Raw genomic sequence first — 96,471 nt, 5'->3', positions numbered from 1 at the left:
GGGGTGGAAAGGGGGGGGGTTGCTTCCCAGAAGGGGGGGGGTGGGGGGGCTCGCCCACCACCTCCGACGGGACCCACACCGGAAGAAGGGGGGGGCCCCCCCCCCCCCCCCCCCTCTCCTTCCCCCCCCCCCAGCCCCGACTCCGTCAGGAGGCGGACGATCTCCTTCGAGCCGACCTCGACCGCGCCGGCCGCGACCGCGGCGGCGTAGTGGTCGGAGGGCACGTCGTAGTGGTCGCGCTCGAAGGCGCGGGGCGGGCAGCCGATGGCGGCGGCGAAGGCGTGCAGCTCCTCGAAGGAGACGTCGCTGACCAGGTGCGACCACATGCGGCCGTGACCCGGCCAGGTGGGCGGGTCGATGTAGAGCGTCACGCGCGTGCCCCCGTCACGTGAGGCCGCCCACCGGGGCGACCACCACTCCCTGCTTGCCGCAGACCCAGTGCGGGTCCGGGCCCATCTCCGGTTCGACGTCGAGGGCGTGCGGGTCGCCGGAGGAACAGACCGGGCACAGCGGCCAGCGGCCGTACCGTTCGAGCAGGGCGTCCTGGACGTCCTGCGCTATCAGGCCGGCCACGAAGGCCCGGCCCTCGGGCCACTGCTCGACCCACCAGCGGCGGTGGGTGACGGCGTCCTCCACCATCGAGACGACCTCGGCCATGGCGACCTCGCGGGCCACGAGGTCGGCGAGGACCAGGGCGCGGGCGGCATGGAGGGACTGCTCCAGAGGGTCGATGTCGTCCATGTTCACATTCTGCTCCCTGGTCAGGCGGGGGACCAATGTCCTGCGGCGATACGGGACCGACGAGGGCTTGACGCCCCTTCCGGCCGAAAATATCTTTCACATGTGACCCATGGCATGAAGGAAAGTTTCACCGACGCCCGCGGGCCGGGCAACGGGACGGGCGGCGGAACGGGCGGTGCTCCCACCGCCACGACCGCGGCCACCGCCGCCACCACCGCGGCCACCACCCCGGCCCCGCCCGCGCCCGCCGCGCTCGCGGCCAAGGTGCGGACCCTCGCCCCCTCCATGACCCGCTCCATGCAGCGGGTCGCCGAAGCCGTCGCCGGCGACCCGGCCGGCTGCGCCGCCCTCACGGTCACCGGTCTCGCCGAGCTCACCGGCACCAGCGAGGCGACCGTCGTACGCACCGCGCGCCTCCTCGGCTATCCGGGCTACCGCGACCTGCGCCTCGCCCTCGCCGGCCTCGCCGCCCAGCAGCAGTCCGGCCGCGCCCCCTCCGTCACCGCCGACATCGCCGTCGACGACCCGGTCGCCGACGTGGTCGCCAAGCTCGCGTACGACGAGCAGCAGACCCTCGCCGACACCGCCGCCGGACTCGACACCGTCCAGCTCGGCGCCGCCGTCGCCGCCCTCGCCTCCGCCCGCCGCATCGACATCTACGGCGTCGGCGCCTCCGGCCTGGTCGCCCAGGACCTCGGCCAGAAGCTGCTCCGCATCGGCCTGATCGCGCACGCCCACAGCGACCCGCACCTCGCCGTCACCAACGCCGTACAGCTGCGCTCCGGCGACGTCGCCATCGCCATCACCCACTCCGGCTCCACCGGCGACGTCATAGAACCGCTCCGCGTCGCCTTCGACCACGGCGCCACCACGGTCGCCATCACCGGCCGCCCCGACGGCCCGGTGGCCCAGTACGCCGACCACGTACTGACCACCTCCACCGCCCGCGAGAGCGAACTGCGCCCCGCGGCCATGTCGTCCCGCACCAGCCAACTCCTGGTCGTGGACTGCCTGTTCACCTGCGTCACCCAGCGTACGTACGAGACGGCGGCCCCTGCCCTCGCGGCCTCGTACGAAGCCCTGGCACACCGCCACTCCCCCCGCACCCGCTGAGAGAGCCGCCACCCATGTCCACCAGGTCCGCCTCCGCCTACGCCGAACTGCGCGCCCAGCTGGCCACCCTCACCACCGAGGCCTTCCGCCCCGAGCTCGCCGAGATCGACACGCTGCCCACCGCCGAGATCGCCGCGCTGATGAACGCCGAGGACCAGACCGTCCCCGCCGCCGTGGCCCGGCAGCTCCCGGCGATCGCCGCCGCGATCGACGCCACCGCCGAGCGGATGGCCCGCGGCGGCCGGCTGATCTACATGGGCGCCGGCACCGCGGGCCGGCTCGGCGTCCTCGACGCCAGCGAGTGCCCGCCCACCTTCAACACCGACCCCTCCGACGTCGTCGGCCTCATCGCGGGCGGCCCCTCCGCCATGGTCAGGTCCGTCGAGGGCGCCGAGGACTCGAAGGACCTCGCGGTCGAGGACCTGACCACGCTCGGCCTGACCGCCGACGACACCGTGGTCGGCGTCTCCGCCTCCGGCCGTACGCCGTACGCCGTCGGCGCGGTCGAACACGCCCGGGCGGCCGGGGCGTTGACGATCGGCCTGTCCTGCAACGCGGACAGCGCGCTCGCCGCGGCCGCCGAACACGGCATCGAGGTCGTCACCGGGCCCGAACTGCTCACCGGGTCCACCCGGTTGAAGGCGGGCACGGCCCAGAAGCTCGTCCTCAACATGATCTCGACGATCACCATGATCCGGCTCGGCAAGACCTACGGAAACCTCATGGTCGACGTCCGCGCCTCCAACGACAAGCTCCAGGCCCGCTCGCGCCGCATCGTGGCCCTCGCCACCGGAGCGCCGGACGAGCAGATCGAGACCGCGCTCGCCGACGCCGACGGCGAGGTGAAGACCGCGATCCTGATGATCCTCGCCGACATCGATGCCAAGACCGCCGAGCAGCGGCTGCAGGACTCCCGGGGCCACCTGCGCGCGGCACTCCACGCGTAGGCAGGAGCACGCACCACGGCACGGGCCCGCACCACGGCACGGGCCCCCACCACGCCCACGCACCACGGCACGGGCCGGCACCCCCACCAAGGCACCACCGCACAGCAAGGCACCACCGCACATGAGCACAGACGACAAGAACCGCGCCGTCGCCGCCGCGATCCTCCCCCTCGTCGGCGGGCCGGCCAACATCAGCTCCGTGGCCCACTGCATGACCCGCCTCCGGCTGGGCCTCCGGGACCGCTCGCTCGTCCAGGAGGAAGCCCTCAGGGCCCTGCCGTCCGTGCTGGGCGTGGTGGAGGACGACACGTACCAGATCGTCCTCGGCCCGGGCACGGTCGCGCGGGTGACACCCGCGTTCGAGGCCCTGGTGTCCGAAGCGGCCGTGAAGCACACCGCGGAGGACCTGGCGGCGCAGGGCGCGGCGATCAAGGCCGCCCAGAAGGCGAAGAACGCGACCCCTGTCAAGCTCCTCCTCCGCCGGATCGCGAACGTCTTCGTCCCGCTGATCCCCGCCCTCATCGGCTGCGGCATCATCGCCGGCCTCAACGGCCTGCTCGTCAACCTCGGCTGGCTGCCCGGCATCACCCCGGCGCTCGCCGCCATCGCGAGCGGCTTCATGGCGCTGATCGCGGTCTTCGTCGGCCACAACACGGCGAAGGAGTTCGGCGGTACGCCGATCCTCGGCGGCGCGGTCGCGTCCGTCATCGTCTTCGCGGGCGTCGCGAAGATCGAGGTCTTCGGCCGGCCCCTGTCCCCCGGCCAGGGCGGCGTGCTCGGCGCGCTGGGCGCGGCGGTCCTGGCCGTGTACGTGGAGAAGTGGTGCCGCCGCCGGGTCCCGGAGTCCCTCGACGTCCTGGTCACCCCGACGCTCACGGTCCTGGTCTCCGGCCTGGTCACGGTCTTCGGCCTGATGTACGTGGCGGGCGAGGTGTCCCGGGCCATCGGCGACTTCGCCGACTGGCTCCTCGCGAACGCCGGCGCGGGCGCGGGCCTCGTCCTCGGCGGCCTGTTCCTGCCGCTGGTGATGCTGGGCCTGCACCAGGCCCTCATCCCGATCCACACCACCCTGATCGAGCAGCAGGGCTACACGGTCCTCCTCCCCATCCTGGCGATGGCGGGCGCGGGCCAGGTCGGCGCGGCCATGGCCGTCTACGTACGCCTCCCCCGCAACGGCTCCCTCCGTCGCACCATCAGGTCCGCCCTCCTGGCCGGCCTCCTCGGCGTCGGCGAGCCCCTCATCTACGGCGTCTCGCTCCCCCTGGGCCGCCCCTTCGTCACCGCCTGCGTCGGCGGCGCCTTCGGAGGCGGCTTCGTCGGCCTCTTCAGCATGCTCGGCGACAAGGTCGGCTCCACCGCCATCGGCCCCTCCGGCTGGGCCCTCTTCCCCCTCCTCGACGGCAACAAGGGCCTCGGCGAGACCGTCGCGATCTACGCGGGCGGGCTGCTCGTCGGGTACGCGGCGGGCTTCGCGGCCACGTACTTCTTCGGCCTCGGCAAGGAGCTGATCGAGGAGTTCAACGTGGACACGGAGGCGGCCCCGGCGCCGGGGCCGGAGACGGCGCAACCGGCCCCCGAGGACCCGGAGCCGGCGGCCGCTCCCGCAAAGGCCTGAGTCAGCAGGTCACATCGGCCGCCGGGCGCTCGCCCGTGAGGAGGAAGCGGGTGACCGTGCGGTCGCCGCAGGCGTTGCCGTTGCTCAGGTACATGCCGTGGCCGCCGCGGTCGACGGAGACCAGGCGCGCGCGGGCGCCGAGGGCCTCGCGCATCTTCAGGCCGGCGGAGTGCGGGGTGGACGGGTCGCGGAGGCTCTGGATCATGAGGATGTTGGAGGGGCCGTCGTCGGTGATGCGGGTCGGCTTCTCTGCCGGGGAGGCCGGGGTGCCGGGGTCTCCCGGGTTGCCAAGGTCGCCAGGGCTGCCGGGGTTGCCAAGGTCGCCAGGGTTGCTCTTCCAGAAGGAGCAGGGGGTGATGTTGACCGGCATGCCCGCGGTCAGCGGGTGGGCGGCGCGGTCGGCGGCGACGGCGCGCCGGTGGGCGGGGACGGAGCCGCGCCACCTCACGTCGTTGCAGATCACGCCGATGGTGACGGTCGCGTCGGAGTCGGGCATCGGGCCCGCCAGGGCGGGCGGAAGCGCGGGCGTCTCGCCGCCGGTGCGGGCCTGCCGCACCAGGCGGGCGAAGTCGGCGAAGGCGCCGTCGGAGTAGAGGGCGTTCTGCAGCGCCTGCCGCAGCAGGTTGCCGGTCAGCGGTACGCCCGGCGTCGTCGAGGCCTTCGGCTGCCGGTCCAGGCGGGCGGCGAGGTCCAGGACAAGCGGTCGGACGTCCTCGGGGCGTTCGGCGAGACGCAGGCCGTCCTGCGCGCGGTCCGGGTGCGCCGCCCAGGCCGCGAAGTCGGGGAACCGGTCGTCGGCGCCGCGCGCCATGCCGGCCAGCCAGCCCTGGGCGACCTTCCTCGGGTCCGGGTCGGCGCTGCTGTCGAGGACGACCCGGTCGGTGCGGTGCGGGAACTTCTGCGCGTACTGGGCGGTGACGTACGTGCCGTACGAGGAGCCCCACGCCGACAGCTTCGCCTCGCCGAGCGCCTGCCGCAGCCGGTCCATGTCCCGGACCTCGTTGGCGGTGGTGAGGCCGCGCAGTTCGGCGCCGCCGTTACGGGCACAGGCCTCGGCGACGCGGCGGGAACGTTCGACGTTCTCGTCGATCGAGCCGTCGGCGGCGGGCCAGGCCCGCAGGGTCACCAGGTGCCGGTCCCGCTCGGCGAGCCCGCAGTGCGCCTTGGTGCTGCCGCCGACGCCGCGCGGGTCGAAGGCGACCAGGTCGTACGCCCCGCCCAGTTCCCTCTTCAGGGCCCGCCCCTTCGAGGTCAGCCGCTGCACACCGGAGCTGCCGGGCCCGCCGGGCACGACGAGGAGGGTGCCGCGCCGGGCCGCGGGTTCGGTGCTGCGGATCCGGGAGACGGCCAGCTCGACCTGCCGGCCGTCAGGGTCGGCGTAGTCGAGCGGCACCCGGAGCGTGGCGCACTCCTGGCCGAGACCGGCGGGCCCGCACGCGCTCCAGGAGAGACCGGGAACGGTCGAGGGAAGGGTCGACGTGACGGGCGAGGGGGCGGCGGGCGCCGGGCCGCGGGAAGGGGCGGCGAGGGAGCCGGCGGAGGCGGTGGCAAGGGCGAGGGTGAGCGCTATTCCTGCGTAAGTCGTCATGCAGCAAGCCTTGTTGATCTGTCGTCAGCTCCCCATCCGGCAGGCACGCGGATACGGGGTGGGGCTGTCCCCCTAGACTCCGCCCCATGACCGACGCCGACGCCCGCAACCTCGACGCAGCCGCCTCCGACACCCGCACCTCCGACGCCGATGCCGCCGCCGACGCCGACGCCGATTCCGCCGCTGCCTCCGCCGCCGGCTCCGGCTCAGGCTCCGACTCCGGCTCCGACTCCGCCCGCGTCACGGCCGCCGCCGCCCTCGCCGCCGACCTCGCGCCGACCGGGACCCTGCGCGCCTCCATCAACCTCGGCAACCCGGTCCTCGCCCAGGGCACCCCCGAGGCCCCCGGCGGCATCACCGTGGACCTGGCCCGCGAGATCGGCGCCCGGCTCGGCGTACCCGTGGAGCTGCTCTGCTTCGACGCGGCCCGCAAGTCGTACGAGGCGATGGCGACCGGCCGCGCCGACCTCTGCTTCCTGGCCGTCGACCCGGCGCGCGAGGCGGAGGTGGCGTTCACCGCCCCGTACGTCGTCATCGAGGGCGTGTACGTGGTGCCGCGCGACTCCGCCCTGAAGACCCCGGAGGACGTGGACGCGCCGGGCGTGCGCGTCGGCGTGAAGGCGGGCTCCGCCTACGACCTCCACCTCACCCGCACCCTGCGGCACGCCACGGTCGTCCGGGGCGCGGAGGGCGTCGACACCTTCGCCGAGCAGGGCCTGGAGGCGGGCGCGGGCATCCGCCAGCCGATGACCGCGTACGCCGCGGCCCACCCGGAGGTCCGGCTCCTCGACGAGCGCTTCATGCAGATCCGCCAGGCGGTCGGCACGACCGCGTCCCGGTCCCCGGAGACCGTCGCCTTCCTGCGCGCCACGGTGGAGGAACTGAAGGCCAACGGCTTCGTCGAGGACGCCCTCCGCCGCGCCGGCCAGGACCCGACGCTGCTCGCGCCGCCCGCCTAGGGGATGTCCGGCTTCCGCGGGGGTGTTGCCGAGGAGGCGGCCAGCGGGCACCCCTCGCCGACCCGCGCTTCCAACTCGCCGCGCAGCTTCTCCAGTTCGGCCATCCGCTCGTCGACGACCCGGATCTTCTCCTCGAACAGCGCGGAGAGCCGCTCCGCGCTGTCCGGCGCGTCCCGCAGTTCCGCGCCGATGCGGGCGATCTCCGCGAGCGAGAAGCCGAGGGTCTGGGCAGTACGGACGTAGAGGAGCCAGGGCACGGTCTCCGGCGGGAAGTCGCGATAGCCGTTGGGGCGGCGCTCGCCGGTGACGAGGCCGCGCTTCTCGTAGAAACGGATGGTGTCGCGCGCCATGCCGGTCGCGGCGGCGAGTTCGCCGATGAGCATGCGTCTCCTCGAAGGGCTCGGACTTAGTCTCGGGCTCGGGTCCAGGCCGACGCCGGAGCGGGTGACTCGGGGCACCGGGGCCTCGGGGCCTCGGGCTTGACCTTGGACCGTGGTCCAGTGTTTAGCGTCGCCGGCATGACCACTGATTCCCGCCCCTACCTCCTCCTCGTCCGTACGAGCGCCTGGTACGACCTCGTCGTCACGGCCGCCTTCGTGACCCCGTGGACGTACGCCCTGCTCCACGAGGCCCTGTCGCTGGGGCCGCTGCCCGAGGGCAGCCCGATCCCGGTCCTGTACGCGAACCTCATGGGCTCCGTCGTCGTGGTGTGGGCCCTGCTCCGGGTGTTGCGGCCACTGCCCCTCCACGGCTTCCTCGACGGCGTCGCGCGCGTGCTGTTCGCGACCTGGCAGGCGTACGCGCTGGCGCACGGCGCGGCCGCCGTGGTGGGGCTGTTCCTCGCCGTCGAGGTGGCGTTCGGCCTGGCCCAACTCGTCCCGTGGGCACGGCCGGACGCGTGGAGAAACCGTCCCCGCCTCCGCCCGGAAACCCCCTGAGACGGCCCGCGAAGCCCTCTCCCGGCCCCTGTCCCGCACCCCGGGGAGCCGGGGACCCGCACCCGTTCGCGTACGCCCGCCAAGGCCCCCGCACAGCCCCGCCCGCAACCCACCACGCCCCCTCTGACCTGGGCTTTCACCTCTCACTCCCGTAGCGTTTCCCCGACACGGAAGGGGATCCGCATGGACCGCACGACCCGTACCGCCGAGGACGTACTCCGCCTGCTGGACGGCCTGTTCGCGGAGGACGCCGACAAGTGGCAGGAGTTCTACGAGGACCGCTCGCGGCCGGTCCCGTTCTTCGTCGACAAGCCGGACGAGAACCTGGCCGGCCACCTCGACGCCGGGCTGCTGCCCACCGGCGGCCGCGCGCTCGACCTCGGCTGCGGCCCAGGCCGCAACGCGCTCCACCTCGCGGCCCGCGGCTTCGAGGTCGACGCGGTGGACCTGTCCGCGGGCGCGCTCGCCTGGGCGCGGGAACGGGCGAGCGAGGCGGGCCTGGACAACGTCCGCTTCCTCCACGGCGACGCGTTCACGACGGACGGCCTGGTGGGCGACCGGGGCCCGTACGACCTGATCCACGACTCCGGCTGCTTCCACCACCTGCCGCCGCACCGCCGCGTCAGCTACCTCGCCTTCCTCGACCGCCACCTCGCCCCCGGCGGCCACTTCTCCCTCACCTGCTTCGCCGCGGGCCCCGGCGGCATGGGCTCCGAACTCCCCGACGCCGCCTTCTACCGCGACGCCACCCTCCACGGCGGCCTCGCCTACACCGCGGACGCCCTGCGCGCCCTCTTCACCGACGCGGCCGGCGGCCTCACCGAACTCTCCCTGCGCCGCATGCACGACGAACCCTCCGACTCGCCCCACTTCGGCGAATCATTCCTCTGGACGGCCCTCTTCCGCCGCCCCTAGAAACTCGGTCGGCAGCGTCAGCGCCCGCTGTTAGCCTCCTGGCGCTCGGTCCGTCACCAGGCCCGAGCGCCACAGGGGAGGGACACGTACTTGTCAGCCATGAGAAGAGCCGGCGCCAGAGCCGCGCTGCTGGGCAGCTGCCTCGCCACGGTCGTGGGGGTGGGCGTCGCCGCGCCAGGAACGGCGTACGCGGTGGACAACCTGCCGCCGAAGCAGCCGCTCGTGCAGGACCTGCAGACCAACTTCAAGCCGTGCGCGACCGGCGCCGAGCCGACCTACACCGGCGAGCCGCCGGCCCTCACGGCCCTGCTCGCCGACCCGGCCGAGGACGACCGGATCGGATACCCGGACCGGCTCACCGGCGAGTTCGAGATCTGGTGGACGGCCGCGGACGGCACCGAGCAGCGCCGCACCCTCACCACGTATCCGCAGGACACGGGCCGCATCCACCGCGTCACCGTGCCGTCCGACATCCCGGCCGACACCGTGATCTCCTGGCGCGTCCGCGCCAACGACGGGACGGTGAACGGCGCCTGGAGCTCCGAGGCCCCCGGCGCGGCCTGCCGATTCGTCTACGACAACAAGAGCCCCGAAGCTCCGGTCGTCAGCTCGCCCGAATACCCCGCGGACACGTGGCGGGTCGGCGGAGTCGGCGTCTACGGCAGCTTCACCCTGGACTCCCCCTCGCCCGACGTCCGGGAGTACCGCTACGGGCTCATCGGTGGCCCGTACGAGGTCGTCGTCCGTCCGGCCGAACTCGGCGGGCCGGCCACGTTCCGCTTCGCCCCGCTGAGCAGCTCGCCGCAGCGCGTCGAGGCGTACGCCGTCGACCGTTCGGGGCGGAGGAGCTCGACCACGTATTACACGTTCTACCCGAAGGCGGCGAGCGCGCCCGTCTCCGAGTGGAAGCTCGCCGACGCGGCCGGATCCACCACCGCCGCCGCCGAGACGGGCAAGCCGGCCGAGGCCGGCAGCGGTGTGACCTTCGGCGGGCCCGTGCCCTCCGGCACCTCGCTCACCTCCACTGCCGCCCTCGACGGCAGCAGCCACGCCTACCTCACCACGGACACCCCGGCGGTCGGCACCGGCGCCGGCAAGACCTTCGCCGTCGGTGCCTGGGTCCGCCCGGCCGAGACCGGCCGCACGATGACCGTGGCGAGCCAGGACGCCGCCGACGGGGCGGCCTACACCCTGGGCCTCGACGTACCGGACAGCGGTGCCGCGGCGTGGAGCTTCGCCATCGGCGACGCCAAGGTCACGGGCGGCGCGCCGGAGACCGGCGAGTGGGCCTACCTGCTCGGGCTCTACGACACGGAGACGGGCTACGCCCAGCTGTTCGTCAACGGCCATGAGGTCGGCACCAAGGTCAAGGCGACACCGGCCGCGGCCGATGGTGCGTTCCAGATCGGCCGTGTCTTCTCCAAGACGGGCCACAAGCACCGCTGGAACGGCGACATCGGCGATGTCCGGGCCTACGACCGGCTCGTCGTACCGTCGGAGGTAACCGAACTCGCTCGCCGCAAGCCGAAGCTCCTCGGCCACTGGTCGTTCAGCACCGAGGCCGACGGTGTCACTCCGGAGCAGAACGGCGGCGCGCCGCTGAAGCTCACGCCCGGCGCGACGATCTACCGGAACACGAACAACAACTGCATCCCCGACATCGACCCCGACTGCACCTACCAGCCGCCGCCACTCGTCGGCGACGGCAACCTGCGCCTCGACGGCAGCACCGGTCACGCGGCCACCGACGGCCCCGTCGTCGACACCGGGAACAGCTTCACCATCGGCGTACTCGTCCGAATCGCCGACGAGGACGCGACGCGGCCGATGACCGTGCTCTCGCAGGCCGGTGAGCACACCGACGCGTTCAAGCTGCGCTACGAGCCCTCGACGTACTCATGGCAGCTGATCGTGCCGGAGCGGGACGAGACCGGCGCGCCCGAGAAGGTCGTCTCCCAGGTCGAGATGCCATCCGGCAGCAGCGGATGGGGCACCCGCCTCGCGGTGGTCTACGACGACGCGACCGACACGCTCAAGCTGTACGCCGACGGCTACACCAACGCCGGGGCGACCACCCACCTCCCCAACGGCTGGAAGAGCACGGGGGCTCTCACGGTGGGCCGCGGCCGGACCGCCGACGGCTGGGGCGAGTACCTGAAGGGCGACGTCGACGAGATCCAGGCCTACGAGGGCGCTCTGCAGGACGGCGACATCACCGGCCTGGGTGGGGAGACCGAGCCCTGCCTGTGCATGGGCTGACCCCGCCTGTGCACGGGCTGACCCCCTGAGCGCTCAGCCCGCCGCCCGGGCCCTCCGCGGGCACAGGCAGAACGGGTGACCGGCCGGATCCGTGAGCACGAGGAACCGCTCCGGGTCCGGCTGGTGGGTGGCCCTGGCCGCCCCCAGGGACAGCAGGCGCGCCTCCGCCTCCGTCAGGTCGTCCACGTCGAAGTCCAGGTGCAGCTGCTGCGGCGCGTCCTGGCCGGGCCAGCGCGGCGGGCGGTAGTCGTCGACGCGCTGGAAGCCGATCATCAGCCCGCCCTCGCGTCGTACGGCGGCGAAGTCGGCGTGGTTCGCGGGGTGCAGCGGGAGCCCGGTCGCCCGGTGGTAGAACTCGGCGAGGGCGAGCGGGTCGGCGCAGTCGAGGGTGATCGCGGAGAGCTCCATGATCCCCAGCCTAGGGACGGCGCTCCCCGCCCGCCGCGAAAATCCCGCTGCTTCCCGGCCGCCCCCGCGCCTACCCTGCCTCCATGAGCTACACGAAGACCTCGTACGTGTGCCTCCCGTGCCGGGCCTCGTACAAGCAGGGTTACGGGCCCGAGCGCGAGCGGCACTGTCCGCGCTGCGCGCGCGTGATGATCCACGCGGGCTCGGCGTTCCAGCCGCCGCGGCGCCGCGACCGGGATGCCTGGCGGGCGCTGTCCGTCGTCCTGAACGCAGGGATCCGCTTCCACAAGAGCTGCTGCGGCGGCCCCGGCTGGCGCCCGCGCACCCTGCGCGAGGTGAAGGAACGCACCGCGTACGCCCGCCGCACCGGCGAGCCCATGGCCAAGGCCCTTCTCCGCGCGAACATGTAGGGCCCGCCCGCCGCTCGGGCCCGTCCGCCGCTCGGCCTGTCCCCATCCGGCCCGTACGCCCGTCCGCCCCGGCAGGCCCGTCCGCCCCCTCACATCGTGCGCAGGTGCTCCGCCAGCCGGTCGTACTCCTCCCGTACGCCCGCCTCCATGCCCGCCGCCAGTGCCTGGTCGCGGATCTCCGTCGTCGGCCAGAAGGACGTGCTGGTCAGAGCCGTGCCGCCGTCGGGGGTGGCGTCGAAGGAAAGGGTCACGCGGACCGGTTCCGCGCCCGGCATCTGCTCGAAGGTCTCGGAGTAGACGAGCCGCTCGCCCGGGACGATCTCCTCGTACACGCCGGAGAAGACGATCTCCTGGCCGTCGGGGGTGCGCTGGCCCCAGCGCCACGCTCCGCCCGGGCGCAGGTCGATCTCGCAGACCGACATGGTCAGCGCGGCGACGCCGTACCACTTCCGTACGTGCTCGGGGCGCGTCCACGCCTCCCAGACCCGCTCCACCGGGGCGTCGAAGGTGCGGGTGATGACCAGCTCGCGGTCGGCCGGCGTGGTCAGCAGCGTGATCATCGGATCCTCCCGTGTGCGTATGCGCGTCGCCGTAACGGGGCCGATTCCTTCTCCTGATTTTCCTGTCGCGATTCCCTCTCCTCAGGATGAACCCGGCGGACTGCCCGGGCGAACGGGGAATCCAGTGAACACGTTCAACCGTCAAGCGCTATCGTGCTCCCACGCGGCCTGCGTATTTCCAACGCGCCGCTCTTCCGACCTGTGGGGGGTCCACCAGATGCGCTCAACGCGCACGCTGCCGCATGCCTTGGTACGTGCGGCAACCGTATTCGCACTTTCGGCAGGCGTCGCCCTGCCGGCCGTCGTCGCGGCTCCGGCCGCGTACGCGGCCACCGTCACGCAGACGACCACCCTGGACGACGGCCGGCTGACCCTCGGGGGGCTGCCGAGCACCGCGCTCTGGGTGAAGGTGAGCGTCCTCGCCTCCAGCGCCCCGGACGCCGCCGTGCTCGCCTCGACGGACGAGCTCTCGGCCACCGGCACCTACGCCTGGACGACCGACGCTCCGATCAAGCTGCCCGAGGGCACCGCCTTCGGCGACTACCCGCTCGCCGTCGAGTACCGCCTCCCGGGCGGCCTCGTCACGCGCTGGACCGGCGGGTCCTTCGGCTACAAGCTGCACACCGGTGTCTCCTCGGTCGCCTTCGACCGCGCGACCACCACCTTCGACCAGCGTGACGTCACGCTGTCCGGCAAGGCCACCACCTGGAACCCGGCCACCGGCGAGCGCACGCCCGCCGCCGAGGGCACCTCGGTGAAGGTCACGCTGAACCTGACGGACGCCTACGGCCTGCCGAAGACGAGGACCGCCACCGCCACCACGGTGGCCGACGGCGCCTTCTCGCTGCCCGTCACGCCGGACGCGAAGATCACCGGCGGCACCGCCGAGGTCCAGGCCACGACCGAGGTCGACCCGGACGCCGCGCGCCAGGTGCCCGCCGTGGGCGTCGAGAAGCTCACGTACCGGATCACCTCGGACGCGAGCAAGTACCGCGTCAACGCCGGCACGGACGTCACCATCTCCGGCCGCGTCGAGCGCCTGACGGAGGACGGCTGGAAGGGCTTCGGCGGCGCCCCGGTGGTCACCACCGGCACGCAGCCGCTGTCGTACGACCGTGTCCTCAAGGACGAGATCGGCTCCGGCACCTCGCTCCAGGACGGCTCCTTCTCCTACCTGTCGCGGGTCCAGTACTCGACGACCGGCGCCTACACCGGCCTGCGTCCCTCCGTGTACTACGGCGAGGGCAACGAGCGTCCGACCGACATGGCCCCGCTCGCGGTGCCGCAGCAGTTCTCGTTCACCGCGACCGCGCAGACGCTCAGCCAGTTCGGCGAGCTCAACGTGCGCGGCCGGCTGGGCACCGGCTACTGCGACGTGAAGCCCGACTGGGTCGCCCTCCAGGTCTCCCTGGACGGCGGGCGCACCTGGGGCCAGATGAAGTCCATGCCGGTGAACTCCGCCTGCGCGTACGACTTCAACGTCTGGGGCTACGAGAACGCCCTGTACCGGGTCTACCACCCGGAGACGGATCGTTTCGTCGCCAAGACGAGCACCCCGGTCCGCCTGTCCCGGATCCCGACCCGGATCGTCAACGTCACCATCAGCCCCTCGCGTCCGCGCACCGGCGGCAGCATGACCGTCAAGGGTCTGGTGCAGCAGAAGGTCAACGGCGTCTGGAAGGCCATGCCGGGCGCGCGCCTGACGCTGGTCTTCCGGTTCAAGGGTGACCCCGAGGACGCGTGGTACTGGGCCAAGAAGGACATCCCGACCAACTCCTACGGCAACTTCAGCTTCAGCACCACCAACTACGGCGACGGCACGTGGGCCCTGGTGTGGCAGGAAAAGAACGGCTACTTCTACAGCGAGTCGAGGGAGATCTACGTCGATGCGCTCTGACCTCCGACGGCTCTCCGCCGTCTCCCTCGTCACGGCGCTCACCCTGGGCGCGGCGGCCGGCCCGGCCTTCGCCGAGGACGCTCCCGCCGCGAGCCCCGTGGGCATCGGCCGTGCGCTCACCAACGACGCCGAGCGCGGCAGCTTCCAGGTGACCGCGTGGACGGACGCGCCGCAGGCGACCGTCACCGCGGTGTCCGCCAAGGTCCGGCAGGGCGACACCGTCCTCGCCGACATCCCGGCGCTGGTGGAAAGCCAGTCGTACAAGGGCACGTTCTCCGTACCGGCCGAGGCGACGCTCAAGCTGGTGGAGGACCAGGGCTCCATCCCGGAGCTCGGCAAGTACGCGATCGACGTCACCGCCACCGACTCGCTCGGCAACACCGTGACCCGCACCGACGCGGGCACGCTCGATTTCACGCTGAAGCCGCGCCTGAAGGACTTCCACCTCGGCACCCCCAGCTGGGCGGACCCGTACCTGCGTCCGCAGGGCAAGCTGGTCGGTATCCAGCCCGGTTCGGGCGACGAGGTCGTGATCCCCGAGGCGAAGGTCTCGTACCAGCGCGGCGGGCCGGACGGCGAGACCGTCGGCTCCGCCGACACGACCGTCACCGGCGAGTTCGCCGGCGCGCCGGTCGAGCTGGCCACGCGCTACGAGCACTTCTACGCGACGTACAGCGGTGACACCGCGAAGGTGCACGGCAGCACCTTCCAGTACGGCAGCCCGGCCGCGGACCTGAAGGCCAAGTGGATGCGGCTCCAGGTCACCGCCGACAAGACGCGCGCGACGAACGGCGAAACGGTCACTCTTACCGGCCGGCTCACCGATCCGGAGAACGCCGAGGCCCCGCTGCCGAACGAACCGCTCAAGGCGCAGCTCGGCGGCGGCCTGTCCAAGACCGTGCTCACGGACGCGGAGGGCAAGTTCACGGTGCAGCTGGTGGCGGCACCGAGCCGGGACTCGAGCGGCTGGACGGTCTCTTCGGGCAGTTGGTTCCAGGGCATCTCGACCGTCAGCGGCCCGCTCGTGATGCCGCTGGACTCGCGCACCTCCGTCGTGGGCTACAAGCTCGGCACCGACGCCCGCCTCACCGTGTACGGCGAGTTCCGCTCCCCGTACGAGAGTTGGTCGGGCACCTCGTCGCAGCAGACGGTGATCCTGGAGCAGTCACCGGACGGGCAGACCGGATGGAAGAAGGTCGCCTCGACGAGCTTCTACTCGAACATACGCAACCCCTTCGTCATCGGCACCTGGAGCAAGGGCGGCTGGTTCCGGCTCCGGCACCTGGAGTCCGACCAGTACGCCGAGTCCGTCAGCAAGCCCTTCTACGTCGTCCGCACCGAGACCCGCGTCACCGGCCTCAAGGCCTCCCCGGACCCCGTCGCCAAGGGTTCGACGATCACGGTCACGGGCTCGCTCCAGCAGTACACCAGCGGCGCCTGGCGCGGTCTCGGCTCGCAGTCGGTGAGCATCTGGTACAAGAAGTGGGGCACGACCACCTGGAAGCAGGTCGCCTCCGGCAAGTCCTCCTCGACGGGCGCGGTCTCGCTGAAGACCACGGCGACCGCCGACGGCTGGTACCAGATCCGCTACTACGGTGACGGCACCCACTTCCAGACGTTCAGCGGCCAGGACTGGGTCGACGTCCGCTGAGCCTCTTCCGTAAGTCCCGGAAACACTGAAGGGCGGCACCCTCTCGGGTGCCGCCCTTCGGCGTTGCTCAGGAGATCCGATCCCTCAGGATCAGAAGTCCATGTCACCGCCCGGCATGCCGCCGCCGGCCGGCGCGGCGGCCTTCTCCGGCTTGTCGGCGATGACGGCCTCGGTGGTGAGGAACAGGGCCGCGATGGAGGACGCGTTCTGCAGCGCGGAACGGGTCACCTTGGCGGGGTCGATGATGCCCTCGGCGATCATGTCGACGTACTCACCGGTCGCGGCGTTCAGGCCGTGGCCGACGGGCAGGTTGCGCACCTTCTCGACGATGACGCCGCCCTCGAGACCACCGTTGACGGCGATCTGCTTCAGCGGGGCCTCCAGGGCCAGCTTGACGATGTTGGCACCGGTGGCCTCGTCGCCGTCCAGCTCGAGCTTCTCGAAGACGGAGGAGGCCTGCAGCAGGGCCACGCCACCGCCGGCGACGATGCCCTCCTCGACGGCCGCCTTCGCGTTGCGCACGGCGTCCTCGATGCGGTGCTTGCGCTCCTTGAGCTCGACCTCGGTCGCGGCACCGGCCTTGATGACGGCGACGCCACCGGCGAGCTTCGCCAGGCGCTCCTGGAGCTTCTCGCGGTCGTAGTCCGAGTCGGAGTTCTCGATCTCGGCGCGGATCTGGTTCACGCGACCCGCGACCTGCTCGCTGTCACCGGCACCGTCGACGATGGTGGTCTCGTCCTTGGTGATGACGACCTTGCGGGCGCGGCCCAGCAGGTCCAGGCCGGCGTTCTCGAGCTTGAGGCCGACCTCCTCGGAGATGACCGTGCCGCCGGTGAGGATGGCGATGTCGTTCAGCATGGCCTTGCGGCGGTCGCCGAAGCCCGGGGCCTTGACGGCGACGGACTTGAAGGTGCCGCGGATCTTGTTGACGACCAGGGTCGACAGGGCCTCGCCCTCGACGTCCTCGGCGATGATCAGCAGCGGCTTGCCCGACTGCATGACCTTCTCGAGGAGCGGGAGCAGGTCCTTCACCGAGGACACCTTGGAGTTGACGATGAGGATGTACGGGTCCTCGAGCGCGGCCTCCATGCGCTCCATGTCGGTCGCGAAGTACGCCGAGATGTAGCCCTTGTCGAAGCGCATGCCCTCGGTGAGCTCCAGCTCCAGACCGAAGGTCTGGGACTCCTCGACGGTGATGACGCCTTCCTTGCCGACCTTGTCCATGGCCTCGGCGATGAGCTCGCCGATCTGGGTGTCGGCGGCGGAGATGGAGGCGGTGGAGGCGATCTGCTCCTTGGTCTCGACCTCCTTGGCCTGGTCGAGCAGCGCACCGGAGACGGCCTCGACGGCCTTCTCGATGCCGCGCTTCAGGGCCATCGGGTTGGCGCCGGCGGCAACGTTGCGGAGGCCCTCACGGACCAGGGCCTGGGCGAGGACGGTGGCGGTGGTCGTACCGTCGCCGGCGACGTCGTCCGTCTTCTTGGCGACTTCCTTGACCAGCTCGGCGCCGATCTTCTCGTACGGGTCCTCGAGCTCGATCTCCTTGGCGATGGAGACACCATCGTTGGTGATCGTGGGGGCGCCCCACTTCTTCTCGAGGACGACGTTGCGGCCCTTGGGGCCGAGGGTGACCTTGACGGCGTCAGCGAGCTGGTTCATGCCGCGCTCGAGACCGCGCCGGGCCTCCTCGTCGAACGCGATGATCTTGGCCATGTGAAGTGGTCCTCCCGGACATGGGGTGGATAACGCTCCTGGACCGCGCCGACGCCCGCGACGGACGGCCCGCGCTCCTCGTGGTTCCTTCCCCACTCGGTCCGCGACCTCGTCTGCCCGATCCTCGTAAGCACTCTCACCTTCAGAGTGCTAACGCCAATGATTAGCACTCGCCCTAGGAGAGTGCAAGCGACTCCCGCAGATCGAGAGCCCCGGACGCGACAGGCCCCGGACACGACAGGCCATCCGCGCGAGCCCCGGGCGGACCCGGCGGCCGGCACCCGCCGGGAAACGCGCGAGGGGCCCGCATCCCGGTCAGGATGCGGGCCCCTCGACGGAAGTGCGTCGGTGGCCGATCGCGCCGCGCTCAGACGGCGAGCTTGACCATGTCCGCCTGCGGACCCTTCTGGCCCTGCGAGATCTCGAACTCGACCCGCTGACCCTCTTCGAGGGTGCGGTACCCGTCCATCTGGATCGCGCTGTAGTGGACGAAAACATCCGCACCACCGTCGACCGCGATGAAGCCGTAGCCCTTCTCCGCGTTGAACCACTTGACGGTGCCCTGAGCCATGCCTAACTCCCCTATTACTGGCCCTTGCGCGGGACCGCACTTCGCGGACCCGGGTCAGACCCTGCGCCGGAACGCGTCGACCGCGGCTGAATGTATCTGCCCAACTGCCCTCTGCAACAGGTCAATCGGACGAGAATTCTGGGCAGCCCGGAAAGGGGAATTGGGGAGAATCCCCAGGATTACGGGGCAAGTCGGGCCCGGCAAAAAGCGCAGAAGGTACACAAGGCACGGGCACTTTGGCTGCTTCTTGTCGTGCGCGGACGCATTCTCATATGCGTCTGGCATGAGCAGCGGAGGGGACTTCCCCAACTCTACCGCGCTCAACCATGCAGAATTGCCCCTTCCGCTTTCTCTCGCGGAAGGGGCAATTCAGATATCTCAGGTACCCGCGGGTAGGGCTCAGCAGCCGCCGGCGACCGCCGGGATGATCGAGACGCCCGCGCCGTCCGGCGTCGCCGTCTCCAGGCCCTGCTCGAAGCGCACGTCGTCGTCGTTCACGTACACGTTGACGAAGCGGCGCAGCTTGCCCTGGTCGTCCAGGACGCGGGCGGCGATGCCGGTGTGGTTCTTCTCCAGGTCGGCGATGACCTCGGCGAGGGTCGCGCCCTCGGCGGGCACCTCGGCCTCGCCGCCCGTGTAGGTGCGGAGGATGGTGGGGATGCGGACGTTCACGGCCATGGCTGTCTTCGTACCTCTCGGATTCAGTGGGCCAGGCCCGCGTCGCGGAACGCGTCCAGGCTCGGGCGGATGGTGGCGGTCGCCTGCGAGCTGTCGGCCACGGCGTCCAGGGTCTTGAGGCCGTCACCGGTGTTGAGGACGACCGTGGTCAGCGTGGGGTCGAGCAGACCGTTCTCGACGAGCTTGCGCGTCACGCCGACGGTCACGCCGCCCGCCGTCTCGGCGAAGATGCCCTCGGTGCGGGCGAGGACCTTGATCGCGTCGACGACCTGCTCGTCGTTCACGTCCTCCACGGCGCCGCCCGTACGGCGGGCGATGTCGAGGACGTACGGGCCGTCGGCCGGGTTGCCGATGGCCAGCGACTTGGCGATGGTGTTCGGCTTCTGGGGGCGCACCACGTCGTGGCCGGCCTTGAAGGCGGCCGACACCGGGGAGCAGCCCTCGGCCTGGGCGCCGAAGATCTTGTACGGCTTGTCCTCGACCAGACCGAGCTTGATCAGCTCCTGCAGACCCTTGTCGATCTTGGTGAGCTGGGAGCCGGAGGCGATCGGGATGACCAGCTGGTCCGGGATGACCCAGCCGAGCTGCTCGCAGATCTCGTACGCGAGCGTCTTCGAGCCCTCGCCGTAGTACGGGCGGAGGTTGACGTTGACGAAGCCCCAGCCCTCGCCCAGCGGGTCGCCGATGAGCTCCGAGCAGAAGCGGTTCACGTCGTCGTAGTTGCCCTCGATGGCGACGAGGTCGCCGCCGTACACACCGGCCATGACGACCTTGCCCTGCTCCAGGTCGTGCGGGATGAACACGCAGGAGCGGAAGCCGGCCCGGGCGGCGGCGGCGCCGACGGCGCCGGCCAGGTTGCCGGTGGAGGAGCAGGAGAGGGTGGTGAAGCCGAAGGCGCGGGCGGCCTCGATGGCCTGGGCGACGACCCGGTCCTTGAAGGAGTGGGTCGGGTTGCCGGAGTCGTCCTTGACGAACAGCTTGCCGGGCTCGACGCCGATCTCGCGGGCGAGGTTGTCGGCCTGGACGAGCTTGGTCCAGCCCGGGTTCAGGTTGGGCTTCTCGGCGACGTCGGCCGGGACGGGCAGCAGCGGGGCGTAGCGCCAGATGTTGGCCGGGCCGGCCTCGATCTGCCTGCGCAGCGCCTCGGGGTCACCGGTCGGCAGGTCATAGGCGACTTCGAGCGGGCCGAAACACAGCTCGCAGGCGAAGATCGGGCCGAGCGCGAAGGTCTCGCCGCATTCGCGGCAGGAGAGGCCGGACGCGGGACCGAGGTCGACCTGGGTCGTCTGCGGGGAAGCGGGTGCGACGGTCTGTACAGCCATGGAGGCGAGGCCCTTTCTCCTCATCTTCCTCATGACGCATTTCGCCATGAGACGGATTTGGCACCTTCCCTAGTCGGGGACCTCGCTGGAGGACGAGTAGTGACCGACTGGAGGGTTGCCGGGGCTTCAACGGGCCGTTTCCCTCTGCCCCTCTGGATGAGCGGTATTCGATTGTGAGACGCGGGCGGCACCCCGACATGCATCGGGCATCCGCGTTGTTCAAGACTGTAACCGAAGCCCTGGACGGGCGAGACGGTCGTCCGATCCGCGAGATGGAGATCACGTTGCTGGAAGAAGTGGAGCGCTGGCTGGCCCGGCGGTCCTGGTCCGTGGCCGACCGTCCGCTGGAGCGGGTCCTCGCCGCGAAGCGCGGGACGAAGGTCAGCGTGGTGCTGCCCGCGCTGAACGAGGAGGCGACGGTCGGCGCGATCGTCTCCGTGATCCGCCGCGAGCTGATGACGGAGGCCGTGCCGCTGGTGGACGAGCTGCTGGTGATCGACTCGGGCTCCACGGACCGTACGGCGGAGGTGGCCGCGGCGGCCGGCGCGCGGGTGGTGGCGCGGGACGCGATCCTGCCGCGGATACCGGCGGTGCCGGGCAAGGGCGAGGTCCTCTGGCGGTCACTGCTGGTGACGAGCGGGGACGTCATCTGCTTCGTGGACGCGGACCTCAGGGACTTCTCGGCGGACTTCGTGACGGGCATCGTCGGCCCGCTGCTCACCGACCCGGACGTGGACTTCGTGAAGGCGATGTACGACCGCCCGCTGGGCGACGCACCGGGTCAGGGCGGGCGGGTGACGGAGCTGGTGGCCCGGCCGCTCCTCAATCTGCACTGGCCGCGCCTCGCCGGCTTCGTGCAGCCGCTGGGCGGCGAGTACGCGGCGCGGCGCTCCCTGCTGGAGCGGCTGCCGTTCCCGGTCGGTTACGGGGTGGAGCTGGGTCTGCTCGTGGACGCGCTGCACACGGTCGGCCTGGACGCGCTCGCACAGGTGGACGTGGGAGTGCGCAAGCACCGCCACCAGGACGGCCAGGCCCTGGGCCGGATGGCGGCGGCGATCTACCGGACGGCGCAGCTGCGGCTCTCGCGCGGCCATCTCGTACGGCCGCGGCTGACCCAGTTCGAGCGGGGCGAGGACGGCTTCGCACCGCGGACGTACCCGGTGGACACGGAGGAGCGCCCGCCGATGACGGAGATCGCGGAGTACGCGGAGCGCCGCCGCGTGGCGTAACACCCGATAATGCGCCTTTCTGCCTAAATTTCCGTTTCATGCGGTTCAAGACTGAAACGGGAATCCTGACGGCCGCCCTGGGTCTCGTGGCCGGGTCACTGTCCTTCGCCGGAGCCGGCCCGGCCGCCGCCGATGTCGTCGAGCCCTTCGGCAAGCGCGAAGCCGGCGTCCACCTTGGCGACACCAGGCCCGACCTGGGCAAGACCGGCCGGACGGCCCCGCAGAGCACGTACACCCCGTCCCCGGCGCACACGCCGTCCGCGCTTCCACGCCTCGGCCCGCCCGGCACCAACGGCGGCGCGATGGCGGAGACCGACGCCGGCACCGAGCGCCTGTGGCTGCTGGGCGCACTGGGCCTGGCACTCGCGGCGACGGGCGTGGTGGCCGTGGCGGCGACGCGGGGGCGCAGAGAGTACTGAGCAGGCGCGGGGAATGCGCGGAGGGCCTTTCCCGTGCGGGAAAGGCCCTCCGTCTCCCGGCAGGTGTTCCTGTCAGCCGGTGTAGTAGCCGGCCATGTCGGCGACGAGGTCGACGGACCCGCTCCGGTTGTAGAAGGTGATCTTCCCGTCCCTGACCGGGACGACGACCATGTTCGCCACCGTCTGCCCGGCGACGAAGTTGAGGTTGGACGCCGCGGTGCGGGTCGTGCCGTACGGGTACACCGACACGAAGCCGGTCGCGGTCGCGTTCGTCGCGGTGACGTTGAGGACCACGGCCTTGTACTGGTCACCGACCGTGAGGCTCACCGTCTGCCCCGCGCCGACCTTGGCCTGGTCCACCCCGACGCCCGCACCCGTGCGGGTGTCCATCACGCGCTTCGGCTTCGTTCCGGTGAAGACCGAGCCGGTGCCCTGCTTGAAGTAGCCGGCGACATCGGCGATGACGTCCACCGAACCGGCCCGGTTGTAGAAGGTGATCTTCCCGTCCCTGACCGGGACGACGACCATGTTGGGCACGGTCCGGCCGGCCGGGAAGTTGACGTTCGAGACGTTCGGCCGGGCGGTGCCGTACGGGTAGACCGACACGAAGCTCGGTGACGTCGCGTTCGTCGCCGTCACGTTGAGGGCCACCGCGGTGGCTCCCGGTTCGGTCACCGGGAGCGTCACCGTGCCGCCGCCCGGGATCTTCGCCTGCGGCACTCCGGTGCCGTCGCGGGTGTCCATCAGCCGGGCCGGCGTCACCGGCTGGTACGCCGAGGCCTCGGTGCCGGCGGTGTAGTAGCCGGCGACGTCGGCGATCAGGTCGACGGATCCGTTCTTGTTGTAGAAGTTCACGAAGCCGTTGACGACCGGCACGGTCACGAGGTTGGACACCGTCTGGCCGGCCGCGAAGTTGAGGCTGGAGGCGGATGTCCGGTAGGTGCTCGCCGGGTAGGCGGAGACGAAGCCGGCGGCCGTCGCGTTGGTCGCGGTGACGTTGAGGACCACCGCCGTCAGCCCGCTCCTCGGCACGCCGCCGGCCCCGGCCACCTCGAGGGAACGCGTCTCCCCCGGGCCGACCTTCCCCTTCCAGGTGCCGAGACCGTTACGGGTGTCCATGAGCCGGGCGGGAGTCAGTGGCGTGTACGTGCCCGGCAGCGTGCTGAGCCCGACGTCGAACGACTCGACGCTTCCGGTGGATCGCAGGGCGGCGCCCGTGCCGTCGGCGGGCTGCGCCGTCATGACGTACGTGTAGGTGGCGTCCTCCAGGCCCCGGCCGAGCTGGTCCCTGCTGTCCCAGTCGATCGCGACGCCCGCGCCGTTGCCCCGCGCTCCCTGGTAGGTGCGGACGACGGTGCCGGAGGCCTCCCGGATCTCGACCTTCCAGGCGCCGACGGAGCGGGAGGTCCGCCAGCGCAGCTGGGTCGTGCCGCCGCTGATCCTGCGCTCGAACGTGTCGAGCATGACGAACGGCTGCGGAGCCACCGGCACCCGCTTGACGTGGATGTTCTTCTGGGCGTCGACGAAGGCGACGTTCGCGCCGAACTTGTCCACGGTCCAGGCGCCGCCCCGGCCGTCCGCATCCGCCCAGGCGGGCACGGTGGCGAGGTCGCTGGTCTGCCCGGTGGCCGCGTTCGTCAGCAGCAGCTTGTGCGCGGTCCGGTCGTGCCGTACGACGAAGCCGTCGCCGAGCAGCGATTCTCCCGCCGTCACGGGCACGTTCTTCTTCAGGGTCCGGTCGTAGACGCCGGCCTTGTCGGCCCCGCAGGCCCAGTACAGCCAGCGGCCGACGGCCTGGAGCTCGGTGGGACGGCAGCCGGAGCCCAGCTCGACGGGCGCCGAGGTGGCCCCGCTCTTGAGGTCGTAGGCGTTGACCTGGCCGGTGGAGGTGGCCGTGGCGGACTTCCAGACCTGGCTGCCCCACAGGGCTGCCGCCGACTTGTTCAGGGTGAGCCGGACCTCGTTCTGGTTCAGGTTGTCGATGTCGAGGTCGACGGCGTAGGTCGTGTCACCGTCCCTGGCCAGGACGTACCGGCCGGCGGCGTCCACGACGGTGCTCTCGGTGGGCAGATCCGTGTAGCGGTAGGAGTCGTCCGTGGGTGCCTTGACGCTCGTCCCGGCTCCGTACACCGCGTTGCCGTCGCCCAGCGACCGCAGTCCGTGCGGCGTCTGCCACAGACGGTGGCGCAGCTCGGGCGCGGTCGCGGCCGGCGTGCCGGTCGCGGTCGTGTCGACGTCGAACAGGGCGGGCGTCCCGGGGCTCAGGGCCGGGGCCGAGTCGGAGAGGTAGCTCAGTCGGCCGCCGCCCAGTGCCAGACCGCTGTACGTGGCGGGAACCTGGGGCACCTTCTTCACGACATCGATCACGGGGGCGCCGCCGTCCCCGGGAGAGACGCGGTGGACCGCCCAGTCGGTGGCGCTGCTGCCGCCGACCACGAGAACGGTGCCGTCCGGGGCCGTGACGAAGCCCTTCGCCCCGGCGGGCAGCAGGTCGCGGACGGGGCCGCCGCCGAGCGGGACCTCCTGGAGCTTCTGCCGCAGCACGCCGTCCGCGTCGTAGGAGGCGGCGGAGTGGACGTAGACGACGTGACCGCCGACCACGGCGAACTCCGGGTATTCGGAGGTGGCGTACGGCCTGGCGACGACCGTGCGCACCGGCGTGGCCGCGGCGTCCGAGCGGGGCACGGTGTACAGGCTGCCGCTACCGCCCGACCAGCCCAGGACGTGCTCGGCGCCGAGCCGGAGGGTCCCCGTCACGGGGAAACCACCGGGGAGCCGGACGAGCGTGGCGGTCCCGTAGTCGAGGTAGAAGCGCGCCGAGCCGTCGGCGGTGAAGCGGAGGATCGCGCCACGGGTGTCCTGGGTGACGGGCACGGCCAGGCCCAGGTCCGTGGGGACGCCGGTGACCGGGGTCTCGGTGGTGCCGCCGTCCGCCAGGCGTACCAGGCTGAGTGCCGACGTCTCGCCGTCCTGATCGGTGCGGGCGACCACGGTGTCGGCGGTGTACGTGTTGAGCCAGCTCCGGCCCGCGGGGAGGGGGATCTCGGTCACGGCTCGCGTGGCGACGTCGACGATCCGGGCGGTGCCGGCGTCATAGGAGGCGTAGAGCCCGGAGTGCCCGTACTGGGCCGCCACGGGCTGCGCCGTCGTGGCACCGGTGACAGTGTCCGTCCACAGCAGGTCGTTCACGCCGTCCTGCCGGTGGAGGTAGCCGGTGGTCCCGGCGCCGATCAGCCGTTCCAGGCGCGGCTGGTGGCGACCCGGGTCCGGCACGACGACCTCGTCGGCCGGCAGGGGGTCGGCGGCGAGCGCCGGAGTGGTGAGCGCGGTGGACAGGCCGACGGTCATGCCGACGGCGGTCACGAACGCGAGCGCTCCGCGGGTGCGCAGATACAAGGAAGTCCCCTCCATGAGCCTGTTCCTCAGGCATCGGGCGGGTGACCAGTGCTCGCGCGTCCCGCGCGGCCCCCTCCGGTGCTTCCCGTCCGAGGCGGTGATCGTAACAGCGGGATTCCGGCCACCGTCGGTGGTTTCGAACTGGTTCAGGCCGTACGTCGGCTCGATGACCAGCGGCCCGCGCCCCCTGCGCAGCCGCGTACCCGGCACCCCGGCCCGTCTGGAATCCGTACGTTTGAGCGTTTACCGGACGGGCTAGGTTCGCCGTATGGCTTCCGTCCTCCTGGCATCGAACCGCGGCCCCGTCTCGTACAGCGTGCGCGACGACGGGACGCTCGACACCCGGCGGGGCGGCGGCGGGCTCGTCTCGGGCCTGAGCGCCGTCTCGTCGCAGGGCTCCGCCGACGACACCCTGTGGGTGTGCGCGGCGCTCGGCGACGGCGACCGCGAGGCCGTGCGCCGCCGGGTCGCCGAGCCGGGCGTGCGCATGCTGGACATCGACCCGGAGGTGTACGCCGACGCGTACAACGGCATCGCGAACTCCGTGCTGTGGTTCCTCCACCACCATCTGTACGAGATCCCGCGCGAGCCCGTCTTCGACGCGGAGTTCCGCCGCCGCTGGGAGTCCTACCGCGGCTACAACCGCGCCTTCGCCGAAGCCCTCGCGGAGGCCGCCGACGAGGGCGCGGCGGTGCTGGTGCAGGACTACCACCTGGCCCTGGTCCCCGGAATGCTCCGCGAGCTGCGCCCGGACCTCCGGATCGGCCACTTCACGCACACGCCGTGGGCGGACCCGGCCTATCTGCACATGCTGCCGCAGGACATCGAGGAAGAGCTGGTGTGGGGCATGCTCGGCGCGGACGAGCTGGGCTTCCACACCGCCCGGTGGAGCGGCGCCTTCATGCAGAGCACGTCCATGGACAACGCGTCGGGGACCGCCGTGCCCTTCTTCCCCGCGGGAAGCCGCTGGCGGGGCGTGGAACACCGGCGCGGCGGCGGGCCCGGGCCGATGCGCACCACCCATGTCTCCGTGCTCCCCCTCGGCGTCGACGGCGACGAGCTGCGGGCCCTCGCCCACCGCCCCCAGGTGGACGACCGCCTGGCCCGGCTCCGCGAGGAGGTCGGGGACCGGAAGACCATCGTCCGCGTCGACCGCACCGAACTCTCGAAGAACATCCTGCGCGGCCTGCTCGCCTACCGGGAGCTGCTCACCGTCCACCCCGAGTGGCGCGACCGGGTCGTCCACCTGGCCTCCGCCTACCCGTCCCGCCAGGACCTGGAGTCGTACCGCGCGTACACGGCCTCCGTCGTCGCCCTGGCCGAGGAGATCAACGCCGAGTTCGGCACGGCGGACTGGCGGCCGGTCCTGGTCTCGGTCGAGGACGACTTCACCCGCTCCCTCGCCGCCTACCGCCTGGCCGACGTGGCGCTGGTCAACCCGGTCCGCGACGGCATGAACCTGGTCGCCAAGGAGATCCCGGTGGTCTCCGAGGCGGGCTGCGCCCTGGTGCTCTCCCGCGAGGCCGGCGCATACACGGAGCTGAGCCAGGACGCGCTCACGGTGAACCCCTTCGACGTCACCGAGACCGCCGACGCCCTCCACCGCGCCCTGTCGATGCCCGCCGCCGAGCGCGCCGAACGCACCAAGCGCCTCGCCGCCGCGGCCACGGCCCTGCCGCCGCAGCGCTGGTTCCTGGACCAGCTGGAGGCGCTGCGGTCCCGGTGACCCCGGGGCGCCCCCCGCCGCTTCCCGGCCGCCCCTCCCCCTCCCCCCGCTGCTCCCCTGTATCCGGGCGGAAATTCTTCGGGGTCTCCCCCTCCTCCCGGCAGGGTCTTCCGTGTCAGACTCTGCGACCGATCGTTCCCCCAGGCGATCCGTAACCCCCGACGGAATCACGCGCACCATGCGTCACCCACGCATGCGAGCGAAGGGATCGCGAACAACGTGAAAAAGATTGTTGTGGGCATGACCCTCGGGTCAGCGCTCACCGCACTCCTCGCAGCGGGGCTCACCCCGGCCGCCGCGCAGGAAGCAAGGGACGCCGGCACCGGCGCCGGCGCGGCGCACCGGGCGGACAACCGCCCCGGACCGCTGACCAAGCAGCGCACCGAACTGCGCGAGCAGGCGATCGACCTGGTCGCCAAGGGCAAGGCCAAGGCGAACGCCAAGGGCGTCGTCGAGGTCGCGCCCGGCAAGTTCGCGGAGACCGAGACCACCACCGCCACCCGCCAGGAGAAGATCTTCACGATCCTCTCCGAGTTCGGCACCGAAGGCTCCGGCAAGCTCGGCACCGTCCCCGGTCCGCTCCACAACGAGATACCCAAGCCGGACCGCAGCGTCGACAACTCCAACGCCTGGAGCCCCGACTTCAACAAGGCGCACTACGAGAACCTCTTCAACGGTCCCGGCGAGTCCATGCGGACCTACTACGAGAAGCTGTCGAGCGGCGCCTACTCGGTCACCAACGTGGTCGAGGACTGGGTCAAGGTCCCCGGCAACGCCTCCACGTACGGCGACAACGCCGTCGAGGACAACGGCGGCTCCTGGGCCTTCATCCAGGACACCGGCGACGCCTGGTGGAACGCGCAGATCGCGGCCGGCAAGACGCCCGCCGAGATCGACGCCTACCTCGCCCAGTTCGACGTCTGGGACCGCAACGACTGGGACCACGACGGCAACTTCGACGAGGCCGACGGCTACATCGACCACTTCCAGGCCGTGCACGCCGGCATGGGCGAGGACGCGGGCGGCGGCGCGCAGGGCGAGGACGCCATCTGGTCGCACCGCTGGTACGTCAACGGTGACGACTACGGTCTCACCGGTCCCGTCGTCGCCGGCACCCAGAACAAGGCGGGCGGCGCCCGCATCGGCCAGTCGAAGTACTGGCTCGGCGACTACACCACCGAGGGCGAGAACGGCGGCCTCGGCGTCTTCTGCCACGAGTTCGGCCACGACCTCGGCCTGCCGGACTTCTACGACACCGACGGCGGCGAGAACTCCACCGCCTTCTGGACCCTGATGAGCTCCGGCTCCTGGCTCGGCCACGGCGCCGCCGCGAACGAGGGCATCGGCACCCTGCCGGGCCTGATGGGCGCGGAGGAGAAGCTGTTCCTCGGCTGGCTGGACTACGCCGACGCGCCGCTCGGCGCCTCCGGCACGTACACGCTGAACCCGGCGCAGCTCCAGGTCACCGGCAAGGAGCAGGCGGTCCGCATCGCGCTGCCCGACAAGACGAGCAGCACCACCTACGCGACGCCCGTCTCGGGCACCCACGCCTGGTGGACCGGCTCGGCGGACGGCCTCAACCAGTCCCTCACCCGCTCCGTGCCCGCCGCCTCGCGGGTCACGGTCAAGGCGAGCGCCTGGTACGAGATCGAGGCGGACTTCGACTACCTCTTCGCCGAGTACTCGCTCGACAACGGCGCCACCTGGCAGCGCGCCGGCTCGGCCGTGGACGGCTCCTCGGCCGGCAAGTGGACGACGCTGCGCTACTCCTACGCCGCCGGCGGCAAGGACTCGCTCTTCCGCTTCCGCTACCAGACGGACGGCGGCGTGCACTTCGCCGGCGCGTTCCTCGACGACATCACGATCGCGACGGGCAGCACCACCGCGCTGGCCGACGACGTCGAGCAGGGCGTGAACGGCTGGACGGCGCAGGGCCGCTGGAAGATCTCCACGGGCACGGAGACGGCCACGTCCCCGCGCTTCTACCTGGTGGAGAACCGTGAGTACGTCGGCAGCGACGCGCTCCTCGCGGAGGGCCCGTACCAGTTCAGCAAGGGCATCACCGCCCCTGACTGGGTGGAGTTCTTCAAGTACCAGAACGGCATGCTGGTCTGGTACGTGGACCGCTCCTACGACGACAACAACGTCAGCGCCCACGCGGGTGCCGGCTCGGCGATGGTGGTCGACGCCCGTCCGACGCCGTTCCGCTACGACGACGGCACCGCCCCGAGCAACCGCCGCCAGCCCTTCGACGCCACCTTCGGCCTGGAGCCGACGGACGCGACCTGCCTCCACAAGGAGGTCCTGGTCGGCAAGGGCGGCAACCAGACCGTCGCGACGAAGGCGGCCTGCGCGCCGTCCGTCCCGGGCATGCCGGTCTTCGACGACACCGACCCGAACGCCTACTACGACCCGACGGCCCCGCAGGCCAGCGTGAAGGTCGCGGGCCACGGCGTGAAGGTCACGGTCACGGGCGACGCGGGCGACGACCTGACGATCAGCGTGGTCAACCCGTCGTAATTCCCACCTTGTTCACAAAGGGGCGCCCCGCCAGGCCGGGGCGCCCCTTCCTGCTGTTACCCTCCGTCCACCTGCGGTGGGGGGCACGGCAGGTTCCGAGTTTCGGGGAGGGGACCGGGTGCTTCGACACACCCTGACGCGGGGCGCGTTCGCCGCCGCGACGGCGCTCGCACTCACGCTGGGCAGCGGCCTGACACCACTGGCGGGCACGGCTGCGGCGGAGGAGCCGGGGACGGGGACGGCGCAGGAGCTGGTGGTGCCGGCGGCGGCGGGACAGTCCGTCCTGAGCGCACGGCTCCACCTGACCGGACAGGCCGAGTACCTGCGGGCGGACGCCATCGGTGCCGAGGGTGTGTTCCACACCCAGTCGGGGCACGAAGGCGTCCTGTGGACCCGGTTCGCGGACGGGCGGAGCACTCCCGTGCCGCTGCCCGCCGCGACCGAGGCCACCGTCATGGGCACCGGCACGAACTCGCTCGCCCTGGTCCGGAGCGGTGAGGTCGAGTTGCGTGACGCCGACGGCGCCTCGCGACGGATCGCCCTTCCGGAGGGCACGGTGGCTTCGTCGGTCTTCGGGTCGACCGTGTACGCGGTGGAGTCCGTGACCCAGTCGGACGGCAGCAAGACGGCCGTGCAGCATCTGCTCACCCTCGGCGCGGACGGCACGACCCGCGACGCGACCCTCACCGGACCCCAGGACGGCACCCGCCTGGGCAGGGTCCTGGGAGGTGACGCGTCGGGCGTCGTCGTCACGACGGCGGCACAGGACGGCAAGCGCCGGTTCGGCATCGCTCCGGTGGACACCGGACAGCTGGGGGCACTGACGCCCGAGGTCCCCGAGGCGTACGCGCGCGTCAAGATCTCCCCGAAATACCTCGCGGTGTACTCGACGGTCGCCACCGACGACACGGTGCTGGTCACCTCGCGGACCGACCCGTCAGCCCCGTTCACCGCGATCGACCTGAACAACTACGACTACAGCGGCAGCTCCGACCGCAGGTTCGCCATCGTCGGCGACTGGCTGGTCTTCCTTTCGGCGCGTGGTGCGCTGAACGCCGTGCCGATCGCGGGCGGCCCCGCCGTCACCCTGCTTCCCCGAGCCGACTACAAAGGCCCCTCCGCCGGGCCCGACGGCACCGCCGCCGTGATCGGCGGCGCCGACTCCGTCGACTGGGCGCTCCGGCGCATCACGGCGGACGCCTCCGGGAAGCCGGTGGTGACCGTGGCCAAGCGACTGCCGAAGCCCGCCCTCATCAAGGGCATCGCCCTGGCGCAGGGGCGCCTGTCCGTCGTCGACAACAGCTCGAACGGGGACTGGGAGTGGGTGCGCGACGTCAGCACCTCCGGTGCCCTCGGCTTCGGTGACCGGACGAAGCTGACCGGCATGCCGATGCACTGGTGCGAGGCGAACGACTCCGCCTGCGCCGCATACCTGGCACTCGGGGACGGACGGTTCATGCGCCGCGTGGACGCGGACGACACGAGCTGGCGCTACTACATCAACGGCCCCGGTGACTACGACCTCGACGATCTGTCCCTGCCCGCCGGCAGCAGGATCGACGACGTCGCCGCCGACTACCTGGTCGCCACCGCCCCCGGCGACACCGGCAAGCAGACCGTCTACACCACCTGGGGGCGGCTCCTGGAGCAGCGAACTCCCGTCGCCTCCGCCCTGTGGGGCACCTGGCTCTGGAGCGCCGGTGCGGAGAAGGGTGCCGTCACCGCCAAGGACCTGAAGGCGGGCAAGGCGGTCGAGTCGGTGAACACCGGCGCCCCGTGCGTGCCCGAGGAACTGCAGGCCGCCGGCCGCTGGCTGTACTGGTCCTGCGGTGCCAACGGGCCCGCCGGCGTCTACGACCGTACGGCGAAGACCTCACGTTCGGTTCCGGCCGGTGAGGCCCTGCTCGGCGACGGCTATGTCGTCACGCACGACAAGGCCGCCGGCACGCTCGTCCTCACCGGCGCCGCCGCCGGCGCCCCGGAGAGCCGGGTGGTCGGCGCCCTGCCCGACACCGGTGTCTCCCAGCGCCATGTCCGCTGGACCGTGGACAGGTTCGGCGGCCACCTCGCCTACGTCGACGCCGACGAGCAGGTGCACGTCGTCCCGACGGCCATCGCCGCGCAGCCGCTGACCGTGCTGAAGCGAGGGTCGGACTCCGGGTTCGTGGACGCCAAACTCGGCCACTCCTTCCTCACCCGTCAGTACAGCAAGCCGGTGGCGTGGAGCGTGACGGCCCGCCACATCCGCACGGGCACGGTCAGCGAGCTGACCGGCGGGACGGACCTGCGCGGACAGCTCGACGTCTTCTGGAACGGCAGGGACAAGGCCGGCACGCTGCTGCCGAACGGCCAGTACACCTGGACGCTCACCGCCACACCCGCCGACGGCGTCGGTCCGGCCGTCCAGGAGAGCGGCACCGTGACCCTGGTCAACGGCTCCTCGCTCGCGTCCAGCCGGTTCATGGGCGTGACGGCGACTCCGGAGCAGCCCGCCCGGATCCTCGACACGCGCAGCGGCCTCGGCACGCGCAAGGGCAAGGTCGGCCCGGGCGGTTCGATCACCCTCCAGGTCACCGGCCGAGGCCAGGTCCCGGCGACCGAGGTCACCTCCGTCACACTGAACGTCACCGCGATCAACCCGAGCGCCTCGACGTACGTCACGGTCCACCCGTACGGCACCAGCCGTCCCCAGGCCTCGAATCTCAACGTACCCGCGGGGCGGATCGTGGCCGGGACGGTCGTCGTGCCCGTCAACGACGGCAAGGTCACCCTGTACAACCACGCGGGCAGCGTGGATCTGGTCGCGGACGTGGCCGGCTACGGCACGACCGGCCAGGGGACCCTCTTCGAGCCGTTGCAACCGGCCCGGATCGTCGACTCCCGCACGGGCCTCGGCATCGCGAAGGGCAAGGTGCGGGAGATGACCTCGGGGTCGGCTCCGGTGCTCGGGCGCGGCGGCGTGCCGAAGACCGGAGTCTCGGCCGTGGTACTGCAGCTGACCGCCACCAACACCACGGCGTCAACGTTCGTTTCCGTCTACGGCACCCCTTACGCGGACTGCTGGCTGCACTCGCACGTCCAGGTGGCCGCCGGCCAGACCGCTTCCAACCTGGTCGTCGTCCCGCTGTCAGGTGACAGCGGCCTCCACTTCACCAACCGGAACGGCGCGGCCGACGTGATCGCCGACGTCGTCGGCTACTACCGCACCGACCACCTCGGCTCCCTCTTCCAGCCCCTCGCCCCCTCCCGCTCCCTCGACACCCGCACCGGCACCGGCGCCCCCAAGGCCAAGGTCGGACCGGGCAAGACGGTCACGCTGACCGTCGCCGGGCGGAACGGGGTTCCGGCGGCCGGGGCGACGGCGGTCGTCATGAACGTGACGGCGGTCAACGCCACCAGCAGCACGGTCGTCACCGTCTACCCGTACGGGACGGCCCGCCCGGGCACGTCGAACCTCAACGTGACGGCCGGGCGGACCGTGTCCAACCTGGTCGTCGTCCCGGTGAAGGACGGCAAGGTGGTGCTTCACAACAACTCCGGCAGCGTCGACCTCGTCGCCGACGTGCAGGGGTTCTACGCCCTCTGACCGAGCTCCCGCGCCAGCCCGGCGAGCAGCCCCACCACTGCCGCCGGGCCCGGGACCGTGAGGTCGGCGCGGGCGGCGAGGTCGGGGACGGCGGCCGATTCGGCGGCGGAGCAGACGAGGAGGCCGGGGGTGCCGTCGGAGCGGAGCTTCTCGACGGCGGCGTACGCGGGGAGGTCGCCCAGGTCGTCGCCCGCGTACAGGACGGAGCCCGCGCCGGTCTCGCGGAGGAAATCGGCGAGGGCGACGCCCTTGTCCATGCCCGGCGGGCGGAGCTCCAGGACCATCCGGCCCGGTTCGAGGACCAGGCCGTGGTGGGCGGCGAGGTCGCCGAGCGGGCCCTTCAGGGCCTCGAAGGCGCCCTGCGGGTCCTCGGCGCGGCGGGTGTGGACGGCGACCGCGCGGCCCTTCTCCTCGATCCACGTGCCGGGCCAGGCCCCGATCCGGTCGAGGAAGCCGGGCAGCTCGGCGCGCACCGACGCCACGCCCGGGTGCGGGGCCGCGGCCTGCACGGTGCCGCTGACGGCGTCCCAGCGCTCGGCGCCGTAGTGGCCGAGGACCACCAGGTGGGCGAGGCCCGGGACGCCGGCGAAGCCTCCGTACCGTACGGCCACTCCGGCGGGGCGGCCGGTGACCACCACGACGGCGGCCAGGTGCGGGGCGAGGGCGGCCAGGGCGGGGACGGCGCCGGGGTGGGCGCGGGCCTGCTCCGGGTCGGGGACGATCTCGGCGAGCGTCCCGTCGAAGTCGAGGGCGACGACGGCCTTCTCGGGCCGCGCGAGGAGCGCGGCGAGGCCGTCGCGGCCGGCGGCGGTGGTCGGGTGCGGAAGGCTGCTGACCATGTCCACGACCCTACCGAGGGATTCCCGCGGCGTCAGCGGCGCTGCTGCCGTTCCGCGCGGACCCGGCGCAGCCGGTTGACCGTGACCGGGTCGTGGGCGAGGGCGCGCGGGTCGTCGAGGAGCGCGTTGAGCAGCTGGTAGTAGCGGGTGGCGGACAGGCCGAGCTGTTCGCGCACGGCCCGCTCCTTGGCGCCGGGGCCGGGCCAGGAGCGGCGTTCCATGGCGAGGACGGCCTGTTCGCGCTCGCCGAGGGCGGCCGTGGACGGCCCTTCGGCGGCCCGCCCCGGCTCCCCGAGTTCACTGGTCATACAGACCAACTTATGCCGCGCCGGTCACTCCGCGCTCTCGGCCGCCGTGGCCTGGCGGGCCAGCCGGCCGAGGACGTCGCCGGGCCTGGCGCCGGGCTTCACGGCCTTGCCGATGTCCTGCTTCACCTTGCTGCTGACCTGCGCCCAGGAGGTCTTGCCGACGGGCGGCAGCTGGGAGTCGGGCAGGGCCTCCAGGAACTCGCGGAGGTGTGCGGACTTCGGGTCGGACTGCATGGTCGCGGAGGCGGTGACGGTGGCGGGCAGCAGGTCGTTGTCGCCCGCGAACTTCAGCACGTTCTCGTCGGCGAAGACGAAGTCGAGGAAGGCGCCGATCTCCTTGCGGTGGCCGTTCTGCTTGAAGCCCATGATCCAGTCGGCGACGCCCATCGTGGCCTTGGCCTTGCCGTCGGCGCCGGGCAGCGCGACCTTGCCGACCTTCACGCCCTTCTTCTCGGCCTCCTGCATCAGGGACGGGTGGCCGTTGAGCATGCCGACCTCGCCGCGCGCGAAGGCGGCGAAGGCCTCCTTGCGGTCGAGCTCGGCGGGGGCGGTGGGGCCGGTGAGGCCCTTGGCCACGAGGTTGTCGCGCAGCCAGCCGAAGGTGCGGACGTTGGCGTCGGAGTCGAGGTCGTAGTGCCCGGTGCCGTCGGTGTAGCCGCCGCCACCGCTGAGCAGCCACATCATCGTCTCGGCCTGGGCCTCCTCGGGCCCGAGCGGCAGCGCGAAGGGGTAGGTGACGCCCTCCTTGTCCAGCTTCTCGGCGGCGTCGGCGAGCTCGTCCCAGGTGGTCGGCGGCCCGTCGACGCCGGCCTTGTCGAACAGCTCCTCGTTGTAGAAGAGCAGCCGGGTGGAGGCGACGAAGGGCAGGCCGTACTGGGTGCGCTTGTACTCGCCGGCGTCGACGAGCGGGGCCAGGAAGTTGGCCTGGACGGGGATGGAGAGCAGGTCGTCGGCCGAGTACAGCTGGTCGGCCGCCGCGTAGTCCGCGTAGGCGCCGATCTGCGCGATGTCGGGGGCCTGGCCGGCCTTGACGAGCTCGGCGACCTTGCGGTCCACGTCGTTCCAGGACTCGATCTGGACCTGGACCTTCACTCCGGGGTTCTTCGCCTCGAAGGCGGCGACCAGGCCGTCCCAGTACCGCTTCGTGGTGTCGCCGCCGGTGAGGTCGTAGTCGGCGGCCACCAGCTTGAGGGTGACGTCGCCGTCGCCGCCGCCGAGCGTGCCGCAGCCGGAGAGGCCGGCGGTCAGTCCGAGTGCGGTGGCCGCCGCGGCCAGTCCCAGGAATCGTCGCCGCTGCACAGCCGTAACCCACCCTTTGCTCTTCGTCGAGACAATGTTCGGCCGTAAGTTTCTCCCGGGTAGTCACAGGAGGTCTACACCAGTCGCGTATCGCTTCTGCAACGCATTGCCGTGCGGCGCGGCGCACTGCTATGCACGAGGTGGCAGTACCCGGCAGTACCTTCCCGGATTTCCCGCTGGTCTGGACCATTAGGAGTCGCCGCGCATGACCCGCACCTCCGGCCACACCTCCGACGCCCGCACCCCCTCCGCCCCCATGCCTGACGCCCGCACGCCTGACGCCCGCACCCCCTCCGCCCCCATGCCCGAGGCCCGCACGCGCGACGCCCGCACGCCCGCCTCCCGCACCTCCGCCGAGATCGCCACCCAGCCCGCCGCCTGGCGACGCGCCGCCGAGGCCGCGGCCGGCTTCGACGGGCTGCCCGCGCCCGGGGAGCGGGTCGCCGTGACCGGCTGCGGCACCTCCTGGTTCATGGCCCTCGCGTACGCGGCGCTGCGGGAGGCCGCCGGGCTCGGCGAGACCGACGCCTTCGCCGCCTCGGAGTTCCCGGCCGGCCGGAGGTACGACCGGGTCGTGGCCATCACCCGCTCCGGCACCACCACCGAGGTCCTCGACCTGCTCGGCGCCCTCCGGGGACGCCTTCCCACCACGGCGCTCACCGCCGACCCGAAGACCCCGGTCATGACGGCGGCGGACGCGGTCGCCGTGCTCGACTGGGCGGACGAGGAGTCGGTCGTCCAGACCCGCTTCGCCACCACCGCGCTCGCCTTCCTGCGCGCCGGACTCGGCGACCTGTCGGGCGGCCCGTCCGGCCGGCTGCCCGGCGGACAGCCCGGCCTGAAGAGCGTCGCCGACGCCGCCGTCGACGCCGAGCTCGCGCTCACCGAGCCGCTGCCCGAGGCGGTCCTCGGCGCCGACCAGTGGACCTTCCTCGGCCGCGGCTGGACCTACGGGCTCGCCCTGGAGGCCGCGCTGAAGATGCGCGAGGCCGCGGGGGCGTGGACCGAGGCGTATCCGGCGATGGAGTACCGCCACGGCCCGATCGCCGTCACCGCGCCCGGCCGCGTCACCTGGGTCCTCGGCCCGCTCCCCGAGGGCCTGGCCGGCGACGTCGCGCGGGTCGGCGGCACCCTCGTCTCCCGCCCCGGCACCGACCCGCTCGCCGACCTGGTGCGCGCCCAGCGGCTCGCGGTCACCGTCGCCGAGTCCCGCGGCCTAGACCCGGACCGTCCGCGGAGCCTGACGCGCAGCGTGATCCTTTCGCCGTGAGCGGGGGCGGGATCGCGCGCGCAGCCACGCGGCGGACCGCGCGCGAAGCCGCCCCCGCCCGGATTTGTATCCGAGCGCAACAATCCTCAGCAGTGGACTAGACCTTTCGGGTGCCGACGCGCGAGACTGTCCCCCGTGAGACACGTCATCGCCCTCGATGTGGGCGGCACCGGCATGAAGGCCGCCCTCGTCGGGGCGGACGGCACCCTGCTCCACGAGGCCCGGCGCGCCACCGGACGCGAGCGCGGACCCGAGGCCGTCGTCGAGACGATCCTCGGGTTCGCCGAGGACCTGCGGGCGCTCGGCCAGGAGCGGTACGGCGAGCCCGCCGCGGCCGCCGGAGTCGCCGTACCCGGAATCGTCGACGCCGCGAACGGCATCGCCGTCTACGCCGCCAACCTCGGCTGGCGCGACGTCCCGATGCGCGCCCTGCTCAGCGAACGCCTCGGCGGCATCCCCGTGGCCCTGGGCCACGACGTGCGCACCGGCGGCCTCGCCGAGGGCCGGATCGGGGCCGGCAACGGCGCCGACCGCTTCCTCTTCGTGCCGCTCGGCACCGGCATCGCCGGCGCCATCGGCATCGGCGGCGAGATCGAGGCCGGCGCGCACGGCTACGCGGGCGAGATCGGCCACATCGTGGTCCGCCCGGGCGGAACGGAGTGCGGCTGCGGCCAGCGCGGCTGCCTGGAGCGGTACGCCTCCGCCTCCGCCGTCTCGCTCGCCTGGGCGGAGGCCTCCGGCGACCCCGAGGCGGACGCCGCCGACTGCGCCAAGGCCGTCGAGTCCGGCGACCCCCGGGCCGTCCGCGTGTGGCAGGACGCCGTCGACGCCCTCGCGGACGGCCTGGTCACCGCGCTCACCCTGCTGGACCCCCGCACGCTCATCATCGGTGGCGGTCTCGCCGAGGCCGGGGAAACCTTGTTCACACCCCTTCGGGCCGCCGTGGAGCAGCGCGTCACCTTCCAGAAGCTGCCCGCCGTCGTCCCGGCGGCGCTCGGAGACACCGCCGGATGCCTGGGCGCGGGCCTCCTGGCCTGGGACCTGCTCGGCGACTCGACCGACCGACAGCCGACCGACCGACAGTCCACCGACCGACCGTCCACCGACCGACAGTCCCCCGCCCCGCAGCCGACCGGCTCCACCGACCGCCCCACCGCCCCGGAGGTATCCGCCTGATGGCCGTTTCCACAGTTCTCGCCGGGGCCCGCGTGGTGCTGCCGACCGGGATCGTCGAGAACGGACGAGTGATCGTCGAGAACGGCCGCATCGCGGGAGCCGCCCGCGAGGACGTCCCCACGCTCGACCTCACCGGCCACTGGCTGGTGCCCGGCTTCGTCGACATGCACAACCACGGCGGCGGCGGCGCCTCCTTCACCTCCGGCACCGTCGACGAGGTCCTCACCGGCGTCCGCACCCACCGGCAGCACGGCACGACCACCGTCGTCGCCTCCTTCGTCACCGGCGAGATGGATTTCCTCACCCAGCGCGCGGGCCTGCTCTCCGAGCTCGCCGAGCAGGGCGACATCGCCGGCATCCACTTCGAGGGCCCGTTCATCTCGCCCTGCCGCAAGGGCGCCCACGACGAGACGCTGCTGCGCGACCCCGAACCGGCCGAGGTGCGCAAGCTGATCGACGCCGCGCGCGGCCAGGCCCGCATGGTCACCCTCGCCACCGAGCTGCCCGGCGGCATCGACTCCGTACGGCTGCTGGCCGAGCACGGCGTGATCGCCGCGATCGGCCACACCGACGCCACGTACGAGCAGACGCGGGCCGCGATCGACGCGGGCGCCACCGTCGCCACCCACCTCTTCAACGCGATGCCCGCCCTCGGCCACCGCGCGCCCGGCCCCATCGCCGCGCTGCTGGAGGACGAGCGGATCACCGTCGAGCTCATCAACGACGGCACCCACCTCCACCCGGCCGCCCTGGAGCTGGCCTTCCACCACGCCGGCCCGGCGCGGGCCGCCTTCATCACCGACGCGATGGACGCCGCCGGCTTCGGCGACGGCCGCTACATGCTCGGCCCGCTGGAGGTCGAGGTGAAGGACAGCGTCGCGCGGCTCGTCGAGGGCGGCTCCATCGCCGGCTCGACGCTCACCCTCGACCGGGCGTTCAAGCGCGCGGCGACCGTCGACGGGCTGCCCGTCGAGTCCGTCGTCCAGGCGATCTCCGCGAACCCCGCGAAGCTGCTCGGCGTGTACGACCGGGTCGGCTCCCTGGAGCCGGGCAAGGACGCCGACCTCGTGGTCCTCGACGAGGACTTCGAGCTCAAGGGCGTGATGCACAAGGGCGCGTGGGTGGTTGAGCCGCAAGTGGGCTGATTTTCCCCCACGTTGCGTGACGGCGGTGGGCCCGGGGTCTGGGCCAACCGCCGTCCGTTTGGCATGATCAGGGCGCTACCGGCGGTGACACGGGTCGACAGGGGGGTGGGTCAGGTGATTCTCACGGTCACCCTCAACACGGCACTGGACCTCACCTACCGCGTCCCGGCCCTCACCCCGCACGCCTCGCACCGCGTCACCCAGGTCATCGAACGCCCCGGCGGCAAGGGCCTCAACGTCGCCCGCGTGCTCGGCGCCCTCGGCCACGAGACCGTCGTCACCGGCTTCGCGGGCGGCGCCACCGGCGAGACGCTCCGTTCGCTGCTCGCGGCCACCACCGCCGGCCGCCCGGTCCACGACCGGCTGGTCCCCATCGGCGGCGCCACCCGCCGCACCGTCGCCGTCGTCGACGCCGCGAGCGGCGACACCACGCAGCTCAACGAGCCCGGGCCGGCCATCACTCCCGGCGAATGGGCCGCGTTCACCGCCCGCTTCACCGAACTCCTCGACGGGGCACGGGCCGTGGCCCTGTGCGGCAGCCTGCCGCCCGGCATCCACGTCGGCGCGTACGCGGAACTCGTCCGGCTCGCCCGGGCCGCCGGCGTCCCCGCCCTGCTCGACACCAGCGGCGAACCGCTGCGCCGCGGCATCGCCGCCCGCCCCGACATCGTCAAGCCCAACGCGACGGAACTCGCCCAGCTCACCGGCTCCCGCGAACCGCACCGTGCCACCCGCGACGCCCGCCGCCGCGGCGCGCACGCCGTCGTCACCTCCCTCGGCCCCGACGGCGTCCTCGCCGCCACCCCGGAAGGCCTCTGGCAGGCCGCCCCGCCCGCCCCGGTGAAGGGCAACCCGACCGGCGCCGGCGACTCGGCCGTCGCCGCGCTCCTCGCCGGCCTGGTCGACGGCGCCGACTGGCCCACCCGGCTCGCCCACGCCGTCGCGCTCTCGGCCGCGACGGTCCTCTCCCCGGTCGCCGGCGAGTTCGACGAGGCCGCCTACGAGTCCCTGCTCCCCCGCGTCACCGTCCAGGACCGAGCGGCGGCGGCGTGACCGACGGAACGGCGCCCCCGGCCGGCGCGCAACCGGCTCCCTTGTAACCGGCTCGGCGACGCAACCGGCTCGCACGCAACGGAGGAACCGCATGCTCGTCCGCACCGCCGACCTCGTCACCGACGCCCGCGCCGCCGGCACCGGCCTCGCCGCCTTCAACGTCATCACCCTCGAACACGCCGAGGCCATCGCCGCCGGCGCCGAACGCGCCGGCCGCCCCGCGATCCTCCAGATCTCCGAGAACGCCGTGAAGTTCCACGGCGGCCGGCTCTCCGCCGTCGCCGCCGCCACGACCGCCGTCGCCCGCGCCGCCGACGCGCCGCTCGCCCTCCACCTCGACCACGTCGAATCCGTCGACCTGCTCCGCCAGGCACACGCCGAGGGCTTCGGCAGCGTCATGTTCGACGCGAGCAGGCTGGGTCACGGCGACAACGTGAAGGCCACCGCCGAGGCCGTCCGCTGGGGGCACGAGCGGGGCATCTGGGTCGAGGCCGAACTCGGCAGGATCGGCGGCAAGCACGGCGAGCCGCCGCTCGACGCCCACGCGCCCGGCGTCCGCACCGACCCGGCCGAGGCCGCCGCGTACGTCGCCGACACCGGCGTCGACGCCCTCGCCGTCGCCGTCGGCTCCACCCACGCGATGACCGAGCGCACCGCAACCCTCGACCACGCCCTGATCGCCCGCCTCAGGGACGCCGTCCCGGTCCCGCTCGTCCTGCACGGCTCCTCCGGCGTCCCGGACACGGAGATCCGCGCCGCCGTCGCCGCCGGCATGGTCAAGATCAACGTCGGTACGGCCCTGAACTCGGCCTACACGGCCGCCGTCCGCGCCTTCCTCACCGAGGACCCGAAGTCCGTCGACCCGCGCTGGTACCTGCGCCCGGCGCGGGAGGCGATGACGGAAACGGTGACGGCGTTCCTGCGGCTGCTCAGCCGCTGAGCTTCGTCTTGCTGATCTTCAGCCAGTCGAAGACCGCGTCACACTGGTTGCCCTGCTCGCAGGACAGCTTGATGGTGTTCTGGCCCTGCTTGAGGTCCACCGGCGCCCAGGTCGTCTGCCAGTTCTTCTCCAGGTTCGGATCCGACGAGGAGATGAAGTTCTTCAGGCCTATGGGGTTGCTGTTGGCCTTGTCGTTGACCGTCAGCGTGGCGTTGGCGTCCTTCGCCGGGATCGCGTACCGCACGTACAGGTAGTAGCTGCCGGCCTCCGGCACGTCCGCCTGCCAGGTCACCGAAGAACCGATGGCGTTGAACCCGGTGACGTACGCGCCGTCCGCACCCTGGGCGCCCTTGATGTCCCTCGCGAGCGCCGCCGAGCCGCCCAGCTTCAGCGTCGCCGCGTCCTGCTGCGGCAGTTCCGCCGGTGCCTGCGAGGACTGGCTCGGGTCGACCGACGGGGACTCCGAGACCTGGGTGGGCGCGCCCGTCGGGTTGCCGCCCGCGGCGTCCTTCTTGTCGCCGCTGTTGCTGATCACGGCGGCGGTGATGCCCGCCACGACCACCGCGACGACCGCCACGGCGCCGATCAGCAGGCCCTTGGTGTTGGGGCCGCGGCCGCCGCGCGGGGCGGGCTGCTGCGGGCCCGGGCGGTGCTGGGCGCCGCCCGGGTAGGTCTCCGGCGCCGCGTACTGCGGGTGCGGCTGGCCGTAGCCGGGCTGCTGGCCGTACGCCTGCTGCTGCGGCACCTGCGGCTGCTGCGCGTGGCCGCCGTACTGGCGCTCGCCGACCGTGCGGACCTGGTTGTACGAGGTGCGGGGGACGCCCGGCTGCGCCGCCGGACCCGGGTAGCCGTAGCCGCCGCCCTGGGGCCGCTGTGCCCCCGCCGCCTGTCCGTCCGCGTACAGGTAGCCGAACGGATCGTCGTCCTCGGGCGTGTTCGCGCCGTCGTTACCGGCAGCCATCCGGGTCACTCCTATCCACTGCTCGCCAGCCGTCGCCGACCGGCCGAGCCTACCTCGAACGGCCCTGCCGACGATCCGGTGCCGTGTGTACGAGCGGTGAACGAACCGCCCCCGCGACCGCCGGACCGACCGGCCCACCGGGCCTAGCCGGCCCGCCTGTGGACCTTCGAACGGGACCGCTTCTCGATGTACATCCGCTGGTCGGCGCTGTTCAGGACCTCTTCGACGGTCATGCCGCACTCGGCCCAGCCGATGCCGAAACTGGCCCCGACCCGCACCGCCCGTCCGTCGACCCGGATCGGCGGGATGATCGCGTTCCGCAGCCGGACCGCGAGGTCGGCCGCGTCGGCCGCGCCGAGGCCGTCGGCGAGGACGACGAACTCGTCGCCGCCGAGCCGCGCGACCGTGTCCCCGTCCCGTACGCCCGTAGTCAGCCGGCGGGCGACCTCGATGAGCACGGCGTCGCCGGTGTGGTGTCCGAAGCGGTCGTTGATCGACTTGAAGCCGTCCAGGTCGCAGAAGAGGACCGCCAGCCCCTTCGTGCCGTCGTCGATGTCGCCGCCGGTGGGCGCGACCGTGTGCACGTGGTGGTCGTACGGCCCGGCGCCGCCGCCGGCCGGCGAGAAGCCGAAGCCGTGCTCGTGCTCGTAGTCGTACTCGTATTCGTACGGGGGCTCGGACCCGGGCGGGGGCTCCTCGCGCGCCGCCGCGGCGGCGAAGGGGCGCTCGCAGAGCCGGGCGGAGAGCCGGGAGCGGAGTTCGGCGCTGTTGGGGAGGCCGGTGAGGGCGTCGTGCGAGGCGCGGTGGGCGAGCTGGAGCTCGTGGCGCTTGCGTTCCTCGATGTCCTCGACGTGGGTGAGGAGGAAGCGGGGGCCGTCGGCGGTGTCGGCGACGACGGAGTTGCGCAGGGACACCCAGACGTAGGTGCCGTCGCGGCGGCCGAGGCGGAGCTCGGCGCGCCCGCCCTCGGCGGAGGTGCGGAGCAGGGTGCCTATGTCCTCGGGGTGGACGAGGTCGGCGAAGGAGTAGCGGCGCATCACGGAGGCGGGCCGGCCGAGCAGCCGGCACAGGGCGTCGTTGGTGCGGAGCAGCCTGCCGTGCTGGTCACCGCCCATCTCGGCGATGGCCATACCGGAGGGCGCGTACTCGAAGGCCTGCCGGAAGGACTCCTCGCTGGCGCGCAGCGCCTGCTGCTCGCGCTCCAGGCGGACGAGGGCGCGCTGCATGTTGGAGCGGAGCCGGGCGTTGCTGATCGCGATGCCGGCCTGGGAGGCGTACATCTGCAGGGCCTCGCGGCCCCAGGGGCCGGGGTGACGGCCGTTGCGCGGGCGGTCGACGGAGATCACGCCGAGCAGCTCACGGCCGGAGCCCGGGGCTCCTCCCGGGTGGGCGGCGCGGGCTCCGGGTGAGTACATCGGCGCGTAGAGCCGGTCGTGCGGGTGCCACTCGTCCTCGAAGCGGGGCGCGGGGCCCTCGGTGTGCCACTGCGGGACGTCGTCCTCGATGAGCACCCAGCCCTCGGTGTGCGGGATGAAGCGCAGGTCGCCCCAGGCCTGACCCATGGCGAGGCGGCGGTCCCAGGAGGCGCGGGAGCCGACCCGGCCGGTGATCAGGGCCTCGGCGGCGGGGCTGCCGGCGAAGGCGGCGACGACCAGGTCGCCGTCGGGGCGCACGAGGTTGACGCAGGCCAGCTCATAGTTGAGGCCCGCGACGACGCCGTCGGCGACGGCCTGCAGGGTGTCCGCAAGGCTGCGGGCGGTGTTGAGGTCCGCCACGACCTGATGCAGCTGCCGCAGGGTCGCAAGACGGACGTACGGCTCCGACTCGGTCTCCATCGCTCGCTCTCCCCGAGACCTCGACAGCTGACTCCTGGGTTCTCATCGGCTTCATGGGCTTCGTGGTGCACTGTCCCCGCCACTGAATCACAGCGAGCTGTGCACCCGGTACACAGGGTCAACAAATACTGCCCTCTGTGACTCAAGTCACAAGCACGTGGAGGGCCCCAGGCCCTATGCGCGCAGACCTCCGGGTCCTAGGACCCACGAGGGAAGCCGGGTGGTCCCGGGGCCCGATGCCGCCGCGCCGTGGCGCGGACTAGCGTGCGGGCGTGCTGCAGAAGACGCCCGCCTCATGGACCACCGCCGTCGACCTGGCCATCCCTCATGCTGAGGGGGTGAGCAACGACGCGTTCAAGGCCGCCATGTCCCGCCTCGCCTCGGGCGTGGTGCTGGTGACGGCCCACGATCCGGACGACGGCCCGCACGGCGAGGACGTCGGCATGACCGCCACCGCCTTCCTCTCCGTCTCCCTCGACCCGCCGCTGGTCCTGGTCAGCCTGCGCAACGGCTCGCGCATGGACGACCTGCTCGCCGACGTCCCCGTGTGGGCGGTCTCGCTGCTCTCCGAGAGCCAGCGGCACGTCGCCGGCCGCTTCGCGATGAAGGGCCGGGTGAGCGACCGGCTGCTCTTCGCCGACCTCCCGTACACTCGCGGCACGCACAGCAACGCCCCGCTGATGGGCGGCGCGCTCGCGACCCTGGAGTGCCGTACGGAGAACCGCGTCCTGGCGGGCGACCACACCCTCGTCATCGGCCGCGTCCTCGACACGCGGCTGCCGTCGGCGGAGGGCGGCCCGCTGACGTACTTCCGCGGCAGGTACCGCACGCTCGGCTAGGCCGCCTCTTCCGGACCCTGACCGGGTCAGACTCCGACCCCCGGCCGATCGCGTGCGGCTCAGGCCCAGTCGCGGCCCTGACGGCCGCGCTTGGTCTCCGCGCGCTGCTTCTTCTCCCGCAGCCGGCGCTCGTTGATGCCGCGCGGGATCCTCGTCGGGCGGCGCGGCTTCGGCGGCGGGGCCGTGGCCTCCGCCAGGAGCGCGGCGAGCCGGACGGCGGCCGTCTCCCGGTTGCGCCACTGGGAGCGGTGCTCCGAGGCGCGTACGGTGACGACCCCGTCCACGAGGCGCGACGCGAGCCGCTCCAGGGCGCGCGCCTTCCACACCTCCGGCAGGGCCTCGGTCGCCGCGAGGTCGAAGCGGAGCTCCACCTGCGAGTCGCTGGTGTTGACGTGCTGGCCGCCCGGCCCGGACGACCGCGAGAAACGCCACATGAGCTCGGCCTCGGGCAGCGAGACGGAGCCGCGGATCGGATAGGGACCGGACATGCCTTCCATGTTCCCCGCCGGGCCCGCCGTGCGTCACCCTGTTTTCGCATCTGGAACCACCCGGCCGCCGTAGGCGTTATCGGGTACGAACACACCGCGAAGAAAGGGACATCCCATGGCTGTAAGCCTCTCCAAGGGCGGCAACGTCTCCCTGACCAAGGAGGCCCCGGGCCTCACCGCCGTCACCGTGGGCCTCGGCTGGGACGTCCGGACGACCACCGGCACGGACTTCGACCTCGACGCGTCCGCCATCGGCGTGGACGCCACCGGCAAGGTCGTCTCCGACGGCCACTTCGTCTTCTTCAACAACAAGTCCACGCCGGACCAGACCATCGTCCACACCGGTGACAACCGCACCGGCGAGGGCGGCGGCGACGACGAGCAGATCAACGTGAACCTGGCGGGCCTCCCGGCCGGCGTCGACAAGATCGTCTTCCCGGTCTCCATCTACGACGCGGTCAACCGCTCGCAGAACTTCGGCCAGGTCCGCAACGCCTACATCCGCATCGTCAACCAGGCCGGCGGCGCCGAGATCGCCCGCTACGACCTGTCGGAGGACGCCGCGGTGGAGACCGCCATGGTCTTCGGCGAGCTGTACCGCAACGGTGCGGAGTGGAAGTTCCGCGCCGTCGGCCAGGGCTACGCCTCCGGTCTCGAGGGCATCGCCCGCGACTTCGGCGTCAACATCTGACGTACGCCCCCGGAGCCCCGGCGCGTCCCGTGCCGGGGCTCTACGCTTGCGCGAGTGATCGTCGAACCGCTGACCGCCAGGGACCCGCACGACATCCCCGGCCCGCTCCTGACCGAGCTCACCGAGCTGTACGCGTCGAACGAGGAGTTCCAGCAGCTCAGCGGCGACTTCCCGGATCCGGCCCGGATCCTGCCCGAGCAGGTCGCCGCCGCCCTCGCCGACGAGCTCGCGCACCCCACCGCCGAGGTGCTGCTCGCCCGTTCCGCCGGCCGCCTCGTCGCGATCGCCGTCACCCTCGGCCGGCACCCCGACCCGGCCGAACCCGACCCGTGGCTCGGCCTGTTGATGGTCCACGCCGCCGGGCACCGCGCGGGCCACGGCCGCCGCCTCGCCGCGTACGTCGAGGAGGGCTTCCGCTCCCAGGGCCGTGCGGGACTGCGCCTGGCCGTCCTGGAGAACAACCCGCGCGCCCTCGCGTTCTGGACCTCCCTCGGCTACGAGGAGACCGCGCGCCGCCCCGACCTGGCCCACGGCCGGCCGTGCGTCGTGATGCGGAAGGCCCTCCAGAGCCCGTAGGCCCCGGTCCGCGGCCTGGGGCCCTTCTGGTCCGCGGCCCTAGGGATGCTCCGGGCGCCCGTCCCCGTACAGCCACACGTCCCACAGTTCGCTCAGGTCCCGGTCCGCGACCGACTCCACGTACTCCGTGAAGTCCTCGGTGCCGGCCGTGCCGTGACGGTACTTCGCCGGCCAGCCCGCGAGGATCTCGTAGAAGGCGTCGTCGCCGAGGGTCTGGCGGATCTTGTGCAGGACCATCGCCCCGCGCTGGTACACGGGCGCGCCGAACAGGTCCTCGGCGGCGGGCGGTTCGGCCGGGGGGAAGGCCCACGGGGCGTCGTCCGCGAAGGCCTTCTCGAAGCTCTTCTGCGCCGGGAGGTCCTCGAAGTCCTCCCTGTAGAGCCACTCGGCGTACGTCGCGAAGCCCTCGTTCAGCCACATGTCCTTCCAGGTCGCGGGCGACACGGAGTCGCCGTACCACTGGTGGGCCAGTTCGTGGACGAGGGTGGTGGTGTCGAAGGAGCCGGCGGGGAAGATTGGCCGGGTCTGGGTCTCGAGGGCGTAACCGACGTCGTCGTCGCGGTCGACGATCGCCCCGGCGGCGGCGAACGGGTAGGGCCCGAAGTTCTCCTGCTGCCATTCCAGGAGTTCCGGGATCCGGGCGCGCAGCGCGGCGGTCCGCGCGGCCACCACCGGGTCGGCGGCGGTGAGGACGGGCACCTTGCCGAGCGCGGTCGTGGTGGCCGTGTCGTAGCGGCCGATCGCGAGGGTCGCGAGATAGCTCGCCATCGGCTCGGCGGCGTGCCAGACGGAGGTGGTGCGGCCGTCGGCGGTCCTGCGCTCGGCGGTGAGCACCCCGTTGGAGAGGGCCTTGAGCCCGGCCGGGACGGTGACGGTGATGTCGTACGCGGCCTTGTCGGAGGGGTGGTGGTTGCCGGGGAACCAGGCCATGGAGCCGGTCGGTTCGCCGAGCGCGAGCGCGCCGTCGGCGGTCTTCAGCCAGCCCTCCTCGGCGCCGTCCGAGTCGGTGATGGTCTCCGGGACGCCGCCGTACGTGACGACGGTACGGAACTCCGCGCCCTCCTCGATGTCGTCGCGCGGGCGCACGGTCAGCTCGTTCCCGGCCCGGTTGACGGCGGCGGGCGCCCCGCCGACGGTGGCGCCGCGGACGGTGAGCCCGGCCAGGTCGAGGTTGAAGGCGCTGAGGTCCTGGGTGGCCTTCGCGGTGATCTCGGCACGGCCGTCGAGCCGGCCGGTGGCGGGGTCGTAGGAGAGGGTGAGGGCGTAGCGGGTGACGTCGTAGCCGCCGTTGCCGAGCTTGGGGAAGTACGGGTCGCGCAGCCCGGCCGCGCCGGGCGTGCCCCGCACGCCGCCGCCGGAGCCGCCCGCGGTGCAGGCCGCGGCGAGCAGGGCGAGGGCGAGGGCCAGGGCTCCGGTCCTGACGCGACGGCGGGTGTTCACGAACTGATCCTAAGCGGGCATACGAAAACAGTCGTACGAATGCGCCGATGGCGCCCGGCGGGGGTCCGGGCACCATCGGGGACCGTCGGGCCGGCGTCAGTCGTCGAGCGACGCCACGCCCGCCTGGGCGAACTTCTCGTCCAGGTCGCCGGAGGGCGCGCCGGCCACGCCGATGCCGGCGATCGGGGCGCCGTTCGCGGTGACGGGCGCGCCGCCGGCCAGGAAGAGGGTGCCGGGGATGTCCTTCAGGTTCGGGGCCTGGGCGAGGCGGCCCGCGAGGACGGAGGTCGGGGCGTTCCAGGAGACGGCGGTGAACGCCTTGCGCTCGGCCGACTCGTAGGACTGCGGGCCGGCGCCGTCGCCGCGCAGGGTGACGATGGTGTTGCCGTTGCGGTCGACGACGGCGACGGAGACGCGCTGGTTCTCCTTCTCGGCGGCCTTCAGGGTGGCCTGCGCGGCCTTCGTCGCGGCCTCGATCGTCAGGTGGGTGTCCTGGCGCAGGTTGTCGCTGCCCGCGTCGGCCTTCTTGGCGACGGCGGCGGCCGGGGCGGCCTGCGGGGCGGAGGAGGCGTTGGCGGAGACGGCGCCGAAGGTACCGGCCGCGAGGACGACGGCGGCGGTGGTGCCGAGGAGGAACTTCTTCTTCATTGCGGGCTCCAGTGGTTCGGGACGGTGTTCCGTTCGCTCTGCATCGATCCTCGGCCCGGAACCGGGGCCCGCCGGTCGACGTTCCGGCTGGGTCCGGCGCGCACAGTGGATGACGGGGGTGTCAGCCGATCGGTTGATGCCGCCCTGGTCCTCCTGGGTCAGGATGGACACGTATCCCCAGGTCAGATGCGTGCGCTGTACGGCAGAAGCGAAACGAGGCAGGTGAACGATGGACCGGACGACGGACCGGGCCACGACCCCGGCCCAGGAGCGGGACCCGGGCACGGAGCGGGACCCGGAGCGGAACCCGGCCCCGGAGCGGAACCCGGCCCCGGAGCGGGACCCGGACGCCCGCTGGCTGGCGCGGGTCATGCACGTGGCCTTCTTCCTCCTCCTCGGCGCGTCCCTCGTCCGCTTCCTGCTGCGCCACCCGTGGGAGGACCGCAGCCCCTGGATCGTCGCGCTGTCCGGCGCCCTGGCGTCCCTCTACCTCCTCGGCCCCGTCCTCGGCACCCGCGCCACGCCCCGCAGGATCGCGTGGCTGGGCACGGTCGTCGCCGTCTGGATGGTCCTCGTGGTGCTCGCGCCGAGCTTCGCCTGGTGCGCGGTGCCGCTGTTCTACACGGGCCTGCGCACGCTTCCGCCGCGCGCCGCGCTCGGCCTGGTCGCGCTGCTCACGGTGTTCGTCGTGGCCGCGCAGGTGCAGCTGTCGGAGGGCGGCTTCGACCCGAACCTGGTGATCGCCCCGCCGGCCGTCGCCGCCATCGCCACCGCCGTCTTCGTGCACGCCGAACGGCAGGCCGCGCGGCAGCGGACGCTCATCGAGGACCTGATCAGCACGCGCCGCGAGCTGGCCGCGACCGAGCGCCGCGAGGGCACCCTGGCCGAGCGGCAGCGGCTCTCCATGGAGATCCACGACACCCTCGCGCAGGGCCTGTCCAGCCAGCAGATGCTGCTCCAGGCCGCCGACCGCACCTGGGACGCCGACCCGGCGACCGCCCGCCGCCACGTCCGTACGGCCGAGTCGATCGCGGAACGCAACCTCGCCGAGGCCCGTCGCTTCGTCCACGACCTCGCGCCGGCCGACCTCGCCGAGGGCGGCGGTCTCGAGGAGGCGCTGCGCGGGCTCGCGACCCGCGAGTCGGCCGTGTTCCGGGTCGACGGGGCGGCGGTGCCGCTGCCGGACCGGGTGCAGTCGGCGCTGCTGCGGATCGCGCAGGGCGCACTCGCCAACATCCGCGAGCACGCCGGGGCCTCCTCGGCCGCGCTCACCCTGACCTATCTGGACGACCAGGTCGTCCTCGACGTCGCCGACGACGGCCGCGGCTTCGACCCGGCGGCCTCGCGCGCCGACGACGGGGTGCGCGGCCACGGGCTGCCCGCGATGCGGGTGCGCGCCCGGCAGCTGGGCGGCACGCTGACGATCGAGTCCGCCCCGGGCGAGGGCACCGTGCTCTCGGCCGCGATCCCGTTGGAGGTACGACAGTGAGCGCGCCCGCAGCGCCCGTACGGATCCTGCTCTGCGACGACCACGCGGTGGTCCGGGCGGGGCTGCTCGCGCTGCTCGGCAGCGCTCCCGGCATCGAGGTGGTCGGCGAGGCCGGCAGCGGCGAGGAGGCCGTCGCGATGGCCTCCCACCTGCGGCCGGACGTGGTCCTGATGGACCTCCAGCTCGGCCCGGGCATCGACGGCGTCGAGGCGACCCGGCGGATCGCGCCGACCGGCGTCCACGTCCTCGTCCTCACCACGTACGACACGGACGCGGACATCACCCGGGCCATCGAGGCGGGCGCGACGGGCTACCTCCTGAAGGCCGAGCGCCCGGAGGAGCTGTTCGCCGCGATCCACTCGGCCGCGCAGGGCCGTACGACGCTGTCGCCGCCGGTCGCCAGCCGGGTGATGGACCGGATGCGGGGCGCGGCGGGCCCGTCCCTCACCGACCGGGAGCGCGACATCCTCGGGCAGCTCGCGCACGGCCTGGGCAACCGCGAGATCGCCCGCGCGCTGTTCATCAGCGAGGCCACGGTCAAGACCCACCTGGGCCGGATCTACGCGAAGCTCGGCGTCGACACGCGGGCGGGCGCGGTGGCGGTGGCGAAGGAGCAGCGCCTGCTGCCGTAGCGGTGCGCGACGGGGTCCTTCACCCGGGCGGGCGGACCCTGCCCGGCTTTCCGCTCGTCACGACGCCACGCGCTGCTACCGTGCGTTGCCACTTCAGCGCACTGTGTCATGTCCTCGTGGGAGCACCCGTGAAGATCACCATCGTCGGCGGCGGGCCCGGCGGCCTCTACTTCTCGATCCTGATGAAGCGCCAGGACCCCTCCCACGACGTCACCGTGTACGAGCGGAACGCGGAGGGCTCCACCTACGGCTGGGGCGTCACCTACTGGGCCGGGCTCCTCGACAAGCTGCGCGCGGGCGACCCGGAGTCGGCGGAGGCGATCGCCGCCGCGTCGGTCACCTGGACCGACGGCGTGGCGATCGTCCGCGACGAGCGGACCGTCCACCGCGGCGACGCGGGCTTCGGCATCGGGCGCCGCCGGATGCTCGCGCTGCTCGCCGACCGGGCCCGGGAGCTGGGCGTACGGGTCGAGCACGAGCACGCCGTCGACGGCCCCGACGCGCCCGAGCTCGCGGAGGCCGACCTCGTCGTGGCCGCCGACGGCGTGAACAGCGCGCTGCGCGAGGCGCACGCCGGCCGCTTCGGCACCAAGGTCACCAGCGGCCGCAACCACTACGTCTGGCTCGGCACGACGAAGGTCTTCGACTCCTTCAGCTTCGCCTTCAAGGAGACCGAGCACGGCTGGATCTGGTGCTACGCCTACGGGTTCAGCGGCGAGCAGTCGACGTGCGTGGTGGAGTGCGGCCCGGAGACCTGGTCGGGCCTCGGGCTGGACCGGCTGAACGAGGCCGACAGCCTGAACCTGCTGGAGAAGCTGTTCTCCGACCTGCTCGACGGCGAGCCGCTGATCGGCCGCGAGCAGCACGGTGACGGCGCCCCGGCCCAGTGGCTGCACTTCCGCACCCTCACCAACCGGGTCTGGCACCACGACAGGACGGTGCTGCTCGGCGACGCGGCCCACACCACCCACTACTCGATCGGCGCGGGCACCACCCTGGCCCTGGAGGACGCCCTCGCCCTCGCCGCGGCCCTGCGCGACCCGTCGGTCCCCGTGCCCGCGGCCCTCGCCGCGTACGGGCGGCGGCGCCGCTCGGAGCTGGTGTCCGCGCAGAGCGCGGCCCGCTACAGCGCCCAGTGGTACGAGAACCTGCCCCGCTACATGCGCCTGGAGCCGGCGCGGATGTTCGCCCTGCTCGGCCAGCGCCACTCCCCGCTGCTCCCGCACGTCCCGCCCCAGCTCTACTACCGTCTCGACCGCGCCGCGGAGCAGCTGGAGCCCCTGCGCCGCCTCAAGCGCTGGCTGGGCCCGCGGGTGGCGAGGGCGGTCCACCGGGGCTGAGGGAAACCGGCGGCGTCCGGGCATGGGACCATCGACCCGTGCTCGACATCGGCTACTCCCTCTCCCGCCGCTTCCCGGACCCCCCGCAGACCGACTACCGGGCCGTGGACGTCCACACCCTGCGCCACGACCTGTTCTGCGGCGACGTGTACCTCGCGGACACGGAGAAGGACGAGGAGCTGTCCACGGCCTGGGGATGGGTGCCGGTCCTCGACTTCGCGTGGGCGCTGTGCGACATCGTCGAGCAGATCGACCGCGACCCGCGCGGCAGCCGCGCCGCCCGGCCCCAGTACGCGGAGCTGGACTTCACGGAGTCGTCGGACGTCATGATCTTCGAGCGCCGCTTCGGGTGGGTGGACGTCGAGGCCGACTGGATGCCGGGCGACCAGCCGCCGCTCACCTTCAGCCACACCGAACTGCGCCGCGAGGCCCGCGACTTCCTGCACGACCTGCTCGCCGACCTCACGGACATGCACGAGGGCCTGGCCGACAACCCGGCGATCTGGGACCTCCAGGCCCGCTTCCCCCGCGTGTCCTAGCCCGCGCGCGTGCCCTGGCCGAGGCCCGCGCGTCCTGGCACGAACCGGCGCCTGCCGGCTCAGGGGCGCACCCCGGCCCGGACCCGCGTCTCCCCCCGGCCCGGACCCGCGTCTCTCCCCCCGGCTCAGGCGGGATCCTCCACCCGCACCCCCAACTGCGCCGCGAACACCGGCGCCAGGTCGAGCAGCTGCGCCGTGGAGATCACCGCGCCCGCCAGGGCGTCGACCCCCCGCGCGATCTCCAGCCGCTGGATCGTCCGCAGGTCGACGTCCTTCAGCTTCGCCCGGCTGAGGTCCGCCCCCGTCACCACGCAGTCCCGGAACTCCACCCGCTCCAGGACCGCGCCCCCGAAGTCCGGCTCGCTCAGCACGCACCCCTCGAAGAGGACGTCCCGCAGCTCGGCCATCCGCAGGTTCAGGTAGTCGATCTTCCCGCCCCGCACCCACACCCGCTCGAGCACCGCCCCGTGCAGCTGCGTCCCGCCCAGCCGGGCGTCCACCAGCTCCATGTCACGCAGCTGCGCCCCGGCCAGGTCGGTGCCCACGCCCCGTACGCCCTCCAGGACCGAATCGAGGAAGCGGGCGGACTTCAGCCGCGCCTCGTCGAGCCCGCAGTCGCGCACCGCGCAGTCCAGGAACCGGGCCCCCGCGCCGTTCCCCCCGGCCAGGTCCAGGCCGGCCAGCTCCAGGCCGTCGTAGTCCCCGTCCGGCTCCAGGCCGCCCTCGTACGCCTCCAGCGGAGGCAGCCGCACCTCCGCCCGCCGCACCTTGGCGACCGTCTTCTTCCTCGTGCTCATGACCGCCATGGTGACGCACGCCACTGACAATCCCCCGCCGGCGATGTCACGAACGCGCCGGGGCCGCTCGTCCCCTCCGTGAAACCCGACAACGAGGGAGCCGGACAGATGCGGAAGATCACGATCGTCGGCGGCGGCTTCGCCGGACTCACCGCGGCCGTCACCGCCGCCGAGGCGGGCGCCAAGGTGACCCTGTACGAGTCGCACCACACCCTCGGCGGGCGCGCCCGCACCGCCGAAGGCCCGTACCTGACCAACGAGGGCCCGCACGCCCTCTACGACGGCGGTCCGCACTGGACCTGGCTGAAGCAGCGCGGCCTGCTCGGCGAGCTCGCCCCGCTGCCGTTGCGCGAGGCGGCGAAGCTGCGCTTCCACCACAAGGGCGCGCTGCGCCGCGTCCCGCCGCTGGGCTTCCTGCGGCAGTCGCTCCGTACGGCGGAACAGGCGCCGGTGGACGAGGACTTCCGCACCTGGGCGACCCGGCTCGCGGGGCCGGACGCGGCGCGGGCGGCCGCCTCGTACAGCGGTGTCGCGCTGTTCCACCACGACCCGGGCGCGCTGTCGGCCCGCTTCGTGCAGGAGCGGCTGCACCGGGCCGCGTCGCTGCCGCCGGAGGCGCACTACGTCAAGGGCGGCTGGGGCAGGCTGATCGAGCGGATGGCGGCGCGCGCGTGGGAGACGGGCGTACGGATCGAGACCTCGTCGCGCGTCGACAGCCTCGACGACCTGCCGCGCGGCGCGGGCCCGGTGGTGGTGGCGACCTCGCTGGCCGCCGCCGCGCGGCTGCTCGGCGACCCGTCGCTGTCCTGGGAGTCGGGCCGTACGGTCCTGTTCGACCTGGCGCTGCGGAGCGGGAAGGGCCGGAAGGGCGATCCGTTCGTGATCTCGGACCTGGACGCGCCCGGCTGGGTCGAGCGCTTCACCGCGCAGGACCCGAGCCTCGCGCCGGCGGGCGAGGAGCTGATCCAGGCGCAGCTGCCGATCGGTCCCGGCGAGGGGAAGGCGGAGGGTGTGGCGCACGCGGAGCGGCTGCTCGACCTGGGCTTCGCGGGCTGGCGCGAGCGCGCGGTGTGGCGACGCGAGGCGGTCTCCCACGGCCGTACGGGCGCGGTGGACCGCCCCGGCACCACCTGGCGCGACCGGCCGGCGATCGACCGGGGGCACGGCGTGTACCTGGCGGGCGACCAGGTGGCGGCGCCGGGCGTGCTCTCGGAGGTGTCGTTCACCAGCGCGGTGGAGGCGGTGTCGCTGGCGATGCGGGCGGATCTGCGGACGAAGCCACTTGACCTCAAGCGTGCTTGAGGTCGGATGCTGGTCCCGCCGCACGAGATCACCGGGCCCGACGGGCCCGGCCGACCATCCGACCGGTCCCGTCGACCGACGATCCAGGGGAGCCCGCCATGCACGCCATCCGCCTCCACGCCTTCGGCCCCGCCGAGAACCTGACGTACGAGGAGGTCGCGGACCCGGTACCGGGTCCCGGCCAGGTCCGCGTCAAGGTGACGGCCGCCGGCGTCCACCTCCTCGACACGGTGCTGCGCGAGGGTGGGACGGGCCCGTTCCCCGCGCCCGCCGAACTGCCCACGGTCCCCGGCCGCGAGGTCGCCGGCACGGTGGACGCGCTCGGCGAGGGCACCGACCCGGCGTGGCTCGGCAAGCGGGTGGTCGCCCACCTGGGCATGGCGCCGGGAGGCTACGCCGAACTGGCCGTCACCGACGCCGGCCGCCTCCACGCCCTCCCCGACCACGTCGGCGAGGCGGAGGCGGTCGCGATGATCGGCACGGGCCGCACGACCCTCGGCATCCTGCAGTTCACCGAGCTCGGCCCGGACTCGGTCGCGATCGTCCCGGCCGCGGCGGGCGGCATCGGCACCCTCCTCGTGCAGTACGCGAAGAACGCCGGCGCCACCGTGATCGGCCTGGCGGGCGGCGAGGAGAAGGTGGCCCGGGTGAAGGAGAACGGCGCGGACCTGGCGGTCGACTACACGGCACCGGACTGGGCGCAGCAGGTCGCCGCGTACCTCGACGCGCTCGGGCGCGGGGCGACGGTCGTCTTCGACTCGGTGGGCGGGGCGACCGCCCGCGCCGCGGTGGACCTGCTCGGCGCGGGCGGCCGGCACGTCGTCTTCGGCTGGTCGGGCGGCGAGGAACTCACCTTCACCGAGGAGGAGCTCACGGCCCGGGGCATCACGTCGGAATCCGTCCTGGGCCCGGTGATGATCCAGAAGGCGGGCGGCGACATCCGCAACCTCGAACTCGCCGCCCTGGCCGCGCTCTCCGCCGGCACCCTCCGTCCGGCGGTCCACCGCTTCCCCCTCGCGGAGGCGGCGGCGGCCCACCGCGCCCTGGAGACCCGGGGCACCATGGGCAAGGTGGTCCTGGTCCCCTGACGGGCCGTCCGGGCTCAGATCCCGAGCACGTCCCAGGAGTGCCCCTTGAACTCCTTCCGGAAGTCAGGGTGGTCCTCCCACATCCGGGCGATGGAGCGCAGCACGTCCCAGTTGTGCTCCAGCGCCTGGTCCACGACCTGCCGCAGCTCCGGCGCCGAGGCCCGCTTCTCCAGCAGCCCGTTCACCGCCGAAGCGGCCTGCACGGTGTAGCGCAGCGCGCGCAGCGCCCGGGAGGTGTCGTCCATCCCGAAGCCGTGGTCGCTCCCGTTCTCGGGGTCGAAGAGCGGCGTGAGCCGCGCCTCGACGAAGGCCGTGATCCGCTCGAACCGCTGCTGAATGTCCTTGTCCATGCCCCCTTCCTACACGAGGCCGCGGACCCGGCACGACGACCCCCGCACGTACCCGTCACCGACCGCCGGGAGGACCTTGCGGCAGCGAGGCGCGGGACCAGCGGACGGGGTGGCCGTCAGGGCCGTCGGTGAGCCAGGAGCCGTCGCCCAGGGGCACCAGTTCGTACGCGTGGCTTACCTCGACGGCGAGCTCACCGTGCGGAGCACCGGTGCGCACGTCGACCAGGTGGTGGCGGAACCACTCCTCCTCGTCGCTGCTCTCGCCTCCCAGGGTGACGACCGCCGTGTCCGGGGTCAGATAGCCGCCGCTCCACTCCACGAAGGTCTCCTCCAAGTCGTATCCGAAGGCCTCGACGGACAGGGTGAAGAGCGCGTCGCCGCTGGGGTGGAGGTGGAAGGCGACGTCGTGCTGTCCGTGGTCGACCGTCATGAACTGCCGTCCGTCCGGCGCCAGGTCGATCAGGCAGCGGTCCCACCACGGGTACGTCACGAACTCCGACTCGCCGTCGCCACCGGTCGTGCCTCTGAGGATGACGGCGCCGTCCTGGCCCTCACCGATGTCGAGGTAGACGCTGCCGTCCAGGGGATGCACGTGATGGCCGCCGCCGTGGCCGGCCGTGCCCACCTCATGGCGGACGAGGACCGCACCGCTTTCCGCGTCGTACGCGACCCACAGATCCAGGCCGTCGCGGCCCGCCATCGCGTCCGGCCGGTAGACCCAGACGGTCCGGCCGTCCAAGGACAGCGCACAGCCGGGTCGGTGGCCGTACCGCTGGTCGGAGTGCGGCTCGAAGTCCGCCGCCCACAGCACGTCCGTGCGGCCGAGGCAGACGACTCCGTTCAGCGTCGTGTACACGGCGCGCTCCAGATCGGGCCGGACCGCCGACTCCACGACGACGTCGCCGGCCCTCGGCCGGAACACGGCGGCGGGCTCCAGGGCCCCGAAGGCACCGGATTCCAGCACGTACGCGTGGATCCGCCCCTCGCGGTGGCGCGTGACGACCTTCGGCGGCTTCTCGGGAGTCATCCGCCGAGGCTAGCGCCCGTGCTCAGGTCGGCCCGCGCGGCCCGTGCGGAAGAGGGCGGCGGTCCGCCGGGCCCTACGCCTCCCCGCCCAGCGACTTCAGGGCCCCGTCCGTCAGGCGGTACACCGTCCACTCGTCCTGCGGGCGGGCTCCCAGGGACTCGTAGAAGTCGATGGACGGCTGGTTCCAGTCGAGGACGGACCACTCCAGGCGCTCGTAGCCGCGCTCCACGCAGAGGCGGGCGAGTTCGGTGAGGAGGGCCTTGCCGTGGCCGCCGCCGCGCATCTCCGGGCGGACGTAGAGGTCTTCCAGGTAGATGCCGTGGACGCCGCGCCACGTCGAGAAGTTGAGGAACCAGAGGGCGAAGCCCGCGACCTCGCCGTCGGCGGTCTCGGCGATGTGGGCGTAGGCGGCGGGGCGGTCGCCGAAGAGGGCTTCGTGGAGCTGTTCGGGGGTGGCGCGGGCCTCGTCGAGGGCCTTCTCGTACTCGGCGAGGTCGCGGATCAGCTGGTGGATCACGGGGACGTCGGCAGGCGTGGCGGTACGGATCATGGAGTCAGGGTGCACTCCCTCAGGGGCGCCTCGCCAGCAGGTTCCGCGCGATGGACACCTGGTCCGGGTCGAGGGCCGGTTCGCCGTCCGCCACGTCCCACAGACCGTTCTGGAGCACTCGGGCGAGGGTCCAGGCCCGCGCACGGGCGCGGTCCAGGTCCAGGCGCTCGGTCAGGAGGTCGAAGCGCCACGAGGTCTCGGCCGGGTCCGGGTTCCACAGGTTGGTGAGGGCGGGCAGCAGCTCGAAGCCGGGGTCGCCGGTCAGCGGCTTCGGGTCGATGGCCAGCCAGGGCTCGCGTTCGGACGCCAGGACGTTGTCGTAGTGCAGGTCCCAGTGGAGCAGCCGATCGCCGGGCTCGCCCATGACCTCCCGTACCGCCGCCGCGCAGTCCTTCAGGAGCGCCGTGTCGTCCGGGTCCGCCAGCCGCCCGGCCGCCTTCGGCGCCGCCGCCACCATCCGCGCCGCGATGTCCCCCAGGGACCGCAGGCCCGGCGGCGCCGGGACCGCGACCAGGCGGGCCAGGAGGTCCGCGAGGACGCGCACGGCCCCGCGCGCGTCGCCCGATCCCGACAGGTGTCGGGTCTCGTCGGCCCGTTCCAGGAGCAACGTGCCTGTCTCCCGGTCGTGTTCGAGGAGGCGTACGGCTCCGTCCCCCGCCCACGTCCGCAGCGCGACCGGCTCGCCCTCGGTCTCCTCGTCGAGGAGCTGGAGCTTGAGCGCGGCCCGCGTCCCGTCGGCCCGCGACACCGGCAGCACCAGCGACGCCGCCCCGTGCATCGACGGGCCGGTCGGCCGCAGCCCCCAGCGGTTCAGGAACTCCTCCGCCCTGCCCGGCAGGGCGGCGATGAACGCCCGCCCCGCCTCGCCGTTCCACTCCGCCTGCGACGCCGCCAGTTCCGCCGGGATCTCGATCACCCGACCGACCTTAGACACCCGCGTCGCGCAGCGCCTGCGAGAATTCCGACGGGTCGTAGAGGCCGTTGCCCGCCGCCAGTGGTTCGCCGTCGACGAGGACGGTCGGCGTGCCGCCGACGCCCGAGTCCTCGAAGGCCTTCTCGGCGGACGCCACCCACTCCCGGTACGCGTCCTCCCGCACCGCCTTGTCGAAGGCGGCGCCCCGCAGACCCGGCACCTTCTCCGCTATGGCGAGGAGATGCTCCGTCGAGAAGCCGTCCTTCGCGGCCTTGTCCGGCCGGCTCGCGTACAGCGCCGCCTGGTACGACGCGAACTTCCCCGGCCCCGACACGGCGTCCGCCTCCGCCGCCGCCCGCAGCGCGTTCGCCGCCCGCGCCGAGGCCGCGCCGCCCGTCCTGGCGTCGAGGAAGGAGGCCACGACGTACTCGACGCGCACCTTCCCGGCCGCCGCCCGCTCCGCGAGGACCGCCCCCGAGCCCGCCTCGAACTTCGCGCAGTAGCCGCACCGCGGATCGACGAAAACCGTCACCGTGTGCGGCGCCCTCGCCTCGCCGACGACGATCTTCGCGCCGTCCACCGCCGCAGGCAGCCCCCCGAGCACGTCAGCGTGCTCCCCCGCCGCCACCGTCAGCGCCGCGTCCGCGGCGCCGCCGCCCTGCGAACACCCCGCCGCCGCAAGGGCGATGAGGCCGGTGGCGGCCACCGCGACGACGGCGCGGCCGGTCCCGCGTACACGCATGGGCAGAGTCCTTCCGGAACGACGAAATCCGTACTCCCGAAGCTAGGCGCGCCGCCGCCCCGGAACCCGCGCCGAAGGACCCGTATCCACGGGACCAACGCCCCCGGTAGCCTCCCGCGCACGGCCCCGGAAGGACCCGGAAGAGGGATGGACATGAGCACGATCGGCACGGTCAACGGCGGCATCTCGTTCTGGTACGCGCAGGACGGCGCCCCCGCCCCGCGCGAGCCGCTGCCCGGCGACACGACGGCCGACGTCTGCATCGTCGGCGGCGGCTACACCGGCCTGTGGACCGCGTACTACCTCAAGAAGGCCGTGCCCTTCCTCGACATCACCGTCCTGGAGGCCGCCTTCTGCGGCTACGGCGCCTCCGGCCGCAACGGCGGCTGGCTCTACAACGGCATCGCCGGCCGCGACCGTTACGCACGGCAGCACGGCCACGAGGCCGCCGTACGCCTCCAGCACGCCATGAACGACACCGTCACCGAGGTCGTCGACGTCTGCGCCGCCGAGGGCATCGACGCCGACATCCACCGAGGCGGCGTCCTGGAGGTCGCCACCTCACCCGCCCAGCTCGCCCGCCTCAAGGACTTCCACACCGTCGAGATCGCCTTCGGCGAGAAGGAGCGCGAGCTGTACGGGGCACGCGAGACCGCCGAGCGCATCCGCGTCACCGGCGCCGTCGGCTCCTCCTGGACCCCGCACGGCGCGCGGCTCCACCCGGTCAAGCTGGTCAAGGGCCTGGCCGCGGCCGTCGAGGCGCTCGGCGTCACCATCCACGAGTCCACGCTGGTGACGGAGATCCGGCCCAAGCACGCGGTCACGCCGTACGGCACGGTCCGCGCCCCCTACGTGCTGCGCTGCACCGAGGGCTTCACCGCCTCGCTCGCGGGCCAGCGCCGCACCTGGCTCCCCATGAACTCCTCCATGATCGCCACCGAACCGCTGACCGACGCCCAGTGGGAGTCCGTCGGCTGGGACGGCCTGGAGACCCTCGGCGACATGGCGCACGCCTACATGTACGCCCAGCGCACCGCCGACGGCCGCATCGCGCTCGGCGGCCGGGGCGTCCCGTACCGCTACGGCTCGAAGACCGACAACGACGGACGCACCCAGCCGCAGACCGTCGAGGCCCTGCGCGAGATCCTGATCCGCTTCTTCCCGCAGCTGGCGGGCGTCGGCATCGCCCACGCCTGGTCCGGCGTCCTCGGCGTGCCGCGCGACTGGTGCGCGACGGTCACCCTGGACCGCTCCACCGGACTCGGCTGGGCGGGCGGTTACGTCGGCTCCGGCGTCGCCACCGCCAACCTGGCCGCCCGCACCCTGCGCGACCTCATCCGGCAGGACTCCGGCCAGGCGGGCCCGACGGACCTGACCACCCTGCCCTGGGTCGACCACCGCGTCCGCAAGTGGGAGCCGGAGCCGTTGCGCTGGCTCGGCGTCCAGACCATGTACGCCGCCTTCCGCGGCGCCGACCGCCGCGAGGCCACCGCCCGTACGGCCGCGACGGACCGCATCGCGCTCCTCGCGAACAAGCTCAGCGGCCGCTGAGAGCCGAGCACTCCACGCTCAGCGGCCGCCCACGGCCGAGCACTCCACGCTCAGCGACCGCCCACGGCCGAGCACTCCGGAACCCCCGCCTCAGCCGAGGCCGCTCAGTCCCTGCATCGCCGACAGCGCCCATTCCTGCGCCCCCACCGTCGTCCCGGCCGCCACGCCCGTCGCGACCGGGGCGAGCGCGCCCCGGAGCATGGTGAGGGCGCGCCGCAGCCTGCCGGGCTCGGGCTCCTCGGTGCCGCTGATGGCGGCGAGGACCTCGCCCGCCGCGGCCTCGGTGTCCTCGCGCTCCTGCGCGCCCAGGCCCTGCTCGGGCAGCCGCGCCAGCAGCTCCCGTACGAGCTCGGCGAGTTCGGCGTAACCGGGGGCGACCGGCGCCGGGGTGTGGTTGATCTGGTTCTGGGTGACCTGCTCGTTGCCCACGGCGATCTGGGAACCGCTCACCGGGCCGTGGATGTGGAGCCCCGAACCCTGATGCTCCGGGGTGCCGTGCTGGGGACCGTTCATGCGGGAGATCCGTCCTCGTCGGTGTGCGGCGTCCGCCGGCTGTCGATGCGCTGGTTCATGTCGACCCGCTCGTTGCCCACGGCGAGCTGGGAGTCCCTCACGCCGCCGTGGATCGTCACATTGTTGTTGTAGGTGACGTGCGTGGGCGGCGGCTGGTTCGTCTCGTCCTGCCACTCCTCCACCGACAGCGAGCTCCGCAGCGACGGCATCGACACCCGGCCGTTGTGCCGCACGCCCGCCGCGCCCGTCCCCGACACCGCGCAGCCCACGAAGAGCCCGCCCGCCTCGTTCCGGAAGAACGCGCCCACCGACGCGCAGTCGGTGAACTCGCTGTCGTGCACCTCCAGTCTCGACCGGTCCTGGGCGAGGAGACCGAGCGACTCCGATCCGGCCACCCGGAGCCGCCGGGCGACGAGCCGCCCCTGCCCGAGGGCCGCGGCCCCGGCCGACGTCACCGCCCGCGCCTCGCAGTCGGTCAGGAAGAGCTGGGCCTCCTCCGCGACGGCGAAGCCCACCATGCCGCGCTCCGCGGTCACCTGGCGCAGGGTGACCCGGGACGTACCGAGGACCTCCACGGCCGACATCGAGAAGTCCGTGAACACTCCGCCGTCCACCTCCGCGGTCGTGCCCGCGTCGCCACGCGTCTCCAGATGGGTCACGCAACGCTCCACCCGCACGTCCCGGAAGACGGCCTTGCCGCCCTCGTACGCCCGGAGCGCGACGCCCGTCAGATCCGTGACCCGCACCCCGTGGAAGGCGCCCCGGGAGCCCGTGCCGGTGACGACGACGCCGACGTTGCCGCCGGCGACCCGGAGGCCGTGCACCTCCGGGGCACCGCGCTCGGACACGAACACCGCGACGTTGCCGGCCTCCGCGACCTCGCAGTCCTCGAACCGGCCGCGGCCCGCCCGTACGGTGATCCCGGTGTCCCGGCAGTCGGTGAGGACACAGCCGCGCACCACGGGGTCGGAGCCCTCCGCGACCGCGATGCCCTGCTCGGCGCCGGTGACGCGGACCCGGTCCACGCTCCCACGGGAGTGGTGGAGGTATCCGACGGCCTCCGCGCCGACGTCGGCGATGGTGCAGTCGGCCACCGCCAGCCAGGCCTGCGTGTCCGCGAACAGCGCGGCCAGCCCGGTCCCGGTGAGCTCGCAGCCGGTCACCTCGGCCTGCGCACCGCTGACCCTGACGCCGTGGATCCGGGCCCCCGTGAACCGGCTGTCCCTCACCGACACCCGGGCGCCCTCGATCGCCGCGAGCGCGTTGTCCGCGGCGTCGGTGAACCGGCACCGCTCGACGTGCCCGCCGGCCCCGGCGAAGAGCACCCGGCCGTGCCGGAAGGCGCTGTCCCGGAGCGTCACCGCGGTGCCGGGCGTCGCGTGCACGCAGACGCCGCCCGGCGCCCGTACCTCCGTGTGCTCCAGGGTGAGCGTGCCCGCGGCGCAGCGGACGACGTCCGCGTCACGGGAGGCCAGGACGAGTCCGCGGGCCAGGACGGTCCCGGCCGTCTCCAGCGCGGTGCCGCTCGGCAGGATCACCGTGACCGAACCGGGCTCGCCCGTCGCGACCAGCTCGACCTCGCCCCGGACGAGGAGCGGCTCCGCGTAGTGCCCGGGCGCGATCTCGATCCGGGCCGGCCGGTTCTTGCGGGCCGCAGCGGCGAGCGCGGACGCGATGTCGCGGTGGACGCCCATGCCGCCACGAGGCGACACGCGGTACCTCGCGGCCAAGGCGGCCACCTCCCCGTCAGCTCCCGCCCGTACCCAGAACCGAGGCCCTGCCGCCCGCACGGACGACAGGGCCTCGGACCTGGTGCTGTTTCAGAGAGCCCCCTGTCGGGTTCGAACCGACGACCCCCGCTTTACAAGAGCGGTGCTCTGGCCAGCTGAGCTAAGGAGGCAGCGAATGCAGTGTAACGAACGCCCGCCCGCCCCAGGTCGGAAATCTCACGCATCCCGTAGCACCCGGACTGCTGACAGATCCGGCGCCGCCGGGTAGCGTCACTTCGAGTTCACCCAGGTGGACTAGACCTCAATCCTTCCTTTACTCGGATCGTCCGGCACGTTCCTGCCGGTGAAGGGACACATCACCATGGCTTCCGTCACCTACGACAAGGCGACCCTGGTCTACCCCGGCGCCGAAAAGCCCTCCGTCAACGAGCTGGAGATCGAGATCGCCGACGGCGAGTTCCTCGTCCTCGTCGGCCCCTCCGGCTGTGGCAAGTCGACCTCGCTGCGCATGCTGGCCGGTCTGGAGGACGTCACCTCCGGCGCCATCCGCATCGGCGACCGCGACGTCACGCACCTGCCGCCGAAGGACCGGGACATCGCCATGGTGTTCCAGAACTACGCGCTCTACCCGCACATGACCGTCGCCGACAACATGGGCTTCGCCCTCAAGATCGCCGGCGTGAACAAGAGCGAGATCCGCACCAAGGTCGAGGAGGCGGCGAAGATCCTCGACCTCACCGAGTACCTGGACCGCAAGCCGAAGGCGCTCTCCGGCGGTCAGCGCCAGCGCGTCGCCATGGGCCGCGCCATCGTCCGCGAGCCGCAGGTCTTCCTCATGGACGAGCCGCTGTCCAACCTCGACGCCAAGCTCCGCGTCTCGACCCGTACCCAGATCGCGAGCCTCCAGCGCCGCCTGGGCATCACGACGGTGTACGTGACGCACGACCAGACCGAGGCCCTCACCATGGGCGACCGGGTCGCGGTCCTCAAGGACGGTCTGCTCCAGCAGGTCGACACCCCGCGCAACATGTACGACAAGCCCGCCAACCTCTTCGTCGCTGGCTTCATCGGCTCCCCCGCCATGAACCTGATCGAGGTCCCGATCACCGACGGCGGCGTGAAGTTCGGCGCGAGCGTCGTCCCGGTCTCCCGCGAGGCCATCGCCGCCGCGGCCGCCAAGGGCGACACCACCGTCACCGTCGGCGTCCGCCCCGAGCACTTCGACGTGTCGGGCCCCACGGGCAAGGACGGCCTGGCCGTGACCGTGAACGTGGTCGAGGAGCTCGGCTCCGACGGCTTCGTGTACGGCTCCACCCGCGTCGGCGGCGAGGACAAGGACGTCGTGGTCCGCGTCGGCGGCCGCGAGGTCCCGGCCAAGGGCTCCACGCTGCACGTCGTGCCGCGCTCGGCCGAGCTGCACGTCTTCTCCACCTCGACGGGCGAGCGTCTCTCCGACTGACGCCGGACCGCGCCGCCCGGCGCACGCGCTCCACGCCGTACGGCTCCGTCCCCGCTTGCGGGGGCGGGGCCGTTCGCGTACAGGAGGCATGAATCCCCGACTCGGCGAAAACCCCGGCAGAACTGGGCAAACAGACACCGGGCCCCTCCCCCGCGTCAACACGGGATTCGAAAAGCCGCCTCGAACCATCCCTCGCGAGAGTGACTAAATGTCGCCATATCACTACCGGCCGCTACGCTCGCCTGCGTGACGCATACTGCCCGCCGAATCGGCCGCTCTCTCGCCCTCGTCCTGCCCGTCGTCCTGGTGCTCTCCGGAACGCTCGCGGTGTCCGCCGTTCCGTGGGCCGGCCAGAGCCACGGGACCCAGATGCTGACCGCGTCCACCGCGTCGTCGGCGGACGTCTCCACCCGCGCCAAGTCCCGCGCCCCGCAGGATATTCTGCGCGACCAGCTCCTCGCAGAGCTTCAGGAGAAGGACCCCGGGGTCGCCCTCACCCACCTCCAGCGCGAGGTGGAGAACCGGCCCTCCCTCGCCCGCCACTGCATGTCCATCGCCCGCGCCCTCGGCGCCGCCGCGGTCGAGCGCTTCGGCCCGACGCGCGCCCAGTCCTACTCCCGCCCGGTCTGCGACACGTCCTTCGCGACCGGCGTCATGAACGCCGCCTGAGCCGGGCCCGGTAGGTCTGCCGTTCACCGCATATCGTTCCCGGTATGCACACTTCCCCGACGCAGGCCGTGGTCCTGGCGGGCGGCCAGGGCTCGCGGCTGCGCCCGTACACCGACGACCGCCCCAAGCCGATGGTCGAGATCCCGGGCACCGGGACCCCGATCATCGGCCATCAGCTGTCCTGGCTCGCCGCCGAGGGAGTCACGGACGCCGTCGTCTCCTGCGGCCACCTCGCCGAGGTGCTCCAGGAGTGGCTGGAGACCGCCGACCTGCCGCTGAAGGTGACCACGGTCGTCGAGTCCGAGCCGCTGGGCCGCGGCGGCGGCCTCAAGTACGCGGCGGCGCACCTGCCCGAACCGGGGAAGCCCTGGTACGCCACCAACGGGGACATCTGGACCCGTTTCTCGCTGCGCGAGATGGCCGAGTTCCACACCGAGCGCGACGCCACCGCGACCCTCGCGCTGGCCCGGCCGCGCATCCCGTGGGGCGCCGTCGAGACCGACGCCTTCGGCCACATCACCGACTTCATCGAGTCGCCGCCGTCCCCGTACCTCATCAACGCGGGCGTGTACGTCTTCTCCGCGGCCTTCACCGAGCTGCTGCCCGAGCGCGGCGACCACGAGCGCACCACCTTCCCCCGCCTCGCGAGGGAACGCCGCCTGGCGGGCTTCCCGCTGCCGCAGGGCGCGTACTGGCGGGCCATCGACACCGCCAAGGACCTGACGGAGGCGGCAAAGGAACTCGCCGCACAGGCGTAGCCCGCGGCGCACGCACGCAGAGACGCAGCCCGCGGCGCCCGGCGCACGGGCCTCGCCCCGCCGCGCCGCGCCGGCGTGGCCCCAGGAAGCCGACGAGGGCGGCACCACGAGTCGTGGTGCCGCCCTCTCGCGCGCTTCGCGGCGCGGGGCGCGTCTCGCGGCCCCACAGCGGCGGTGGGGCGCCGGCGACACGAGAGGGCACGCACGAGGGCACGCGGCCAGGAAGCCAGGCCGCCACGCGGGCACGCGGGCACGCGGCCACGCGGGCACGCGGCCACGCGGCCACGCGGCCACGCGGCCACGCGGCCACGCGAGAGGGGCCCGGTGTCCGCAAGGACACGGGCCCCTCAGGGAGCGGGACCGCCCGGCCGGCAAGGGCCGCCCGCCGAGAAGCCACGCGAGAGGCCCCGGTGTCCGCATGGACACGGGGGCCTCTCGGAGCCGGGCCGCCGGCCGCCGGGCCGCACTGTCGCCGGCCGCAGGCCCATGCCCGCCCGGGTCGCAGGGTCCGACCGGGCCGCCGCCCGCGTCGCCTCAGCCCAGCAGGCCGCCGATCGGGTTTCGTGCGCCGCCCGACGTCGAGCCGCCGTCCGATGAGCCGGTGCTGCTTCCGCTCGACGGGGTGCCGCTCGTGCCGCCCGACGTGGAGTCGCTCGTCGAGGACGACGGAGCCGTCGTACGGGTCTGGCTCGGGCTCCGCGTGGTCGTCGCCGGCGGGCTCGTACGGTCGCTGCGCCGGGTCTCCCGCGCCGACTCCGTCGGCTTCGCCTCGTCCTCGTCCTGCTCGCTCGTGCCGCTCGCCCCGGTCGTCGCCGTGGGCTTCGGGCTCTTCGTGGCCTTCCGGGACGGGCTGCTCGCGCCCGGCTCCTGCGGGAGCGGCTGCCCCGGGAGGTGGTTGATCGGGTCGTCGTTCGGGCCCGGAACCGTGACCATCTGCGAGGAGCGCACCGCCCCGCCGAGCATCGAGCCGATGAGCAGCGTGAGTCCGACGACCACCGCAGCCACCACCGTGCCCCGCCGCAGCACCCGGCGGCGCAGCTCCCACAGCTCCGAGCGCGGCCCGAGGGTCCGCCACGCCTCGCCGGCCAGGCGGCCGTCGACCGAGTACACCGGGGCGCCGGCGATGATCAGCGGCGACCACGCGGCCAGGTAGATGATGTCCGGCGCGTCGTAGACCGGGACGGTCTTCCAGCTGACGGTCAGGATGAGCGCCGCCGACAGCAGCGCGCCCACCACGGCCGCGACCCGCTGCCACAGGCCGAGCACGGTGAGGACGCCGACGACGACCTGGAGGAAGGCGACGGTGAGGCCCGCGCCGACCGGGTGCTGCAGCGCGAAGTCGCGCAGCGGCTCGGCCAGCGCCCACGGGTGCAGCGAGTGCAGCCACTTGACCATGGAGCCGCGCTCGCCGCCGTCGAAGTAGACGGGGTCGCAGAGCTTGCCCATGCCCGCGTAGATGGAGATGAAGCCGAGGAAGACGCGCAGCGGCAGGAGCACCACGCCCAGGTTCATCCGGCGGCCCGGGTAGTACGCGTGCCGGACGGCGTCCGCGCCGTGCCGCTGCCCGCGGTCCTGCGGATCGGCGCCCTCGTCGTACGCGTCGGGCGCCATCTCGTACACGTCGTCGTACGCGCCCTCGGCGCGCCGCATCGGCGGCAGCAGCGGGGCGGGCGGCCCGGCCGCCGGCACCACCGGGGTGGGCATCGTGTCGTCGATGCGCGGGATCGTCTGGGTCGTCGGCTCCAGGGTGGAGACGGCGCCCGCGGCGGACGAGTCGCGGACCGCCTGGAGCAGCCCGGTGGCGCCCGGCGCGGACTTGCCGCTCCACACGACGGGACGGCGGCGGGGGCCGGCTCCCGCGCCGGCGACAGCGCCGACACCCGCCGCGGCTCCGGCGAGCGCGGCGATACGGGGAGCGACCTTCGTCTCCTTGGCCGGCGCGAGCCGCACACGGAAGCTGGCGTGGTTCACGATCACCTGGGCGGGATCGGAATCCACCTTGACCATGCTCAGCGCGGGCTGATCGTCGAACCCCGGCCGGGGCGTTCTGGTGTCCACACTCATCTAACCGAGTGATGCGCGGTTAGGACACTGCCTTGACGGACCCGAAATGTCGGAGGTCCGTCAAGATCACGGCCGGGGAGCGTCCCCCGTTCGGGTCAGCCCGTACGGGGGTGGATCAGCCCATGCGGCGGCGGGCCGCCTCGTAGAGCACCACGCCCGCCGCGACACCGGCGTTCAGCGACTCGGCGCCACCGGGCATCGGGATGCGAACGAGGAAGTCGCAGGTCTCGCCGACCAGACGGGACAGGCCCTTGCCCTCGGAGCCGACGACGATGACGACCGGGCCGGACAGCGCCTCCAGCTCGTGCACCTCGGTGTCGCCGTCCGCGGACAGACCGACGACCGTCAGGCCCGCCTTCTGGTACTGCTCCAGGCAGCGGGTCAGGTTGGTGGCGCGGGCCACCGGCGTACGGGCGGCGGTGCCGGCGGAGGTCTTCCACGCGCCCGCGGTCATTCCGGCCGCGCGCCGCTCCGGCACGACCACGCCGTGGCCGCCGAAAGCGGAGACCGAACGGACGACGGCGCCCAGGTTGCGCGGGTCGGTGACGCCGTCGAGGGCGACGATCAGCGGGTCCTCGTGGTCGTCGTAGGCCGCCTCGGCCAGGTCCTCGGGGTGCGCGTACTCGTACGGCGGGACCTGGAGGACGAGGCCCTGGTGGTTGAGCCCGTTGGTCATCCGGTCGAGCTCGGGGCGCGGCGCCTCCATGATGTTGATGTTGCCGCGGCCGGTGGCGAGGTTCAGCGCCTCGCGCACGCGCTCGTCGTTGTCGATGAACTGCTGGACGTAGAGCGTGGTGGCGGGCACGCCGTCGCGCAGCGCCTCGAAGACCGGGTTGCGGCCGACGACCATCTCCGACTGGCCCTTGCCGCCGCGGCGGGCGACGGGCTTGCGCTTGGCCGCGTTCCGGGCCATCGCGTTGGAGACGCGGTACGCCTTGTGGCCCTTGCGGTTCTCGGCCTTGGGCGTGGGGCCCTTGCCTTCGAGGCCCTTGCGTCGCTGGCCACCGCTGCCGACCGTCGCGCCCTTCTTGTTGGACGTGCGACGTCCCCTGCGCTGGCTGTTCCCGGCCATGGCTGCTACCTGTTTCCTCTACCTGCGTGCGTATGAAGTCTGTAAGTGAAGTGTGCCGCCCGGAGGCCCGGACGGCACACGCGTCGTCTTGCTAACGGTTGGCGAGGGTCCAGCGCGGACCGTCCGGGCTGTCCTCGATGGCGAGGCCGGACTGCGTGAGCTGGTCACGGATGGCGTCCGCGGTCGCCCAGTCCTTCCGTTCACGGGCGGACTCGCGCTGCTGGAGCACCAGCCGTACGAGGGTGTCGACCACGCCGTGCAGCTCCTCGCCGCCGCCGGTCTCCTCGGCCCAGTGCGGGTCGAGCGGGTCGAGACCGAGGACGCCGAGCATGGCGCGCACCTCGGCGAGGCGGGCGATGGCCTCGTCCTTGTCGTCGGCGGCCAGCGCGCTGTTGCCCTGGCGGACGGTGGTGTGGATGATCGCCAGCGCGTGCGGCACGCCGAGGTCGTCGTCCATGGCCTCGGCGAAGGCCGGCGGCACCTCGGCGGCGGGCGCGACGGGCGACCCGGCCTTCTCGGTGGCGCGCTGCACGAAGCCCTCGATGCGGCCGAAGGCGGCCTCGGCCTCGCGCAGGGACTCCTCGCTGTACTCGATCATCGACCGGTAGTGCGGGGTGCCCAGGTAGTAACGCAGGACGATCGGGCGCCAGTTCTTCACCATCTCGGAGACGAGGACGCTGTTGCCCAGCGACTTCGACATCTTCTCGCCGCTCATGGTGACCCAGGCGTTGTGCACCCAGTACGAGGCGAAGTCGTCGCCGAAGGCCTTGGCCTGGGCGATCTCGTTCTCGTGGTGCGGGAAGATCAGGTCGAGACCGCCGCCGTGGATGTCGAAGGCGGAGCCCAGGTACTTGTGCGCCATCGCCGAGCACTCCAGGTGCCAGCCGGGACGGCCGCGGCCCCACGGGGTCTCCCAGTCGGGCTCGCCCGGCTTGGTCGCCTTCCACATGGCGAAGTCGCGCGGGTCGCGCTTGCCGGTGATGCCCTCCTCGGCCGGCTGGCGCAGGTCGTCGATGTCCTGGTTGGACAGCGCCAGGTAGTCCGGGAAGGAGCGCACGTCGAAGTAGACGCTGCCGTCGGCGACGTAGGCGTGGCCGCGCTCGATGAGGCCGCGCATCATCTCGACCATCTCGGTGACGTGGCCGGTGGCGCGCGGCTCGTAGGTGGGCGGCAGGCAACCGAGGGCGTGGTAGCCGTCGTTGAAGGCGCGCTCGTTCTCGTAGCCGATGGACCACCAGGGGCGGCCCTGCTCGGCGCCCTTCTTGATGATCTTGTCGTCGATGTCGGTGACGTTGCGGACGAACGTGACGTCGTAGCCGCGGTACGCGAACCAGCGGCGCATGATGTCGAAGTTCAGGCCCGAGCGGATGTGCCCGATGTGCGGGGCGGCCTGCACGGTCGCGCCACACAGGTAGATCGAGACACAGCCCGGCTTGATCGGGGTGAAGTCACGGATCTGCCGGGCGCTGGTGTCGTACAGGCGAATAGTCACCACACCAGGGTAGTGGGCGGGGGGCAGTGCCCCGCGACCCTTTGCGGGTCGCGGGTGACACTTTTCCCACTCGGCCTCCCGCTCGGCTTCCCGCTCGGCTTCCCGCTGGCGCTCCCCGGGTGCGGAACCGGTCGTGATCCGGCCCGGATCGGGAAGGGACGGCCTAGGCGCGGGCCACCGGGTAGACGAGGGCGGTCGCCAGGGCGGCCAGGCCCTCGGCGCGGCCGGTGAGGCCGAGGCCGTCGGTGGTGGTGCCGGAGACGGACACGGGGGCGCCGGCCGCCTCGCTCAGCGCCTTCTGGGCCTCGTCGCGGCGCTTGCCGATCTTGGGGCGGACGCCGACGACCTGGACGGCGATGTTGCCGATCTCGTAGCCCTCGGCCCGGACGATGCGGGCGGCCTCGGCGAGCAGGGTGACGCCGGAGGCGCCGGACCACTCGGGGCGCGAGGTCCCGAAGTGGGCGCCGAGGTCGCCGATGCCGGCGGCGGAGAACAGCGCGTCGCAGGCGGCGTGGGCGGCCACGTCACCGTCGGAGTGCCCGGCGAGCCCGTACCCGTCGCTGTCGGGGCCGTCCCACAGGAGACCGGCGCACCACAGCTCGCGCCCCTTCTCGAAGGCGTGGACGTCGATGCCGATGCCGGTACGGGGGATGAGCGGGAGCTCAGAAGCCATCGTTGGCCCTCCTGCGGGCGAGTACGGCCTCGGCGAGGACGAGGTCGAGGGGGCGGGTCACCTTGAAGGCCTCTTCGTGGCCGGGCACGACGACGACGGGCGCGCCGAGCTTCTCGACCATGCCGGCGTCGTCGGTGGCGCCCTCTCCGGTGAGGGCGACGGTGGCGTGGGCGTTGACGAGGGTCTCGCGGTCGAAGCCCTGCGGGGTCTGTACGGCACGGAGGCGGGCGCGGACCGGGGTCGCGACGACCTGCTCGGGGCCGCCGGGCCGCTCGGCCGGTTCGACCTCCTTGACGGTGTCGGCGACGGGCAGCGCGGGGACGACGGCGACGGCCCCGTCCCGTACCGCCTCGATGACGGCGTCGACGGTGTCGACGGGCACGAGCGGGCGGGCGGCGTCGTGCACGAGGACGGTGGTGACGTCGTCGGGGATCGCCTTGAGGCCGAGGTGGACGGACTCCTGGCGGGTGTCGCCGCCGGGCACGACCACGTAGTCGGTCCGCTCGGGCAGGGCGTGGGCGTCGAGGAGGTTCTTGACCTCGGTGGCGCCGTCGGACGGCGCGACCACGACGACGAGGGAGACGGCGCGGGAGGCGGCCATCGCCCGGACGGCGTGGATGAGCATGGGGGTGCCGTTCAGCGCGCGCAGCGCCTTGGGGGCGCCCGGGCCGAGGCGCACGCCCCGGCCGGCCGCGGGGATCACCACGGCGGTGCGAGTAGGACGCGCTTCGTCTGTCATCGGTTGCACTCCGGCAGGTTTGTTTCCGCGGGCGACGTGGGTATGGCGTCAGCAGGCTTGCCGCGACGCCTCGACCGGGCCCTTTCCGTGACGACGGTCGAGGCGTCGCCGTGCGAGCCGCCGTGGTCGTCGTGTGGGTGCCGAGGTCGGCAGGGGGTCGGGAAAAAGAGAGACGAACATGCCGCAGTGCCCGGCGACGGCACTGTGGAATCACTGGGATTCACAGCGCGTCAGCGGGCACCGCGGCATTGTGCGTGGCATGCATGTGCGTGGCATGGCATGAGCGCCAGGCGTCGGATGGCATCAGACGGCAGGCGTCAGGACGCGAGCACCTCGTCGAGAAGCGCCTCGGCCTTGTCCTCGTTGGTGTTCTCCGCGAGGGCCAGCTCGCTCACCAGGATCTGGCGCGCCTTGGCGAGCATGCGCTTCTCACCGGCGGAGAGACCGCGCTCGCGCTCACGGCGCCACAGGTCGCGCACCACTTCGGCGACCTTGATGACGTCGCCCGAAGCGAGCTTCTCCAGATTCGCCTTGTAGCGACGGGACCAGTTGGTCGGCTCCTCGGCGTACGGCGCGCGCAGCACCTCGAAGACCCGGTCCAGCCCGTCCTGACCGACCACGTCGCGAACACCGACGAACTCCGCATTGTCCGCCGGCACACGAACCGTCAGGTCGCCCTGCGCGACCTTGAGCACCAAGTAGGTCTTGTCCACGCCTTTGATCTGGCGAGTTTCGATGGCCTCGATCAGCGCGGCCCCGTGATGGGGATAGACCACGGTGTCGCCAACCTTGAACGTCATGTGACAGGTACCCCTTCCGTGGCTATCCAGAGTAACACGGATACGGCTTCTTCTGAATGGCGTTTTCGCAGGTCAGGGCATATCTCGGGGCTTGACAACAGCGCAGCGGACGTGCTGCGGAGGCCTTCCGGAAGGCGGTATTCGCAGGTCGGAGCGGCTGCGTGGACGCAGAGAAACACCCACGTTACAGGGTCCGAGGGTGGTGTGAGGGAGGGGTGATGTCCAGGTTTGCCGGGTTCGGTGTGGCGCTCTTCACGTAGTCCGTTCGAGGATCGGCCACCCGTACGGGCGGATTCTCGAATTGATCACGGAGGGATTCCCGAATGGCGCCGAGGGGTGGCGCACGGGTAATGCGCGGCCGGCGGCCGAATTGATCACGGCGCTTATGTGAACGGCGCGTCAATGGGGCGTGATCCGGCCATGACGGCGAGTTCTGGACGACGGGCGGGCGCGGAGGGGCCACAGGGGGTGCGGCGGGCGCGGGTGGCGGCCGGTACGCGACCGGTTAGGCGTTGGGGGCGGGTCGGGTGCGGGACGGAGAGTGCGGCTCGGTAACCTAAGCGCGCTGACACACCTTTAGCCGTTACTTAGCCCGTCCGTACGTCCTAGGAGTTGCCGCCGCCGTGAGCCGCAGCCTTCGACGCGGCGCCCTCGCCGCCACCGCCATCGTGATCTCGATCGCCTCGCTGTCCGCCTGTGGTGCGGGCAACGACGCACAGACGCTCGGCGTCCGGCCGGACAACGCCGCCGTCACGGTGGACGACGTCAAGATCCAGAACGCGCTCGTGATCACCCAGCCGGACCCGGGTGCCGTCGGCCCGGCCGTCGTCTCCGCCACCGTCTTCAACAACGGCCGGACGCAGCAGACCCTCGAGTCGATCACCCTGCCGGGCACCGTCGGCGCCGTGAAGCTCAAGGCGGCCGAGGGCGACGGCCCGATCGTCGTCCCCGCCGGCGGCTCCGTCGTGATCGGCGGCGCCGGCAACGCGACCGCCACGGTCGAGGGCGGCCTGCGGGAGGCCAGGAACGGCGACGCGCAGAAGGTCGTCTTCAAGCTGAGCAAGACCGGCGAGGTGTCGCTCGACGCGTTCGTCGTCCCGGCGCAGGGCTACTTCAAGGAGTACGGCCCCGCCGAGATCCCGAAGCCGCCGGCCACCACGCCGACCACGGGCGCCACCGCCACCGCCACGCCGACCGGCGAGGCCGGCCACGGCGCCACCCCGTCGGGCACGGCGACCCCGACCGGCACGGCCACGCCGACCGGCGAGGCCACCCACGCGGCCGGCCACTGAGCCGACCGGCAGGCAAGCCGAAAGGGCGCCCCCTCCGAGGAGGGGGCGCCCTTTCGTACAGGCGCTGAGGCTCGTACAGGCTCTGAGGCGGCGCCGTCCGGCCTACGGCTCGAATTTGTAGCCCAGGCCCCGCACCGTCACCAGGTAGCGCGGCGCACCCGGGTCGGGCTCGATCTTGGCGCGGAGGCGCTTCACGTGGACGTCGAGGGTCTTCGTGTCGCCGACGTAGTCGGCGCCCCAGACCCGGTCGATGAGCTGCATGCGGGTGAGGACGCGGCCCGCGTTGCGGAGCAGCATCTCCAGGAGGTCGAACTCCTTCAGCGGCAGGTCGACCTTGCCGCCCGCGACGGTGACCACGTGGCGGTCGACGTCCATGCGGACCGGGCCGGCCTCCAGGGCGGCGGGCGTGACCTCCTCCGGCTCTCCGCGGCGGCGCAGCACCGCGCGGATGCGGGCGACCAGCTCCCGCGAGGAGAAGGGCTTGGTCACGTAGTCGTCGGCTCCTATTTCCAGCCCGACGACCTTGTCGATCTCGCTGTCCTTGGCGGTCACCATGATCACCGGGACGTTGGAGCGGCCGCGCAGCTGCCGGCACACCTCCGTGCCGGGCAGGCCCGGCAGCATCAGGTCGAGGAGGACGAGATCCGCTCCGTTGCGCTCGAACTCGTCGAGGCCGTCGGGCCCGGTCGCCGCGACGGCGACCTCGAAGCCCTCCTTGCGGAGCATGTACGACAGGGCGTCGCTGAAGGATTCCTCATCCTCGACGACAAGCACTCGGGTCACGGAAGGACCTCCGGGGCAGGGAGTGGTTCGGTCATGAGATCGGGGGTGGTGGAGGTGGAGGTGGAGGTGGAAGCGGAGAGGGAAGGCGAGTCGGAGCCGGCCCCGGAACCGTGGCCCGCACCTGAGCCGTTGCCGGCGGCCGAGCCCGGACCGTGGCCCGGGCCGTAGCCGTTGCCGGCGGCCGCGCCGGGAGCGTGGCCCGGGCCGGAGCTCTGGCCGTGGCCCGAGCCCTGGCCTGAGCCCTCGCCCGAGCCCGAGCGCGAGCCGCTGCCCGAGCCCTGGCCGGAGGCCGAAGCGTGGCCGTGGTCGGGGCCGAGGCGGCCGTCGAGACCCGGGGCGTCGTCGTGACCGAGGTCGTGGTCATGGCCGAGGTCGTGGTCGTGGCCGGGCTCGTCGTCGTGGTCGTGGCCGCCCGCCGTGCCGTTCTGGCCGGCGCGGCGGTTCCGCCCCGCGCCTGCCTCGGGCAGCCGCAGGGTGAAGGTCGAGCCCTGGCCCTCGGTGCTCCACACCGTGACCTCCCCGCCGTGCGAGGCGGCCACGTGCTTGACGATGGCCAGGCCGAGGCCCGTACCGCCGGTGGCGCGGGAGCGGGCCGGGTCGACCCGGTAGAAGCGTTCGAAGATCCGCTCGCGGTCCTTCTCCGAGATGCCGATGCCCTGGTCGGTCACCGCTATCTCGATCAGGTCGCCGCCGGGTGCCGCGACGCGGCGGGCGGCGATGCCGACCCGCGTACGGGCCGGCGAGTAGTTGACGGCGTTCTCGACGAGGTTGCCGAGGGCGGCGGCGAGCTGGCCGCGGCTGCCCCAGACGTACAGGTCGGCGGTGCCTCCGGAAGCCATCGTGATCTGCTTGGTGGAGGCGGTGTGCCGCGAACGGTCGATCGCCTCGGCGACCAGCTCGTCCACGCGCACCGGCTCGGAGTCCTCCAGCGGGTCGTCGTTCTGCACCCGCGAGAGGTCGATGAGCTCCTGCACCAGATTGGTGAGGCGGGTCGCCTCGATCTGCATCCGGCCCGCGAAGCGGGTGACCGCCTCGGGGTCGTCCGAGGCGTCCATGACGGCCTCGGAGAGCAGGGAGAGCGCGCCGGTGGGCGTCTTCAGCTCGTGGCTCACGTTGGCGACGAAGTCGCGCCGTACCGCTTCGATGCGGCGGGCCTCCGTCAGGTCCTCGACGAGCAGCAGCACGAGCCTGGACCCCAGCGGGGCGACCCGGGCCGAGACCGCCAGGGCCTCGCCGCGGCCGGTGCCGCGCCGTGGCAGGTCGAGCTCCACCTGGCGTATCTCTCCGTCGCGGCGGGTGTCGCGGGCCATGTTGAGCATGGGCTCGACGGCCAGCTTCCCGCCGCGGACCAGGCCGAGCGCGTACGCCGCCGAGCTGGCCTTGACCACCGAGTCGCTCTCGTCGAGGACGACGGCGGAGGAGCGCAGCACGGACAGCACGGTGTCGACGCCGGGCGGGAGCACGGCGTCGGTGTGCAGGGAGGTACGGGTGGGTCGCGCCTGGTCGCGCTCGCTCCAGCGGAATGCCAGCATGGCGATCACGCCGGTGCACACGCCGGCGATAGCGGCCAATGCGGCGACCGCCGCGTTCACGTCCATGCCATCCAGGTTATGCGGGTCGAATGACACTCTCCCAGCCGTCCGGGTGGCTGCTCGAACAGTCGTCGCCCAGAGTTCACCGAGGAGACGGGGCTGGTTCATTTGCCCTGGTGGCCCCTGCGGCGCGCGTTGCCCAGAGTTCACCTGGGTGACAGAGGTGGTTCACGTGAGGGGGTGGAGCCCGACGCGTACGGGCCCGAACGTGGGAGCGTGGGGGCACGGACCGACCCGGGACCCGGGGTCCGGGCCCCGAGGCATTTACGGAGCGCGTAGAGAGGGACGACATCGATGCGGGACGCGTACCACGAGGAACTTGACTCGATCGGCGAGGGCCTGGTCGAGATGGCCCGTCTGGTCGGGTCGGCGATCGGGCGCGCCACGACGGCGATGCTGGACGCCGATCTGAAGCTCGCGGAGAGCGTCATCGCCGCGGACCAGAAGATCGACGACCTCCAGCACGACCTGGAGGCGCGGGCGATAGCACTGCTCGCCCGGCAGCAGCCGGTGGCGACCGACCTGCGGATCGTGGTCACCTCGCTGCGGATGAGCGCCGACCTGGAGCGCTCGGGCGACCTCGCCCAGCACGTCGCCAAGCTGACCCGGCTGCGTTTCCCGGACCGGGCGGTGCCGAACGACCTGCACGCGACCATCCTCCAGATGGGGCAGCTGGCGCAGCGGCTGATGGCGAAGGCGGCCGAGGTGATCATCACCAAGGACGTCGACCTCGCGCTGCAGCTGGAGCAGGACGACGACGAGATGGACCTGCTGCACCGCACGCTCTTCCAGCACCTGATGGACGACCGTTGGAAGCACGGCATCGAGACGGCCGTGGACGTGACGCTTCTCGGCCGCTACTACGAGCGGTTCGCCGACCACGCGGTGTCGGTCGCGAAGCGCGTCGTGTACCTGGTGACGGGTGAGCACGCGGACGAGCTCCAGCCGGCGGAGGCGCCGGTCGAGGGCGCGTAGGCGCTCCGGGGCGGACGGCAGGGCGGCGGCCGCACGGCCGTCGCACACCTGTGCGCCGTTGATGCGCCGCGGTGACTGGGCATGCAATGGGGGGAGGCGAGGTACGCCTCTCAGGGAGGGACCCCATGGCCGAATCCGCTCCGATCACCGACCCTCAGCAGGAGAGCGCGCTTCCGCGCGACGCGAAGTTCCTGCCCGTCCTCGGCGCCTGCGGCTGCGGCTCGGGCTGCGGCTGCGGCTGCCAGTCCGGCGGGCCGTGCCAGTGCGGGGGCTGCTCCGGCTGAATCCGGCTGGCTCCGGCTGACCAGCACGACACCTCGGTACGGGCTCCGCCCGGCTCCCGGGCGGAGCCCGTGCTTACGAGATGTCCAGGACGCCGACCGTCTGGTCGCCGGCCAGTTCGCCGGTCTCGCGGAAGCCGAGCCGGCGGTAGAAGTCGCCGGGGCCGTGCTCGCCCTGGTGCCAGCTCACGTACATCTCGGTCGCCCCGCGCCGCCGCAGCTCCTCGCGTACGGCGTCGACGGCGAAGCTGCCGTACCCCCTGCCCTGCTGCTCGCCGCTGATGTTCAGCCGCCAGAGCCCGCTGCGCCGGTCGTCCGGGTCCTTCTCCGCGTTCCACTGGATGTCGACGAAGGCCATCAGGAAGCCGACCAGCTCGTCGCCGTCGAAGATCAGCCGTGGCCAGGCGGTCTCGCCGAACGCGTAGGCCTCGGCGAGCGAACGGACCACGGGGGCGACGTTGTCCCGCTGGTGGGGATGGACGCTCAGGTCGAGGGCGGCGTCGATGTTCGCGGGGGTGACCGGCTCAAGACGCGGTGACGTGCTCATGGCCGGGACGGTAGACGAAGGCGATGATCAGCGCGCGCGAAATTCGGAGGGGCGCGGACGCGGCCGGCTGCGCCAGGATGGCCCGCATGCCGACCACGCCCACGACCACGCCCGCGCTGCTCCGCCGTACCGTTCTCGCCCAGGCGACCGCCCCCGGGGAGGTGGGCCCGGAGCTGCGCCGCCGACTGATCGACTGCTGGATCGCGGTCACCAACGCGGGCGGTGCCGCCGGTTTCCCGTTCCCGCCGGTCACGGAGGCGGACGTCGCGCCGGTGACGGACGCGCTCCTCGCCCGTCTCGCACCGGACGGCCACCGGCTGGTCACCGCGACGGTCGGCACGCGGCTGGCCGGCTGGGTGGTGCTCGGCCACGAGCCGAACCCGCTGGTCGCGCACTGGGGAACGGTCCACCACCTCCAGACCCACCCCGACTTCCGCGGCCTGGGCCTGGGCAGGGCCCTGATGCGCGAACTCCACCGCATAGCCCGCGACGAACTCTCCCTCACCCACCTCCGCCTCGCCGCCCGTGGCGGCGAGGGCCTGGAGTCCTTCTACGCGTCCCTCGGCTGGACGGAAACGGGCCGCTGGCCCCGCGCCCTGCGCCTGGGCCCGTCGCCGGAGGACACCCGGGACGAGGTGCTGATGGGCCTGGAGCTGCGGCCGGAGGTCAGGCCCTGAGGAAGACCACCGAGCGCAGCTTCAGGCGGTCCGAGGCGGGGCGGCCGTGGGGGCGGAGGGTCCAGCTGTCGCCGGTGCAGTCGGGCTCGGTGAAGACCGTCGCCCACTCGTCGGTGTCGTTGTGCGGGGCGAAGGCCGGGACGGAGGCGCCCGGGTCCGCGACCTCGGGCAGGGTGACGCACTCGCCGCTGGCCGGGTCGTGCAGGGTGGCGGCGACGGGCTGCCCGTCCAGGCCGGTCACGCTGTAGCCGAAGTCGCCGGTGGCGGCGTGGGCGGGCGAGACCAGGACGGCGGTGAGGGCGAGGGCACCGGAGGTGGCGGCGAGGGTGTGCCGAAGGCGCACGGGGGTTCTCTTTCGTGAGGACGACCAAGGTCGTCCTCACTGTGCTCGCCGGCCGCGGCGGCTACGCGCGGCGCCGAAGCCGAAAGCTTTCTTTGTCGCCCGTCCGGGCGACCGCTGCGGGGCGACCGCTGCGGGCGCCCGCTCGGGGCCGGCGCTCCGGCGTACGCCCCGGACGCTCCAAGCGACCGCTCCGGGCGGGCGCTCCGGACGACCGCTCCAGGCGTACGCCCCGGGGGCTGCGGGCGACCGCTCCCGGCGACTACGGCGTGAAGACCTGCTCCAGGCGGTGGATCGCCCCGTCGTCGCCCGTCTGGTACCTGAAGACCAGCCCCGAGTCCGGGTGTGCGTTCACCCAGTCGATGAGCTCCTGCACGCCGATCGGGGTGTTCTCGGTACTCGCCACGATCGGGTCGGTGGCGGTGACGTACGCGGCCTGGTCGAGCGCCCAGCGGCTCTCCTCGCCGCTGACGACGAACGGCCCGCCGTCGGTGTCCTTGCCGCCGCAGCCCCACGCCCCGTGCTGGAGGACGAGGTTGACCTTGCCGGTGCTTCCGGGCAGCTCTTCGATGCGGTAGAGGGCGAACTCGTCCGGGTCGTACTCGTCGGGAGTCGGCGCGGTGGTGACGCAGCCGGCACCGGGCGCGCCGCCCGGCTTCGTCGCGGGCTTGGCCGTGGGCGTCACGGCGGGCTTCGCGGCGGGCTTCGCCGTGGGCCGCGCCGTCTCCTTCGACGGCGTCGCCGCGGGCTTGGCCGCCGGCTTCGCGCTCGCCCCTGACGAGGGATCGGCGGGCGCCGCGGTGGCCGGATCCTGCGCCGGCGCCGACGCGGTGGCACGCGTACCCGGCTGCGCGGCCGCGCCGTCGTCGTTCTGACAGGCCGTGAGCGAGGCGGCCAGCGCGACGGCGGCGAACGCGACGCCGGCGGATCTGAAGCGCGTGAGGTGCATCCGGGACTCCCCCTTTGTCCGACGGCGGCCGTCCGTGGCCGCGTCCCGGCCGGAACGTAGCAACGCCCCGCGTCCAGGCGCGATATCCGGCCACGCTCTGTCGCACACCCGCGACATTCCCGTCACGCCCCGCGGACGGGGAGGGCCGGTGCCCGGCGCCGCGGAAGTGCGGGCCCCCGGCCCGCGTGCTGGACTGGAGGGGCCGCTTCCGCCCGTAACGTGAGGTGAAGGCACCATGGAGACCCTCGAAGAGATGGGGCCGGTCGACTACCTGGTCATCGAGTTCCCCGGCAACCGCATGACGGGCGAGGCGTTCCCGCTCCTCGTCGACCTCGTCGACCGCGGCATCATCCGGATCATCGACCTCGCCTTCGTCGGCAAGGACGCCGACGGCTCGGTCGCCGGCCTGGAACTGCAGGACCTGGGCGGCGGCGAGATGGACCTGTCGGTCTTCGACGGAGTGTCGTCCGGAGTGCTCGACCAGAGCGACCTGGAGGAGGCGGCCGGCGCCCTCGACCCCGGCAACTCGGCCGCCGTGCTGGTCTACGAGAACCTGTGGGCCGCGCCCCTGGCCCGCGCGCTGCGTCGCAGCGGCGCCCAGCTCGTGGCCGGCGGACGCATCCCCGTACAGGCGCTGCTCGCGGCCCTGGACGCCACGGAGGAGACGTCGCCGTCCGGCGGCTCCGTGGCCGCCTGATCCGCCACCCGCACGGACACCGACCCATGGGAGATGACCGACCATGCCCGGACTGCTGAGGGGCGTCGCCCGCACGGCCGTCGTCGCCGGTACCGCCACCGCCGTCTCCAACCGCGTCTCACGGCGCCAGGCCGGCCGGTGGGCACGACAGGACTACGCGCAGCAGGAGCAGTACGCCCCACAGGAGCAGTACGCACAGCAGCAGTACGCCCAGCAGGCACCCCCGCCCCCGGCCGCCCCACCGCCCGCCGGCACGGACGACGACATGACCCGCAAGATCGACCAGCTGAAGCAGCTCGGCGACCTGAAGGCGCAGGGCGTCCTGACGGAGGAGGAGTTCGCGGAACAGAAGCGCCGCCTCCTGAGCTGACCAAGCGCCGCCGAAGCCGACCAGGCGCCGACCCGCCCCGCCATCCCGGGCGCCACAGACCCCGAGCCGACGCCGACGCCGACGCCGACGCGACATGGTGAACCTGCCCGGGTCATGACACCTTCCGTCCGTGGTCCCGCGCCGGTCCCACCGGAGTGCCCACAGACGACCGCCCCGGCATACGCGCGGCACCCCGGCGGCACGAAGAAGCCCTCTCCCGGCGGAGGGACAAAACCACGCGCCGGCCCAGCTGAGATTCGCCAGGCAAACCGTCTGACGATCTTCTCTGCTCGCTGGCCAACGGACCGAGCAGGCGGGAGCGCACCCGAAAAGTCGTGGCTGCCGTCTTTGAAGGCGCCTACGCTCCCGGTCGCCGAGGAAGGAGGGCGAGGTGGCCGACGATGAGTCCACCGGGTACTTCACGTTGCTCTGCGACGACCCGTCCCACGAGGTCGTGCTCGTCGACTGCGGGCCGCGCGAGATGGACGTGGTCCTTGCAGTGCGCAAGGTGACCGGGCTGAGCTTGTGGCACAGCCGGGGTCTGGCGCGGCAAGCCCCCGTCACCGTCGTGAGAGGGCTGTCCGCGTTCCGGGCCCAGTCCACCGCCTCGGTTCTCCGGAGCGCCGGCGCCATAGCGGAGTGGAGGCAGGAGCCGGAGCCACAGCCGGTAGAGCGCGCGGTCCAGCTCCCCTGACGGCCCGCAGATGGCCCCGCGGCACGAAGAAGCCCCCTCCCTGCGGGGAAGCCGCAGGTCGGGGGCTCTTTCAATGAGTGAGGGCTACTTCTTGCCCTGGTTCTTCACGGCCTCGATGGCCGCCGCCGCGGCCTCCGGGTCGAGGTAGGTGCCGCCGGGCTTGAGCGGCTTGAAGTTCTCGTCGAGCTCGTAGGCCAGCGGGATGCCGGTCGGGATGTTGAGGCCCGCGATGTCGGCGTCCGAGATGCCGTCGAGGTGCTTGACGAGGGCGCGGAGGCTGTTGCCGTGGGCGGCGACGAGGACCGTGCGGCCGGCCAGGAGGTCCGGGACGATGCCGTCGTACCAGTACGGGAGCATCCGCTGGACGACGTCCTTCAGGCACTCGGTGTTCGGGCGCAGCTCCGGCGGGATCGTCGCGTAGCGGGCGTCGTGCGCCTGCGAGAACTCGCTGTCCTCGGCGAGCGCCGGCGGCGGGGTGTCGTAGGAGCGGCGCCACAGCATGAACTGCTCCTCGCCGAACTCGGCGAGGGTCTGCGCCTTGTCCTTGCCCTGCAGCGCGCCGTAGTGGCGCTCGTTCAGACGCCAGGAGCGGTGGACCGGGATCCAGTGGCGGTCGGCGGCCTCGAGGGCCAGCTGCGCCGTGCGGATCGCACGCTTCTGCAGCGAGGTGTGGACCACGTCCGGCAGCAGGCCGGCGGCCTCGAGCAGCTCACCGCCGCGCGCCGCCTCCTTCTCGCCCTTCGCGGTGAGGTTGACGTCCACCCAGCCGGTGAACAGGTTCTTCTCGTTCCATTCGCTCTCGCCGTGGCGGAGGAGGATCAGCTTGTACGGTGCGTCGGCCATGCCTCCGAGACTAGACGACGGCCGACGATTGACGCGCACCGTCAATTCGCTGGCGTCCGGCGTATGAGATCCGTAAGTTACGGAAGCGGAAAGCGGGACTTACAGATCACCAGGGGGCGGCCACACATGTCCATCGACTCACTCAGACGATCGGCGCGTGCCACCGTCTCGGGACTTCCCGGCGGCTTCTGGTGGCTCTGGCTGTCGACCCTGGTCAACCGGACCGGGGCCTTCGTCCTCACTTTCCTCTCCCTCTACCTCACCCAGGAGCTCGGGCACTCCGCCTGGTTCGCCGGACTCGTCGTCGCCCTCCACGGCCTCGGCGGCGTCGCCGGCTCACCGCTCGGCGGCATGCTGACCGACCGCTGGGGCCGCCGCCCCACCATGGTCACGATGCACCTGGCGGCCGCCACCTGCGCCGTCCTGCTCGCGCTGGTCACCAGCGCCTGGGGCGTCGCCCTCGTCGTGCTCCTCATGGGCGTCGCCATGCAGGCCGTGCGGCCCTCCATCAACGCCACCATCGCCGACCTGGTGCCTGCCCACGAGGTCCGCCGCGCCTACGCCCTCAACTACTGGGCCCTCAACCTCGGCTTCGCCATCGCCGCCATCGGCGGCGGCGCCGCGATCGTCTTCGGCTACCGCACCCTCTTCCTCGTCGACGCCGCCGCGACCGCGCTGTGCGCCCTCATCGTCTTCCTCCGCCTGCCCGAGACCCGGCCGGACGCCAAGGTCGACCACGCCACCGGCGAGACGCTCGCGGAGGAGAAGGTCAGCGTCCTCACCGTGCTGCGCGACGCGCCCTTCCGCACCCTGGTGCTGCTCAACCTGCTCGTCTGCCTGGTCTTCACCGCTCCCTGGATCGGCCTGCCGCTCACCATGGCCGGCGAAGGCCTCGAGCCCTCCGCGTACGGTGCCGTCATCGCCGTCAACGGTGTCGTCATCGTCGGCTTCCAGCTGCTCGTCAACAAGGTCACCGACAAGCGCTCGCCGGTGATGCTGCTGACCGTCTCCTCCCTCCTCTTCGCCCTCGGCACCGGCGCCACCGCGCTCGCCGGCAGCTCCGTCGCCTTCGGCGCGACCGTCGTCGTCTGGACGATCGGCGAGATGATCCACGTCCCCACCAACGCCGCCGCCACCGCCCGGCTCGCCCCTGAGCACGCCCGCGGCCGCTACCAGGGCGTGATGGGCATGTCCTGGGCGGTGGCCGGTTTCGTCGCGCCGATCCTGGCCGGCTGGGTCGTCGACGGGCCCGGGCCCGACGTCCTGTGGATCGCGTGCGCCGTGATCGGCGCCGTCGCCGCCATCGGCTACCAGACGCGGCTGCGGTCCGCCCTGCGCGAGACGGAGCCGGACGCGGAGCCGGGGGACGAGACCGAGGCGGTTACCGAGGCGGAGACCAAGGCGGTTACCGAGGCGGTTACCAAGAGGGAGGCCAAGGGGGAGGCCACGGAGGAGTCGCTGGCCGCCCGGGCTTCGTCCGCCCAGGCGGCCGCCCCCGCGGTCGAGAGCGTCAGCTCCTCCTGAACCCCGAAGCGCCCCCGAAGCCCCAAGGGCCGCCGAAGCCCGAGGGGACCCTGAACCGCTTCTGTGCCTCGTACAGATTTCGGGGGCGTACGGCGTCCGGTGCGCCGTACGCCTCCATGCGCGTGTGGAGGTCGCCCGTGAAGTCCGGCACGTCGATCTGGTCGAACTCGCGGACCTCGCTGATCCCGACGGTCGCGCTGTACGGCGCCACCGTGTCGAGCTTCACCAGGCCGGCCCGGCCGTTCGTCACCGTGACGTTCCAGTGGGTGAACCGGGCCCCGTAGAGCGGGCCCGCGGAGGCGTCGCCGCCGTGCCGGCCGTCGTTCTCGACCGTGATCTCGGTGCGCACGTTCGCGAAGGGCATCCCGCGGTGGGTGTCGAACGTGCCGGTCTCCATCAGCCCGCGTGACCAGACGTTGTGGCTCGACAGGCCTTCGACGTTGATGCCGTGGAGCTGGGTCCCGGGCGCCGCGGGGACGCCGCGGGCGGCGACGCGGAAGTCCTCGACCAGGTTGTCGTGGGAGCCTTCCCGGCAGAAGTACGGGTGGTGGGCGCCGCGGCCCTCGACGGCCGTGCGCCGCAGGGTGCAGGCGGAGGCGGCGACGAACCCGAAGCCGTTGTCGACGTGGCGGACGACCACGTCCTCGGCCCAGCAGTCGTACGCGCACTGGAAGGTGACGCCGTTGTAGCCGCGGTCGAGCAGATGCGGGGACTGCGCGACGAGCGGCGCCTCCAGGGTCAGCCCGGTCACCCCCGAGCCGGTCAGGGCCTCGGTCCCCGACACGAGCCGGGGGTCCCATTCGGGGCGGACGTCGAGCGGCAGGGGACGTTCGAGGCGGACGCGGCGGCCCTCGATCCCGGTGATCCGCACGGGCCACTCGTAGGGGACGTACGAGGTCAGCTTGGTCTTGTCGTCCCAGGTGTACGCCTCGGGGCCGGGGCCGCCGCCCGCCATGTGCTCCAGGAGGGTGCGGCCGGCGTCGTCGGCGAGGCGGAGCAGCACGAGTCCTCCGCGCCGCAGGGCGGACGGGTCGTCGACGGTGACCGTGCGGTCGCCGCGCCGGGCGGGACGCACGGTGGTGAGGGTGGTCCACTCGTCGCGCCGGTTGCCGGTCCAGCCCTCGAAGGGCCAGGCCTTCTCGCGGATCGCGGCGACGAGGGAGGCGTGCCGGGACCGCGGCGAGAGCCAGATGAGGCCGCCGGCCCAGGACCAGGCGGACTTGTCGCCGCCGTAGCGGGACCCGTAGGGGCCGACGAGATCGGTGAGGCTGCGGGTGGCGCGCAGGGTGGTGCGGGCGGAGCCGGCGCCGCGCAGCACGACTCCGCTGTCGCCGATGTGGAGGTAGCCGTCGATCCGGTACGTCCCGGGCGGGAGCAGTACGGTGCCGCCGCCCCGCTCGCCGGCCGCCGCGAGGGCCCGGTTGATCGCGGGCGCGGAGTCGGTGGAGCCGTCGGGGGTGGCGCCGTGGGCGACGGCGTTCTCGACGACGGGCGGGCGCGGGAGCCGTTCGGCTCCCCCGTGGGCGCCGGCGGAACCCACGTACGGGATCTGGGGATGGGTGGAGGGGGCTGCCGCGTACTCCTGCCAGAGAGGCGTGTTCCCGGAGACGGCGGCCTCCTCGCCGCCTGCCGCGCCCTCTGCGCCGGGGGTCGTGAATCCCGTCGTGGCGGCCGCCGCGGCCACCCCGATCGCGCTGCCGACGAACCGCCTTCTGCTGATCCTGCCGAGTGCCATGAACCTGAGCCCTTCACATATATGAACGGTGTTCAGATTTGCGTTGGCGGTGAGCATGGCAGGGCGGCGCCCGTACGGGAAGGGGGCGGGAAGGCCGACGGAAGGCTTCGACAGGACTGGCTCAGCGAGAAGGCGTCAGTTCGCCGGCTTCTGGGTCAGGTTCTTGAACGCGTCGAGATTGCGCGTCGACTCCCCGCGCGACACCCGCCACGCGTACTCCCGGCGGATCGCCGTCGCGAAGCCCAGTTCGAGCAGCGTGTTGAAGTCGCCGTCCGCCGCCTCCAGGACGGACCCGAGGAGCCGGTCCAGCTCCTCCGGCGTGACCGCCGCCAGCGGCAGCTTGCCGGCCAGATAGATGTCGCCGAGCTGGTCGATCGCGTAACCGACCCCGTACAGCCGGAGGTTGCGCTCCAGGAGCCAGCGGTGGACGCCGGCCTCGTTCTCGTCGGGGTGGCGGATGACGAAGGCGTTGAGGGAGAGCGAGTGACGGCCCACGCGCAGCGACAGCGTGGTGAACAGCTTGCGCGTGCCCGGCAGCTTGACCACGTAGGAGCCCGGTTCGGTGGACTCCCACTCCAGTTCCGCGTCCTTGAAGGTGTCCTCGACGATCCGCCGGACGCTCTCTGCCTCGACCTCAGCCATGGAGCGAGCGTACGCGACGGCGATGATCACGCGCCCTGAGGTCGTGCGCGCGGTGCCGGTGGTCGTGCATCGCGGCCGTGTACACGTCCGCCGTCCCGGACGCCGCCGTGTCCCAGCCGAACGAGCCGGCGTGCCGCGCCGCCGCCGCGCCCATCCCGTCGGAGAGCCGCGGATCGTCGACGAAGCGGGCGAGCGCGCGGGCGTAGTCCTCCGGATCGTGCCCCTGCACGAGGAAGCCGGTGACGTCGTCCCGTACGGCCACGGGCAGACCGCCCACCGCCGCCGCGACGACCGGGGTGCCGGCCGCCTGCGCCTCGATGGCGACCAGACCGAAGGACTCGCTGTACGAGGGGACGACGAGCACGCTGGCGGCCCGGAACCAGTCCGCGAGCCGGTCCTGTCCGACCGGCGGGTGGAAGCGGACGACATCCGAGATGCCCAGCCTGGCGGCCAGCTTCTGCAGGCCCTCCGGCTTGGCGAGGCCGCTGCCGCTCGGCCCGCCGACCACCGGCACCACCATGCGCGAGCGCAGCGAGGGGTCGCGGTCGATGAGCAGCGCCGCCGCGCGCAGCAGGATGTCCGGGGCCTTCAGCGGCTGTATCCGGCCGGCGAAGGCGGGGATGAAGGCGTCCTGGGGCAGGCCGAGCCGGGCCCGGGCGGCGGCGCGGCCGTCGGCGGGCCGGAAGTGGTCCAGGTTGACGCCCGGGTGCACGACGGCGATCTTGGCCGGATCGGCGTCGTAGAAGCGGGAGAGCTCGTCGGCCTCCTCGGCCGTGTTGGCGATCAGCCGGTCGGCCGCCTCGACGATCTGGGTCTCGCCGATGACCCGGGCCGCGGGCTCGGGCGTGTCGCCCTCGGCGAGCGCCGCGTTCTTGACCTTGGCCATGGTGTGCATGGTGTGGACGAGCGGGACGCCCCAGCGCTCGGCGGCGAGCCAGCCGACGTGGCCGGACAGCCAGTAGTGGGAGTGGACCAGGTCGTAGTGGCCGGACCGGTGGCCCGCCCAGGCCTGCATCACCCCGTGCGTGAAGGCGCAGAGCTGGGCCGGCAGCTCCTCCTTGGCCAGCCCCTCGTACGGACCGGCGTCGACGTGCCGGACGAGCACGCCGGGCGCGAGCTCGACCACCGGGGCGAGGCCGCCGGTGGTGGCCCGGGTGAAGATCTCGACCTCGACGTTGATCGCGGCGAGCCGCTTGGCCAGCTCCACGATGTAGACGTTCATACCGCCCGCGTCGCCGGTGCCCGGCTGGTGGAGCGGGGAGGTGTGGACACTGAGCATGGCCACGCGGCGCGGGCTGCGGTGCCGGCCGGGAAGCCGGAGCCGGGGCGGCGCCGCCAGGGTGCCGGCGAACCGGGACACGTACTGGCTCACGTCGGCGGTCCTTCCGCTGTCGGGCATGGTGGCGGGTATGGCAGGCATGGCAGGGGGAGGGCGGGGTCGCACCCTCCGACCCCGCACAACACCGGAATCCCACCTTTCATTTCCCCGGCGGCCCGCGCTTTGCCAAGTCATTACCGCCGACGCGGCGCACCGCACGGAGGCAAAGCCTCCGCAGTGAGCCGGATCGCGGCCGCGGGGGCCGGAAGCCGCGGCCACCGGCCGCCCGGCCGCGGCCTCGTCCTCGGAGGGCGGTCGCGGTCTCGGGGGACGGTCGCGTCCCTGCCGGCTCCCCCGCCCCCAGCCCACGGCCGCGGCCCGCCCCCGGCCGCCCCGTCAGCCGCCCTTCCCCACCCCTTACGCTCGTTCCATGGCCCCGCGCACCACACTCCCCGCCGTCGCCCGACCCGTCGGCACGGTCACCCGCGGGACCACCAACCCCAATCGGCTGCGCCGCCAGGACCGCTGGATCGCCGCGGTCCACGGCCCGGCCCTGCGCCGCTCCGGCACGCCGCCGCTGGCCGTCGACCTCGGTTACGGCGCCGCGCCCTGGACCGCCGTCGAGCTGCTCGCCCGGCTGCGCGCCGAGGACCCGCGCACCCTGCTGTACGGCATCGAGATCGAGCCGGCCCGGGTCGCCGCGGCGCGGCCGTACGAGCGCGAGGGCCTGGAGTTCCGGCACGGCGGCTTCGAGGTGCCGGTGCCCGGCGAGGTCTCGCTGATCCGGGCCGCGAACGTGCTGCGGCAGTACGACGAGGAGCAGGTCGCCGCGGTCTGGAAGCGGCTGTGCGGGCGGCTCGCGCCGGACGGGCTGCTCGTGGAGGGCACCTGCGACGAGATCGGGCGGCGGCACGTGTGGGTCGCGCTGGACCGCTCGGGGCCCCGGACGGTGACCTTCGCGACCCGGCTCGGCTCGCTCGTCCGGCCGTCCGACCTGGCGGAGCGGCTGCCCAAGGCGCTGATCCACCGGAACGTGCCGGGTGAGCCGGTGCACGCGTTCCTGCGGGACTTCGACCGGGCCTGGGCGGCGGCCGCGCCGTTCGCCTCGCTGGGCGCCCGGCAGCGGTGGATCCGTGCCGTACGGGATCTGGCGGCGGACTGGCCGGTGACGGACGGCCCGCGACGCTGGCGGCAGGGCGAGGTGACGGTGCGCTGGGAGGCCCTGGCCCCGCGCACCTGAAGGTGCGGGGCGGCGGGAGACCACGGACCTGATCTCCAGATCCCCAGACCCCCAGATCCCGAGACCTCCAGATCCCGAGACCTCCAGATCTCCAGATCCCCGGCCCCGACCCCGGACTTCTCTGAACTTTCCCTGAACTCCCCCTGCTTTTCGCCCGCTCGGGGAACGCGAGCGGCCGAACGCTCGTCCCCCGTGGGGGGAAGTGACCCGACAGGCCCCGCTTTCCCCTGTTGCTTTCGGGTTTCGCATGGCACTATCGCCAAGGTCACGACCAAGTTACTGACGGTAAATCAGATTCGGAACGTACAGACGCATGACCGGGTGTCTTGAGGGGGAGCCTGTGAACCGACGCCGCCACGCCATCGCCACGCTCACCGTGGTCTGCGCCCTGACGGTGCTTGCCTCGCCCGCCCTCACCCTCCAGGCCGCCGCGGCCCCGCTCCCGCCCGGGCCGCCGGCGCAGCCGAAGAAGACCCTCGAAGAGGTCCGCAAGGAGATCGACGGCCTCTACCGACAGGCCGCGCGGGCCACCGACGCGTACAACCTGGCCGAGGAGAAGGCCAAGGAGCAGTCCGACGAGATCGTGAAGCTGGCCCGGATGATCGTGGCCGGCCAGGAGAAGATCGACGACCTCAAGGCGCGGGCGGGCGCGGCGGCCCGCGCGCAGTACCGCAACGGCGGACTGCCCGACGGCGCCCAGCTGGTCCTCACGAACGACCCGCAGCTCTTCCTCGACAACGCGGGCCGGCTCAAGGAGGGCCAGAAGGCCACCAAGGACCTGCTCGCCGAAATGACGAGCACCCAGGCCCAGTTGACCACGTACGCGAAGGACGCCAGCCTCAACTGGAAGAAGCTGGAGGACAACCGGCTCAAGCAGGCCAAGGCGAAGCAGGAGATCAACGACAAGATCGAGGCCGCGAAGAAGCTGGAGTCACAGCTCGCCGCCGAGGAGCGGGCCCGGCTGCTGCGCCTGGAGCAGCAGGCGCAGTACAAGGCGCAGACCGCCTGGGTCAACTCCGGCGTGCTCAAGGGCCTGAGCGAGAAGGCGACGCCCGCGGGCAAGCGGGCGGTGGAGTTCGCGACGGCGCAGATCGGCAAGCCGTACGTGTGGGGCGCCGAGGGCCCGGCCTCGTACGACTGCTCCGGCCTCACCCAGTCGGCCTGGGCGGCGGCAGGCCGCCCGATCCCGCGCACCTCGCAGGAACAGTGGCGGCTCCTCCCGCACGTGGACATCAAGGACATGCGGCCCGGCGACCTGATCGTCTACTACAAGGACGCCAGTCACATCGGGATGTACGTGGGCAACGGGGCGATCGTGCACGCGCCGCGGCCCGGGCGGGACGTGACGATCGCCGGAGCGGGCTCGATGGAGATCCTGGGAGTCGTCCGCCCGGAGTGACCGCAGCGCCCGGAGCACCCTGACCGACCCGAACGATCCGACCAACCCGAACGATCTGACCAACCGGAGTGGTCGGACTCGACCGGAGTGACACGTCACAAGTGACGTTTCTCATCGTCCGGAAGCCTTCGCGTGCCGTCGCGACGGCCTTCTGGCGGCGACTACCTCCCCATCCGTGGCATATGCCATACCGCCGTGCCGGTTCACAGCGTGATCGCCATTCCGCTGCGCCACGAGGTACCGCTATGGTCGGTCCCCGGCCCTCGGGGGGAGGGAAGGAAACCCATACCGATGCCCGTACCCGTACCGCGTCAGAGAATCGATTCTCCCGCGGCACCCGGAACGCCCGGCACCGCCCACGCCCACGACCTCACGCTCCTGGTCGTCGAGGACGACCCGGCCGGCGCCCTCGCCGTACCCGAGCTGCTCGACGCGGCCGGGACCCGGGTGCGTATCCGTACCGCCCGCAACCTCACCGAGGCCGAGCGGCTGCTCACCGACGACGTCCACTGCGTCCTCGTCGACCTCGCCCTGCCCGCCCCCCGCGGGGCCGAGGACGAGCCGCTCGCGCCGCTCCAGCACATCCTGCGGCTCGCGCCGCGCCACGCCGTGCTCGCGCTCGCCGCGTCCGCCGACGCCGAACTCGCGGCCGAGGCGGTACGGGTCGGTGCGCAGGACCACCTCTTCCGGGAGGAGCTCGACGGGCGGCTGCTCAGCCGCGCCATCCGTTACGCGGTCGAGCGCAAGCGCAACGACGTCGTGAAGATCAAGCTGGCCGAGTCGCGGCTGCGCGCCCAGGAGAACGCCCGCCTGGAGCGCGGGCTGCTGCCCACGCCGCTCCTGGAGGGCTCCGACCTGCGGTTCGCCGCCCGCTACCGGCCCGGCCGGTCGCGGGCGCTGCTCGGCGGCGACTTCTACGACACGGTGCGCACGCCCGACGGCACGGTGCACGCGATGATCGGCGACGTCTGCGGCCACGGCCCCGACGAGGCCGCGCTGGGCGTGGAGCTGCGGATCGCCTGGCGGGCGCTGACCTTCGCGGGCCTGTGCGGGGACGAGCTGCTCTCGACGCTCCAGCAGGTCCTGGAGCACGAGCGCGAGAACGACGAGATCTTCGCGACCCTGTGCACGGTCGACATCTCGGCCGACGGCCGCCGGGCCGGCCTGTGCCTGGCCGGTCACCCCACGCCGCTGATCGCCCGGCACGGGCGGGCGGCCGAGCTGCTGCCGTACGAGGACGGCGGCCCGGCCCTCGGCCTGCTGCCGCGCGCCCGCTGGCCCCGCCGGCAGGTGGAGCTGGGCGGTTCCTGGAGCCTGCTGATGTACACCGACGGCCTGATCGAGGGCCGCTCGGCGGGCCCCGGCTCGCCGCGGCTCGGCCAGGACGGGATGCTCGAGATGATCAACCGGCAGCTGGCCTCGGGGCTGCGCGGCGAGGAACTGCTCGACGCGGCGGTGACGGAGGTGCGGTCGCTGAACGGCGGCGAGCTGACGGACGACGTGGCGGTCCTGGCCCTGGAACGGGACAAGACCCGGGCGTAGGCCCGGGCCTTGGTGCCGCGGTGTCGTCCGCCGGCCGCCGCCGGCCTCCGGCTCTGCCGGCCGCCGTTCTCCGCGCCCCTACCGGCCGCCGTTGTACGGGCCGTACGGGCCGTCGCTGCTGGAGCCGCCGCGCCGGCCGCCGCCGGACACCTGCCGGAGCGCGGGGCGGACGTCGACCATGAAGACGATGGCGGCGATGAGCCCGGCGATCTGCAGGAACAGCATGGGCAGGAGCAGGTTCAGGACGAGGTTGATGCCGAGCAGGATCAGCCAGAACTTCTTGGTCTGCTTGTCGGCCGCTCGATACGCGTCCTCGCGCGCCGTGGCGGCGAAGACGAACGCGGCGACGGCGAAGCCGGTGAAGACCAGGAAGGTCACCAGGGACAGGATCGAGTCGAAGCCGTTCGCCAACATGCTGAGCACCGCCTAGGTGTGTGGGTGGAGCGCCTCGCGGCCAAGGTACCCGTTACAACGCTCGGGACACCGGGATTGGTGCCCGGACCGCCGTACGGCTCAGTCCCGCCGTCCGACCGGCTGCCGCCGTGCGACCGGCTTCCCGCCGGACGACCGGCCTCCCGCGCTGGACGACCGGCCATCCGCCGTACGCCCTACTTCTCGGCGCCTTCAGAGGCCGCGGCCTTCTTGGCGGGCGCCTTGCGGGTGGTGGTCTTGCGGCCGGCGGCGGGCTTGGGGGCCTCGTCCGAGGAGTCCTCGGCGGCGGAGGACTCGGCCTTCTTCGCCTCCGGCTCGCGCTCCGGCTCGGGCTCGACGACGACGGCGATCTCGGTGATCCCCTCGGCGGCCTCGCCCCGCCAGGCCCGGACGGCCTCCTCGCCGTGCGCGGCGAGCTCCTCGTACTTCTCGCGGGCCTTGACCGCGTACTCGGCGGCGACGCCGACGCCGCGGAGCGCCAGGTCCTGGGCCTGCTCGCCCAGCTTCTTCAGGTCGGTGTCGATGCCGCCGACGAACTCGGCGAACTTGGCCTGCGCCTTCTCCTGCACCGCCTTCGGGTCGGTGTTCTTCACGGCCTCGATCCGGCCGGGCGCCTCGGCGGCGAGCTGCTCGATCAGGCCGGGCACCTTCTTGGCCTGCTTGACGGCGAGGTCGGCGGTGCCGGCGGCGAAGTAGAGGGGCGTGCGGAGTTCGTCGATGATGGCCATGGTCGTGGTCCTCCCGGAGGTTCTACACGTCGGTGGGCTGCGCCTGCTCGGCGGCGTTCTCCTTGCGGAAGGAGTCGTAGATCTGCAGCAGCACCTGCTTCTGCCGCTCGTTGATCGAGGGATCGGCCAGGATGACGGCGCGCGTCTCCAGCTCCTCCCGCTCCTTCTCGTCGAGGATTCCGGCGCGCACGTACAGCGTCTCGGCGGAGATCCGCAGCGCCTTCGCGACCTGCTGCAGCACCTCGGCGCTGGGCTTGCGCAGCCCCCGCTCGATCTGACTCAGATACGGATTCGACACCCCCGCGGCCTCGGCGAGCTGCCGCAGTGACAACTGCGCGGTGCGCCGCTGCTCACGGAGGTACTCGCCAAGATTGCCGACGTTGAGTGAAGCCATGCTCCGACCATGCCAGCTGGTGCTAACTATTGCAAGCAGCCGCTTGCAATAGTTCTGTCACGCGGCCTGGCGTTCCGCGCATGGAAGCCGGTGAGCAGCTGTCGGCGCTCGCGGCCGACGTCCGCCACTTCCTCGGTCCCCGAGGACCGGCTCAGGGCTGAGCCGGAATGGTGGCCGCGAGGCCGGAGACGGTCACGTGCGGGGTCAGGGCGCGCAGGAAGTCGGGGGCGTCGAAGAGGGCGCCCGCCGAGACTGTGCCGGCCTGGAGCCGGGTGCGGCCCGTGAGGACGCGGGCGACGGCCTCCACGGCCAGCGGTGCCGTCACCGCGTAGATGTCCCGGCCCGTCGCGGCCGCACGGCGCTCCTCGATGCCCGAGCGGACCAGGACGTCGATCAGGAAGGTCTGCGCGGAACGGCCGCTCTCGTCGGCCGGGACCGGCGGCGGGGTGTCCGCGGCGGCCAGGTCGCCGGCCGCCTCGGTCGTCATGTACGTGCGCACCTCGGGTACGGCGAGATGGCTCGGCACCGTCACCACGTCCGCCATCGTGAACTCGCCGATCACCGGCCTGCGTCCCATCGGCTCCGGGAACGTCCAGTCCAGCGTCGGCGGGGCGTCGTCCCGGTACTGGAGGCGGCCGTCCCGGTGGACCGGGCGCCGGCCTCCGCGCCGCTCGCGGGAGACCGCGCCCGCCGCGCGCGTGCCGGCCGTCGGGTGCCAGCTGTCCAGCCCGTACGCGACGTGCACCTCGTCCGCCGCCGTCCACTCCCCCGTCGCGGCGGTGGCCAGCAGGTCGCCGAGTCCGCCGTAGAAGGCCATCGCCGGAACCACCAGGACGCCCGCCGCGCGGGCCGGCTCCGCGTACCGCGTGAACGTGTCCAGATTGGCCTCGATCTCGGCCGCCACGTCCACGTACGGGATCCCGGCGCGCAGCGCCGCCTCGACCACCGGCGCGGCCGTCGTCGCGAACGGGCCCGCGCAGTTGATCACCGCCGCCGCCCCGGCCAGCGCCCGGTCGAGCGCCGCCGGGTCGTCCACCGCCGCCGGGCGGACCTCCAGGCCCTCCGCCGTCGCCGTCTGCGACAGCTCCTTCAGCTTCCGCCCGTCGCGGCCGGAGAGGACCGGGACGAAACCGCGCTCCCGCAGCTCCGCCACCACGAAGCGGCCCGTGTGCCCGTACGCGCCGTAGACCACCACTGCCTGCCCGGCCACCTCTGCCACCCGAGCCGCTGCCTGCGTAGCCTGCGTCGCCTGCGCCGTCCGCGCTTCCCGCTCCGTGCGTGCCGTTCGTGTCGTCATGTGGCCATCCTGACCGCCGGCCCGGGGCCTCCGTGAGTGTCGGAAACGACGTGACCCGTACAGTTTCCGACATGGATCCCAGGGACGTCCGCCCCGCCTCCTCCCCCGCCCCGCCCCCTGCCCCGTCCGTCGCGCTCGCCGTCACCGACGGCATGCTCCACTTCGAACTCTCCATCGCCTACGAGGTGTTCTCCCGCGACTACGACCTCACCGTCTGCGGGCCCGGCCCCGTCCGCGCCGGGCGGTTCCTGCTCGAACCCGATCACGGGCTCGACCGGCTCCGCGACGCCCGCACCGTCGTCGTCCCCGGCTGGGCGGACGTCGACGTCGCCCCGCCCGCCGCGCTCGTCGACGCCGTGCGTGCCGCCCACGACGCGGGCGCCCGGGTCGCCTCGCTCTGCACCGGTGCGTTCGTGCTCGCGGCCGCCGGACTGCTCGACGGCCGGCGGGCGACCACCCACTGGGCGCACACCGACGTCCTCGCCGCACGCCACCCCCGCGTGACGGTCGATCCGGACGTCCTCTACGTCGACGACGGCAGCGTCCTCACCTCCGCCGGCAAGGCCGCCGCCCTCGACCTGTGCCTGCACCTCGTCCGGCTCGACCACGGCTCGGCCGTCGCCAACACCGTCGCCCGCCGGCTCGTCGTACCGCCCCACCGGGACGGCGGCCAGGCCCAGTTCGTCACCACGCCGGTGCCGGCGCCCGGCAACCACCCGCTGGGCGAGCTGTTCCCCTGGGTCATGGCCCGGCTCGACTGGCCGCTGACCGTCGAGGACCTGGCCCGGCGGGCGGGGATGAGCAGCCGTCACCTCGCCCGCCACTTCCGCGCGGTGACCGGCACCACCCCCCTGCGCTGGCTGCTCGCGCAACGGATCCGGCGCGCCCAGGAGCTCCTGGAGACCACCGACGACGGCATGGAGAGCATCGCGGCGGCCACCGGCATGGGGACCGCCACGACACTGCGCCGGCACTTCGCCCGTACGGTCGGGGTGCCCCCGGACACGTACCGCCGCACCTTCCGCGTACGGGCGACCAGCCAGCCGGCCCGGGCGGGGGACTAGGCCGTCTCTTCCGGATCTTGACCGGATCCGCGACGCACCACGTGGCCCACGCCTCGGACCAGCTCGCCGGGGGGGGGGAGGAGGGGGGGGGGGGGGGGTGCGAAGACAGAAGGAACCGCTCGGGGTGTCCCCCTTAGGGGTGGGAGGGGGTGGGACAA

At 72.7% G+C, this 96,471-nt stretch carries 90 protein-coding genes, 1 tRNA gene, 1 pseudogene and 1 riboswitch; of the genes and pseudogenes, 45 read left to right on the top strand and 47 right to left on the bottom strand.

The genetic code is table 11. The features are described from left to right. Positions 1–92 precede the first annotated feature (92 nt). Together ACFWJO_RS07575 and ACFWJO_RS07570 are read right to left on the bottom strand one after the other, a co-directional pair. Positions 93–371 (bottom strand): annotated as a pseudogene (locus ACFWJO_RS07575) (DUF4031 domain-containing protein); the annotation flags it as partial. 13 nt (positions 372–384) lie between these two features. Continuing rightward, positions 385–741: a hypothetical protein gene (locus ACFWJO_RS07570; RefSeq protein ID WP_384410300.1), complete on the bottom strand. Its 357-nt coding sequence runs from the start codon at positions 739–741 to the stop codon at positions 385–387. 114 nt (positions 742–855) lie between these two features. Here ACFWJO_RS07570 and ACFWJO_RS07565 point away from each other — a divergent pair, with 114 nt between their 5' ends. The 3 genes from ACFWJO_RS07565 to ACFWJO_RS07555 all read left to right on the top strand — a co-directional run bounded on the left by ACFWJO_RS07565 (position 856) and on the right by ACFWJO_RS07555 (position 4,416). After that, the gene (locus ACFWJO_RS07565; RefSeq protein WP_386863931.1) at positions 856–1,854 is read left to right on the top strand and encodes a MurR/RpiR family transcriptional regulator; all 999 of its coding nucleotides are present in this window, start codon (positions 856–858) and stop codon (positions 1,852–1,854) included. 14 nt (positions 1,855–1,868) lie between these two features. Continuing rightward, complete coding sequence (murQ, locus tag ACFWJO_RS07560; protein WP_386863874.1) at positions 1,869–2,801, top strand: N-acetylmuramic acid 6-phosphate etherase; 933 nt, start codon at positions 1,869–1,871, stop codon at positions 2,799–2,801. A 121-nt stretch (positions 2,802–2,922) separates the two neighbouring features. Beyond that, the gene (locus ACFWJO_RS07555; RefSeq protein WP_386863873.1) at positions 2,923–4,416 is read left to right on the top strand and encodes a PTS transporter subunit EIIC; all 1,494 of its coding nucleotides are present in this window, start codon (positions 2,923–2,925) and stop codon (positions 4,414–4,416) included. A gap of 1 nt (position 4,417) precedes the next feature. Here ACFWJO_RS07555 and ACFWJO_RS07550 read toward each other — a convergent pair whose 3' ends face one another. Then, positions 4,418–6,004 carry an alpha/beta hydrolase gene (locus ACFWJO_RS07550; RefSeq protein WP_386863872.1) on the bottom strand — a complete coding sequence of 529 codons (1,587 nt, stop codon included), beginning with the start codon at positions 6,002–6,004 and terminating at the stop codon, positions 4,418–4,420. Between the two features lie 86 nt (positions 6,005–6,090). Here ACFWJO_RS07550 and ACFWJO_RS07545 point away from each other — a divergent pair, with 86 nt between their 5' ends. Beyond that, entirely contained in the window at positions 6,091–6,963 is an 873-nt protein-coding gene (locus ACFWJO_RS07545) for a transporter substrate-binding domain-containing protein (protein ID WP_386863871.1), read from the top strand. On the opposite strand, the gene ACFWJO_RS07540 is transcribed toward ACFWJO_RS07545, so the two are convergent. Then, positions 6,960–7,346, bottom strand: coding sequence for a MerR family transcriptional regulator (locus tag ACFWJO_RS07540; RefSeq protein ID WP_386863870.1), 387 nt, complete (start codon positions 7,344–7,346; stop codon positions 6,960–6,962). The genes ACFWJO_RS07545 and ACFWJO_RS07540 overlap by 4 nt on opposite strands. Before the next feature lie 135 nt (positions 7,347–7,481). Here ACFWJO_RS07540 and ACFWJO_RS07535 point away from each other — a divergent pair, with 135 nt between their 5' ends. The 3 genes from ACFWJO_RS07535 (at position 7,482) to ACFWJO_RS07525 (ending at position 11,075) form a co-directional block, all read left to right on the top strand. Further along, a complete protein-coding gene (locus tag ACFWJO_RS07535) occupies positions 7,482–7,901 on the top strand; it encodes a hypothetical protein (RefSeq protein WP_386863869.1) in 420 nt (139 codons plus the stop codon). Between the two features lie 183 nt (positions 7,902–8,084). Next, on the top strand, positions 8,085–8,816 hold the full coding sequence (locus ACFWJO_RS07530) for a class I SAM-dependent methyltransferase (protein WP_386863868.1): 732 nt from the start codon (positions 8,085–8,087) through the stop codon (positions 8,814–8,816). Positions 8,817–8,915: 99 nt separating this feature from the next. Further along, complete coding sequence (locus tag ACFWJO_RS07525) at positions 8,916–11,075, top strand: LamG domain-containing protein (protein WP_386863867.1); 2,160 nt, start codon at positions 8,916–8,918, stop codon at positions 11,073–11,075. A gap of 33 nt (positions 11,076–11,108) precedes the next feature. On the opposite strand, the gene ACFWJO_RS07520 is transcribed toward ACFWJO_RS07525, so the two are convergent. Continuing rightward, positions 11,109–11,483 (bottom strand): VOC family protein, encoded by a 375-nt coding sequence (locus ACFWJO_RS07520; protein ID WP_386863866.1) that lies wholly within the window; start codon positions 11,481–11,483, stop codon positions 11,109–11,111. Between the two features lie 83 nt (positions 11,484–11,566). On the opposite strand from ACFWJO_RS07520, the gene ACFWJO_RS07515 reads away from it, so the two are divergent. Continuing rightward, entirely contained in the window at positions 11,567–11,893 is a 327-nt protein-coding gene (locus ACFWJO_RS07515) for a deoxyxylulose-5-phosphate synthase (RefSeq protein WP_386863865.1), read from the top strand. An 89-nt stretch (positions 11,894–11,982) separates the two neighbouring features. Here the strand turns inward: ACFWJO_RS07515 and ACFWJO_RS07510 are convergent, their stop codons facing one another. Continuing rightward, positions 11,983–12,453 carry an SRPBCC family protein gene (locus ACFWJO_RS07510; RefSeq protein WP_386863864.1) on the bottom strand — a complete coding sequence of 157 codons (471 nt, stop codon included), beginning with the start codon at positions 12,451–12,453 and terminating at the stop codon, positions 11,983–11,985. 247 nt (positions 12,454–12,700) lie between these two features. Here ACFWJO_RS07510 and ACFWJO_RS07505 point away from each other — a divergent pair, with 247 nt between their 5' ends. Beyond that, positions 12,701–14,350 (top strand): hypothetical protein, encoded by a 1,650-nt coding sequence (locus ACFWJO_RS07505; protein WP_386863863.1) that lies wholly within the window; start codon positions 12,701–12,703, stop codon positions 14,348–14,350. Continuing rightward, positions 14,340–16,001 carry a hypothetical protein gene (locus ACFWJO_RS07500; protein ID WP_386863862.1) on the top strand — a complete coding sequence of 554 codons (1,662 nt, stop codon included), beginning with the start codon at positions 14,340–14,342 and terminating at the stop codon, positions 15,999–16,001. The genes ACFWJO_RS07505 and ACFWJO_RS07500 overlap by 11 nt, the downstream gene beginning before the upstream one ends. A 90-nt stretch (positions 16,002–16,091) precedes the next feature. Here ACFWJO_RS07500 and groL read toward each other — a convergent pair whose 3' ends face one another. The 4 genes from groL to thrC all read right to left on the bottom strand — a co-directional run bounded on the left by groL (position 16,092) and on the right by thrC (position 20,309). Next, positions 16,092–17,714 (bottom strand): chaperonin GroEL, encoded by a 1,623-nt coding sequence (gene groL / locus ACFWJO_RS07495; RefSeq protein WP_128985003.1) that lies wholly within the window; start codon positions 17,712–17,714, stop codon positions 16,092–16,094. Between the two features lie 367 nt (positions 17,715–18,081). Next, positions 18,082–18,285, bottom strand: a complete 204-nt coding sequence (locus ACFWJO_RS07490; RefSeq protein ID WP_005315736.1) for a cold-shock protein — start codon at positions 18,283–18,285, stop codon at positions 18,082–18,084. Between the two features lie 399 nt (positions 18,286–18,684). After that, positions 18,685–18,963 carry a MoaD/ThiS family protein gene (locus ACFWJO_RS07485; protein WP_386863861.1) on the bottom strand — a complete coding sequence of 93 codons (279 nt, stop codon included), beginning with the start codon at positions 18,961–18,963 and terminating at the stop codon, positions 18,685–18,687. Between the two features lie 23 nt (positions 18,964–18,986). After that, positions 18,987–20,309, bottom strand: coding sequence for a threonine synthase (gene thrC, locus ACFWJO_RS07480; protein ID WP_386863860.1), 1,323 nt, complete (start codon positions 20,307–20,309; stop codon positions 18,987–18,989). Beyond that, positions 20,303–20,448: riboswitch (SAM riboswitch) on the bottom strand. (Overlaps the previous gene by 7 nt.) 121 nt (positions 20,449–20,569) lie before the next feature. Between thrC and ACFWJO_RS07475 the strand changes: the two genes are divergently transcribed. Both ACFWJO_RS07475 and ACFWJO_RS07470 read left to right on the top strand, forming a co-directional pair. Continuing rightward, on the top strand, positions 20,570–21,514 hold the full coding sequence (locus ACFWJO_RS07475) for a glucosyl-3-phosphoglycerate synthase (protein WP_386863930.1): 945 nt from the start codon (positions 20,570–20,572) through the stop codon (positions 21,512–21,514). Between the two features lie 38 nt (positions 21,515–21,552). Beyond that, positions 21,553–21,933 carry a hypothetical protein gene (locus ACFWJO_RS07470; RefSeq protein WP_386863859.1) on the top strand — a complete coding sequence of 127 codons (381 nt, stop codon included), beginning with the start codon at positions 21,553–21,555 and terminating at the stop codon, positions 21,931–21,933. Positions 21,934–22,005: 72 nt separating this feature from the next. Here the strand turns inward: ACFWJO_RS07470 and ACFWJO_RS07465 are convergent, their stop codons facing one another. Next, entirely contained in the window at positions 22,006–25,344 is a 3,339-nt protein-coding gene (locus ACFWJO_RS07465) for a FlgD immunoglobulin-like domain containing protein (protein ID WP_386863858.1), read from the bottom strand. A 253-nt stretch (positions 25,345–25,597) separates the two neighbouring features. Here ACFWJO_RS07465 and ACFWJO_RS07460 point away from each other — a divergent pair, with 253 nt between their 5' ends. From ACFWJO_RS07460 to ACFWJO_RS07450, 3 genes are all read left to right on the top strand, one after another. Then, positions 25,598–27,055 (top strand): trehalose-6-phosphate synthase, encoded by a 1,458-nt coding sequence (locus ACFWJO_RS07460; RefSeq protein ID WP_386863857.1) that lies wholly within the window; start codon positions 25,598–25,600, stop codon positions 27,053–27,055. A 240-nt stretch (positions 27,056–27,295) separates the two neighbouring features. Continuing rightward, complete coding sequence (locus ACFWJO_RS07455; protein WP_386863856.1) at positions 27,296–29,575, top strand: immune inhibitor A domain-containing protein; 2,280 nt, start codon at positions 27,296–27,298, stop codon at positions 29,573–29,575. A gap of 118 nt (positions 29,576–29,693) precedes the next feature. Next, positions 29,694–33,161 carry a hypothetical protein gene (locus ACFWJO_RS07450; protein WP_386863855.1) on the top strand — a complete coding sequence of 1,156 codons (3,468 nt, stop codon included), beginning with the start codon at positions 29,694–29,696 and terminating at the stop codon, positions 33,159–33,161. Here ACFWJO_RS07450 and otsB read toward each other — a convergent pair. Genes otsB through ACFWJO_RS07435 form a run of 3 tightly spaced genes read right to left on the bottom strand, consistent with a single transcriptional unit; the run spans position 33,149 to position 35,607 of the window. Beyond that, positions 33,149–34,000, bottom strand: a complete 852-nt coding sequence (gene otsB, locus ACFWJO_RS07445; RefSeq protein ID WP_386863854.1) for a trehalose-phosphatase — start codon at positions 33,998–34,000, stop codon at positions 33,149–33,151. The genes ACFWJO_RS07450 and otsB overlap by 13 nt on opposite strands. Positions 34,001–34,032: 32 nt before the next feature. Then, positions 34,033–34,308, bottom strand: coding sequence for a DUF3263 domain-containing protein (locus ACFWJO_RS07440; protein WP_386863853.1), 276 nt, complete (start codon positions 34,306–34,308; stop codon positions 34,033–34,035). A gap of 24 nt (positions 34,309–34,332) precedes the next feature. After that, positions 34,333–35,607, bottom strand: a complete 1,275-nt coding sequence (locus ACFWJO_RS07435) for an extracellular solute-binding protein (RefSeq protein ID WP_386863852.1) — start codon at positions 35,605–35,607, stop codon at positions 34,333–34,335. 301 nt (positions 35,608–35,908) lie between these two features. On the opposite strand from ACFWJO_RS07435, the gene ACFWJO_RS07430 reads away from it, so the two are divergent. The 5 genes from ACFWJO_RS07430 to ACFWJO_RS07410 all read left to right on the top strand — a co-directional run bounded on the left by ACFWJO_RS07430 (position 35,909) and on the right by ACFWJO_RS07410 (position 41,191). Beyond that, positions 35,909–36,877: an SIS domain-containing protein gene (locus ACFWJO_RS07430; protein ID WP_386863929.1), complete on the top strand. Its 969-nt coding sequence runs from the start codon at positions 35,909–35,911 to the stop codon at positions 36,875–36,877. Between the two features lie 135 nt (positions 36,878–37,012). Continuing rightward, positions 37,013–38,053, top strand: coding sequence for an ROK family protein (locus ACFWJO_RS07425; RefSeq protein ID WP_386863851.1), 1,041 nt, complete (start codon positions 37,013–37,015; stop codon positions 38,051–38,053). Continuing rightward, a complete protein-coding gene (gene nagA, locus ACFWJO_RS07420) occupies positions 38,053–39,198 on the top strand; it encodes an N-acetylglucosamine-6-phosphate deacetylase (RefSeq protein ID WP_386863850.1) in 1,146 nt (381 codons plus the stop codon). The genes ACFWJO_RS07425 and nagA overlap by 1 nt, the downstream gene beginning before the upstream one ends. A 114-nt stretch (positions 39,199–39,312) precedes the next feature. Continuing rightward, complete coding sequence (locus ACFWJO_RS07415; RefSeq protein WP_386863849.1) at positions 39,313–40,251, top strand: 1-phosphofructokinase family hexose kinase; 939 nt, start codon at positions 39,313–39,315, stop codon at positions 40,249–40,251. 91 nt (positions 40,252–40,342) lie between these two features. Beyond that, the gene (locus tag ACFWJO_RS07410; protein WP_386863848.1) at positions 40,343–41,191 is read left to right on the top strand and encodes a ketose-bisphosphate aldolase; all 849 of its coding nucleotides are present in this window, start codon (positions 40,343–40,345) and stop codon (positions 41,189–41,191) included. Here the strand turns inward: ACFWJO_RS07410 and ACFWJO_RS07405 are convergent. Both ACFWJO_RS07405 and cdgB read right to left on the bottom strand, forming a co-directional pair. Then, complete coding sequence (locus ACFWJO_RS07405; protein WP_386863847.1) at positions 41,181–42,152, bottom strand: CBM35 domain-containing protein; 972 nt, start codon at positions 42,150–42,152, stop codon at positions 41,181–41,183. The two genes, ACFWJO_RS07410 and ACFWJO_RS07405, sit on opposite strands and share 11 nt — an antisense overlap. A gap of 143 nt (positions 42,153–42,295) precedes the next feature. Then, a complete protein-coding gene (cdgB, locus tag ACFWJO_RS07400; RefSeq protein WP_386863846.1) occupies positions 42,296–43,987 on the bottom strand; it encodes a diguanylate cyclase CdgB in 1,692 nt (563 codons plus the stop codon). 275 nt (positions 43,988–44,262) lie between these two features. Between cdgB and ACFWJO_RS07395 the strand changes: the two genes are divergently transcribed. Next, entirely contained in the window at positions 44,263–44,826 is a 564-nt protein-coding gene (locus ACFWJO_RS07395; protein WP_386863928.1) for a flavin reductase family protein, read from the top strand. A gap of 59 nt (positions 44,827–44,885) precedes the next feature. Here ACFWJO_RS07395 and arfB read toward each other — a convergent pair whose 3' ends face one another. Next, the gene (gene arfB, locus ACFWJO_RS07390; protein ID WP_386863845.1) at positions 44,886–45,323 is read right to left on the bottom strand and encodes an alternative ribosome rescue aminoacyl-tRNA hydrolase ArfB; all 438 of its coding nucleotides are present in this window, start codon (positions 45,321–45,323) and stop codon (positions 44,886–44,888) included. A gap of 106 nt (positions 45,324–45,429) precedes the next feature. On the opposite strand from arfB, the gene ACFWJO_RS07385 reads away from it, so the two are divergent. Both ACFWJO_RS07385 and ACFWJO_RS07380 read left to right on the top strand, forming a co-directional pair. After that, entirely contained in the window at positions 45,430–46,005 is a 576-nt protein-coding gene (locus ACFWJO_RS07385) for a TerD family protein (protein WP_365347616.1), read from the top strand. A 54-nt stretch (positions 46,006–46,059) separates the two neighbouring features. Continuing rightward, positions 46,060–46,581 (top strand): GNAT family N-acetyltransferase, encoded by a 522-nt coding sequence (locus ACFWJO_RS07380; RefSeq protein WP_386863844.1) that lies wholly within the window; start codon positions 46,060–46,062, stop codon positions 46,579–46,581. Positions 46,582–46,620: 39 nt separating this feature from the next. Here ACFWJO_RS07380 and ACFWJO_RS07375 read toward each other — a convergent pair whose 3' ends face one another. Beyond that, the gene (locus ACFWJO_RS07375; protein ID WP_386863843.1) at positions 46,621–48,021 is read right to left on the bottom strand and encodes a M1 family metallopeptidase; all 1,401 of its coding nucleotides are present in this window, start codon (positions 48,019–48,021) and stop codon (positions 46,621–46,623) included. Positions 48,022–48,117: 96 nt separating this feature from the next. Beyond that, complete coding sequence (locus tag ACFWJO_RS07370) at positions 48,118–48,669, bottom strand: heme-binding protein (RefSeq protein ID WP_386863842.1); 552 nt, start codon at positions 48,667–48,669, stop codon at positions 48,118–48,120. Between the two features lie 229 nt (positions 48,670–48,898). On the opposite strand from ACFWJO_RS07370, the gene ACFWJO_RS07365 reads away from it, so the two are divergent. From ACFWJO_RS07365 to ACFWJO_RS07350, 4 genes are all read left to right on the top strand, one after another. Beyond that, positions 48,899–50,158, top strand: a complete 1,260-nt coding sequence (locus tag ACFWJO_RS07365; RefSeq protein WP_386863841.1) for a sensor histidine kinase — start codon at positions 48,899–48,901, stop codon at positions 50,156–50,158. Continuing rightward, positions 50,155–50,790 (top strand): response regulator, encoded by a 636-nt coding sequence (locus tag ACFWJO_RS07360; protein WP_386863840.1) that lies wholly within the window; start codon positions 50,155–50,157, stop codon positions 50,788–50,790. Before ACFWJO_RS07365 ends, ACFWJO_RS07360 begins: the two co-directional genes overlap by 4 nt. A 128-nt stretch (positions 50,791–50,918) precedes the next feature. Next, positions 50,919–52,130: an FAD-dependent monooxygenase gene (locus tag ACFWJO_RS07355; protein WP_386863839.1), complete on the top strand. Its 1,212-nt coding sequence runs from the start codon at positions 50,919–50,921 to the stop codon at positions 52,128–52,130. Between the two features lie 38 nt (positions 52,131–52,168). Beyond that, positions 52,169–52,669, top strand: coding sequence for a hypothetical protein (locus tag ACFWJO_RS07350; protein WP_386863838.1), 501 nt, complete (start codon positions 52,169–52,171; stop codon positions 52,667–52,669). Between the two features lie 125 nt (positions 52,670–52,794). On the opposite strand, the gene ACFWJO_RS07345 is transcribed toward ACFWJO_RS07350, so the two are convergent. Next, positions 52,795–53,466, bottom strand: coding sequence for a pentapeptide repeat-containing protein (locus tag ACFWJO_RS07345; protein ID WP_386863837.1), 672 nt, complete (start codon positions 53,464–53,466; stop codon positions 52,795–52,797). A gap of 108 nt (positions 53,467–53,574) precedes the next feature. Between ACFWJO_RS07345 and ACFWJO_RS07340 the strand changes: the two genes are divergently transcribed. Together ACFWJO_RS07340 and ACFWJO_RS07335 are read left to right on the top strand one after the other, a co-directional pair. Next, entirely contained in the window at positions 53,575–54,768 is a 1,194-nt protein-coding gene (locus ACFWJO_RS07340) for an NAD(P)-binding protein (RefSeq protein WP_386863836.1), read from the top strand. Between the two features lie 98 nt (positions 54,769–54,866). Further along, positions 54,867–55,856, top strand: coding sequence for a zinc-binding dehydrogenase (locus tag ACFWJO_RS07335; RefSeq protein WP_386863835.1), 990 nt, complete (start codon positions 54,867–54,869; stop codon positions 55,854–55,856). A gap of 14 nt (positions 55,857–55,870) precedes the next feature. On the opposite strand, the gene ACFWJO_RS07330 is transcribed toward ACFWJO_RS07335, so the two are convergent. The 5 genes from ACFWJO_RS07330 to ACFWJO_RS07310 all read right to left on the bottom strand — a co-directional run bounded on the left by ACFWJO_RS07330 (position 55,871) and on the right by ACFWJO_RS07310 (position 59,438). After that, complete coding sequence (locus ACFWJO_RS07330) at positions 55,871–56,206, bottom strand: hypothetical protein (RefSeq protein ID WP_384410179.1); 336 nt, start codon at positions 56,204–56,206, stop codon at positions 55,871–55,873. A 55-nt stretch (positions 56,207–56,261) separates the two neighbouring features. After that, positions 56,262–57,233 carry a hypothetical protein gene (locus tag ACFWJO_RS07325; protein ID WP_386863834.1) on the bottom strand — a complete coding sequence of 324 codons (972 nt, stop codon included), beginning with the start codon at positions 57,231–57,233 and terminating at the stop codon, positions 56,262–56,264. A 73-nt stretch (positions 57,234–57,306) separates the two neighbouring features. Beyond that, positions 57,307–57,783: a GNAT family N-acetyltransferase gene (locus ACFWJO_RS07320; protein WP_386863833.1), complete on the bottom strand. Its 477-nt coding sequence runs from the start codon at positions 57,781–57,783 to the stop codon at positions 57,307–57,309. Positions 57,784–57,802: 19 nt separating this feature from the next. Further along, positions 57,803–58,717: an aminoglycoside phosphotransferase family protein gene (locus ACFWJO_RS07315; protein ID WP_386863832.1), complete on the bottom strand. Its 915-nt coding sequence runs from the start codon at positions 58,715–58,717 to the stop codon at positions 57,803–57,805. After that, positions 58,710–59,438: a DsbA family protein gene (locus tag ACFWJO_RS07310; RefSeq protein WP_386863831.1), complete on the bottom strand. Its 729-nt coding sequence runs from the start codon at positions 59,436–59,438 to the stop codon at positions 58,710–58,712. The genes ACFWJO_RS07315 and ACFWJO_RS07310 overlap by 8 nt, the downstream gene beginning before the upstream one ends. Positions 59,439–59,591: 153 nt before the next feature. Between ACFWJO_RS07310 and ACFWJO_RS07305 the strand changes: the two genes are divergently transcribed. Continuing rightward, complete coding sequence (locus ACFWJO_RS07305; RefSeq protein WP_386863830.1) at positions 59,592–60,989, top strand: NAD(P)/FAD-dependent oxidoreductase; 1,398 nt, start codon at positions 59,592–59,594, stop codon at positions 60,987–60,989. Between the two features lie 90 nt (positions 60,990–61,079). Here the strand turns inward: ACFWJO_RS07305 and ACFWJO_RS07300 are convergent, their stop codons facing one another. From ACFWJO_RS07300 to ACFWJO_RS07290, 3 genes are all read right to left on the bottom strand, one after another. Beyond that, positions 61,080–61,502 carry a hypothetical protein gene (locus ACFWJO_RS07300; protein ID WP_386863829.1) on the bottom strand — a complete coding sequence of 141 codons (423 nt, stop codon included), beginning with the start codon at positions 61,500–61,502 and terminating at the stop codon, positions 61,080–61,082. Continuing rightward, on the bottom strand, positions 61,499–63,241 hold the full coding sequence (locus ACFWJO_RS07295; protein ID WP_386863828.1) for a right-handed parallel beta-helix repeat-containing protein: 1,743 nt from the start codon (positions 63,239–63,241) through the stop codon (positions 61,499–61,501). The genes ACFWJO_RS07300 and ACFWJO_RS07295 overlap by 4 nt, the downstream gene beginning before the upstream one ends. 87 nt (positions 63,242–63,328) lie before the next feature. Then, positions 63,329–63,402 (bottom strand) — tRNA-Thr (locus ACFWJO_RS07290). Positions 63,403–63,593: 191 nt separating this feature from the next. On the opposite strand from ACFWJO_RS07290, the gene ACFWJO_RS07285 reads away from it, so the two are divergent. The 3 genes from ACFWJO_RS07285 to ACFWJO_RS07275 all read left to right on the top strand — a co-directional run bounded on the left by ACFWJO_RS07285 (position 63,594) and on the right by ACFWJO_RS07275 (position 66,118). After that, positions 63,594–64,691: an ABC transporter ATP-binding protein gene (locus ACFWJO_RS07285; RefSeq protein ID WP_386863827.1), complete on the top strand. Its 1,098-nt coding sequence runs from the start codon at positions 63,594–63,596 to the stop codon at positions 64,689–64,691. 246 nt (positions 64,692–64,937) lie between these two features. After that, the gene (locus ACFWJO_RS07280; protein ID WP_386863826.1) at positions 64,938–65,360 is read left to right on the top strand and encodes a hypothetical protein; all 423 of its coding nucleotides are present in this window, start codon (positions 64,938–64,940) and stop codon (positions 65,358–65,360) included. Positions 65,361–65,404: 44 nt separating this feature from the next. Beyond that, positions 65,405–66,118 (top strand): NDP-sugar synthase, encoded by a 714-nt coding sequence (locus ACFWJO_RS07275; protein ID WP_386863825.1) that lies wholly within the window; start codon positions 65,405–65,407, stop codon positions 66,116–66,118. 534 nt (positions 66,119–66,652) lie between these two features. On the opposite strand, the gene ACFWJO_RS07270 is transcribed toward ACFWJO_RS07275, so the two are convergent. From ACFWJO_RS07270 to ACFWJO_RS07245, 6 genes are all read right to left on the bottom strand, one after another. After that, positions 66,653–68,182: a DoxX family protein gene (locus ACFWJO_RS07270; protein ID WP_386863824.1), complete on the bottom strand. Its 1,530-nt coding sequence runs from the start codon at positions 68,180–68,182 to the stop codon at positions 66,653–66,655. Positions 68,183–68,297: 115 nt separating this feature from the next. Continuing rightward, a complete protein-coding gene (rlmB, locus tag ACFWJO_RS07265; protein ID WP_265867366.1) occupies positions 68,298–69,254 on the bottom strand; it encodes a 23S rRNA (guanosine(2251)-2'-O)-methyltransferase RlmB in 957 nt (318 codons plus the stop codon). A 91-nt stretch (positions 69,255–69,345) separates the two neighbouring features. Continuing rightward, complete coding sequence (gene cysS / locus ACFWJO_RS07260; protein WP_386863823.1) at positions 69,346–70,746, bottom strand: cysteine--tRNA ligase; 1,401 nt, start codon at positions 70,744–70,746, stop codon at positions 69,346–69,348. Positions 70,747–70,909: 163 nt separating this feature from the next. Further along, a complete protein-coding gene (gene ispF, locus ACFWJO_RS07255; protein ID WP_386863822.1) occupies positions 70,910–71,419 on the bottom strand; it encodes a 2-C-methyl-D-erythritol 2,4-cyclodiphosphate synthase in 510 nt (169 codons plus the stop codon). Next, the gene (gene ispD / locus ACFWJO_RS07250) at positions 71,409–72,158 is read right to left on the bottom strand and encodes a 2-C-methyl-D-erythritol 4-phosphate cytidylyltransferase (protein WP_386863821.1); all 750 of its coding nucleotides are present in this window, start codon (positions 72,156–72,158) and stop codon (positions 71,409–71,411) included. The genes ispF and ispD overlap by 11 nt, the downstream gene beginning before the upstream one ends. Positions 72,159–72,475: 317 nt before the next feature. Beyond that, a complete protein-coding gene (locus tag ACFWJO_RS07245) occupies positions 72,476–72,958 on the bottom strand; it encodes a CarD family transcriptional regulator (RefSeq protein ID WP_003953493.1) in 483 nt (160 codons plus the stop codon). A gap of 623 nt (positions 72,959–73,581) precedes the next feature. On the opposite strand from ACFWJO_RS07245, the gene ACFWJO_RS07240 reads away from it, so the two are divergent. Next, positions 73,582–74,250 carry a DUF461 domain-containing protein gene (locus ACFWJO_RS07240; protein WP_386863820.1) on the top strand — a complete coding sequence of 223 codons (669 nt, stop codon included), beginning with the start codon at positions 73,582–73,584 and terminating at the stop codon, positions 74,248–74,250. Positions 74,251–74,352: 102 nt separating this feature from the next. Here the strand turns inward: ACFWJO_RS07240 and ACFWJO_RS07235 are convergent, their stop codons facing one another. Together ACFWJO_RS07235 and ACFWJO_RS07230 are read right to left on the bottom strand one after the other, a co-directional pair. Then, on the bottom strand, positions 74,353–75,033 hold the full coding sequence (locus ACFWJO_RS07235) for a response regulator transcription factor (RefSeq protein WP_015035162.1): 681 nt from the start codon (positions 75,031–75,033) through the stop codon (positions 74,353–74,355). Continuing rightward, a complete protein-coding gene (locus ACFWJO_RS07230; protein WP_386863819.1) occupies positions 75,030–76,631 on the bottom strand; it encodes a sensor histidine kinase in 1,602 nt (533 codons plus the stop codon). Before ACFWJO_RS07230 ends, ACFWJO_RS07235 begins: the two co-directional genes overlap by 4 nt. Positions 76,632–76,919: 288 nt before the next feature. Between ACFWJO_RS07230 and phoU the strand changes: the two genes are divergently transcribed. Together phoU and ACFWJO_RS07220 are read left to right on the top strand one after the other, a co-directional pair. Beyond that, positions 76,920–77,600, top strand: a complete 681-nt coding sequence (gene phoU / locus ACFWJO_RS07225) for a phosphate signaling complex protein PhoU (RefSeq protein WP_384410133.1) — start codon at positions 76,920–76,922, stop codon at positions 77,598–77,600. A gap of 125 nt (positions 77,601–77,725) precedes the next feature. After that, entirely contained in the window at positions 77,726–77,884 is a 159-nt protein-coding gene (locus ACFWJO_RS07220; RefSeq protein WP_386863818.1) for a hypothetical protein, read from the top strand. 73 nt (positions 77,885–77,957) lie between these two features. Here the strand turns inward: ACFWJO_RS07220 and ACFWJO_RS07215 are convergent, their stop codons facing one another. Continuing rightward, positions 77,958–78,428, bottom strand: a complete 471-nt coding sequence (locus tag ACFWJO_RS07215) for a GNAT family N-acetyltransferase (RefSeq protein ID WP_386863817.1) — start codon at positions 78,426–78,428, stop codon at positions 77,958–77,960. An 86-nt stretch (positions 78,429–78,514) separates the two neighbouring features. Between ACFWJO_RS07215 and ACFWJO_RS07210 the strand changes: the two genes are divergently transcribed. Continuing rightward, a complete protein-coding gene (locus tag ACFWJO_RS07210; protein WP_386863816.1) occupies positions 78,515–79,105 on the top strand; it encodes a GNAT family N-acetyltransferase in 591 nt (196 codons plus the stop codon). On the opposite strand, the gene ACFWJO_RS07205 is transcribed toward ACFWJO_RS07210, so the two are convergent. Beyond that, positions 79,095–79,448 (bottom strand): hypothetical protein, encoded by a 354-nt coding sequence (locus tag ACFWJO_RS07205; RefSeq protein WP_386863815.1) that lies wholly within the window; start codon positions 79,446–79,448, stop codon positions 79,095–79,097. The genes ACFWJO_RS07210 and ACFWJO_RS07205 overlap by 11 nt on opposite strands. A gap of 259 nt (positions 79,449–79,707) precedes the next feature. Continuing rightward, positions 79,708–80,394: a hypothetical protein gene (locus ACFWJO_RS07200; protein ID WP_386863814.1), complete on the bottom strand. Its 687-nt coding sequence runs from the start codon at positions 80,392–80,394 to the stop codon at positions 79,708–79,710. Between the two features lie 235 nt (positions 80,395–80,629). On the opposite strand from ACFWJO_RS07200, the gene ACFWJO_RS07195 reads away from it, so the two are divergent. From ACFWJO_RS07195 to ACFWJO_RS07185, 3 genes are all read left to right on the top strand, one after another. After that, complete coding sequence (locus ACFWJO_RS07195; protein ID WP_386863813.1) at positions 80,630–81,091, top strand: DUF6325 family protein; 462 nt, start codon at positions 80,630–80,632, stop codon at positions 81,089–81,091. Between the two features lie 43 nt (positions 81,092–81,134). Further along, complete coding sequence (locus ACFWJO_RS07190; RefSeq protein WP_386863812.1) at positions 81,135–81,461, top strand: SHOCT domain-containing protein; 327 nt, start codon at positions 81,135–81,137, stop codon at positions 81,459–81,461. 391 nt (positions 81,462–81,852) lie between these two features. Continuing rightward, complete coding sequence (locus ACFWJO_RS07185) at positions 81,853–82,155, top strand: ribosomal protein L7/L12 (RefSeq protein ID WP_386863811.1); 303 nt, start codon at positions 81,853–81,855, stop codon at positions 82,153–82,155. Positions 82,156–82,239: 84 nt separating this feature from the next. Here the strand turns inward: ACFWJO_RS07185 and ACFWJO_RS07180 are convergent, their stop codons facing one another. Then, on the bottom strand, positions 82,240–82,998 hold the full coding sequence (locus tag ACFWJO_RS07180) for a phosphoglyceromutase (RefSeq protein ID WP_386863810.1): 759 nt from the start codon (positions 82,996–82,998) through the stop codon (positions 82,240–82,242). 126 nt (positions 82,999–83,124) lie between these two features. Here ACFWJO_RS07180 and ACFWJO_RS07175 point away from each other — a divergent pair, with 126 nt between their 5' ends. After that, on the top strand, positions 83,125–84,522 hold the full coding sequence (locus tag ACFWJO_RS07175; RefSeq protein WP_386863809.1) for an MDR family MFS transporter: 1,398 nt from the start codon (positions 83,125–83,127) through the stop codon (positions 84,520–84,522). Here the strand turns inward: ACFWJO_RS07175 and ACFWJO_RS07170 are convergent. From ACFWJO_RS07170 to mshA, 3 genes are all read right to left on the bottom strand, one after another. Next, entirely contained in the window at positions 84,509–86,257 is a 1,749-nt protein-coding gene (locus ACFWJO_RS07170; RefSeq protein ID WP_386863808.1) for a glycosyl hydrolase family 28-related protein, read from the bottom strand. The two genes, ACFWJO_RS07175 and ACFWJO_RS07170, sit on opposite strands and share 14 nt — an antisense overlap. Before the next feature lie 135 nt (positions 86,258–86,392). Continuing rightward, positions 86,393–86,899, bottom strand: a complete 507-nt coding sequence (locus ACFWJO_RS07165; protein WP_386863807.1) for a YbjN domain-containing protein — start codon at positions 86,897–86,899, stop codon at positions 86,393–86,395. Then, the gene (mshA, locus tag ACFWJO_RS07160) at positions 86,892–88,271 is read right to left on the bottom strand and encodes a D-inositol-3-phosphate glycosyltransferase (protein WP_386863806.1); all 1,380 of its coding nucleotides are present in this window, start codon (positions 88,269–88,271) and stop codon (positions 86,892–86,894) included. Before mshA ends, ACFWJO_RS07165 begins: the two co-directional genes overlap by 8 nt. A 376-nt stretch (positions 88,272–88,647) precedes the next feature. On the opposite strand from mshA, the gene ACFWJO_RS07155 reads away from it, so the two are divergent. The 3 genes from ACFWJO_RS07155 (at position 88,648) to ACFWJO_RS07145 (ending at position 92,398) form a co-directional block, all read left to right on the top strand. Continuing rightward, the gene (locus ACFWJO_RS07155) at positions 88,648–89,457 is read left to right on the top strand and encodes a class I SAM-dependent methyltransferase (RefSeq protein WP_386863805.1); all 810 of its coding nucleotides are present in this window, start codon (positions 88,648–88,650) and stop codon (positions 89,455–89,457) included. Between the two features lie 340 nt (positions 89,458–89,797). Next, positions 89,798–90,856, top strand: coding sequence for a C40 family peptidase (locus ACFWJO_RS07150; protein WP_386863804.1), 1,059 nt, complete (start codon positions 89,798–89,800; stop codon positions 90,854–90,856). A 291-nt stretch (positions 90,857–91,147) separates the two neighbouring features. Beyond that, positions 91,148–92,398, top strand: a complete 1,251-nt coding sequence (locus ACFWJO_RS07145; protein WP_384410089.1) for a PP2C family protein-serine/threonine phosphatase — start codon at positions 91,148–91,150, stop codon at positions 92,396–92,398. 78 nt (positions 92,399–92,476) lie between these two features. On the opposite strand, the gene ACFWJO_RS07140 is transcribed toward ACFWJO_RS07145, so the two are convergent. The 4 genes from ACFWJO_RS07140 to ACFWJO_RS07125 all read right to left on the bottom strand — a co-directional run bounded on the left by ACFWJO_RS07140 (position 92,477) and on the right by ACFWJO_RS07125 (position 95,162). Then, complete coding sequence (locus ACFWJO_RS07140) at positions 92,477–92,812, bottom strand: DUF2516 family protein (RefSeq protein ID WP_384410360.1); 336 nt, start codon at positions 92,810–92,812, stop codon at positions 92,477–92,479. Between the two features lie 194 nt (positions 92,813–93,006). Continuing rightward, positions 93,007–93,558, bottom strand: a complete 552-nt coding sequence (locus ACFWJO_RS07135) for a hypothetical protein (RefSeq protein ID WP_386863803.1) — start codon at positions 93,556–93,558, stop codon at positions 93,007–93,009. Between the two features lie 22 nt (positions 93,559–93,580). Beyond that, a complete protein-coding gene (locus tag ACFWJO_RS07130; RefSeq protein WP_384410084.1) occupies positions 93,581–93,952 on the bottom strand; it encodes a helix-turn-helix domain-containing protein in 372 nt (123 codons plus the stop codon). Positions 93,953–94,103: 151 nt separating this feature from the next. Then, on the bottom strand, positions 94,104–95,162 hold the full coding sequence (locus ACFWJO_RS07125) for a saccharopine dehydrogenase family protein (protein WP_386863802.1): 1,059 nt from the start codon (positions 95,160–95,162) through the stop codon (positions 94,104–94,106). A gap of 158 nt (positions 95,163–95,320) precedes the next feature. On the opposite strand from ACFWJO_RS07125, the gene ACFWJO_RS07120 reads away from it, so the two are divergent. Next, positions 95,321–96,313, top strand: coding sequence for a helix-turn-helix domain-containing protein (locus tag ACFWJO_RS07120; protein ID WP_386863801.1), 993 nt, complete (start codon positions 95,321–95,323; stop codon positions 96,311–96,313). Positions 96,314–96,471: the final 158 nt, after the last annotated feature.

This window comes from Streptomyces sp. NPDC127092, assembly GCF_042722475.1.
GTDB lineage: Bacteria > Actinomycetota > Actinomycetes > Streptomycetales > Streptomycetaceae > Streptomyces.
The sequence above is the reverse complement of the archived record's forward strand: the minus strand, read 5'-3'. Positions and strand labels throughout refer to the sequence as shown.

Coding starts and splice junctions, on each gene's coding strand:
- ACFWJO_RS07385 (WP_365347616.1), top strand. CDS start 45,430: ATGGCTGTAAGCCTCTCCAAGGGCGGCAACGTCTCCCTGACCAAGGAG.
- ACFWJO_RS07335 (WP_386863835.1), top strand. CDS start 54,867: ATGCACGCCATCCGCCTCCACGCCTTCGGCCCCGCCGAGAACCTGACG.
- ACFWJO_RS07370 (WP_386863842.1), bottom strand. CDS start 48,669: ATGAAGAAGAAGTTCCTCCTCGGCACCACCGCCGCCGTCGTCCTCGCG.
- ACFWJO_RS07300 (WP_386863829.1), bottom strand. CDS start 61,502: ATGAACGGTCCCCAGCACGGCACCCCGGAGCATCAGGGTTCGGGGCTC.
- ACFWJO_RS07215 (WP_386863817.1), bottom strand. CDS start 78,428: ATGAGCACGTCACCGCGTCTTGAGCCGGTCACCCCCGCGAACATCGAC.
- ispD (WP_386863821.1), bottom strand. CDS start 72,158: ATGACAGACGAAGCGCGTCCTACTCGCACCGCCGTGGTGATCCCCGCG.
- ACFWJO_RS07270 (WP_386863824.1), bottom strand. CDS start 68,182: ATGAGTGTGGACACCAGAACGCCCCGGCCGGGGTTCGACGATCAGCCC.
- ACFWJO_RS07245 (WP_003953493.1), bottom strand. CDS start 72,958: ATGACGTTCAAGGTTGGCGACACCGTGGTCTATCCCCATCACGGGGCC.
- ACFWJO_RS07555 (WP_386863873.1), top strand. CDS start 2,923: ATGAGCACAGACGACAAGAACCGCGCCGTCGCCGCCGCGATCCTCCCC.
- ACFWJO_RS07305 (WP_386863830.1), top strand. CDS start 59,592: ATGAGCACGATCGGCACGGTCAACGGCGGCATCTCGTTCTGGTACGCG.
- ACFWJO_RS07490 (WP_005315736.1), bottom strand. CDS start 18,285: ATGGCTCAGGGCACCGTCAAGTGGTTCAACGCGGAGAAGGGCTACGGC.
- ACFWJO_RS07180 (WP_386863810.1), bottom strand. CDS start 82,998: ATGGCCGACGCACCGTACAAGCTGATCCTCCTCCGCCACGGCGAGAGC.
- murQ (WP_386863874.1), top strand. CDS start 1,869: ATGTCCACCAGGTCCGCCTCCGCCTACGCCGAACTGCGCGCCCAGCTG.
- groL (WP_128985003.1), bottom strand. CDS start 17,714: ATGGCCAAGATCATCGCGTTCGACGAGGAGGCCCGGCGCGGTCTCGAG.
- ACFWJO_RS07440 (WP_386863853.1), bottom strand. CDS start 34,308: ATGACCAGTGAACTCGGGGAGCCGGGGCGGGCCGCCGAAGGGCCGTCC.
- phoU (WP_384410133.1), top strand. CDS start 76,920: ATGCGGGACGCGTACCACGAGGAACTTGACTCGATCGGCGAGGGCCTG.
- ACFWJO_RS07550 (WP_386863872.1), bottom strand. CDS start 6,004: ATGACGACTTACGCAGGAATAGCGCTCACCCTCGCCCTTGCCACCGCC.
- ACFWJO_RS07500 (WP_386863862.1), top strand. CDS start 14,340: ATGCGCTCTGACCTCCGACGGCTCTCCGCCGTCTCCCTCGTCACGGCG.
- ACFWJO_RS07530 (WP_386863868.1), top strand. CDS start 8,085: ATGGACCGCACGACCCGTACCGCCGAGGACGTACTCCGCCTGCTGGAC.
- ACFWJO_RS07345 (WP_386863837.1), bottom strand. CDS start 53,466: ATGAGCACGAGGAAGAAGACGGTCGCCAAGGTGCGGCGGGCGGAGGTG.
- ACFWJO_RS07145 (WP_384410089.1), top strand. CDS start 91,148: ATGCCCGTACCCGTACCGCGTCAGAGAATCGATTCTCCCGCGGCACCC.
- ACFWJO_RS07455 (WP_386863856.1), top strand. CDS start 27,296: ATGACCCTCGGGTCAGCGCTCACCGCACTCCTCGCAGCGGGGCTCACC.
- ACFWJO_RS07220 (WP_386863818.1), top strand. CDS start 77,726: ATGGCCGAATCCGCTCCGATCACCGACCCTCAGCAGGAGAGCGCGCTT.
- ACFWJO_RS07470 (WP_386863859.1), top strand. CDS start 21,553: ATGCGGTTCAAGACTGAAACGGGAATCCTGACGGCCGCCCTGGGTCTC.
- otsB (WP_386863854.1), bottom strand. CDS start 34,000: ATGGTCAGCAGCCTTCCGCACCCGACCACCGCCGCCGGCCGCGACGGC.
- arfB (WP_386863845.1), bottom strand. CDS start 45,323: ATGGAAGGCATGTCCGGTCCCTATCCGATCCGCGGCTCCGTCTCGCTG.
- ACFWJO_RS07510 (WP_386863864.1), bottom strand. CDS start 12,453: ATGATCACGCTGCTGACCACGCCGGCCGACCGCGAGCTGGTCATCACC.
- ACFWJO_RS07515 (WP_386863865.1), top strand. CDS start 11,567: ATGAGCTACACGAAGACCTCGTACGTGTGCCTCCCGTGCCGGGCCTCG.
- ACFWJO_RS07330 (WP_384410179.1), bottom strand. CDS start 56,206: ATGGACAAGGACATTCAGCAGCGGTTCGAGCGGATCACGGCCTTCGTC.
- thrC (WP_386863860.1), bottom strand. CDS start 20,309: ATGAGGAGAAAGGGCCTCGCCTCCATGGCTGTACAGACCGTCGCACCC.
- ACFWJO_RS07565 (WP_386863931.1), top strand. CDS start 856: ATGAAGGAAAGTTTCACCGACGCCCGCGGGCCGGGCAACGGGACGGGC.
- ACFWJO_RS07540 (WP_386863870.1), bottom strand. CDS start 7,346: ATGCTCATCGGCGAACTCGCCGCCGCGACCGGCATGGCGCGCGACACC.
- ACFWJO_RS07320 (WP_386863833.1), bottom strand. CDS start 57,783: ATGATCCGTACCGCCACGCCTGCCGACGTCCCCGTGATCCACCAGCTG.
- ACFWJO_RS07535 (WP_386863869.1), top strand. CDS start 7,482: ATGACCACTGATTCCCGCCCCTACCTCCTCCTCGTCCGTACGAGCGCC.
- ispF (WP_386863822.1), bottom strand. CDS start 71,419: ATGGCTTCTGAGCTCCCGCTCATCCCCCGTACCGGCATCGGCATCGAC.
- ACFWJO_RS07170 (WP_386863808.1), bottom strand. CDS start 86,257: ATGGCACTCGGCAGGATCAGCAGAAGGCGGTTCGTCGGCAGCGCGATC.
- ACFWJO_RS07365 (WP_386863841.1), top strand. CDS start 48,899: ATGGACCGGACGACGGACCGGGCCACGACCCCGGCCCAGGAGCGGGAC.
- ACFWJO_RS07275 (WP_386863825.1), top strand. CDS start 65,405: ATGCACACTTCCCCGACGCAGGCCGTGGTCCTGGCGGGCGGCCAGGGC.
- ACFWJO_RS07130 (WP_384410084.1), bottom strand. CDS start 93,952: ATGGCTTCACTCAACGTCGGCAATCTTGGCGAGTACCTCCGTGAGCAG.
- ACFWJO_RS07140 (WP_384410360.1), bottom strand. CDS start 92,812: ATGTTGGCGAACGGCTTCGACTCGATCCTGTCCCTGGTGACCTTCCTG.
- ACFWJO_RS07165 (WP_386863807.1), bottom strand. CDS start 86,899: ATGGCTGAGGTCGAGGCAGAGAGCGTCCGGCGGATCGTCGAGGACACC.
- ACFWJO_RS07485 (WP_386863861.1), bottom strand. CDS start 18,963: ATGGCCGTGAACGTCCGCATCCCCACCATCCTCCGCACCTACACGGGC.
- ACFWJO_RS07340 (WP_386863836.1), top strand. CDS start 53,575: ATGCGGAAGATCACGATCGTCGGCGGCGGCTTCGCCGGACTCACCGCG.
- ACFWJO_RS07460 (WP_386863857.1), top strand. CDS start 25,598: ATGGCTTCCGTCCTCCTGGCATCGAACCGCGGCCCCGTCTCGTACAGC.
- ACFWJO_RS07430 (WP_386863929.1), top strand. CDS start 35,909: ATGCCCGAGGCCCGCACGCGCGACGCCCGCACGCCCGCCTCCCGCACC.
- cdgB (WP_386863846.1), bottom strand. CDS start 43,987: ATGGAGACCGAGTCGGAGCCGTACGTCCGTCTTGCGACCCTGCGGCAG.
- ACFWJO_RS07230 (WP_386863819.1), bottom strand. CDS start 76,631: ATGGACGTGAACGCGGCGGTCGCCGCATTGGCCGCTATCGCCGGCGTG.
- ACFWJO_RS07545 (WP_386863871.1), top strand. CDS start 6,091: ATGACCGACGCCGACGCCCGCAACCTCGACGCAGCCGCCTCCGACACC.
- ACFWJO_RS07135 (WP_386863803.1), bottom strand. CDS start 93,558: ATGGCCATCATCGACGAACTCCGCACGCCCCTCTACTTCGCCGCCGGC.
- ACFWJO_RS07155 (WP_386863805.1), top strand. CDS start 88,648: ATGGCCCCGCGCACCACACTCCCCGCCGTCGCCCGACCCGTCGGCACG.
- ACFWJO_RS07410 (WP_386863848.1), top strand. CDS start 40,343: ATGCTCGTCCGCACCGCCGACCTCGTCACCGACGCCCGCGCCGCCGGC.
- ACFWJO_RS07200 (WP_386863814.1), bottom strand. CDS start 80,394: ATGCACCTCACGCGCTTCAGATCCGCCGGCGTCGCGTTCGCCGCCGTC.
- ACFWJO_RS07190 (WP_386863812.1), top strand. CDS start 81,135: ATGCCCGGACTGCTGAGGGGCGTCGCCCGCACGGCCGTCGTCGCCGGT.
- ACFWJO_RS07570 (WP_384410300.1), bottom strand. CDS start 741: ATGGACGACATCGACCCTCTGGAGCAGTCCCTCCATGCCGCCCGCGCC.
- rlmB (WP_265867366.1), bottom strand. CDS start 69,254: ATGGCCGGGAACAGCCAGCGCAGGGGACGTCGCACGTCCAACAAGAAG.
- ACFWJO_RS07465 (WP_386863858.1), bottom strand. CDS start 25,344: ATGGAGGGGACTTCCTTGTATCTGCGCACCCGCGGAGCGCTCGCGTTC.
- ACFWJO_RS07520 (WP_386863866.1), bottom strand. CDS start 11,483: ATGGAGCTCTCCGCGATCACCCTCGACTGCGCCGACCCGCTCGCCCTC.
- ACFWJO_RS07325 (WP_386863834.1), bottom strand. CDS start 57,233: ATGACTCCCGAGAAGCCGCCGAAGGTCGTCACGCGCCACCGCGAGGGG.
- ACFWJO_RS07195 (WP_386863813.1), top strand. CDS start 80,630: ATGGAGACCCTCGAAGAGATGGGGCCGGTCGACTACCTGGTCATCGAG.
- ACFWJO_RS07285 (WP_386863827.1), top strand. CDS start 63,594: ATGGCTTCCGTCACCTACGACAAGGCGACCCTGGTCTACCCCGGCGCC.
- ACFWJO_RS07525 (WP_386863867.1), top strand. CDS start 8,916: ATGAGAAGAGCCGGCGCCAGAGCCGCGCTGCTGGGCAGCTGCCTCGCC.
- ACFWJO_RS07310 (WP_386863831.1), bottom strand. CDS start 59,438: ATGCGTGTACGCGGGACCGGCCGCGCCGTCGTCGCGGTGGCCGCCACC.
- ACFWJO_RS07175 (WP_386863809.1), top strand. CDS start 83,125: ATGTCCATCGACTCACTCAGACGATCGGCGCGTGCCACCGTCTCGGGA.
- ACFWJO_RS07210 (WP_386863816.1), top strand. CDS start 78,515: ATGCCGACCACGCCCACGACCACGCCCGCGCTGCTCCGCCGTACCGTT.
- ACFWJO_RS07120 (WP_386863801.1), top strand. CDS start 95,321: ATGGATCCCAGGGACGTCCGCCCCGCCTCCTCCCCCGCCCCGCCCCCT.
- nagA (WP_386863850.1), top strand. CDS start 38,053: ATGGCCGTTTCCACAGTTCTCGCCGGGGCCCGCGTGGTGCTGCCGACC.
- ACFWJO_RS07405 (WP_386863847.1), bottom strand. CDS start 42,152: ATGGCTGCCGGTAACGACGGCGCGAACACGCCCGAGGACGACGATCCG.